This window comes from Candidatus Neomicrothrix sp. (assembly GCF_035329545.1).
Lineage (GTDB): Bacteria > Actinomycetota > Acidimicrobiia > Acidimicrobiales > Microtrichaceae > Microthrix > Microthrix subdominans.
The window spans coordinates 1-103,559 of the sequence record NZ_DAOLGP010000010.1 but is presented as its reverse complement, the minus strand read 5'-3'; the positions used below and the strand labels follow the sequence as shown (position 1 = coordinate 103,559).

The window sequence follows — 103,559 nt, the reverse complement described above, 5'->3', positions numbered from 1 at the left end:
AGGTTCAGCGTGGCCGCACCGATGATCCCGGACAGTACGAGCGCGCCGAGGGTGAAGGCCAGCGTGACCCTGGCACGGAGGCCCAACTGGGAGTCGCCCGGCTGCCGTCGCGAGGTCGACGCGACCCCGCTGGTGTCGTCGGCGACGTTGCCGCCGAGCGGGGGTCCACCCGCCTTGGCATCGGTGGTGCTCGATCGGGATGCGTTGGTGGTTGCCTCGGTGTGGTCCTTGGCGCCCTTGGCGCGATCGCCATCACCGCCCGAAGGGGTCGCACCCGAGCGATCGTCGGTGCGCCGCCCCGACCGTTTCACGCCGCCAGCTTGTAGCCCAGGCCGCGCACGGTCAACACGTGCCGAGGGTTGCCCGGATCGGCCTCCACCTTGGTGCGCAGCCGGCGCACGTGGACGTCGACCAGCCGGCTGTCGGCGAGGTAACCGTGGCCCCAGACCTTCTCGAGCAGGTCCTCGCGCGAAAAGATCCTGCCGGGCGAGCTGGCGAGTTCGACCAGCAACCGAAACTCGGTCTTGGTGAGGTGGATCGTCTCGTCCGCCAAGGTGACCACGCCCTCGTCGGGCACAATCTCCAGGTCGCCGAAGCGCATGCGGTGCTGGAGCGAGTCGCCGGAGCGCACCCGTCGCAACAGGGCGCGAATGCGAGCCGACAGTTCCTTGGGCACGAACGGCTTGGTCAGGTAGTCATCCGCACCGGCCTCGAGCCCGGCGACCACGTCGTGGGTGTCGGCGCGGGCGGTCACCATGATGATCGGCACGTCACTTTGTCGACGTACGGCGCGGCACACCTCGAAGCCGTCGACGCCGGGCAACATGATGTCGATCAACACGACATCGGTGGGGTTGGAACGGAAAGCGTCGATCGCCGCCTCGCCGGTGGCCGCTTCGACCACCTCCCACCCCTCGTCCTCGAGGGCCAGCTTCACGGCGGTGCGGATGCGTTCGTCGTCCTCGACGGTCAGGATTCGGGTGCTCAACGTAGGGCTTTCGTGCCTGAGGCCTCGGGGCGGTGCCCGACGCGATGCGGGCGTTTCGGAACCGAGGCCTGAATTCCGATGGAGCCAGATGAGGCCGCCGCGGCCAGGCTACCGGGCGCGCCGGGTAGCCCCGTGCCCACCCGTCGTTGAGCGCTCAGCCCCCAGCGGCACCCAGGCGGGTGAGCACGTCGCTCAACGAGCCGAACAGCGGCGGTGCTGCGGCGAGGAGGACCCATCCGGACGTGGGCTCGGCCGTGGTCGCCACCGGCCCGCCGGTCGGCCCGGCAACGAGTGGCTGGGCGGTCACCCTGGCGCCGGCCTCGGTGGCCACCAACGACCCGGCGGCAAAGTCCCACCAGTGCGGGCCGGTCTCGTAGTAGGCGTCGACGCTGCCGTCTGCGACGTAACAAAAGTCGAGCGCCGCCGCACCCCGACGCCGGAGGTCGCGCACCTGGGGCAGAAGAGCGGTGGCCACCGCCCCCTGTCGGCCGCGGCGGCCAGGGTCGTAGCCGAAGCCGGTTGCGACCAGGGCCTGGCTCAGCGGCGGGGATTGGGCGACGACGAGCCGCTCGCCATTGCGGGTGGCGCCGCCCCCGAGGGTGGCGACGTACTCGAGGTCGAGGCGGGGCGCGATGACGACGCCCACCAGGCTGCGCCCGCCGCGCGTGGCCGCCACCGAGATGCCCCAGTCCGGCTGGCCGTAGACGTAGTTGGTCGTTCCGTCGATCGGATCGACCACCCACACCACCCGATCGTCGGCGTCGCCCCGAGGGTCGTCGGTCCACTCCGAGACGCTCTCCTCGCCGAGAAACCCGTCCCCGGGTCGGGCGTCGAGCAGGGCATCGCGGATGACCCGCTCGGTCGCTCGGTCGGCTTCGGTCACCAGGTCGGTCTCGCTCGACTTGGTCGTTCTGGCCCCGCCTTGGCGGCGTATTTCCGCCTGGGCGTCCGACGCCGTGCGGGCTCCCAGGCGGGCGGCGGAAAGGGCCAGGGTGCACAACTCGTCGGAGTCGACGGCAGCGTCCGGTCGGTTCGCCTCACCGGCTCCGGGGTGGCTCACGAGCCGCCGACCCACTCCCCGGCCACCCGCAGCGTGATCACCGCCACCGCCGCCACCCCGAGGGCGGCGATCACCGACGCGGCCAGCATCGAGGCTCCGATCGCCACATCGCACGATCCTGTGCACGCCACATCGCCGAAGCGACCGCCGACCAGCGCCCCTGCCAGTCCGCCGGCGATGATGGCGGCGAAGGCCACCGCCCGTGCCCAGACGGGCGCGAGCGCGGTCTGCGGGCCCTCGGCGTCACCGCCTGGGCTGCCACTCGGGGCGCTGTTGGAGTTGTCGCTGCCTTCGCTCGAAGCGGCCATCGTCGCCGATGGTACCCGCCGGTGGCGGGGCTTCCCCCTCCGCCGCTCGCAGGCCGGCCCGACCGGTGGCCGGCAGGGTCGAGCGGGTCATCCCGGCGATGCGGTTCCGGCCCTGCGGCGGCCGGGTGGGCCCGCTCGGCCATCGCTAGGCTGCGCGACGTGAGCGTTTCGCCCGACACCCCTCAGCCCGTGCGGCACTGGACGGTGGGCGGAGCGGTGATCGAAGGCCCGGATGGGGTTCTGCTCGTCCGCAACCGCCGCCAGGGCGGCGTGGTCGACTGGTCGCCGCCCGGCGGGGTGATCGACGTTGGTGAGGAACTGGTCGAGGGGTTGAGTCGCGAGGTGACCGAGGAGACCGGCCTGGTCGTGCCCAGTTGGCGGGGACCGCTCTATGAGATCCGCTGTAGCGCTCCTCAGTTGGGCTGGGAACTGCGCGTCGTCGCCTACGGCGCCGAGCATCCCGGCGGTGAACTGTCCTTCGACGACCCGGACGGCATCGTGGAAACCGGTGAGTGGTTTCGTGCCGAGCGCTCCCACGAGCCGCTGGTCGACTCCCCGCCGTGGGTGCGCGAGCCGCTCGTCGAGTTTCTGACGCACCGCTGGGCGAATACCCGCCGGTTCTCCTACCTGATCGAGGGCGACCGTCGGGCCGACCTGCGGGTCACGCGTACCGATCCAGATGAGCGCTGAGCCGCACGGGGGCCCAGCCGGGCAGCGTGGGCGCACCACGCCTCGCTGGGTGCTGCACGCCGACATGGACTGCTTCTTTGCTGCGGTCGAGGTGTTGCGGCGGCCCGAGCTGGCGGGCCGGCCGGTGCTGGTCGGCGGCGATGGGCGTCGCGGCGTCGTCGCTGCGGCCTCCTACGAGGCCCGGGCCACCGGGGTCGGCTCGGCGATGGCGATGACCGAAGCCATGCGCCGCTGCCCGGTGGCGGTGGTCCTGCCCGGTGATCACGACCACTACCGCGAGGTGTCGGGTCGTCTGATGGCGATCCTCCGGGAGCTGAGCCCGCTCGTCGAGCCACTGTCCCTCGACGAGGCGTTTGTCGAACTCACCGGCAGCGAGCGGCGCCTCGGCGACCCCATCGTCACCGCCGCCCGGCTTCGTCAGCGCATCCACGACGAGATGGGCCTGTGGGCGTCGGTCGGACTCGGTCCCAACAAGACGATCGCCAAGCTGGCGTCGGAGGCGGCCAAGCCCTCAGCGGATCCGCGCGGGCCGATCCCCGGGCCGGGCGTTGTCGCGGTGCGCCCCGACGAGGTGATCGGCTTTCTCGAGCGGATGCCGGTGCGGGCGCTGCCCGGGGTTGGGCCGGTCGCCGGCGAGAAGCTGGGTCGGTTGGGGGTGCGCACGATCGCCGAGCTGACCGAGGTGGGGGAGGGTGCGGTGCGGCGGCTGTTCGGCGCCGCCGGTGCTCGCCAGCTCATCGCCCTGGCCAAGGGCGATGATCCTCGCCCGGTCATCGCCGACGCGCCGGCCAAATCGATCAGCTCCGAGCGGACCTTTCCCACCGATCGCTTCGCCGTGGGGGAACTGTCGGCCGATCTGGCGGCGATGTCGGATCACGTCGCGGAGCGACTGCGGGCTGCCGGGGTGACCGCAACGACGGTGCAGATCAAGGTGCGCTACGGCGATTTCCGCACCCTCACGCGGGCGCAACGCCTGGACGCGCCCACCGACGCCACCGTCACGGTGCGGGAGGTGGCCTCGGCGTTGCTCGACCAGCTCGACCTGAGCGTCGGCGTTCGCTTGCTCGGCGTGGGGACGACCGGCCTCGCCCGGGGTGCCCCTGCGCAGCTCCGCCTCGATAGGCTGTCCGACGATGACGATCGAACCCTCGACCGCACCGTCGATGATGTCCGCCGCCGTTTTGGCCGTGACGCCATCGGGCCGACCCGCCTGGTCGAGGACCCGGCCGCTCCGCGCGTTGTGAGCGGCCCCGGGGTGCGCGATCATGGTGCCTTGAACGAGAAGGGGGTCAACGGTGCCGCTCTCTGAAGACGAACAGCGCATCCTCCGGGAAATCGAGGACCGCCTCTACGAGTCCGACCCCGCGCTGGCCAACGAGGTGCGGACGCGCACCGTTCACACCGCGGTGCTGCGGCGCATCCGCTTGGCGGCGGTCGGCATGGTCGTCTCGCTCGCCCTGACCATCTTCTTGTTGTCGGTGCATTTCCTGTTGGCCTTTGTCGGATTTCTGGTCACCTTCGCCCTCGGCGCGGTGATCGAGTCCGGCATCCGGCAGCTGGGCCAGGATGGCATGGGCGAGTTGTTCAGCCAGGTGACCGGGTTTACCGGCGTTCGCCGCCCGGAAGCCTCGACCAGCGCCGACGCCGGCGACGACAGCTGAGGATCGCTCGGTCCCTGCGCACCGGGCAACGATCCCCCCACCGAAGCTCATCGAGCACGGTGCTGACAACAGTGCGCTGAGCACAGGGCGACGGGCACCTGACCGGGGAAGTGGATCAGCCCTGCGAGTGGCGGCGCCGCCCGGAGCGACGAGGCGCCATTCCGAGGCTCCAGCGGATGCGCTCGGCCCGGCTCCACTCCGACGAGACCGTCTCCGAGGCCTGGTCGGCCAGCCGGCGGGCCTCCTCGGCCTGGGTGTCCTCCGGGGCGCGATCGCCGAACGCCCCGGCCGCGGCCAGCTCGCTCAGCGGGCGAAGGGTGGCCAGACCGGTCTCGCCCTCCATCCGGCGTGCAAACTCGGCAGCGGTCTCGCTGGGACGGGGGTCTCGACGTCGCATTGCCAACCGGTCGGTCACCTCGGTCCAGGCGCCGGCCGGTACCCGGGCGGGGTCCTCGGGCCGGTAGCGGCGTTGGCGGGCGTTGCGCACCCAGGCGACCCGGCCGGCGACCGCACCTGCTCCCAGGGCAAACGCTGCGAACAGCCCGAGCAGCCACCACGGGGTGCTCGTCGGCGTCTCGGGCATCGGCAGCGGCTGCTGTTCGGGCTGAGCCGGCGTCGTGCCGTCGGCGGGGGTGTTGTCCGGCGTCGGCGGAGCGGTCGTCGGCGGGGCGGTCGTCGCCGGAGCGACCGGCTCGGGCGAACCGTCGCCGGAGTCTTGTTCGAACGGCACGCCGGTGACCGGTTCGGTCACCGGGTTGCCACGCCCGGGCGTCGGCTCGAAGGCGACCCACCCGTACTCCGACAGAAACACCTCGGGCCAGGCGTGGGCCTGGCGTCCGGTGATGGTCCAGGTCCGGTTGGCAGCGTCGTAGTTGCCCGGGGTGAAGCCCACCCCCATCCGGGACGGGAGCCCGATGGAGCGGGCCATCAGCACGAAGGCGCTGGCGTACTGGGTGCAGAACCCCCGCCGCTGACGGAGGAACGATGCGGTGGGGTCGACGGAACCCCGGTAGTCGGCCGACGTGTCGTACTCGCCCTGGCGGAGATCGTTCTGGAGCGCCTGCAACTTGGCGACGTCACCGGCGGCGCCGCCGGTGATCCGCTGCGCCTCCTCGCTCACCTCCGGGCTGAGGCCCTCGGGGAGGGCGCGCGCAGCCTCGATCTCGTCGCCGCCGGGGACCTCTTTACCCGGTGAGGCCACGTCGGGGATCGCCGAACGGACGGCGTAGGTCATGCCCTGAGGCAACTCATCGCCCTCGGCGATGATCAGCGTCGCCGACGGCTCGTCAAAGCTGACCGGAATCTCGGACGCAACCTCGATCGGATCGGAGGCGGCGGGCATCCAGATGCCGGCCAGGCCATCGATCGCCACGGTCTGGTCGATCTGGTTGCGGGTGGGAAGCGTCGTGACGTCGGGCAACTCCCCGGACACGTCCTCGAATGCGGTGGTCGAACTCCACACGTTGGACTCGAAGGTGTCCAGTGCGGTCAGCCGCCAATAGCTGGGCCGGTCCTCGGCGGTCTCGACGGTGAACATGACGTCGTCGCTCTGGGGGCCCAGCTGGTCGGTGATCGACACCAGGGGGGACAACACCTGACGATCGGCGCGGTCCGACGACAGGTCGGTGAGGTCGATCACCGGCGTGCGGTCCTGGGTGAAGGCAAGGTGGGCCAACGTGCCGGCGAGCACCGCAACCACCAGCACCCCCGCACCGAGCCGGGCGGCAGCCCAGGTGCCACTGGAACGCTCGCCGCTGCGCCAACGGCCCCGTCCGTTGTTGACCGTGCGAACGGCGAGCAGGTGGGCGCCCAGCGCAGCGGTGAACACCACCGCCGAGAACACTTGGGCAGGGCCCCGGGCCAGCGTCGCCCCAAAGATGAACACGCCGACGTGGGTGGTGACCGCCTGAACCGGGACGTTGCCCCGGTGGACGGCGGTGTCCGAGTAGAGGGCGACGACGACCAGCACCAGCGAGGCGGCGGCGATGAAGCCGGGTTGGGCGGGGGCCGGGGCGACGAGCTGGCGGAAGCTGTCGAAGGACTCCCCGGTGAGTTCGACGAACCGCGACACGGTTTCGCCGGTGGGAAGGCCGGCCACGACGGTTTCGGGCAGGGTGAGATTCGCCCATGCCACCAGTCCGGCGATGGCCGACAGCAGGGGAGCGATCCACACCGACAGCCGGAGACGACGGCCGATCGACTCGCTGGCGTGCACGATCAGCGCCGGCAACAGGACCGCCGGCAACCAGTCCCAACCGGAGAACAGGCGGGAGAAGCTCAGCGCCGTCGCTGCGGTCAGCATCATCAGCGTGACCTCGGGCAGCCACCATCCCGGCGGACGGCGCTCGCCGTTCTCGGCCCGGGCCGTGCCCACCGCCTCGGGGGCGGCGGCGCTGCGGCTTGGGCTCATCGCTGCGGCCCGCCCGGTTGGACCGACCCGGTTGAACGCAGCGGCGCCCCGCCGAAGCGCAGGCGTTGAGCCAGCTCCTCGGCCCATGCCTCCGACCAGGTGGTCGCCAGCTCGATGCCGGATCCAAAGGGCACGACGCCCGGCTGCGCCTCGGTCGCCGAGCAGTCGATCGATACCAGCATGCGGGAGCTGTCGCCGTTCGTCAGCAGCCGGCGATCATCGGCGCTCAGGGTGGTCCCGCACACGACGATCAACCCGGTGGCGTCGTCGGCCAGCGTGCGGGCCACCGACGACAGGTTGGCCTCGGGGCCGATCGCCACCGTCGCCAAGCGGTCCATCACCGGTCCCAAACTGGAGGCGTCGGACAGCGTCCGGGTGTCGAGGCCGGCGGTGCTGAGCAGCCGCACCGGACGGTCGGCGACCACCGCGGTGAGCACGCTGGCCGCCGCCTCGACCGCCCGCTCGAACGAGCTGACGCTCTGGCGGGACGCCCGGCCGTCGAGTACGACCGCCACGTGGCTCTCATCGGGCCGCTCAAACTGGCGGACCATCAGGTTGCCGCTGCGGGCGACGGCGGGCCAGTGGATGTGGCGGATGTCGTCGCCGGCTTGGTACGGCCGGAGCCCGACAAAATCCTCCGGCGCCTGCGTGGGCGTCATCAGCAGTGCGTGGTGGCGGTCGTGTTGACGCCCGCCACCGGGCAGGCCGGTCAGCCGGTGGATGCGCGGGCGCACCAACACGCTGGCCTCGGCCTGCGGGGCGAGCGCCCGCTCGAACAACCCGAACGGGTCCTGCTTGGCCAGCTGGGCGGGGCCGAGGCGAAGCACACCGCGCCCCGTGGTCGGCACGACGGTCCTCAGGCGGCGGCGTTCGCCCGCCCCCAAGGGCGAGAGGCGCACGGGGTCGGTGCGCTCGCCGGCGGGATGCATCGGCTCGGCGATCCGATCCCGCAGCGACACCAGGCCGCTGAACCGGCCGCCGTTGACGACCAGCACCATCTGTTCGACTGCGTCGCCGTTGGTGACCGCCGTTGGCGCCACCCGTTGCAGGGTGAGCGACCCGGAGCGCATGACCACCAGCACCGAGACGGCAAGGGCGACCATCAGGGTGAAGGTGGCCACCCACAGCTCGGGGTAGGAGAACACGATCGAGGCCGGGACCAACACGGCGACCAGGGCGATCAGCGCCCAGCCGGATCGAGTGGGCGTGAGCACGCCCGAACGGGAGTAGGTGGCCACGGTGACTCAGCCCCAGCGCGCCATGCGAGGCCGGGGGGTCAGCCGGGCCGCGGTGCGGGGACCGTGGCCAGGATCTCGTCGAGGGTGTTCTCCGGTCGGATGCCCGCCGACATCGCCTCGCCGGTGAGCACCATGCGGTGGGCCATCACCAGGCCGAACAGAGCCTTGACATCGTCGGGCATCACATAGCCCCGAGCTTCCTTGGCAGCCCTCACCTTGGCCGCCGATTGCAACCCGAGGACCGCCCGGGGGGAGGCGCCCAGCGCGATCGATCGATGGGAGCGCGTCGCTTGGGCCAGGTCGACCATGTACTCGCCGATCGGTCCGGCGACGTGGATCGTCTCGGCGAAGCGGGTCATGTTCGACAGCGCATCGATGTCCATCACCGGACGCAGGCCGGTGAGCAGGCGGGTGCGGTCGCCGCCGGCGAGCAGCGACAGCTCGTCGGTTCGTGACGGGTAGCCGACGCTGAGGCGCATGAGAAACCGGTCGAGCTGGCTCTCGGGCAACGGGAACGTGCCGTGGTGCTCCATCGGGTTCTGGGTGGCGATCACCATGAACACCTCGGGGAGGGGGTTGGTGGTGCCGTCGACGGTCACCTGCTCCTCGGCCATTGCCTCGAGCAGGGCCGACTGGGTCTTGGGCGACGCCCGGTTGACCTCGTCGGCGAGCACGAAGTTGGCGAACACCGGGCCGGGCCGAAACGAGAACGTGCCGTCGGCGGAGTTCCACACCGAGGTGCCCACCACGTCGGCGGGCAGCAGGTCGGGGGTGAACTGCAGGCGGCCGAACTCGCCGTGGACCGAGGCGGCCATCGCCTTGGCCAGCAGCGTCTTGCCGACGCCGGGCACGTCCTCCAACAGGATGTGCCCGCCGGAGAGCAGGCCGGTCACGAGCAGCTCCACCACCTCGGCCTTGCCCGACACCACCTGGTTGACGTTGTCGCACAACTGCGAAAAACGTTGGGCGAACGCGCTCACCCGGTCATGGTCGACCACCCATCCTCCTCCGGGCCTTGGGGGTCGCTCACACTATCCGCGCCGGGGGTGGGTCACGATGCACCGAAGCGCGTGCCGTCCCGGGTTGCGACTCGCCGCTGTAAGCACCAACGTGGGCGGTTGCGGGCGGCACGCCAGTCCGGTCGCAGAGGGGACGCTGGTGCAACCGGGGCAGCTATCGACGAGGCGATACCGATGAGGCCGCGCCGATGACCGGGGCTGGCGCCAGCGTGGGTGAGATGAGCGGCCGGCCGGTGCTGGCCATCGACGTCGGTGGCACCAAGTTCGAGGCGGCGATGGTCGGGCCGGATGGAACGGTGGGGGAGCGCCACCGCGTCGAGACAGCCGGGGCGACCGGCTCATCGGAGCTGGCCGACCGGCTGGTCAGCGTGGCGCTGGCGGCCAGCGCTGGTGCGGACCGCCCTGCCCGGGTCGGCGTCGGCACCGCCGGGCCCTTCCTCGCCGCCGGCGAGATGATCGCCCCGGTCAACCTGCCGGTGTGGGGTGGCTTCGCCATTCGGGCGCACCTCGCCGACGCGCTGGGTCTGGAGGTGAGCGTCGCCGGGGATGCACAGGCGCTGGCGCTGGGCGAGCGGTGGATCGGCGCCGCCCGGAACTGCGACAACTTCCTGGCGATGGTCGTGTCGACCGGGATCGGGGGCGGCCTGGTGGTCGATGGTCGGCTGCTGCGGGGTGAGCTGGGCAACGCCGGGCACCTCGGCCACGTCGTCGTCGTGCCCGATGGGCGCAGGTGCGGTTGCGGCGGACAGGGGTGCGTCGAGGCCGAGGCCTCCGGCACCGCGCTGCGGGCGATCACCGGCGCCGATCCGGCGCTGGCGTCGCCGGCTCTGCGGCGCCGCACCGGCACCCTGGTCGGACGCGCCGTCGCCTCGGTCGTCGCCACCCTCGACGTGCCGCTGGCGCTGGTCGCCGGCGGGGTGGCGCTCGGTTTCGGCGCCGACTTTTTCGAGGCAGCGCAGGATGAGCTGTCGGCCCGGGCGCGCCTGAGCTTTGCCCGCAACGCGCGCATCGAGCCGGCTGCGCTGGGTGCGGAGGGTCCGCTGATCGGCGCCGCGGCCCTGGCGTATGAGGCCATCAATGCCAAGCTGTTTGCGGCGACGAATCGGGAGGAACGATGAGCAAGCCGGCCATTCCGATACGAGCAACGCTCGCCGTGGTGACCCGTCCCGACCTGTGGGCAACCGGCGTGCGGGCGGCGCTGAGGTTCCGTCCTCGTCGGGGCGGGCGCCTCGGGCCCTACGTCGCGTTCCGCCTGGAGACCCAGTACGGCGGCGGTCGCCAGGAGCGTCGGCGTGCCGCAGATCCGGCCGACGTCGTCGCCTACCTCGAGTGGTTGCGGTCGGTCGGGCCGGCGGGCGGCGGCCGGCGCACTCGTTGAACGCCGGCCGGACGACCGTGAGCCGGCCATGAGCTGGCCGGCGGTGGCTTTGGCGATCGGGTGCCGGCCGGGTGCGATTCGGCCGGTTCCGATTCGGATGAATGCGATCGGTGCTGGGGGTTGGGTGCCAGACCGGGCCCAGCACCCACCGGGCTATCGCCGGTCCGCCCCGCCCGCTTCCGCACCGATGTCGAGGGGTGGATCGGGCAGGTGGCCGTCGACGATCGGCACCAGCAGCTCGGCCAGCCGCGGCGGCAGCGTGGCTACACCCTCGGAGCGGAGTTCCTCGGCGCTCCACCAGCGGCGGTCCTCGAAGGCCATCGCCTCGAAGGCCTCCAGGCGTTGTTCCCCCAGTCCCTCCGATCCGCTGGGGACGCGGGCCAGGTGGATCACCTCGTTCTGGTCGAAGTGCCACCCGGCAAAGTCGAAGGTGACGTGCTGGGTCCAGATCACCGGTCCGATGTCGGCGGTGGTGATGCCGCCCTCCTCGTGCAACTCTCGCAGGCAGGCGTGGGTCGAGGCCTCGCCGGGCTCGATGCCGCCGCCGGGGAGCTCCCACCACGAACCGGCCTCCGGTCGTGCCGGGTCGTGGGCCTTGATCAGCAGCACTCGGTCGTCGCCGTCGAGTGCCACCACGCGGGCGGCCTGGCGTCGGAGGGTGGGTCGCATTCCGTCCGACGCTACCGTCCGACGTACCGGTCCGGTCGCAGCGCCCGTCGAAGCGGACCGATGAGCGCGGGCGCGGCGGCGTTTCACGAGTGGATCGGATCCGCCGGCGAGTTTCACGGCCGTGACCTGCCCACACCTGCGCCCGGCTCGCTCGATGTCTGGGCGGTCAACCCGACCGAAGCGACGATCGTGGCGGGATCGACCCAACGCCACGCCCTCGACGAGGCCCGTGCTGAGGCCGCCGGGCTGGCGACGGCGAGGCGCCGCAGCGGCGGCGGCGTGGTCGTCGTCGAACCGGTTCACACCGTGTGGATCGACGTGGTCGTCGCCCGCGGCGACGAGCGCGTGTCCGACGACGTCGGTCGGTCCTTCGATTGGATCGGCGGGGTTCTCGCCGCTGCGATGCGATCGGGCGGGGTCGAGGTCGCCGCCCACCGGGGGACCGGCACTTGGGATCCGCTCGGTCGTCTGGTGTGTTTTGCCGGCGTCGGTCCTGGCGAGAGCCTCGACCCGCAGGGCCGCAAGGTGGTCGGCCTCAGCCAGCGGCGAACCCGGGAGCAGGTGCGGTTCCAAACCGTGGCCTACCGGCAGGTACCCGTCGAGGCGACGCTGGCCGCACTGCGCGACGATCAGTTTCCCGGCGATCAGTTTTCCGGCGGCCGGGCCGCGGCGGCCGCCGAGTTGGCCCGCCGCACCGCGCCGCTGGGCACCGACCGGGCCGTGCGCTGGTGGCAGCATCACGTCGCCGACGCCCTGGTGCAGGCTTCCGCGGTCATGACCTGACCGTCCCCGTACCGGTACCCCCTTCCCAGCCCGGCGCCCCCCCCAGCCCAGCGCCCCTCCCAACCCAGCGCCCCTCCCAACTCAGCGCCCCTCCCAACCCAGCTCGGTGCCTCACCAGGAGCCCCTTTCCGAAGTGGGGAGCCCGGAGCGCGGTCTGGCGGTTGTTTGGGCTCCCGAGTTGCGCGGGGCGGTGCGGGGATCGCTGCCCGGGGTGCGGGCCCCATGGTCAACCACTGGGCGACGTGGTGGCGTGAGCAGATGACCAACAGCAACGCAATGCCCGTCGAGCCCTCCGTTCTCGCCTTGGCCGAGCGGCAGCTCGGATTGATCAGCGATCGTCAGCTGGATGAACTGGGCATCGACCGGCGACGGTGGGTTCGGGCGGTCGCCAACCAGCAATGGCTCGATCTGTCGGGCCGGGTGTGGCTGCGCTCGGGTGCCCCGTGCTCGGGGCTGACGTGCGGCCGGGCGGTCGTGCTCCACTGCGGTGCGGGCTCGGCGGTCAGCCACCACAGCGCAGCGGCCTTGTGGGGCATCCCCGGGTTTCGGCTGTGGCCGCTCCAGGTGTCGGTGCCGCGCACATCGTGGGGCGGAACCGATCGGATCGAGCTCTCCCTTCCCCGGAACTTCGTTGACGACCAGCGCGCCATCGACCATCGCGTGCTCGTCCACCGACCGACCGCTTGGCCGGATCGGGCTACCGGCATGATCGACGGTGTGGACGTGGTGCGTCCGGCACTGCTGCTGTTGCAGCTGGCGCCCGTCGTGGCGCCCAAGCGGTTGCAGCGCATCCTCGATCATCTCTGGTCTCGCGGCCTGTTGTCCGGCCCGTCGGTGGCCGCCGAACTCGCACCGATGTTGGGTCGAGGCCGGGCCGGTGTGGTTGCGATCCGCACGATGCTCGACCGCTGTGGGCCCGGTTACGTCCCCCCGGAGAGCAACCTTGAGGCCCGGCTGATCGACTTGATCGACGCTGCCGGCATTCCTCGGCCGCGCCGGCAGAAGGACCTGGGTGACAACGTTCGTTGGCTGGGCCGGGTGGATTTGTACTGGCCTCAGTGGCTGTTGGTTGTCGAGGTCGACTCGGATAGGTACCACGGCGCGCTCAGCGATCGGGAGGATGACGCCAAGCGGCAACGAGCGCTCGAGGCTGCCGGCTACACCGTCGTGCGGGTCACCGAGTTTGAGCTGTGGCACCGCCGGGACCAGGTCATCGACCGGCTGCGCTCAGCGGTGGCAGCTGCCAGGGCCCACGTCGCTGCTTAGGACGAGGCCGGCGGTGCCCGATCTCTTGAAGTGGGGAGCCCGGAGCGCGGTCTGGTGGTTGTTTGGGCTCCCGAGTTGCGGGTGGGTTGGGTGCGGGCGGGAAGTGGGGAGCCCGGAGCGCGGTCTGGTGGTTGTTTGGGCTCCCGAGTTGCGGGTTGTGAGCCCCGGGACAGGAGGCGGGCGGGGACCCAACCAGAGAAATGTTGGAGCGATGCACCGAAGTGGGAGGAAGTGGGGCTATGGTGTCGCTTCGTGGGAGGGAGTGGGTCAACCGGATCACTGGCAGGTGATCCAACCGATTCATCCCCTCCGCTGGAGAACCCGACCGAGATGGACCCGTGCTTGCTGGCAGCTACGACCACCGAATCGACTCGAAGTCGAGACTGGTGCTTCCCGCCGCGGCGCGACCAGCGTTTGCCAACGGGGGCTTTGTCTCTGACCAGGGCAACTACGTCGGGCTCTTTCCCACCCAGGAGTGGCAGGAGTTCGTCGCCAAGTTGCGCCGGGAGGTCGAGGCGGGCACCACGCCCCGTCGCGTCTTCCAGGTGGTCTCCGGCCGTGCCTTCCCCATCGCTCCTGATGGGGCCGGGCGGGTGCTGTTGCCGCCCAAGCTGCGCGCACGCTTCGACGACGAGGTCACCCTCATCGGATCCGAGACCCACTTGGCGGTGTACCGCCCCGAAGAATGGGCCTCGGTCGAGGAAGGCGTCGGCGACCTCGCCGACTACCTGGAGCACCTGCTGTGAGCGCCCGAGCGAACGGCGCCAACCAAACGATCGACGACCTGCACCCTCATACCTCACGGGACCGTGCCGCCATTCCGGCGTTGCACAGCCCCTCGACTGGCGGGATGGACCAACCGAACTCCGCCCGCTGCCCATCCAGTCTGACCGGGGAGACATCCCGGCAGACGCCGTCCAGTCGAGGGGCTGTCCAGCGCCGGGAACACACACCGGCTGACCGAAAGAGGCCGCAATGGAAGGTGACCGCGCACGCCACGATGACGCGGACTTCGCCCATCGGAGCGTCCTGCGACACGAGGTGCTCGAGGCATTCGAAGAGGTGCCGGCCGGGCTGGTGCTCGACGCCACGCTCGGGGGAGCAGGCCACGCCACAGCGCTGCTGGGCGCCCGCAGCGACCTCACCCTGCTCGGCGTGGATCGCGACCCGGATGCGCTCGCAGTGGCGGCGGTCCGGATGGAGCGCTTCGGCGACCGGGTGCGCCTCGAACACGCCAACTTCGCCCAGTTGGGCGAGTTGTTGGACCGCACCGACGAGCCCCTGGTGGGCGCGCTGTTCGATCTCGGGGTCTCGTCCCCGCAGATCGACCGGCCCGAGCGCGGCTTCAGCTATCGATTCAACGGTCCGCTCGACATGCGAATGGACCCCACTCAGGAACTCACCGCGGAGGTGGTTGTGAATACCTACCCGATCGACCGACTGACCAAAATCCTCGCCGACGGTGGGGATGTGCCCGCCGCTCGTCGGGTGGCAGCGGAGATCGCGTCGCGGCGTCCGCTGACCACCACAGACGACCTGGTCGAGGCCACCCAGGCCGGCACCCCCGCGGCGGTGCGCCGGAGGGGCAACCCGGCCAAGCGGGTTTTTCAGGGCATCCGCATGGAGGTCAACGACGAGCTCGAGAGCCTCGTGGATGCACTCGATCAGACGATCGACCGCTTGGTGCTCGGCGGCCGGGTCGCCGTGCTCGCCTACCACTCTGGAGAGGATCGCGTCGTCAAGGACCGCTTCCGTCGGGCAGATCGCGGCGCGTGCAGCTGCCCGTCCGGCCTGCCCTGCGTGTGCGGCTCCACCCCTGAGGGCCGCCTGATCACCCGCAAGCCGCTCTTCGCCAGCGATGCCGAGGTGGCGGACAACCCCCGGGCCGCCAGCGTGCGCATGCGCGTGTTTGAGAAGGGTCGCCGCGCCTCGTGACCGCGCTGGCCCGCCCTGCGCGGACCCGGGCTCGTCCGGTCCCGTCGGTACAACGGCCGAAGCTGCGCGTCCTCGATGGCACTCTCGAGCGTCGCCGCCGGCGCACCGTCGTGATCATGGTCGGCACGGTCGGGGCCGTGATGGCGTTGCTGCTCAGCGTGCTGTACCTGCAGGTGGTGATGCTGCAACGTCAGCGCGAGCTGGACGACCTGGCCAACCAAAGCACCGAAGTGATGCGTGAGAACCAGGACCTGCGCCGCAACGTGGCCGAGCTCGAGAGCCCGGACGCCATCGTGCGACGCGCCACCGAGGAGCTGGGCATGGTGCCCGCCCCGGAGGTGGTGTACCTCGATCCCTCGCCCGCCGCCGCCCCCGATGAGCCGATCGTCCGGACGCTGGGCGATCAGCCCGGAGCGCCCTCGGCCGATGCGGCGGTCCCCGACGATCCGGCGGCGTCCGACGCTCCCACGGAGAGCGGACCGGCCGAAGGTGTTTCAGGATGACCGTCGACCCGCTCACCGGCGGCGATCGGCCACGCACGCGGCGGGCCTCGCCTACGCCGCGTCGGGCTGCGCCCGAGAGGCGCAGCGACGCTCGGGGTGGCCGCCCACCCGCTTCGGAGTCCGCCGCGGGGGCCGCGGCGCGTCCGCGATCCGAGCGTGAGCCCGGCGAGCGGTCCCGCCTCGCCGCCGACGCGGCGCGAACGTGGGGGCACGACAGCGCCGACAGCGCGGCCGAGATCTGGGATCGGGTCAGCGAACGGTTTCACACCCGGTTCGTGGCCAGGCGGGCTCACCACCGGGCCCGGGGCGCCCCTGGGTACTCTGAGCGCAATCGCTACCACGCCCTCGTCGGGGTGGTCGCCCTGCTGTCGGTGTTGGTCACGGTCAAGCTGGTCAACATTCAGGTGATTTCGCCCGACCGCTACCTCAACCTGGGCACCAATCAGCGCGTGAAGATGGACGACCTGCCCGGTCCGAGGGGCACGATCCGGGATCGCAACGGGGTGGACCTGGCGCTGTCGGTTCAGATGGTGACACTGATCGCCGACCCCAAGCGGGTGACCGACCCCGGGAAGGCAACCGACATCATCTCCGGTGAGGTCGACGTCGACGCCGACGAGCTTGCCGCGCGCCTGGGCGATTCGAACTCGCGCTTCACCTACGTTGCTCGCCAGATCGATCCGCGCACCGGCGAGGCCGTCCTCAAAAAGCTTCAAAAGGCCGGCATCGCCGGCTTTTTCATCGAAGATGACCAGCAGCGGGTCAACCCGGCCGAGTCGCTCGCCTCTGCGGTGGTCGGCCGAACCGACATCGACGGGGCGGGCACCTCGGGTATCGAAAAGACCCTCGACGACCAGCTGACCGGCACCCCGGGCGAACGAATCGTCGAACGGGCGCCCGACGGGTCGGGCATCGCCAACGCCCCTCACAAGGCCGTTCCCGCAATCCCGGGCGAGGACGTCACCTTGACGCTCGATCAGACGCTCCAATACGAGGCCGAGCGGCAGCTGGTCGCAGCGGTCGACAGCGAGAGCGCCAACGCCGGCGTGGCGATCATGGGGGACCCGCGGACAGGCGAGCTGCTCGCCGTGGCCAACGTCGCCCGCAACCAGGACACGGGCGAAGTGTCGCCGGTGATTTACAACATGGCCTTCGCAGCGGCGTTCGAGGCCGGATCGGTCATGAAGGTGGTGACGGTGGCCGGCGCCTACGAGGACAACAAGACCGACCCGAACGAGCGGATCATGGTGCCGGCGAGCCTGAAGGTTGGCGACCACGACTACACCGATAGCCACTGGCACCCGACCGAGCCCTGGCGCGTCCAGCAGATCGTCGCCCAGTCGTCCAACATCGGCACAATCACCCTGGGTCAACGGGTCGGGGCGAAACGGCTCGAGGAACTGCTGCGCTCGTTCGGATTCGGCGCTCGAACCGAGCTGGACCTCCCCGGCGAATCCCGGGGGCTGTTGTCGTCCTCCGACGATTGGTACCCGACCGATCTGGCGTCGATCTCGATCGGACAGGGCATCGCGGTCACCCCGGTGCAGCTGTGGTCGGCCTACAACGTGATCGCCAACGAGGGGCTGTACGTCCCGCCGAGGTTGATCGAGGAGGTCGGCGGTCCCGACGGCACCGCCAAGCCGGTCCCCGCAGGCGAGGAACGCCGGGTGATCCGCCCCGAGGTGGCCCGGTGGATGAACCTGGCGCTCCAGCAGGTGGTGCTCGACGGCACCGCATCGGAGTGGAGCCTGCCGGGCTACACGGTGGCGGCCAAGACCGGTACCGCCCGCAAACCCAACCCGGATACGGGACGCTACGACTGGGGCGGCGGGAGCTACCGCTACAACACGGTCTTCTCGGGTTTCCTGCCCGCCTCGGATCCCCAGCTGTCGATCACGGTGTTGCTCGACGAACCGAAGAACCACCTCAGCGGAGCATCGGCGGCCGGGCCGGTGTTCAACGAGCTGGCGAAGGCCGGGTTGACCCACCTGCAGATCCCCCCGGACCGCCCCAGCGTTCCACGCGCCGAGTCCGGTGACGACGAGGGTGACGGGCCGGTGCGAGCAACCCCGGCGCCGCCGGCGCCGCCGCGCACCACCCCGGAGGATGAACGGGCAGCGGCGGAAGGCTCCGGCGGTGCCGGCGGTGCCGGCGATCGAGCGGTCGACGGCGATGGCGAGGTGTCCGTCGACGATGACCAGCTGGCGGAGGGAACGCCCGATGGCTGAGCGACCGAGCGCCGGGCGGCGCCCCCTCTCGTTGCTCGGCCTCGCCGAGCTGGTCGGCGGCCGGGTGGTACCCGGCAGCACGTCGCCGAACGATCCTCCGCTGCATGACGTTGCCTTCGACAGTCGCGTCCCGATGGGGCCAGGGACCTTGTTTGTTGCCGTTCGGGGCGACCGTTCGGACGGACACGACTTCGTCGCCGCTGCGGTCGATGCCGGGGCGGTGGCGGTGATGGTCGAACACCTCATCGAGGGGATCGCAGTGCCGCAGATGGTCGTCACCGACGCGCGCGCTGCGATGGGGCCTGCCGCCCAGGCGATCTTCGGTCACCCCGGCACCGAGCTGGCGCTGGTCGGGGTGACGGGGACCAACGGCAAGACGACCTTCGTCAGCCTGTTGGCGCAACTGCTCGACAACCTCGGCGAGCGAGCGGAGTCGATGGGCACGTTGACCGGCGCTCGGACGACACCCGAGGGGCCCGAGATCGCGCGCCACCTACGAGCGGCGGTCGACGACGGCGTCACCGCGGTGGCGATGGAGGTGTCGTCCCACGCCCTGGCCCTGCACCGGGTCGATGGGCTGCGCTTCGACGTGGCCGTGTTCACCAACCTGGGCCGGGACCATCTCGACTTTCACACCACCCAGGAGGCGTACTTCGCCGCCAAGGCACGGCTCTTCGAACCGGACCGGGCGGCAGCCGCGCTGGTCAACATCGATGACGTCCACGGTCGGCTGCTGCGCGACGCTGCCGGCGCGTTGCCCGTGACCGGGTACGCGCTCGACGACCTCGACGACCTCGAACTCAGCCCTACCGGCTCGGGGTTTGGTTGGCGCGGTCACCGGGTGCGGGTTGCCCTGCCCGGGCGTCTCAACCTGTCCAACGTGCTCGCAGCGCTGGAAGCGGCCGTGCTGCTCGGCCACGAGGAGATCCTCGTCGCCGGCGCCGCAAACGGGCTCGTCGGTCCGCCCGGACGATTTCAGGTGGTGCCACTCGACCGGGACCCGACCGGCTCCGCCGCCCCGGCGGTCGTCGTCGACTATGCCCACAGCCCCGACGCCCTGTCCAGCGTCCTCGACAGTGCCCGGGAACTGTTGGGCCCCGATGGCCGACTGACCGTGGTCTACGGCTGCGGCGGCGATCGAGATCTTGAGAAGCGACCGGAGATGGGGCGGGTGGCTGCTGAGCGGGCCGACCGGGTGATCATCACCTCGGACAACCCGCGTTCCGAGGACCCGTTGGCGATCATGGAGCAGACCGCGCAAGGATCGATGGGCGTGGCCACCAGCGACACCCAACTGACCGCTCCCGAACTGATCGTCGACCGTCGGGAGGCGATCAAAGCCGCACTGGCCGAGGCCGGCCCTGGCGCGATGGTCGTCATCGCCGGAAAGGGCCATGAGACCACCCAGACCTTCGCCGACCGGGTGGAGGACTTCGACGACGTCGCGGTCGCCGCCGAGGTGTGGGCCGAGCGTGGGCGGACGGGTGGCCCCCGATGATCCGACTGCTCCTCGCCGCCGGGATCTCGCTGGCCGTGTCGCTGTTCGGCACCAGGTTTCTCATCGCCTGGTTGACGCACCACCGCATCGGTCAGCCGATCCACGAGGACGTGCCCGAGGGGCACACGACCAAGGCCGGCACCCCGACGATGGGCGGCATCGCCATCGTCTCCGGTGGCCTGATCGGCTACCTGGGCTCGAATCTGTATCGGGGTACCGAGAGCAACCTGGGGTACACCCGCACCGGGCTGTACGTCATGTTGGCGATCGCAGGGGCAGGCGTTGTCGGCCTCGCCGACGACTGGATCAAGGTGGCCAACGAGCGCAACCTGGGCCTCAACAGCCGGGCCAAGATGCTCGGGCTGTTGACCGTGGCCGTGGCGGTCGCCTGGGCGCTGGCGTCGCGCACCGACGTCGCCCTCACGATCAACTTCACCCGAGGCTCGCTGCCGGGCTGGGAGCTGCCCAAGCTGGCATGGGTGGCCTGGGCGGTCGTGTTGATCACCGGTTCGGCCAACGCCGTCAACCTGACCGACGGTCTCGATGGGTTGGCTGCCGGAGCCGCCTCGTTCGGTTTCTCCGCCTACGTCGTCGTCGGGTTCTGGACCTTCCGTTACCCGGAGATCTACCAGGTGACCGATGCGCTCGATGTGGCGGTGGTCGCCGCCGCCATGCTGGGCGCCTGCGTCGGGTTCCTGTGGTGGAACGCGGCCCCGGCGCAGATCTTCATGGGCGATACCGGCTCCCTGGCGATCGGCACCGGCCTGGCCTGCCTGGCGCTGGCCACCAACACCCAGTTGCTGTTGCCGATCGTCGGCGCCCTGTTCGTCATCGAGACGCTGTCGGTGATCCTTCAGGTGGCCAGCTTCAAGATCACCGGCCGACGGATCTTCCGGATGGCGCCGATCCACCACCACTTCGAGATGGCGGGGTGGCCCGAGACCACCGTCATCATCCGGATGTGGCTGCTGACCGGCATGTGCACCGCGCTGGGGATCGGCCTGTTCTACGGCGACTTCCTGCGCACCGGGGCCGCCGGCTGATGGGCATCACCTTCCCGGCCAGCGGTCGGCGCAACGACCGGCCTCCCGCAGCGCACGCCGACCGTTCGCGCCCCGATCGATCGAGGGCTCAGCGTCCGAACGCCGGTCGTTCGTTGGGTGGTCTCATCGGTGGTCGCCGTTCCCGCCGTCGCTCGCCGGTCCAGCCGATGACACCGACCGCCATGCTGTTGGTGGCGCTGGTGGCGGCGCTGTGTGCCATGGGCCTGTTGATGGTGTTGTCGGCATCCGCGGTGAAGTCGCTCGACACCGGCGGGTCCCCGTACCGCTTCTTCACCAAGCAGGCGCTGTTCGTCGGGATGGGTGCGGTGGCGATGTGGGTGATGTCGCGCTTCGACCACCGTCGGCTGCGCGAGCTGGCGCGGCCGCTGGTCGGCGTCTCGTTTGGGCTGTTGTTTCTGCTGGCCATTCCCGGCAACCCGTTGGCGGTCACGGTCAACGGGTCCCGGCGGTGGCTGGGCGTGGGTTTTGTGCAGTTCCAGCCCTCCGAGCTGGCCAAGATCGCCATCATCGTCTTCGCCGCCGACCTGCTCGCCAACCGGCGCGATCAGATGGGCGACCCGGTGCGCACCGTTCGGCCGGTGATGGCGGTGCTCGCCGTGTTCGCCGCCTTCGTGATGTTGCAGCCGGACCTGGGCACGACCGTCCTGCTCGCCGTCCTGGCCTTTGCGATCCTCGGGGTGGCCGGCGCGACACCGACAGGGCTGGCCACCTATGCAACACCCGCCCTGGCGGTGGGTGCCGCCGCCTCGATGTGGGGCTATCGCCGGGCACGCATGTTGGCTTTCCTTGATCCGTGGGAGCACCCGACGACCTCCGGGTACCAGACGCTTCAGGCCCAGGTCAGCCTGGCCTCGGGCGGATGGTTTGGGTCGGGGATTGGCACCAGCCGGGCCAAGTACGGCTTCCTGCCCGAGGCCCACACCGACTTTGTCTACGCGATCATCGGCGAAGAATTCGGGCTGGCCGGTGCGCTGGTCGTGCAGGCGTTGTACCTGCTGTTCTTCTTCGCCGGGCTGCGCGTCGCCCGAACCGCCCGCGACCGGTTCTCCAAGCTGGTCGCCACCGGCATCGCCACCTGGATTGGCATTCAGGCTTTCGTCAACCTGGGCGTGGCCACCGGGGCGCTGCCCAACAAGGGCATCACCTTGCCGTTCCTGTCCTACGGCGGCTCATCGATCATCATCACCATGGCCGCCGCCGGGATCTTGATCAACATCGCCCGCAGCCAGGGGATGGCCGTCCCGACCCGGACCTCGGCCGAGAGCGCCACCGGGGCGGCCGCCCGATGAGCGGCGCCGAGCCGACCAGCGCAACCGTGACCCTGGTGATCGCCGGCGGCGGTACTGCGGGCCACCTCATCCCCGGGCTGGTCGTCGCCGAGGAACTGGTCGAACGCGGCCACCCCCGCTCGTCGATCCTGTTCGTCGGCGCCGAGCGCGGACCCGAGGTGACGATGGTCCCCGAGCGCGGCTATCCGGTGCGCCTGTTGCCGGGCCGGGGTATCCAACGATCGCTGACCGTCGACAACGTGGCGGCGCTGTGGGGGCTGGTACGCGCTGCGTTTCAAGCGTTTGCGCTGCTGCGCAAAGAACGCCCCAAGGCGGTATTGGCGCTCGGTGGGTTTGCTTCGGTGGCCTGCGCGGTATCTGCGGCGCTGCTTCGAATCCCGCTGGTTGTCGCCGACCAAAATGCCCTGGCCGGGTCGGCCAACCGCCTCGTCGCACGCTTCGCCACCTCGTGCGCTGCCGCTTTCCCCGGCGTCGACCTGCCGCGCGCCGTGCTCACCGGCAACCCGGTGCGGCCCGAGATCATCGCTGCGGCGTCCACACCGCCGGGTGCAGCCCGTGAACGGCTGGGCCTCCCCGCCGATCGCACCGTGCTGGCGGTGTTCTCCGGCTCGCTCGGCTCACGGCGGATCAACACCGCCACGGTCGGAGCGCTCGAGTCGCTGGCCGACCGCAGCGACCTGGCTATCTATCACGTCCTCGGCCGCCGGGACTGGGACGAGCGAGACGAGCCGGAGTTCCGCACGCCGGCGCTGCCCGAGGGCGGGCTGGTGTACACCCGCGTGGCCTACTCCAACGAGATTGGCGACCTGTTGGCGGCCGCCGACCTGGGGCTGACCCGGGCCGGCGGCTCGACGGTGGCCGAGCTGGCGATCGTCGGCCTTCCCGCCATCCTGGTCCCGTTGCCGATCGCCACCCGCGATCACCAGCGGGCCAACGCCGCCGGCCTGGTTGAGGCGGGCGGAGCGATTTTGGTGATCGATGATCAACTCACCTCGGAACGGCTGATCGCCGAGCTGATGCCGTTGATCGAGAAACCGGCGGTGCTGGCGACGATGGCCGCAGCGGCCCGGGGCGAAGGTCACCCCGACGCCGCCGCCCGCGTGGCCGACCTGGTCGAATCGGCCGCCGAGGGCGTCCGATGACCCTGCCCTGCAACGACCCTGGCGACCAGAGCGGCCCCGGGCACCCGAGCGCGTCCGAGGTGGCCGGGTGGCTGGGCGGTGGGCCCCGTCACATCCACCTCATCGGCTTGGCCGGAACCGGCATCTCGGCCCTGGCCATGATCCTGGTCGAGCTCGGCCATCACGTCTCGGGCAGCGACCAGCGGTCCGCTCCGGTGCTCGACCGGCTGGTCGAGGCTGGCGCCACCGCTCACGTCGGTCACGATCCGGGCCATGTCGAGGGCGCCGATCTCGTGATCTGCTCCACCGCGATCCGCGCGGACCACCCCGAGCGGGTGGCGGCCGCATCGGCGGGGTTGCCGGTGCTGACCCGAGCGGACGCCCTGGCGGGCCTGACGCGCCTGCGGCCGTCGATCGCCGTGTCGGGGACCCATGGAAAGACCACCTCGACCGCAATGATGGCGCTGGCGCTCCGCAGCGCCGGCGCCCGGGTGAGCTGGCTGGTCGGTTCGACCGTGCCCGCCCTCGAGACCGCGGCCAGCTGGGGGGACGGTGAATGGTTCGTCGTCGAGGCCGACGAGTCCGACGACACCCACCTGGCCCTCGCACGAGCAGCCGTGCTGCTGACGAACGCCGAGGGTGAGCACCTGGACTTTCACGGCACGCTGGGCCGGGTCATCGATGGTTACGTCGAGTTTCTCGAGGGCGCCGGCGCGACCGACCCGGACGAGACGCCGTCGGGCGGCCCCGCCCGGCCGGTGCGGGTGGCCGGTGCGGACGACCCGGGTGCGGCCCTGGTGGGGAGGGCGGTCGAGGGGGTCGTCACCTTCGGCACCGCATCGGACGCCGACTGGCGCCTCGAGGTGCTCGGCCGCTCGGTGACCGGCACCACGTCGACCCTCACGTCGCCCTCCGGCGAGGTGATCCCCCTGTTGGTCTCCGTGCCGGGCGACCACAACGCCACCAACGCCGCCGGCGTCGTCGCGCTGGCCGGGGAACTCGGTTTCGATCCGTTTCGCGCCGCCGCCGGGGTGGCCGCCTTCACCGGTACCGGTCGTCGGTTCGAGCATCGGGGCGTCGCCAAGGGCGTGAGCTTCATCGACGACTATGCCCACCATCCGACCGAGGTGGCGGCCACTTTGGCCGCAGCCTCCGGGTGGGAGGGCGGGCGTGTGGTCGCCGTGTTCCAGCCTCACCTGTACAGCCGCACCCAGCGCCTGGCCGACCGCTTCGGCGCAGCGCTGGCCGTGGCCGACGTCGTCGTCGTCACCGACGTGTACGCCGCCCGGGAGGACCCGATCGAGGGGGTGGACGGCACGTTGATCTCGGCGGCGGCCAGGCGCCACGGCGCAGTTGACGTCGTCGACGCCCCCGACCGTTCAACCCTGGCCGAGGTCGTGGCCGCCTTGATCCGACCCGGCGACCTGGTGCTGACGATGGGGGCCGGCGACATCACGACGGTCGCCGAGGAACTCGGTGCGGTGCTCCCCGGCGCCGTGATCGAGACGCCGTGAGCGGTCCGACCGATCTCGACGAGGTGGCCGCCCGGCTGACCGAGCGCCTGGGGGACCGCGTCCGGTTGGACGCGTCCGCTGACCGGGCCAGCTGGTATCGGGTCGGCGGGCCGGTGGCGATCTGGGTTGACGTCGCGTCGGTCGATGATCTGAGCGCGCTCGCCGCCGCTCTCGCCGCCGCTCTCGACGGCAGCGACGTGCCCCTGACCGTGGTGGGGGAGGGTTCCAACCTGTTGGTCACCGACGCCGGCTACGACGGAGTGATCGTGCACCTCGACCGTGCCGGTGCCTTCGGCGACGTCATCTTCGACGATGCGGGCGCTGCGGTGACGGTGGGCGGTGCGGTGCGGATGCCCGACCTGGCGCGCCGCTGCGCGGAGGCCGGCCACGGCGGGCTGTCCTGGATGGCCGGCATCCCCGGTTCGATCGGCGGTGCGGTGCGGATGAACGCCGGGGTGAAGGCGGGGGAGGTCGAGGTGCGGCACTCCCTCGACTGGGCCGAGCTGGTCGACCTGGGCACCGGCGAGGTGGTCCGCCGGCCGAGCGAGTGGTTCGAGTTTGGCTATCGACGGTCACGGGTGGGCCCCAACGACGTGGTGACGTCGGCCCGGTTCCGCACCCAACCCGGCAAGCCCGAGGACATCGCCGCCGAGAACGCCGTCCACCTTCGACACCGCAGAGACTTCCAGGAGACGGTGCGAACCGCAGGCTCGGTGTGGACCAACCCGCCCGGTTCATCGGCGTGGCAGGCGGTGAGCGATGCCGGAGCTCAGGGGCTGCGGGTGGGCACCGCCCAGGTGTCGCCCAAGCACGCCAACTTCATCGTCGTCGACCCGGGCGGCGCCGCCGACGACGTGCACGCCCTGATGGCGCAGGTCCGGCAGATGGTCCACCAACACAGCGGCGTCGTGTTGGAAGCTGAGACGGTGATGATCGGCTTTCCCCCCTTCGAGGAGCTGACGTGAGCTCCGAGGGCTCCGGGCGTCGAGCTCGGCGACCGTCGGCCAGAACCTCACGGCCCGCCACTGCGAAGGGCTCCGGCAGTCCACGACGAGCCAAGGGCACGGCGCAGTCCAAAGGCACAGCGCAGTCGAAAGGCACAGGCCGGTCGAGCGGTGCGGCGCAGCCGAAGAGCGCAGCCCGGTCCAAGAGCAACGGACGATCCCGGAGCCCATCGCGTGCCAAGGCGACGGTCGACCCTCGCATGCGCGCCCGACGCATCGGCGTTTCGCGGGACCGGGCCCGGCGGCGGCTTCGGCTGCTGATCGGGGCGACGGGCGTCGCAGCGCTGCTCATCGGGGCGCTCGTCGTCTATGCCAGCCCGCTGTTCGGCATCAAGGAGATCGAGGTCAAGGGTGTCAACGATGCTTCCGCCGCCGAGATAGCGGCCGTGTTGGAGGACTTCATGGGGACGCCGGTGGCCCGGGTGGATGATGCCGAGCTGTCCGACGCCGTTGCTGCGCTCCCGGGGATGGGCGATGCTGCGGTCGATGTGTCGATGGGTGGCACGGTCACCGTGACGGTCAGCGACAACCGGGCGGTCGCCTACGCCCCGACCACCGACGGGACCGCCGCCCTGGTCGGGCCGACCGGGCGGGTGCTCTCGCTGGCCGAGACACCTCCTCAGGATCTCGTGCGTCTGGAAGCGACGTTGGAGCCGTCGGTCGGCGGCGCTGTACCCCGGCCGGTCGGGCCGGCCGTCGATGTGGCCGCCGCCCTGTCACCCGACCTGGTGGCTGTGACCGAGTCGGTGGGCGCCGACGACGACGGCGTCGAGTTGGCCCTCGTTCGCGGTGTGCGAGCGCAGGTGGGAAGCACCGACGACCTGCCGCGCAAGCTGGCATCGATCGCCACGCTGATGTCGACCGAGGTCGAAGCGGACTGCCTGGAACGGATCGACGTCAGCGAGACCGCACGGACCACCGTGCGGCGCGACAGCGCCTGTACCGGTGCGCCGGCATGAAGGCGCGGTGTCGGCATCAGCGCGCGCTGGGTGGTTTGATACCTACTTTTGGTGCGTACGAGGTGACGGTCGGCACGGGTCCACCAAAAGGGATTGCCGAGCATGAAACAATGGTCCCCAAGCAGGTCGCAGCACTAGCTGCCCTGGCCGCCGTTCGGGCATTCCCGACCGGTTCACCCTAGGAGGAATGAACTCCCATGGCACACAACCCGCAGAACTACCTTGCGGTCATCAAAGTGATCGGCGTCGGCGGTGCCGGCTGCAACGCGGTGAACCGGATGATCGACGCCGGCCTGAAGGGCGTCGAGTTCATCGGTGTCAACACCGATGCGCAGGCGCTGCTGATGTCCGACGCCGACCTCAAGTTGGATATCGGACGCGAGCTCACCCGAGGGTTGGGCGCGGGCTCGGACCCCGAGGTCGGTCGTCAGGCCGCCGAGGACCACCGCAGCGACATCGAAGAATCGCTGCGCGGCGCCGACATGGTCTTCATCACCGCCGGTGAGGGCGGTGGTACCGGCACCGGTGCCGCCCCGGTGATCGCCGACATGGCCAAGAGCATGGGTGCGCTGACGATCGGCGTGGTCACCCGGCCCTTCACCTTCGAAGGCCGCCGCCGTTCAGTGCAGGCCGATCAGGGCATCGCCAAGCTGAAGGAGAAGGTCGACACACTGATCGTCATCCCGAATGACCGCCTGTTGTCGGTGGCCAACGAGAAGACCTCGGTGATGAACGCCTTCAAGATGGCCGACGAGGTGCTGCTCCAGGGCGTGCAGGGAATCACCGAGCTGATCACCACCCCCGGCATGATCAACACCGACTTTGCCGACGTGAAGATGATCATGTCCGACGCCGGCTCGGCGCTGATGGGCATTGGCTACGGCACCGGAGAGAACCGGGCGGTCAACTCGGCCCGCCAGGCGATCAGCTCGCACCTGCTCGAGGCGGCGATCGAGGGCGCCCGCGGGATCCTGTTGAACATCTCCGGCGGCTCTGACCTGACGATCTTCGAGGTCAACGAGGCGGCCGAGATCATCCACGAGGTGGCCCACCCCGACGCCAACATCATCTTCGGCACCGTTATGGACGAAGAGATGGGTGACGAGGTGCGCATCACCGTGATCGCCGCCGGGTTCGAACGCTGGGACGACGGCGGACACCCGCCTGCGGGTCAGGCGTCGCAGGGTCAGCCGGCGTCTGGTCGGCCGGGCGCCCCGTCGGGCGGTGGTGGCCCCGAGCGCGAAGGCACCCGAGGGCGGCCCAAGCCGCCCGAGGAAGTGCCGATCGCCGACGTTTTTGGTGACGATGATTTCCTCGATGGCGACGACGACTTCGACGTCCCTTCCTTCCTCCGCTGAGGCCCCCTCCATCGACGGGGTCGACCTGTCGAGTGGTGGAGCGGTTCGCTGGTGCTTCACTGGGCGGGCTCAGGGTGATCTGTCGGAGTCGGCACCCGCTGCTGTCGCGCGCCTGGGATCGCAACTCGAGGTGCCGATCTTTGCGGTTCATCAGGTGCACGGCGACGGTGTCGACGTCGTCACCGAAGCCGACCTCTCCCCGGCGGGACGGCCGGTTTCAGCGATCGAGGCGGACGGCCTGGTGACAGCGCTCACCGGCGTGGGCCTGGGTATCCGCACCGCCGACTGCGCTCCGGTGCTGTTGTGGTCGCCCGAGGGCGTTCTCGGTGCTGCCCACGGTGGCTGGGGCGGGCTGGAGGTGGGCATCATCGGCGCGGTCGCGCGCTCGATGACCGATCTGGGTGCGACGACGATCGACGCGACCCTCGGCCCGTGCATCGGGCCGGAGTGCTACGAGTTCGGCGCCGAGCCGCTGGCGCGGCTGGCCGACCGCTTCGGCCCCGACGTTTGCTCGCGCACCGCCGCCGGCTCCGAGGCGCTCGACCTGCGCGCCGCCGTCACCGCTGCGGCCGACGACGCCGGCGTGAGGCTGGTCGCTTCGAACCCGCCGTGCACGGCGTGTGGCGACGATCACTTCTCTCACCGGGCGCACGGTGACCAGGCCCGACAGCTCAGCGTGATCTGGAGGCTCGATGCGGCAGCGTGACCTCGACGCTCGATGGGTTGTCCTCAACGCTGTCGCCGGCGACCGGAGCGCTCGATGAGCGACCCGAGCGTGGACCCGACCATCGTTCCGCCCGACGTGGCCCGCCTGGCCGAACAGGTGGCCGAGCGGACCGACGCGTTGCGCGAACGCCTCGACCGGGAGGCTGGGCGCGACGTGCGATTGGTGGCGGTCACCAAAGCCCACCCGCCGACGGTGGCGTGGGCTGCCGCGCTTGCCGGCCATCGCGACCTGGGGGAGAACTATGCCCAGGAACTCGCCGGCAAGGCCGAGTTTCTGGCCGACCGGGGCGTCGACGTGCGCTGGCACATGATCGGCCCCGTCCAGTCCAACAAGGTGAAGCTGCTGGCCCCGCTGCTCGGATGGTGGCACACGATCGACCGGGCCAAGCTGGTTCGCGCCGTTGCTGCGCGGTCGCCGGGCGCTCAGGTGCTGATCCAGCGCAACCTGTCGGGCGAGCCGAACAAGGCCGGATGCGCCACCGACGAGGTCGAGCCCCTGGTCGAGGCGGCGCGTCAGGCGGGGCTCGAAGTGCTCGGTCTGATGGGGGTGGCCACGGAGGGTTCCGCCGAGCTGGCCGCCGCCGAGTTCGCATCGCTGGTGGCCCAGGCCGATCAACTCGGCCTGCCAGAACGCTGCATCGGGATGAGTTCTGACCTCGATGTGGCGCTCGCCGCAGGTGCAACAACGGTGCGACTTGGCTCGATGTTGTTCGGAAGTCGACCGGGATCCGCCCATGGGTGACCGTCGCGTGCTTGACTTACCCCCCGGAAGGAGCTGCCATGGCCGGGATGTGGCGTAATGCGATGTCCTACCTCGGGTTAGGGCCCGATGAGGACTACGACGACTTTGAGCCTGAACGTGAACCGGCGGATGCTGCCCCGGTTCGGGCGCAGCGCGTCCGGCCGCAAGGCCCCCCGCCCGGGGGACAGCCGGTACGGCGACCCGTGGCCCCTCCGCAGCATGATTTCGGCTACGACCAGGAATCCGATCCTGCCCCGATGAGCGAAGGAAGTGTCGTCCGCATGTTGCCCAACGCAGGCGCCGCCGGCGGCCCTCCAGGTCCTCCACAGGCACCCCCATCACGGCCGACGCCCCCGCGCGACGACCGTCGTCCGCGCAGTGTCGTGCGGCCCTCGCCCCCCGCTCCGATGAACTTGAAGCCGCAGAAGGTCACGCCTGACTCGTTCAACGAAGCGCAGCAGATCGCCGATATCTTCAAGCGTCGCCAGCCGGTGATCATCAACCTCGAAGGCGCCGACCGCGACCTGTCCCGCCGGCTGATCGATTTCGCCAGCGGCGTCTGTTACGGCCTGGGCGGCTCGATGGAACGGGTCGGTGGTCAGGTGTACCTGCTCACTCCGACCGACGTCGAGGTGTCCGAGGACGATCGTCGCCGACTGACCCAACGGGGTGGCTCCTAGATGCGACCGTCGCTGCCGAAAGCGGCAACGTGATCGCGCTCATCGACAACCTGTTGACGGTCTTCCTGGTGTTGATCTTCGCCCGGATCATCCTCAGCTGGTTTCCGCCGAGCGGCGGGGTGATCGACCAGATTCGAGAGATCGTCGGACGCGCCACCGATTGGGCGCTGGAGCCCCTGCGACGCATCATCCCGCCGGTTCGGCTGGGCAACATGGCCCTCGACCTGTCCCCGCTGGTGCTGCTGTTCGGCATCCAGATCATTCAGGGCATCCTCCGCAGCAAAATGGGCTGACCCGCGCTGGGCGGCGCTCAGAGCCTTGCCCAGCACCGCGATGACGACACCGGCGCCTCTGGTGGGCGGACGGTGTCGTTTGAGTTGAGGCGACGACCGAGCTCGCGAAGCCCAGCATGAAACGCTGCGCCCCGATGCTCCGGTAGGCTCGACCGCTATGGACATTACGCCTGAGCTGATCGCCGAGATCGACTTCCCCGACTCGCTCAAGGGATTCGACAAGGACGCGGTCGACGACTTCCTCGGCCAGGTCGGGACCGAACTGGGCCGGGTTCAATACGAGCTGCGCAAGGCGCAGCGGCGCACCTCCGAGTTGGAACAGGAGCTGGCCACCGCAAGCGCTCAGGCTCCAGCGGCCCCCGCCGAATCGGACGCTGTCCGGGCGACGCGCACGATCATGGCCGCCGAGGAGACCGCCGACCGCATCGAGTCCGATGCCTCGGCTGAGGCGGAGAAGGCCCTGTCCAAGGCCAACGCCGAGGCGGCCTCGGCGATCGAGGTGGCCACTTCGGAGAGCAAACGCCTGCTGGCCGAGGCCCACGCTCAGGCCGATCGCCTGGAGGCGGACACCCGGCGTGAGGCCGACGAGCTGTTGGTGGCCGCCCGCCGCCGAGCCGAGGATGAATACGATGCCCGAGTGGCCGACTACGTGCGCCTCCTCGGCGAGCAGGAGGCACGCTCCGAGGCCCTGACCGATGACATCGACTCGCTCGAGGGCCGGGTGGGGGAGTATCGCTCGGTGCTCGAGCGGTTGGTCGAGGAGGTACGACGGGTACTCGACGACCCCGACGAGCTGCGCTTCCGTCCCACCCTGGAGCTGACCGCCCCCGCCGTGCCGACCGGCTCGCCGGCTCCGGTGCCGGGCTCGGTCATGCCCGAGGCGGCCGCCTCCGATGCCGACGCAACCTGGGAGCCGGGCAGTTGGTCCGATGGCCTCTCCCAAGACGGCGGCCCCGACGTCGAGGGCGACGCGGAGGTCGAGGGTGCCTCCGAGCCGGAGGGCGCCGTCGAGCCGGAGGGCCGGGACGACCGGACCCAGGCTCATGCTGCGATCGTGCAACCTCAGGTCGACGAGGACGAGGACGTGGCAGCGCCGGTCGAACCGGCGCCCGCCGACGAGGCCCCGGCCCCGGCCCCGGACAGTGCGTCCGCAGACATCGCCTCCGTCGACGACGCCACGCGCGACGACCTGAGCTTCTCCGAGCTCTTGGCCGCTGCGGACGCCGCACCGGTCGGGGAGGCCTTAGGCGGCTCCGACGCGCCGTCGGTCTTTGACGCAGCACAGGATCAGGGTGGCGATCTGACCGGTGAGTACCGTGACGTGAGTGGGTCGGATCTGCCCTTGGACGGCGAGGGTGGGCTTCCCGGTCAGCTCCAGGCGTTCGACGGTGAGGCCGAGTTGACGGGTGCCCAACCCCAGGTCCCCCAACGGGGCAACGACACCACCGGCGCGGTGCCTCTGGCATCGACGGGCCAGGTGTTCGAGGCGCCCGACGACGCGTTCACCGAATCGGGGTCGCCGCGAGCGGCCGAGCCGGCGGCGATGCCTGCCGGGGTCGAGTTTGTCGACCTGGGCGACGACCAGCCGGGCAACCCGGGGTTCGCCGCAGCACCGGGCGCCTTCGCCAGCGACGAACGCTCGCTGTCGGAGCTGCACGATGCCGTCAACCATCCAGACGAGGATCAGGCCTTTGCCGAGTTTGGCAACGCCGACGAGGATGACGACCAAAAGGGAATTCGCCGCTTCTTTGGCAAGTAGTCCGGGCCGCATCGGCCGGGGTGGTTAGTCTGTCGGCTCCTCGTACACTCCCGTCGCTCCGCTCGTGGTCGGAACTCCAACCTCGGCGCAGCACGAACTCGCCCCCTCGGAGGCACCATGGCAAGTTCATCAGCTTCGTCGAAATCGGCCAAGAAGGCACCTGCAAAGAAGGCGGCCGAGGAGAAGTCGACGACCGCTGCTGGATCGGACGCCGAGCCGCAGAAGGACGAGGTGGCTCCGGTGGTACCCCGGCCCGGCGCCGTGGTGACCCGTGCCGGGCGCGCCACCGAACCGGCACCCGCCGAGGAGCCGCCCTTCGACGACGACTTTATCGAGGCGCAACGCCAGGAACTCATCAAGGAACGGGCCACCTACACCCGTCAGTCGGAAGTGCTCCAGGCCGAAGCGGACTCCCTGTCGGAGAATCGCGAGCCGGGGGACGTTCAGTTCGACGAGGAGTCGGGCGAGGGCGACAGCCTGGCGGTCGAGCGGGAGCGCGACCTGGCGTTGTCCCAGCAGGCACTGGCGGCGGTCGAGCAGATCGACGCCGCGCTCAAGCGCATCGAGGCCGGCGAATACGGCATCTGCCGGGAGTCCGGGTTGCGGATCCCCCGCGCCCGGCTCGAGGCCATCCCGTGGGCCACCGAACGGGTGGAGTACAAGGTCGGCGGGTTTGGCCGTCGCTGAAGACGCTCCTCCCGAAGGGGATCTCGCGCCGGAGCCAACGCCGGAGCCCGAGGTCGACCACGGCGCCGACCAGCCGGCGGCGCGCGCCCGTCACGCCACCACCGCCCGCTTCGGCGTTGGCGCCCTCGTGGTCGCCATCGTGTTGGCGGTCGACCAGCTCACCAAGGCGTGGGCGCTCGAAGCGCTCGAGCCCGGAGTCACGAGAGACCTTCTCGGTCCGCTGAAGCTGTTGCTGGCGTTCAACACCGGGTCGGCGTTCAGCCTCGGTTCGGGCTCGGGTCCGGTGATCGCCGTGCTGGCGATCGTCATCGTCGGGGTGGTCGTCTGGGCCGGTCGGCACTACACCTCGTGGCCGGCGGTCGTCATCCAGGGTCTGGTCGTCGGCGGCGCCCTGGGCAACCTCGCCGACCGCGTGGTGCGGGCTGAGAACGGCTGGTTCTCGGGCTCGGTGGTCGATTTTTTGCGCCTGCCCAACTGGCCGATCTTCAACATGGCCGACGTGGCGATCACCGGCGGGGCGTTGGCGCTCGTGTTTCTGATCGGTCGCGATCGGGGTGAAGCGTGAGTTGGAGGTGGTGAGCGAGGAGCGGCCCGAGGGGGTCACCTCGCACTCGATCGGAGCGCCGCTCGACGGCGAACGGCTCGACCGCGTCGTGTCGATGCTGTGGGACTGCTCCCGCTCGGAGGCCTCCACGCTGATCGCCGACGGTGAGGTGCGCCTCGACGGCGAGGTGGTCACCACCAAGAGCCGCCGCGTGGTGGCGGGCGACGCAATCGAGTTGCGGGTCGCCGCCCCGACCGGTCCTGCGCTGCCACTGCCCCAGGGCGACCTCGAACTCGACGTCGTTGACGAGGACGAGTCGATCATCGTGATCGACAAGGCCGCCGGCATGGTCGTGCATCCGGCCCCCGGACACCCGGACGGAACGTTGGTCAACGCCTTGCTCGCCCGGTACCCGGAACTCGCCGAGGTCGGCGAGCCTCAACGGCCTGGCATCGTGCACCGCCTCGACCGAGACACGTCAGGCCTGATGGTGGTGGCCCGCACCCAAGCGGCCTATGAAGCGTTGGTGGACGCGATGGCTGAGCATCGGGTGGACCGGCGCTACCTGGCGTTGGTGCACGGGCGTCCCGAGACCCAGCAGGGCACGATCGAAGCCCCGGTGGGCCGGTCCCGCCGGGACCCGCTGCGCATGGCGGTCACGCAGGCGGGCCGGTCGGCGACGACGCATTATTCGTTGAACGCCACGTGGCACGAGCCGGCGGTCAGCCTGCTCGATCTGGCCCTGGAGACCGGCCGCACCCACCAGATCCGGGTCCATCTGGCATCGCTGGGCTGGTACGTGGTGGGCGACCCCACCTACGGACGCCCCCTGCCGGGCCACCCGCTGAGCCGTCCGTTTCTTCACGCCGTGGCGCTGGGCTTCGCCCATCCCGCCGACGGTCATGAGGTGGCCTACGCCTCGCCGCTGGCCGCCGAGCTTCAAGGCGTGCTCGACGCGCTTGGGCCGGCGGTCGACACGGTCTAGGCCACCGGCGACGCGACACCGATCGCCGCAGAGCCGGTCGCCGCTACCCGGCCGACCGATCGCCGCTACCCGGCCGACCGATCGCCGCTACCCGGCCGACCGATCGGCGACGTCGGGCCACGGCGCATCGCCCTGGGCCATCGCGGCCATGTCGGCCAGGCTGTAGCCGGTGAGGTACTCCCGCATGCGCTCGCCGGCATCCCACCACACGGCCAGGAGCACGCACTGGCCCTCGTGCTCGCAGGCCCCGTCGGTATGGGGAAGGCCGAAGTCGCCGGCCTGGATCGGCCCGTCGACCGCCGACACGATGTCGGCGAGGGTGATCTCCGCGGCGCCACGGGCCAGGACGTACCCGCCGCCGACGCCCCGCTTTGAACGAACCAGCCCGGCTCCCTTGAGCGCCAACAGGATCTGCTCGAGATAGGGCTGGGGTAGCCCGGTCCTCTCGACGATGTCGCGCACCGACGTTGGACCATCGGCCTGGTGGAGCACGAGCGACAGCAGAGCTCGGCTGGCGTAGTCACCTCGGGTGGACACCTTCATGCCGGGCAACACTACGGCCCGGCACACGTGCCCGCCCCAGCCGGCCGGCCGCAGGCGGCCATGGTGGAATCCACCCCGCCGGATGTGATCGACTGGCGGAGATGACCGACCCCCTGTTGCCCGACTACTCCGGTGCGTGCGTCACCGGGGTGGTCCCCACCCTGTTGGACCCGTCTGGGGAGGTGCCCGACTGGATGCCCCAGGAGCTGGTCGGGGCCAACCAGGTGGCGCTGCTGGTGCTCGACGGGCTGGGGTGGGACCAGCTCGAGGAGCGAGCGCACCTGGCTCCGACGTTGACGTCGCTTCCGCGCACGCCGATCACCACGGTGTGCCCGACGACGACGGCGACCGCGCTGACGTCGATCACCACCGGCCTGTCGCCGGGCGCCCACGGCGTGATCGGCTATCGCATCGCCATCCAACGCCAGATCCTCAACGTGTTGCGCTGGAGCACGCCCCGGGGCGACGCACGCGAGAGCATCGTTCCCAGCGGGGTGCAGCCCCACGAGGCATTCGGCTCCGAACGGCCGCCGGTGATCACCCGGGCCGAGTTCATCGCCACCGGCTTCACCGAGGCCCACCTCCAGCCCAGCCGGTTCGAGGGCTACCGCATGCCCTCGACCATGGTGGTCGAGGTCGCCCAGACCCTGCGTCGAGGCGAGCCGTTCCTGTACGCCTACTACGACGGCATCGACAAGGTGGCCCACGAGTACGGCCTGGGCGAGCACTACGACGCCGAACTGATGGCGGTCGATCAGATGGTGAGGGCGATCGTCGCCGGCCTGCCCCAGGGCGCAGCGCTGGTCGTCACCGCCGATCACGGCCAGGTGCAGGTAGGCAACAACGTCATCGAACCGGCCCGCGAGGTGCTGTCGATGGTCGACTTCCAGTCGGGGGAGGGCAGGTTCCGCTGGTTTCATGCCCGCCCGGGTGCCACAGCCGAGCTGGCGGCGGCCTGCGCGGAGCGCTACGGCGATCAGGCGTGGGTGGTCACCCGCACCCAGACGATCGATGAGGGCTGGTGGGGCCCCGGCCTCACCGACTCGGCGGCGGCCTGCCTTGGTGACGTGGCGCTCGTCGCCCGTGAGCCGGTGGCGTTCTCCGATCCGGCCGACACCGGGCCGTTTGTGCTGCAGAGCCGTCACGGCTCGTTGACCAGCGCCGAGGTGCTCGTGCCCTTGATCGTCGCCCGGGGCGGGTAAGGCGCGCACCCCGTCGAGCAGTCGCACGGAGCGCGCAGCGCCCCCGGTCGCAGAGCGCTCGGCTGCACCTCGTGCCGCCTCGGTAGCCTGGGTGGCTATGCCCTCAGCTGACACACCCCCGCAGCCCACCACGACCGCATCACAGCCCAACGCCGAGCCCGTCGCCCAGGATCGGCCCGAGGTGTTGGCGCCGGGATCGACGACCGACGCGGCCGACGGCAACGGGGAGCAGTCCGACGACGAGACGATCGACTCGCCGGCGAAGATCATCCGGGTGGGTTCGATGGTCAAGCAGCTGTTGGAGGAGGTACGCAACACCCCCCTCGACGAAGCGGCCCGCGACCACATGGTCGACATCTACGGACGCTCCATCGCCGAGCTTCAGGCCTCGCTGTCGCCCAACCTGGCCGAGGAGCTTGCTCGTCTGGCACCCGATTTCGACAGCGACGAGGTGCCCTCCGAGGCCACGCTTCGTATCGCCCAGGCCCAGCTGGTCGGCTGGCTGGAGGGGCTGTTCCATGGGATCCAGGCCACGCTGGTCGCCCAGCAGATGGCGGCGCGTCAACAGCTTGAGGGCGTGCGCGGCCAGCTGGGCGTCCCCGGCGGGCCCTCCGGGGGCCAGGACGGCCCGATGGGCACATCGATGCCGACCAACGCGCCCGGTCGTGGACCGACCGGCTACCTGTGAATCGGTGCCCGGCGAGCTGCGGTGGCCCAGCTCCGGCAGTGCCGACGGTCGATCACCGCCCGGCGGCGCTGATCACAAGCGTGTAGTTTCTCCAGGTCGATGGCTGATTCCTCGTTCGTTCACCTCCACCAGCACACCGAGTTCTCGATGCTCGACGGCGCGTCCCGCATCGGCGAGGTCGTCGCCGCCGCCGCTGCCGACGGCCAGCCGGGCCTGGGCATCACCGATCACGGCAACATGTACGGGGTACTTGACTTCTACAAGGAGGCCAAGGCCCAGGGCATCAACCCGATCATCGGCACCGAGGCCTACATGGCCTACGACAGCCGTTTCGAGCGGCCGTCGCGGCGGGGACGGGTCGACGACTCGGGAGGCGAGGTCGACGGCGGTCGCAAGCTCTACTACCACCTGACCCTGCTGGCCGAGAACCACACCGGCTACAAAAACCTCATCCAGCTGAGCTCGAAGGCGTTTCTCGAGGGCTACTACTACAAGCCCCGCCTCGATTGGGAGCTGTTGTCGCAACACTCCAAGGGCGTCATCGCCACCACCGGCTGCCTGGGCGGCCACGTCCTCCAGGCGCTGATGAACGAGAGCTTCGACTCGGCCCTCGAAAAGGCTGGGCGGCTCCAGGACATTTTCGGACGCGACAACCTGTTCGTCGAGATCCAGGATCACGGCATCCCCGAACAGCACCGCACCAACCCCCAGCTGATCGAGATCGCCAAACGGCTGCGGGCCCCGTTGTTGGCCACCAACGACGGCCACTACGTCACCCGCGCCGACGCCGAGGCCCATGACGCCCTGCTGTGCGTGCAGACCGGCTCGCTGGTCTCCGACGAGAAGCGCTTCAGGTTCAACGGGTCCGACCACTACCTGAAGTCCGCCCAAGAGATGCGCCACCTGTTCCGAGAGGTGGAGGTGGCCTGCGACAACACGCTGTGGGTGGCCGAGCGCTGCAACCTCGAGATCGAGTTTCCCGAGCCGGAACTGCCCCAGTTCCCCCTCCCCGAGGGCTACGACAGCGACGCCGAGTACCTGCGGGCGCTCACCTACGAGGGCGCCCACATGCGCTGGGGTGCCGTCCTCGAGCCCGAGGTGCGCGAGCGTATCGAGTACGAGCTGACCACGATCGAGACGATGGGGTACTCGGCGTACTTCATCATCACCTGGGACCTGATCAAGCACGCCCGCGACAAGGACATCCGGGTCGGTCCCGGGCGGGGCTCGGCCGCCGGCTGTGCGGTCGCCTACTGCCTGCGCATCACCGAGCTGGACCCGATTCGCTACGACCTGCTGTTCGAGCGGTTCCTCAACCCGGCCCGCGTGTCGATGCCCGACATCGACATGGACTTCGACTCCCGATACCGGGACGAGATGATCCGCTATGCGGCCGAGCGCTACGGCCGCGAACACGTGGCGCAGATCGTGACCTTCTCGACGATCAAGGCCCGGGCGGCGGTGCGCGACTCGGCGCGGGTGCTCGGCTACCCCTATTCGTTGGGCGACAAGGTGGCCAAGGCCATGCCACCCCTGGTGATGGGCCGCGACACCCCCCTGTACGCCTGCCTGGAGGAACACCCCAAGTACCTCGACGGCTACAAAGTGGCCACCGAGCTGCGCGACATGTACAGCACCGATCCCGACGCCAAGAAGGTGATGGACGTCGCCAAGGGGATCGAAGGCCTGCGGCGCCAGGACGGCATCCACGCCGCTGCGGTGGTGATTACCAAGGGGCCCCTCACCGACTACCTGCCCATCCAGCGCAAGCCCCAGTCGGGCGGCGACCCTGAGGACGCACCGGTCGTCACGCAGTTCGAGGGCAACACCTGCGAAGACCTGGGCCTGCTGAAGATGGACTTTCTGGGCCTGCGCAACCTGGACGTGATCTCCGACGCACTCGAGTTGATCACCCGGCATCGTGGCGTCGACGTCGACATCGACAACGTCGCCCTCGACGATCCGGTGACGTTCGCCATGTTGGCCAAGGGCGAGACGATCGGGGTGTTCCAGCTGGAGTCGCCACCGATGCGGGCGCTGATCCGCGCCGTCGCTCCGGACAGCTTCGAGGATGTCGCGGCCCTGATCGCGCTCTATCGGCCGGGGCCGATGGGCGCCAACATGCACTACGACTACGCCGACCGGAAGAACGGCCGCAAGCCGGTCGAGTTCTTCCATCCCGATGCCGAGGAGGTGCTCACCGACACCTACGGGCTGATGATCTACCAGGAGTCGGTGATGCGGGTCGCCCAGCGCTTCGCCGGCTACTCACTGGCCCAGGCGGACAACCTGCGCAAGGCGTGTGGCAAGAAGAAGCCCGAGATGATGATCAAGGAGCGGGCCAGCTTCGAGGAGGGGGTGGAGGCCACCGGGTTCGACCGCTCCCTGGGCAAGGAACTGTTCGACATCATCGAACGCTTCGCCGACTATGCGTTCAACAAGTCCCACAGCTACGGCTACGGGCTGGTCACCTACCAAACCGCCTATCTCAAGGCCAACTACCCCGAGGAGTACCTGTCGGCGCTGCTCACCTCGGTGAGCCACACGCTGGAGAAGGCGGCGGTCTACCTGGCCGAGTGCCGGTCGATGGGCATCACGGTCGAGGTGCCCGACATCAACCGGTCGGCGGCCAACTTCACCCCGGGCGACAAATCGATCATCTTCGGCCTGGCCGCCGTCCGCAACGTGGGCGAGGGGCTCGTCGACCTGATCGTCGCCGAGCGAAAGGCGCGCGGGCCGTTCGGTCCCCGGGAGATCGACGGCCGGCCGATCGACGCCTTCGACGACTTCTGTCTGCGGGTGCCCTACGAGGTGCTCAACAAGCGCACGATCGAATCGATCATCAAGGCGGGCGGGTTCGACACCTGCGGACTGCCCCGCAAGGGCCTGCTGCTGCGGATGGAGGAGCGCATCGACCACATCGTCGCCCGCCGCCGCGAGCACGACATGGGCGTCATGTCGCTGTTCGGCTCCGGCGGCGCCGAGCCGACGATCGACGAGCATCCGGTGACCGACGTCGAGTTCGACAAGGCCGAACGCCTCAGCCACGAGAAGGAGATGCTGGGCCTCTACGTCTCCGATCATCCGCTGATGGGCTACGAGCAGGTGCTGGCCCGCCGCACCGACGGGCCGCTCTCCGAGCTGGTCGAGCTGAGCGACGGCACCTCGCGCACCATCGGCGGCGTGGTTACCAACCTGCAGCGGAAGTGGACCAAAAAGGGTGACCTGATGGCGATCTTCCAGCTGGAGGATCTGCAGAGCCAGATCGAGGTGATGGTCTTTCCCCGCACGATGACCGAGCACGGGCACAAGCTGAACGACGACATGCTGGTCGTCGTCAACGGTCGGGTCGATCAACGCGACGACATGCCCAAGTTCATCGCCTTCGAGCTCGACGTGTTCGACGGCGCCGAGGAGTCCTCCGACACCCCGCTCAACCTCAAGATCCTGCCGTCGCGTCTCGACGACGCGCTGGTCGAGGAGCTGCGCCGGGTGATCCTCGAGTTCCCCGGGCGCTCGGAGGTTCACATCGATCTGGGCGGGTCCCAAGTGCGTCTGCGGCCGCCGTTCTGCGTCAACCATTCGGCATCGCTGATCTCCGAGCTGCGCGTGCTGCTCGGCACGTCGGCGGTCGTGCTGTAGCCGATCGTCCACCGAAGAATCGGGCCCCATGCGGCGTCGTTCGGCCACCCCGGACGCCCCCTGGGTTTGCATATTCGTGCGATTGGCGCTCAACTAGTTGTTGCCACCACTGCAGCCCAGACGGGGGAATACATGGCGTTTGAGACCTACACGAAGGACTGCACCGCGCTCAGCGATGCCGAGTTGACCGAGATGGCCGACCTGGCAGCGGAGTGCGAGCGCGGCTTCGATGTCGGCCTGCTTTCCAAGCAGCGCGAGGAGTGGGTGCTCGTCACCCTGATCCGCCAGGAGGAGACGCTGGTGGGGTACTCCTACTCGACGTTGGAGCGCATCGGCGGCACCCCTGCGGTGCTGCTGGGCCTGGCCTACGTGCGACGCTCGGAGGACCGGGACGACGTGCTGGAAGCGGTGATGTCGGCCAACTACCACCGGGCGCTGATGGCCTTTCCCGACGAAGACGTGCTGTTGGGCTGCCGCATGGTCAACCCCGGTGCCATGGCCGCCTTCGAACGTCTCGAGGACGTCCACCCCCGGCCCGAGGTTGAGGCGGGGGGCGAGGAGCGTCAGTGGGGCCGCCGCCTGGCCAAGCGCTTCGGCGTCGGCGCCAGCCGGTACGTCGCCAAGACCTTCTCGGTCGAGGGCGACGGCGCCTTCCCGCCGTGCCTGGACTTCGAGCCCTTGGCGTCGGCGACGATCGACCCCCAGGTGGCCGAGATGTTCGCCGACCTGGACGCCGCTGCCGGCGACTCGCTCATCACCTACGGGTGGGCGATGGAGGAAGAGCTCCGCAGCTACACCAAGCCGGACTGAGCAGGGTGTCCGGCATCGCCGCCGGCCGGATCGGGTCTCGGCCCGAGCCGGGCGCGGGTGACCCTGCCGCTGACACCGCTATCGACCCAGCCGCTGACATCGCCATCGACCGTGTCGGTGGCGTTGCCAGGGGTCTGCTTCTCGACCGTGCCGAAGACGACGCCCTCGGGCGCGTGATCGGGCGCCGGCGCATGTGCCGGGACTACCTGGCCGACCCGCTTGGGCCCGGCCAGCTCGAGGCGATCGTCGACCTGGCACGCCGGGCACCCTCGGCGGGCTTCAGCCAGGGCGTAGCCTTTGTCAGCCTGGAACGCCCCGAGCCACCGCAGCCATCGCCTGCGCAGCCACCACAATCGTCGCAGTCTCCGCTGGCGCAGTCGTCGGCGGAGCCCGACCCTGTGGCGGGCTACTGGGGTGTCACGCTTCCGCCGGCTCGTCGTTCGGAGTTTCCTTGGCCGGGGCTCCTCGACGCCCCGGTGCTGATCACGCTGTGGGTGCGTCCTCAGGCGTGGGTCGAACGCTACGGGCGACCGGACAAGGCACGTAGCGGCCTTGGCGCTGGTGAGGCCTCCTGGCCGGTCCCGTACTGGTGGGTCGATGCCGGCGCCGTCGTCCAGAACCTGCTGTTGGTCGCCGAGGCCGAGGGGCTGGGTGCGCTGTTTTTCGGGATGTTCGAGCACGAGCCGGCGGTCGCCGAGCTGCTCGGCGTGCCCGACGGCTGGCGGGCCGTGGGCACGGTGGCCCTCGGTCATCCCGCCCCCGATGGGCGGCGGCCGTCGGCGTCGGCGTCGGCCAGCGGTGGCCGTCCGGCGCTCGCCGAGCAATGGCACCGCAACGCTTGGAGCCCTGCCGTCAGCGCTCCGGTCCAGCCCCCTGAGGAAGCACGATGAGCCCAGAGATCCGTTCGTTGACCGAGGCCGACGACAGCGCTGTGCTGGCGCTGAACAACGTCGAGGTGCCCCGGGTGACCATGCTCGACGAGGCGGCGATGGCGCGCTATCGAGACGTGTTGAACGACGCGTTGGCGATCGGGCCGGAAGGTGCACCCGAGGCCTTCTGCTGGACGGTCGGCCCGGGCACCGACTACTGGTCGGCCAACTACGCCTGGGTGGAGGCGCACTACGAACGGTTCGTCTACCTCGACCGTGTCGTCGTCGCGCCACGGGCCCGCGGCCTGGGTCTGGCCCGTGCGCTCTATGACGAGGTGTCGGTGCGGGCAGCTGGAACCGCCGATCACTTCGTGCTCGAGGTCAATACCGTGCCTCGCAACGACGAGTCGCTGGCCTTTCACGCCGCGCTCGGCTTCACCGAGGTCGGCCGGGCCCGACCCTATGGCGACGACACCGAAGTCGGGTATCTGTCCCGGCCGGTTCCCGGCCCGTGACCAACCCGGCAGCCGAAGCGTCCTACGGGGCCAGGCTGGCCCGCATCTACGACCTGGCCTATGCGGGCATGGGCAAGGACTACGCCGCCGAGGCCCATCAGGTGCGCGCGCTCGTGGCCCGTGCGGGCAGCGCAGTCCCATCGGCCAGCGCCCCCCGCACGATGCTCGATGTCGCCTGCGGCACCGGCACCCACCTGGTCGAGTTCGCACGGCTGGGCTACCGGATTGCCGGCACCGACCTCAGCCAACCGATGCTCGACGTGGCCCGGGACCGCCTCGGCGACGACGTGCCGCTGGTGGCGGCCTCGTTCGAGGCGCTGCCCGCAGCCGTCACCCAGCTGGGGCCGTTCGATCTGGTCACCTGCCTGTTCTCGTCGATCGCCTACGCGGGCAGCAGTGGGTCGCTGCGCCGGGTGCTGGGTGATCTGGCCGCATTGGTGGCGCCGGGCGGGGCGCTGGTCATCGAGCCGTGGATCGCTCCGGAGGACTGGCTGGTCGGCCACATCGGTCACGACACGGTCACCCGGAGCGACACGACCGTGATGCGCATGGCCCACTCCGGCGTCGACGGCGACACGGCGCTCATCCGCATGGAGTACCTGGTGGGGGAGCCGGACGGGATCTGGTCCTTCGGCGAGGACCATCGCTTGCTGATGGCACCGTCCTCGTTCTACGTCGAGGCGCTGGAACTGGCCGGGTTGCGCGTCACCTTCGATCCGCACGGCTTCGACTTTGGTGCCGCCCGAAAGGGCCTGGTCGTCGGCGTCCGTCCACACTCCTGACCACCTGGCCCGCAGCTGACCACCCCGCACCTCCACCCGCATCTCGGGAGTGCAGGGCGCGCTCTGGCTGTTGTTTGGGCTCCCGAGTTGCGAGTTGTTCGTGTGATTCCCGCAACTCGGGAGTGCAGGGCGCGCTCTGGCGGTTGTTTGGGCTCCCGAGTTGCGAGCCGGTCATGTGTGATGACCCCCGTTCGGGGTCCGGCACCTGCTTAGGGCAGGGTGGTGATCGTGCCGCTGGCCACCAGGTCGTCGTAGACCGTCCCGCCGGGGTAGTAGTCGGGGGTGAGGGTCCCGGCGAACTGGTCACCAAACCAGCCCAACGTCAGCGTCTGGGCAGCGGCGGTGTTCTCAGCGGTGGGAAAGCCGCAAACGAGCGCTCCCACCAGGCTCTGGGAGGGCCCGAAGATGTCGCCGTGGACGCCGGTGGTCACCTCGGCGGCGACGAAGCTGCGGCCGGCCAGCCCTGCGAGCACGGCCTGGGTGCCGCTCTGGTCGGCGTTGCAGGCGGACTTGGGCGATGCCAGCGCATAGATCGGTAGCGAGGTGGGACCAAGGTTGGCCACGGCGTCGTCGGTGTTGGTCCCGACGAACGACTTCACCGGGTCCTGCAGCACCAGCCCCTTCAGCCGGTCGAAGGCTTCCGGGTCGGAACCGTACAGCCGGTCGGCCACCGACAGCACGGTCTCGCCACCGGCGGAGTGGCCGCTGAACGCCATGTTCCGGGGCAGGCTCTCCCCGGCGCGTCCGGCCAGATCGGCGGCATCGGCGTGGCCGACGGCCAGCGCGCTGTACGGGCTATCGATGTCGGCGAACAGCGCCGCCAGGCCGTCGAGGAATGGGCCGTTGTCGCCGGTGTTCTGCACGTTGCACCCTTGCGGGCTGGTCGAGGGCAGGCTGGTGGCCATCGCCAGGTAGCCGGCAGAGGCCACCTGTGGGGCGAAGGTCGCCCAGTCGTCCTTGCTTTCGACGAACCCGTGTTGGAGCCACACCAGACCCTTGGGTGGGGTGTCGGGGAAGTACCAGTCGACCGGCACCACCTCGCTCGTCGCTCCGCAGGCCACCTCGATCGAGTTGGTCACCTTGGTGACCTCCGGGGGCAGCATCTGTTGGCAGCCGGTGATCGCCAACAGGCTGATGGCGGCAATCGTTCCCAACAACAGTCGTCTCATTCGCACGGGTCGCTCCAAGCTTGTGATCGTGGTGCCCGACGGCACGGGTGACACCGTAGCGAACGTCGTGGAGGCTACGCCCCCGCCCCGCCCCGCCCCGCCCCGCCCCGCCCAACCGGACGGGGCAGTCCTCGGTCAGTGTCCGAGCAGCCGGTGGCGGAGGTCCTCGGTGGTCGTCACCGGCTGTTCGCACACCGATCCCCGGCACACATACGCCCGACCCTGCTCGCCGACCTCGTCTCGTCCCTCCCACAGGGGGGAGTCGCCCGGCTCACCCCAGGCCAGCACTGCGCCGGGCAGCCAGTGCCGACGCACCTCGGCGACCAGGTCGGCCCGTTCGCCGCTGATGACGATCTCGCTCAGGCCGAGTGCGTCGTCTTCGGCGGCGGCCAACAGGTGGGCGAACGATCCGGCCTGGCCGTCGGCCAGCGGCGAGAGCGCTGCGATGATCCGGCGGGCGGCGTCGGCGTAGTGGGTGGCCCCGGTGATTGCAGCCAGGCGCAGGAATGCCCCCGCCGCCACCGAGTTGGCCGACGGGGTGGCCCCATCGACCACGTCCCGGGGTCGTGCGACCAGTGCCTCGCCGTCGTCAGGTGTGGTCCACAGCGTGCCGGTCTCGGCGTCGAGATAGCGGTTCAGCAGCTCGTCCGCGACGGCGAGGGCCTCGGTCTCCCAGCGGCGTTCACCGGTCCATTCGGCCAGGCGGATCAGGGCCTCGACCAGAGCGGCCAGGTCGTTGGCCACCGCACGGTGGGAGGCCTGGGCCGAGTCGGCCGACCACGAGCGGTGCCAGCGTCCGTCCCGATGCAGGTGGCCCAGCAGAAACTCGGCCGCTTCGACGGCAGCGTCACCCCACTCGGGCCGGTCGAGTGCGGCGGCGGCCTCGGCCAAGGAAGCGACGATCAGCGCGTTCCATTCCACCAGCACCTTGTCGTCGAGGCTTGGTTGGGGTCGCGCCCGACGAATCTTCAGCAGGCCGGCGCGCACCTCGTCGAGCGCAGGATCGCGCTGGGGCTCATCGATGTGGCCGATGCGGTGGGGGATCGACCGGCCCTCAAAGTTGCCCTCCTCGGTGATGCCCCAATAGGCGGCCACCTTGGCGCCGCCGTCCTCGCCGAGCACCGCCACCAGTTCGGCCGGGGTCCAGGTGGCGAAGCGGCCCTCGACGCCCAGGCCGTCCGATTCGCTCGGGTCGGCGCCGTCGGGATCTGGGCTGTCGGCGTCCTGGGCGGAGGCGAACGCTCCCGCCGGCAGCCGCAGCTCGTCGAGCAGGTAGGCGATCGTCTCCTCGACGATCTGGCGGTAGCGATCCTCGCCGGTCAGCTGCCAGGCGTGCAGGTAAGGACGGATCAGGAGGGCGTTGTCGTAGGCCATCTTCTCGAAGTGGGGCACCAGCCACTGTCGGTCGGTCGAGTAGCGGGCGAAGCCGCCGCCGATGTGGTCCCACATGCCGCCGGTTGCCATGTGATCGAGGGCGCTGCGGGCGATCGACAGGGAGGTGTCCGAGCCGGTGCGCCGTGCGTGGCGCAACAACAGGTCGACCGACGCCGGTTGGGGAAACTTGGGCGTTACCCCGAAACCGCCCCACTGGGCATCGGCGGCGTGGGCCAGCGACAGCACGGCCTCGTCGATCGTGACCAGCTCGGGCGCCGGTGCGTCCGGCTCGAGCGGTGCCGAGCGGGTGATCGCTTCGGAAAGGGTGTCGGCCTGGCCCTCCAGCTCGTCTCGTTTCGTGGCCCAGGCGTCTGCGAGGGCCTCGATCAGCTGCGTGAAGCTCGGCATGCCCTGGCGGGGTTCCGGCGGGAAGTAGGTGCCGCAATAGAACGGCCGTCCGTCGGGCGTGGCCAGGACGGTCATCGGCCAGCCACCCCGGCCGGTCATCGTCTGGGTGGCCTCCATGTACACCGCGTCGATGTCGGGCCGCTCCTCCCGGTCGACCTTGATGTTGACGAAGTGCCGGTTCATCGCTGCGGCAACCTCGGGGTCTTCGAAGCTCTCATGGGCCATCACGTGGCACCAGTGACACGATGAATAGCCGATCGAGATCAGCAGCGGCACGTCGCGGTCCGCAGCGGCGGCAAACGCTTGGTCGCCCCACTGGTACCAGTCGACCGGGTTGTCGGCGTGCTGGCGCAGGTACGGGCTGGTCGAGTCGGCAAGACGATTGGCCATCAACCCAAGGTAACGACCGTGGAGGCAATGGCGCCCCGACGCCGCGTCCGGACAACGATCTCGAGTTGGCAGACGGCACAGATCATCCGTCCTTGACGTGCCGTGAACCATAGGTACAGTACCTGTATGGCCTCCACGATGCTTCAGACTCAACCGCCTGCCGCAAACCCCGAGCTGAACGCCCGCAGCCTGCTGTTGGGTTACGTCATCGGGCTCACATTCCTGTGCATGCTGGTGCAGGTGTTCATCGTGATCGATGGCAACCGCATCAGCGGCGTGTCCCAGGGGATGACCGCTGGGGTTGCGCTGTACTACGCGGCCTTCATGTTCTCGCGGCGACACCAACTGGGCCAGGTGCGGTTCGGTCGGCTGGTGGCCCACGCCACTACCTATGCCGTCGTCAACGCCAGCTTTCAGATCCACGCCTTCATCCTGGGGGTCACCGGCAGCGAGGTGCTGCGAGGCCAGGAGTACCTGCCGGTGGATCCGGGTTGGTTCGGGGCAACGTTTGCGATGGCCGGCTTTTGGGGCATCGGGCTCACCGTTCACGCGATCGCGAGCATCGCCCAGCGCGGGTTCGAGGCCTGAGGGTGAAGCACCCGACCGAATCCGACGAGTGGCTCGAGGAGTTGGTCGACACGTGGACCGAGATGTACAAGAAATCGATGGTGACGCTGGCGATCCTGCGAGAGGTCGCCGCTTCCGGGTGGGTCTCGGTCGATGAAATTGCAGCTGCGTTCGGAGAGTCAACCGGCTGGACGATCACTGAGCGCGGGCTCTATCGAACCATGAGGCGGTTGGCCTCCAGCGGAGTGCTGGCCACCGTCGAGGTGGAGGTGCCCAGAACAGGTGCCAAACGCAAGAATTTCGAGCTGACCGACTTGGGCAAGCGGTACCTGAAGCGTATCGAGGCCGAACTGCTCGTCTGAGCGATGTCGCAGTCGACCCGTCGGTGGTCCGGGCGGTCATACTCCGTGACGCCTACCCTTGACCGGCTATGGCCGTTCGTCCCGCCGGGAGAAGCTCCGACCCGCTGATCGTCGGGGTGGCGTCGTTGGTCGGCCGCCCCAACGATCCCACCTCACCCGACGCTGTCGGCTGGATGACCGAGGCCGCCGCCGCCGCACTCGCCGAGGTGTCCGGCTCCGCCGGCGGGGTCCGCCGAGGTCGGTTGGGTGGGCGTCGCCGAGGGCACGTGGCGCTGCAGCGATGCCGGTGCGGTGATCGCCGAACGGCTGCGACTGGGCGGCGGGAAGCCGGTCCACACGGTGCGGGCCGACGTCGGCATCCTCCAGCAACGCCTGATCGCCGAGGCGAGCGCGGCGATCGCCCGGGGCCAGGTGGGTGCGGCGCTGATCATCGGAGGTGAGTCCCGGGCCCGGGACCGCGCCATCGTCAAGGCCGGTGGCGAGGCCACCCAGACCCCTGGGCCCGACGGTGCGGAGCCGGACGAGGTGATCCATCCGGCCGGCGAGCTGATGAGCGAGGTGGAACTGGAACGCGACCTGGCCACCCCGGCCACGCAGTACGCCATCGTCGAGGATGCCCTGGCCCAAGCCGATGGCATTGACCGCGCAGCGCTCCGGCGCCGCCTGGGAGAACTGTGGTTCGGCTTCGCCGCCGTGGCGGCCGATAACCCAACGGCGTGGGACCGGTCCGCTCCCTCCGGGAGGACCATCGTCGCTACCGAGGGCGGCAACCGGATGGTCGCCGACCCCTACACCCGCTCCTTGTGCTCGCAGTGGAACGTCGATGCGGCCTCGGCGCTGGTGCTGACGTCGGTCGAGGTGGCCGACCGGCTCGGTGTCCCGCCGGGGCAACGCATCGCGGTCGAGGCGACGGTCGAGTCCAACCTGATCCTGCCGCTGCCCCAACGCGCCGAGCTGCAGCGCTGGCCGGCCTTCGAGGTGGTGGCCGGGGCGCTGGCGACGCACTGCGGCGTGCCGGTCGACGGCGGCCTCGGCGCCGAGGTCGTCGACCTGTACGCCTGCTTTCCCTCGGCGGTTCAGGTTCAGGCCCGGGCGCTCGGCCTGCCCCTCGACGCCGCCCGGCTCACCGTCACCGGCGGCATGACCTTTGCGGGCGGGCCGCTCAACAATGCGGCGCTGGCGTCGACGGTGGCGGTCGTCGAGCGTCTGCGCCACCTCGCCACCGCAGGAGGCTCGGCCCGGGGTCTGGTGACCGCTATCAGTGGCATGCTGACCAAGCCTGGGGCGATGATGCTGAGCTCTTCAACCTCGCCAACACGGTTTGCCGCCCTCGACGTGACCGACGAAGCGACCGATCGGAGCCCGGCGCTGCCGGTCGACCCCGACCTGGCGGGTGAAGCGGTCATCGTCGGCGCAACGGTGATCCCCACGTTTGAGGGCATCCGGCGGGCGGTGGCGGTCGTCGGTTCGACCGCCAGCGGCGGCGTCCGACGACGGAGCGTCGTGACGTCGGACCGGGATGTGGTTGCGTCGTCGATCGCCGAGCTGGGCGGAGCGGGTCGAGTGGTCACCCTCGATGGGATGGGCGGCTTCAACCTCAGCTGAGCGCCGACTGCAGTCCGGCTGCAGCGCGGGTCAGCCGAGCGTTGTCGGCGTGAGGGCGGGTGGTGGGCCGGTTTCGGCCAACGGGAGCCGCCGGGCGAGGGCGTCGGCCAGGTCGTCCATCAAGGGCTGTGCGGCATCGTCGCTGCGGGACAGTTCAACCCGGGCGGTGACCTCGTCGGTGCGCACCCACATGGCGTGGCCCACGGCGTTGGGATCGCCGGCGACCGACACCGGCCGGACGCCCAGATCGACCACTGTGGCCCCATCCACCTCGCGCCGATCACCCTCGGGGAGTGCCTCGGGATCCCGCGGGTGCAGCTGGATCTCGAGCACCGTCCCGTCGGTGCCCTTCCAGATGCAGCCTCCCCCGAGCGCAGGAAACTCCTTGGGTGCGGTGGGGGGCGAGCCGAGCAGGTCGGTCACCTCGTCGCCGGGGATCAGCGCGCAGCCGTCGCGGAACTCGTTCTGGTCCCTGAAGTCCACCTTGGGGTCGGGCACGTCGTCGCGACCGAGGATGGCGAAGGACATCACGCCGAGCACGACCGTGAACCCGGCGATCACGCTGCCGATCAACAAGATGACGGCCAGGCCTCGCCCCAACCGTCGCCGTTCGGGGATGCGCCTCTCAGATGCCAGCTCCGAGGGGTCCGGATCGGCGGGGCTGCCAGGAGCGTTGTCCACAGCCGAACACTAACGGCGTTGCCGCTGGGTGAGGCGGAGCCGCAGTGATCGCACCCATGGTGTCTCCGGGTGCGATCGCTGTGACCCGGTCCGCAGTGATCGCACCCAGTTGGACCGCGGGTGCGATCACTGTGGTCGTCGGTGCGACGTCCGGGCACCAGCCGCGGTTTCTGGCATCACTAGTCTCGGGAGGGTGACCGCCACCCCGACCGACCGTTTGAGCGCCGAGGCGAAGCGGTGAACCCGTTCGTATTGGGCGTCGACCTCGACGGGGTCTGCGGTGATTTCACCGGGGCGTTCAAGCAGGTTGTGGCTGAGGAACTGGGTGTGCTGCCCGAATCGTTGCCTACCAACCGCTCCTGGGGTTTCGACGAGTGGGGCCTCAACCCCGCTCTGCTCGACGATCTGATGCGGACCGCTGCGGTCAAGCACCGCATGCTCGCCCGCATGGAGCCGATCGCCGGGGCGGTCGAGGCCCTCTGGCGGTTGTCGGACGCCGGTGTGTGGATCCGCATCGTCACCCATCGTCTGTACGTCAACTGGAGTCATGCGGTGGTCGTCGCCGACACGGTGGCCTGGCTGGACGAGGTGCAGATCCCGTACCGCGACATCTGCTTCCTCGGGGCCAAGCCGGACGTCGCCTGCGACTGCTACATCGACGACGCGCCCCACAACGTGAAGGCGCTGCGGGCGGCGGGCAACGAGGTGATCTGTTTCGGCCAGCCGTACAACACCGACATCGCGCAGCCCCGAATGGACAACTGGGTCGAGGTGGAGGACTACGTGCTGAACCTGGCCGCCGACGGTGGCCATCAGGTGCAGATCCAACTGCCCGGCTTCCCGGTGCATGTCGACCGGTTGGCCTCGGTGCAGCGGCCGGACCCGGGCTGACGCTTGGTGTGAACAGTCCGGTTGGCCTCGGTGCAGCGGCCGGACCCGGGCTGACGCTTGGTGTCAACAGTCCGGTTGGCCTCGGTGCGGCCTGACCCGGGCTGACGCAGCGTCAGCGCAGCTGGGACCGGCGCAGCTTGCCCAAGTCGCTCCGGGGCAGCGCATCGACCAGCGTCAGGTGTCGAGGGGCGCAGTAGGCGGGCAGCTGCTCTTTGACGAGCCCCCGAAGCTCGTCGAGCGACGGGGGCTCGGCCGCGTCCAGAGTCACGACCAGCGCCTCGACCGCATGGCCCCACTCCGGGTCCGGCCGGGCGCGGACGGCGACGTCGGCCACGGCGGGGGGCGCCCGCAGCGCATCCTCGACCGGGGCGGGCCACACCTTGTGCCCGCCGGTGACGATCATCTCGTCGGCCCGGCCGGTGACCGACAGCCGGCCGGTGACCGGATCCAGCCGGCCGAGGTCGCCGGTGGGCAGGTACCCCTCGGCGTCGAAGGGCTCGCTCCCGTCGCGGTAGCAGCGAAGCAACGTGGGTGAGGACAAATGAATCTCGCCCAGGCCGTCCTCGTCGGGAGCATCGATACGCACCGACACACCGTTGAGGGCCAGCCCGTCATAGACGATGCCTCCGGCGGTTTCGGTCATGCCGTAGGTGGCGACGCAGTTGGCCGGCCGCTCGGCGGGGATGGCCGAACCGCCCAGCAGGATTCGACGAAAGAGCGAGGCGTCGATGCGCCCGAGCGCCGTCGTCACCAGGGAGGTGTGGGTGGCCCCGGCCCGCGCCGCGGCCTCGACCGCCGTGGCGTCGAACCGGGGGAGGATCTCCAGCCCGGCCCCGGTATGGAGCGCCCGGGGCAGGATCGAGAAGCCGCCGATGTGGTTGAGCGGCAGCGCTACCAGCCAGCGAGCCTCGTCGTCGACGCCCAGAGCGGTTGAGGTGGCGAACGCCATGTACTCGAGCGCCCGGTGGGTATGGACGATCCCCTTGGGTGACCCCGAGGTGCCCGAGGTGGCGATCACCAGGGCGTCGCTGTCGCCGACGCCCTGCCCCCCGGGCAGGCTGGTCGCTTCGCCGTGAGCGTCGATCAGCACCTGCGGTGCCAGCGTGGCGAGCAGCCGATCGAGGTGCGGTCGGGGAGCGTTGACCGGTAGGGGAGCGATGGCGTCACCGTCGTCCCAGACGCGTTGCACCATGGCCAGGTACTGAGCGCCCCCCTCCATCTGCAGCGCCACCAGCCGTCGGGTCACCCCGGCATGGTAGAGCCCGCGCAACGCTCGGTCCCGTCGACAAGCGCACGCTTCTCCTCGGTTTGGGGTCGGGTGCCGGCGTCGAGACCACACAAGGTTCGGCGGAAGTGCGTCTCGGGGGGCGGCCGACCAAACCGGCGGTAGGGTTCCCGGCGATGTCAGCGGAACTTCAAGCCCAGCCGATCACGACCAACCGTTGGGTGCTCGGCGCACGGCCGCGCACCCTGCCGGCGGCGGTCGCTCCGGTGTTGGTCGGCACGGCGGTGGGTGTCTGGACGTCGGTCGGGGCCGAGGACCGGTTCAGCTTCATCGCCTGGCGTTTCATCTGCGCCCGGATCGTGGCCGTGGCGGTGCAGGTGGCCACCAACTATGCCAACGACTATTCCGACGGCAAGAGGGGAATCGACGATCCTGGTAAGCGGGTGGGCCCTCCCCGCCTGGTGGGCGATGGGCTGGCCACGCCGGATGAGGTCAAGCGGGCGATGCTCGTCGCCTTCGGGGTGACGCTGCTCGCCGGCGCCCCGCTGGTGATCCTTGTCGACTGGCGTCTTGGATTGGTCGGGGTGGCCTCGGTGGCCGCCGGGTGGTTCTACACCGGCGGTGCCAACCCGTACGGCTACGCCGGGTTGGGCGAGGTGTTCGTGTTCGTGTTCTTCGGCCTGGTCGCCACCGTGTTCTCCGCCTACGTGCAATCGGGGCAGATCACGCTGCTTGCGTTCGGCGCCGGTGCGGCGATGGGGTTGCTGGCCACGGCGCTGCTGGTGATCAACAACCTGCGGGACATCCCCGGCGATACCGCCTCGGGCAAGCGCACCCTGGCCGTTCGGCTGGGCCCCCCGAAGACCCGCATCCTCTATGCGGTGTGCCTGCTGGGCCCGTTCGTGTTGTTGACGTTCATCGCCGGGAGCTCGGGTCGCCTGGTGGGGGCGGCGGCCTTTGCCGCGCTGCCGCTGGCCAACGTTGCGCTGACCCACGTGTTCCGCGGCGCCGAAGGTCCGGCGTTGATCAAGGTGCTGGGACGCACCGGCCAGGTGCAGCTGGTCTATGGGGTGTTGTTGGCGGTGGGCCTGGCCATCGGGCCGGTGTAGGGCTCGGCGCCCCAACGATCAGCCGTCGAGTACGGCGGCGGCGATCAGGCGCTCGAGGTGGCGCTCGTCCCACCAGCTGATCTGCAAGGACTTGGCCCGCCGGAAATACAGCTGAATGTCGGCTTCGAGCGTGAAGCCGATCCCGCCGAAGATCTGCTGGCCGATGGCGGTGGTGTCGCGGTAGGTCTTGCAGGCGAACATCTTGGCCATCGGCGCCAACTTGGTGATGTCGCGCCCGGTGTCGAGCGACCATGCGGCCTCGTAGGTGAGCATCTCGGCGCCGTCGACGGCGGTGCGGCAGTTGGCCATGTCGTGGCTCAACGCCTGGAACTCGGCGAGCGCCTTGCCGAACTGCTTGCGCTCCTTGGAGTAGTCGGCGGTGATCTTCAGAGCCTGGTCGGCCCCGCCGACCGCCTGGGCCGCCAGCAGGATCATCGCCTCGGTCAGGGTCTGGTTCCAGTTGCCCCAGCCGGTAGCGACTTCGCCGAGGCGCACCGCCGGCGTGTTGGCGAGGTCCACCTGGTACTGGGTGTCGGACGCGATGCTCATCTGCTGGGTGAGGGTCATGCCCTCGGCGCCGGCATCGACGACGAACAGGTCGACCCGGTCGTCGGTGTCCTTGGCGGCGACGATGAGGTGCTGGGCGGCGGAGGCGAACAGCACGTGTCGCTTGGTGCCCGAGAGCGTGAACCCGTCGTCGGTGGCCACCGCCTCGGTGGTGATGCCGGCGTCGGTGAACCCGCCGCCCGGCTCCTGCACGGCGACGGTCCACACGTCCGCTCCGGACGCCAACGTCGGCAGCCAGGCCGCCTGCTGGTCCTCGCTGCCGGCCCGGGCGATCAGCCCGCCGGCGAGCACCGAGCTGACCAGGTGGGGCGACGGAATCAGGGTGCGGCCGAGCTCCTTGTAGACGACGACTGCGTCCACCATCGACATGCCGGAGCCGCCGTGCCCCTCGGGAAGCAGCAGGCCGATCAGCCCCAGCTCGCCCAGCTGGGCCCACAGCTCGGGGGAGTAGCCGGTGGGGTCGTCCTCGAGCTCGCGGACGGTGGTGAGGGGGCTGAAGCGCTCGGCGACGCCGGCGACCATGTCGGCCAGCATGTCCTGTTCTGCGCTGAGGTCAAGATCCAATGGCATGGTTCGGTGCTCCTGGGTAATCGAACGAAAAGAGGGGATTGGGGGGCGTGCGGGTGAAGGGTGGCCGCTGTGGTCAGCGGCCGAGTGCCGGCTGCCAGGCGTCGCCCTTGCGGGCCCACGGGTTGTCGTCGGCGTCGGTGGGGAGGGCGATGCGGGCCGAGCACGTCGACCCAACCCGCTTTCCGACCATCAGCGCCACGTCGACGCTCGCCCAGCCGCAGCCGGCGTCGTCGGTGGTCGTCTCGGTGACCGTGCCGGAAAACGTCATCGTGTCGTCGGGAAACACCGACGTGCGCATGCGGAACGTCATCGAGCCGAGGCGGGCGTGGGGGCCGGCCCAGTCGGTGAGGTAGCGCTCGAACCAGGCGGCCTGGTTGGGGGTATTGAGAAAGATGTTGGCAACGCCGTTGCGCTCGGTGGCGAACTTGAAGTCGTGGTGCATCGGCCGCCAGTCGCGGCTGGCGATGGCCCCGAGCACCACGGTGGTGGCGGTGACCTCGACTGCCAGCTCGGGCAGGGCGTCCCCGATGGCCACGTCGCCGTGAAGCAGTCGCGGTGTGGGCAGCACGGTTGAGGACCGGCTGGTGGAGGCCTCGGTGGTGTTGCCGCTCATGAGTCGCCCCCGTCGGTCTTGGCCTCATCGCGCTGGTACCCGAAGCCGGTGTAGCTCTCGATGCCCACCAGTTCGCCGTTCTGGTTGTGGTATTCCAGGTCGATCACCCAGAAGCGGCCGGCGCCCAGCTTGGTCGTCTTCGGTCCGCTGACCGACTTGAGCACCTGGGCGTGGCTGATCACGTCGCCGGGGCGCACCGGGTCGTAGAAGGTGAGCGTGTTGTCGGTCATGACGGCCTCGGGCAGGCCGAAGACCGCCTTGAGGTCGAAGTGCACCTGCAGCGCCAGCTGTTCGCCTTCGGCACCCGGCTCCCAGTAGTGGGGGCGGATCCACAGCGACAGCGTGGTCGGAGGGGCGATCGGACCGCCGGTGAGGGCTGCGGCCACGTCGTCGTCCCAGTACAGCGGGTTGCCGTTGGCCGTGGCCGCAGCGGTGTTGTAGCCGTAGGCGCGTTCCACAGGGAAGTTGGCGGTCACCGGGTACTGACGCTCGCCGATCAGCGCCTCGATCTCGGGCGGAACAGCGGTGGACTGGGCGGTGTCGCTCATGCGGCGGCTCCTTCGGCGATGGCGGCCTCGATGTCGGCGGTGCTCCAGCCGGCGGCGGCGAGCAGCTCGGTCGTGTCGGTCACCGAGGCGTCGGGCAGCGACTCGGGTGCGCTGCGGCGCACGGTCCCCGCCCAGATCCGATCGAGCTGCCTCAGCTCGCCGTCCTCACTTTGGGTGGCTGCGGGGTGAACCGCTCGGCCGACCAGGCCGCGGGCCTCGACGTGGGGATCGTCGGTCATCTCGGGGATGGTCATCACCGCTGCGACGCAGCAGTCGGCGTCGCCGAGCTGTCCGGCCCAGTCGCCGCGGCTGCGGGTGGCGAACGCATCGGTCAGGGCGGCCCGCAGGTCGGCCTGCACCTCGTCGTCGTACTGGCCGGACCCGAAGCGCTCGGCGTCGAGCCCGAGCTCGCGCAGCAGGTTGGCGTAGAACTTGGGCTCGATGGCGCCGACGCTGATCCAGCCGCCGTCCGCGCACCGGTAGATGCCGTACCAGGCGTAGCGACCGGTGAGCACGTTGTGCCCGGGACCGGGCTCGGCGCCGGTGACCAGGTATTCGTCGACGTACAGCGACATCATGGCGACGACGCCGTCCGCGATCGACACGTCGAGGTAGCGGCCCTCGCCGCTCGTGCCCCGGCCGATCAGCGACGCCATGATGGCCATCGCCGCCTGCATGCCGCCGGCGGCGATGTCGGCCACGGTAGCGCCGGGCAGCGCTGGGCCGCCGTCCTCACGACGGCCGGAGCAGTCGAGAAACCCGCCGACGGCCAGGTAGTTCAGATCGTGACCGGCGCGCTGGGAGGCGGGTCCGTCCTGGCCGTACCCCGACGTCGAGCAGTACACGAGGCCCGGATTTCGTCCCGAGAGCTCGTCCCAACCGATGCCGAGGCGGTCGGCCACGCCGGGCCGAAAGCTTTCGATCACCACGTCGGACGCGGCAGCCAGCGCCTGCGCAGCCGCTCGGCCACGGTCGGACTTCAGGTCCAGCTGCACCCGCCGCGTGCCTCGCCCGCCGGAGTAGGCAAACGCCGGGGGTGTGATCGCGACCGTGCCCGAGCGGGGCACGGCGCCAACCTTGGTCACCTGCGCCCCGTAGTCGGCCAGGATCGCCGACGCCCGCGCTGCGGGGCCGACGGTGCCAAAGTCGAGCACGGTGATGCCTGCAAGCAGGTCGGTGGTCATCGTGATCGCGCCGGTTGTAGGGGGCTGGTGCCGTGGCTCATGAGGCGGCGCTGCCTAGAAGTTGCGGGGCAGGCCGAGGCCGCGACGGGAGATGATGTTGCGCTGCACCTCGGAGGAACCGCCGCCGATCGTGTCGATCACCGTGTAGCGGTAGGTGGACTCTGCCCGGCCCGCCATCGGGGCCTCCTCGGTCTTCACCCGCAGCTGGGTGCCGGGTGCGCCAAGGTCCATCGACGCATCGGCGAGCGCCTTGGAGTACTCGGTGGTGAACAGCTTGTACTCCGAGGCCTGCACGGTGGGGGGCTGGTACTCGGTGGCACCGGACCGGTGGGCCGTCTCCACCTTGACCGCCGCAGCGACGAACTTGAGCCCGAGGGCCCGGGCGACGGCGGCCTCGGTGTGCAGGTGGGCCATCTTGGCCCGAACCACCTCGTCCTCGACCAGCGGCTCCCCGTCGCGGCTGGCCTCCTGGACGTACTCGGTGAGCACGTCGAGGCGCTGCTTGATCGGCGCATAGGTGAACATGGTGAAGCGCTCAAGGTCGAGCGCCTGGGAGATGTACTGGAATCCCTTGTTGAGCTCGCCGACCACGTAATCGCCGGGCACGAACACATCGTCGAAGAACACCTCATTGGTGCGCTCGTCGCCCATCGTCCAGATGCCGGTGATCGTGATGTTCTCGTGGTTCATCGGCACGAGGAACAGGGTGATGCCGTTCCACTTGGGAGCTTCCGTGTCGGTGCGGGCGCCCACCCAGTACCAGTCGGCGAAGTGGGCCGAGGTGGTCCAGGTCTTCTGCCCGTTCAGCATCCAGCCGTCGACGTCGTCCACCGTGGTGGGCTCGGCCTTCAGCTTCATGGCGGCGGCATCGGAGCCGGCCTCGGGCTCGGAGTAGCCGACGGCGAATTCCACCTCGGCGTTGAGGATCTGGGGCAGAAACTCGGCCTTCAACTTGTCGGAGCCGTGGGCGATCAGCGTCTTGCCGATGATGCCGATGCCCTTGCCGATCTGAGGGCCACCGCGACCGGCGAGCTGCTCGTTGAGCAGGTACTCGTAGACGCCGTCACCCTCGGTGCCGCCGTACTCGGTCGGCCAGGTGATGCCGAGCCAGTTCTGCTCGGCCAGCTTGCCCATGAACGCCCGCCGATCGGGCGTGTCGACGATCTGCGCCATGTTCTCGCGGGTGACGTCGAACACCTCTGGATCGTCATTGGCGTCGAGAAACGCCTCGACGTCCTTTGCGAAGGTCTGTTGCTCGGCGGAGAACTCGAAATCCATAACGCTCCCAAATCTGACGGACCGTCAGATTCTACGGAGGCGCCGTGCGGGACGCACGTTGCCACGCTGGATTGGTGAGCGATACCTCAGGTGACGACCCCGTCGGAGCGCAGGTCGGCCAGGGCCTCGGCGGCCAGTCCCAGCAGGTCGACCAGCACCGACCCGGTCTGTTCGCCCACCCAGGGCACCCGCCGCTCGCTCGATTCGGGTACGCGCGACAGCTTCACCGGGTTGCCGGGGATCAACACCGGCTGCTCCACCCCGTCGGGGCGTTCCATGGCGACGAGCATGTTGCGGGCGGCCACGTGGGGGTCGGCCAGCACCTCGGTTGGGGTGAGGGCCGATCCGGCCACCACCCCGGCATCGGCGAGCGCCACGGCGGCCTGCTCGCGGGTCAGGTCGGCCGCCCACGCCTCCAGTGCCGGGCGGATGACCCGGTCGAGGTGTTCGCCCCAGCCGGTGCGCTCGGCGAAGCGGGGATCGTCGAGCCATTCGGGGTGACCGATCAGCTGGGCCAGCTTCACAAACTGGTGCTCGCGCACCAGCTGAATCACCAGCGAGCCGTCGCAGGTGCGGAAGGAGCTGAGCACGTAGGGGGCCGGGTCGGGTTCGCTCGGCTGGCCCATCGATGCGAAGTTGGTGACCACGTCGGTCATCGCCAACACCGAGTCCAACATGGCGACGTCCACGTGTTGGCCCTCCCCGGTCACCTCCCGCTGGCGCAGGGCGGCCAGCACGCCGATCACGGCGAACAGGCCGGCAGAGATGTCGCCGAGCGCCCCGACCGGGTTGACGTGCAGCGGCTCGTCGCCGTGGCGTTTGAACTCGTAGACGCCCGACATGCCCTCGACGATCGAGGCGTAGGCCGGGCGCGTTCGATACGGGCTGGCCGGATCGCTGCCGAACCCGGAGACCGATACCAGCACCGCCCGAGGGTTGACCTCGGCCAGAACCTTCGGCCCCAGCCCCAGCCGGTCGAGGGTGCCGGGCTTGAAGTTCTCGGCGATCACATCGGCATGGGCGGCCAACTCGATCACCAGTTGACGCCCGGCCTCGGACTTGAGATCGATGCCGACCGAGTCCTTGCCCAGGTTGGAGCGCAGAAACGTCGCCCCCACCGTTCGGCCCTCGGGGTCGGTCATCGCCGGGGATGATTGGCGGCCCGATTCGCCGTCGGTCGGGTGCTCCACCTTGATGATGCGGGCGCCGAGGCGTCCCATCAACTGGGTGGCGAACGGCAGTGCCGCCATCTGTTCCAGAGCCAGCACCACCAGCCCCTCCAGCGGTCGGCCGGCGAAGGGCGAACGGCCGTCGGCGGCGTGGCGAGGTGGGATCGACTGGACGGTGCGGTCGCTGGTCATGTCACCGAGTCTGCCCGCTGGAGAGGACGCCGATCAGGCGTCGAGCCAGCCGGTCATCGCCTGGGCGGTGCGCTCCGGCGCCTCCAGGTGGACCGCATGGCCCGCGTTGGGGATCGCGCGGAACTCGCCATGGGGGAGGGCGGCGGCCAGGCGACGGCCGATGGCGGTGAACTTCTGGTCGCGACCACCGGCCAGCACCAGCACCGGCACGTCGATCTCCCCGAGCCGAGGCCACAGATCATCCTGGGCTCCGGTTCCGGCCAGGCGCAACGATCCGGCAAGCCCGTCCGCAGTGTTCGTGCGCCGCTCGTCGACGAACTGCGCTGCCTCGGGGAGTCCGTCCCACATCGGCATGGCCAGCCACCGCTCGATGAACACGTCGACTCCGTCCTGCTCGATGCGCTCGGCCAGCGCCTCGTCGGCGCCCCGCCGCTCGGCCCGCTCGGCCGAGGTGGCAAGCCCGGCGGTGGCACCGATGAGCACCGCCCGGCGCACCATGTTCGGGTGAGCGAGCACGAGGTGCAACAGCATCCGGCCGCCGAGGGAGTAGCCGAGCCAGTCGCTCGCCCGTGCCGCTTCGGCGGTCGTCGTCGCCCCGGGGGCCGCCGTTGCCGCCGTTCGCGCGGCGGCCTGGGCGGCCAGCCGGTCGGCGGTCGCCCAACCGTCCGCCGCCGGCCCGCCACCGCCGTGTCCGGGCAGATCCCAGCGCTCTACCGGCCGGCCGTCATCCAGCTGACCGGCGAACGGTCCCCAGCACTGCCGGTTCTGGGTGAAACCGTGGAGCAGGACCAGCGGCGTCGGGGACGGATCGGTCATCGCCCCCGATCCTCCCATAGTGATGCCGGGCTGAAAGGCACAGCGCCGGGTAGTTGCAAGGGTGGTTCAGCACGGAGCTTTGGCGACGCGGGGGATCACCAGCTGCCGAGGATCGGGGCGTACTCTCGACGTGTGGATCGAACGCCGGACGTGGCCCCAGCCGAGGACCCTGCCGTGGCGGTGACCTTTGCCGCCACGTTGATCGACCAGTGGTGCCGCCGGGGCGTTCGCCACGTGATCGTCAGCCCGGGCTCCCGCAGCACACCGCTGGTGATCGGGCTGCAATGGGTGCTCGACCACCAGGGTGCTGCTGCCGGCGATCGGCTACGGGCCCACGTGGTGCTCGACGAGCGCAGCGCGGCTTTTCAGGCGGTCGGCGTGGCCCGGGCCACCGGTGCTCCCGCTGTGCTGGTGTGCACCTCAGGTACCGCTGCGGTCGAATACCACCCGGCGGTGGTCGAGGCGCACCTGGCCGCCCTGCCGGTGTTGATCTGTACGGCCGATCGTCCGCCCGAGTTGCTGAACACCGGCGCCCCGCAGACCATCGACCAGCGGGAGCTGTACGGTCCTTCCGTGCGGGCCTATCTGGAGCCCGGCCCACCGGAGACCTCCGGCCGAGGACGTTGGCGGGCGCTGGCCGACGAGGCCTTCGACGCGGCGACCGGCGCCCGGCCCGGGCCGGTGCAGCTCAACCTTGGGTTCCGCGAGCCCCTGGTGGGGGCGGTGGGTGCGTTGCCCGCCGCCGACTCTGCCGCCAGCCCAGTCGCCGCCCACTCCACCGCTGCCGTCGCCGACTCCGCCGCCGCCTCCCCCCGCTCCGTCGTGGCCGATGATCAGCCTCAGCCTCAGCCTCAGCCTCAGCCTCAGCCTCAGCCTCAACCTCAGCGCCCGAGAACCGATGACGTCGACGCTCTGATCGCCCGGTGCAGCGGACGCCGCGTCGTGGTGATCGCCGGCGAGCGGGCGACGCGCCCCTCGGCCCCGACCGGCAGCGATCACGCCGGGTGCACCGTTGGATACGGGCAGGCGCCGGCCGGGCTGGGCGCATCGTCCACGGCACCTGATGGCCAGCCCGATCGTGTGGCACGCATCATCCTGGATGCGGCGGAGTCGTTGGGGTGGCCGGTGCTGGCCGACCCGCTGTCCGGTCTGCGGCTCGATCAGCCCACGGTTGTGCCCAACTTCGATCCGATGCTGCGCTCGGCGGCGGTGGCCGCAGCGCTGCTCCCCGAAGTGGTGGTCCGCCTCGGTGGGCTGGTCTCGTCCAAGGTGACCGGCCAGTGGCTCTCGGCGGTGCCCGACCAGATCGCCATCGACCCGGCGGGCTGGTTTCCCGACCCGGACCGGGTGGTCACCCACCAGGTGCAGGCCGGCCCTGCCGCGGTGTTCGAGGCCCTGATGGCCGCCCATGGTGCCGACCGGCTGACCGGCGCCCCGGCCGGGTGGGCGGAGCGCTGGCGCCGGGTGAGCAAACGGGTTGAGGTCGCTGTTGAGGACGGCAGACCCAGGGTCGTCGAGGCGGCTGCAGTCGCGGCGGCGCTCGACGGCATGCCCGACGGCGGTCACCTGGTCGTGTCCTCGTCGATGCCGGTGCGCGACCTGGAGTGGTTCGGACCGAGGGTGCCGGCCGGGGTGACGGTGCACTCCAACCGGGGGGCCAACGGCATCGACGGTGTGGTCGCCACCGCCGTCGGGGTCGCCCGAACCGGGGTGCCCACCGCCGCCGTTGTCGGTGACCTGGCCATCCTCCACGACATCGGATCGCTCGTCTCGGCTTCGGCGATCGACAACCTGGCCGTCATCGTCGTCGACAACGACGGTGGGGGGATCTTCTCGTTCCTACCCCAACAGCGCATGTTGCCGGAGGGCGACTTCGAGCGCTGGTGGGGAACGCCCAGTGGGCTCGATCTCGGCGCGATCGGCACGGGCTTCGGCCTTGATGTGGTCGAGGTACAGCCGTCGGTGCTGGCCAACGTCCTGCGGCGACGGTTGACCGCCCACCGCGTGACCGGTGGCGCCGCTGGGGTTCCGGCGAGCCCAACGTCGGGAGAGTCGACGGCACCGTCGACATCCAGCGGTGGTGGCGAGGAAGCGACTCGGATCAGCCGCACCGCCATGTTTCGGGTGGAGTCCGACCGTTCGAACAACCTGGCCGAACACCAGCGCCTGCTCGACCATCTGGTCGAAGCAGCCGAAACGGCACTCGAAGGCTGACGATCGGGGCGAACTCTGCCGCTATCGCGCGCTGGAGGACGCGATAGCGGCAGAGTTCGCCGCTTGGACCGTTGTGACGAAGGGCTCGCACGCTTCTACGATGGCCCCAGCTCACACAGGCCGCTCTTGACGTCAGAGCGGACGGAGGAATCACGTGGCCCCATCTCAGCTCGATCCCCATCCGGACCCGCACCACGACGAGGGGACGGTCACGGTCTCCGACGGTCGCAGGCTGGGCTGGGCGGCCTATGGGGATCCCGATGGTGACCCGGTTCTGTGGTTCCACGGCACCCCGGGTGGGCGCTATCAGGTACCGGTCGGCGTCAACCCCACCGGTCGCTCGACCGGGCTGCGGGTGATCACCCTGGAGCGCCCGGGCACGGGCAACTCGACCAACTACGCCTACCGGTCGCTCAAGCAGTTCGCTCGTGACGTCAACGCGGCCGCCGATCAGCTCGGCCTCGACAAGTTCGCCGTCGCCGGCCTGTCGGGCGGAGGGCCCTACACGCTGGCGGTCGCCCACGAGCTGCCCGATCGGGTGGTGACCTCGGCCGTGTTGGGCGGGCTGGCCCCCAGCATCGGGCGCGGGGCGGTGTTCAGCTACACCCAGATCACCACCGCGGGCCAAGCGCTGCTCAGCCCGATGCGTCGGGCATTTGGGTCGATGATGCGCTTCGGGCTGGACGGGGTGGCCGCCCAAGCCCCGGCGGTGTATTCGGCGTACGCCAAGATCAACGGCCGGGCCGACCTCGAGGTGATGATGCGCCCCGATGTGATGGCGATGTTCATCCACGACATCACCCAGGCGGGGCCGCTGCGGGCCCCGTTTCACGATCTGACCCTGTTCGGCAGGCCGTGGGGCTTTGACCCGGGCAACATCGCCGGCCAGGTTCTGATCTGGCACGGCGATGCCGACCACATCGTGCCGCTGATCCACGGCCGGCGGCTGGCCAAATCGGTCCCCAATTCCCGGCTCATGTTGATGCCCGGCAAGGGCCACTTCGGCGGCTTCTCCGAGGTCGGCGACGTGCTGACGACCATCCGGGGCGTGTGGGACGGGAGTGACCGGGTGACCGGCCACCAGCGCCGCGACAGCGAGGGCAACATCACCAACCGGCGCCCGGTCGGCGAGGAGGCCGTCCAATGAGCGAAGCGTTCACCTGCCCGCGCTGCGCCAACGAGGTGAGCGAGGAGTTCTACGGACCGTGTGGCGAGTGTCGGGCCAGCCTGCGCGCCGCCCATCTGGGAGAGAAGCGCGACGTCGAGGTGGTCGACTACGAGCCGAAGATGAACGTCACGCCCAACGCGGTGGCCTCCAAGGAATAGCACCGTCGTTTTCGGGGAAACCGTTCTCGTGGCGCCCGATAGGGTCCCACTTCGACGACGATCCCGGGGGTTCTCATGAGCGACGACACAGGTGGGCAGGGCGACACGGCGGCCTCAAACGGCAGTGAGTCGGCGAACGGTCGGGCACCTTCGGGCGGCAGCGATCACACCGACCATATGGAGCCTTTGGGCGACATGGAGACGGCGGAGGCTGCGGAGCCGGCCGTTGCGTTCGGCGAGACTCGTGGGGGCGTGCCGATCGGAGGCTGGTTGCTCAAGGCCGATCCGGGCGAGCTCGGCGACCTGGATGAGGCCGGGCTGGTGTGGGCCTGGCCGCTGAACCCGACCTACCGGGTGGAGCTGATGGAGCCGGGCCAGCCGGTGTTTCTGTGGCTGAACGAGGTGGACGGCGACCGCACCCCGGGCCTGATCGGCGCCGGCGTGGTGGCGACGTGGACCGCCGAGGACGATCTGATCGCCCTGGGTGCCGACGGTCTGGCCAGCGACGAAGCGCCTCAGGTGGCCTGCGGCCTGTGGGTCGAGCGGCTGAGCGTGCCGATCGCAGCGGAGTACTTCGCCGCCGAGGAGGCTTTGGCCGGCGCCGAGATACTGGCGTCGCCGCAGATGGGTAACCCGCTGGTGCTCACCCCCGACGAGGTCAACGCCATCTGGGACCGGTTTGATCTGGCCACCGATGCCCCGACCGAGCAGGGTGTGCAGGCCGCCGAGCTCTACATCAACGAACAGACCCAGGAGATGCTGGTGGCGGTGTTGCTCCCCGACCGCCAGCTGGCGATGAAGTACGACCAGCTCGACGACTTGTACTACGTCATCTCGCTGGGCGAGGGTCACGAGGAGGTGGCCGGGCACGGAGAGTTTGATGACCCCATCGCGGCGGTGGCGGCGCTGGTGGCCGAGTGCGAGCCCGGCGCCCGGGAGGCTGCGGTGCCCGAGCGGCGCCCGGACCTGCGCTTGAACATCGACGATCACGAGGTCGTGGCGCTGTTTCCGTGGAGCGAGGACGGTGTGCGGGTGATCAAGGTGGGCGACGAGGCCTTCGAGGTCGGCGGCGAGGGCTGGGACGACGAGGCGGTCACGACGTTTCCCACCTTTGGCGAGGCGGTGCTCGCTTTTGCCGAGGCGGCCTTCGTCGAGACCGACGACGACCTGGAGCAGGAGTAGGCCTCCGGCTGACCTTCGATCAGGGTCGGATCAGGTAGGGCAGCACGGCGGCAAACTTGGCCCGGGTCTCCTCCAGCTCCGCCTGCGGATCGCTGTCGGCGACGATGCCGACCCCGGCCAGGAGGCGGGCGCTGCGGCCGTCGAGCAGGGCGGAGCGAATGGCGACGGCAAACTCGCCGTTGCCGTCGGCATCCACCCAGCCCACCGCCCCGCCGACCCGGTCGCGGTCCAGGCCTTCCAGCTCGTCGATCAGCGCCAAGGCCGGTTCGAGGGGCCAACCGCCCACCGCAGGGGTCGGGTGAAGTGCTGCGACCAGGTCGAGCACCGACGGCACCGGGTGGCTGAGCCGACCCTCGACCAGGGTGGCCAGGTGCAGCACGGCCCCGGCCTCCACCACCTGGGGTTCGGGTTGGGCGTCGAGGTAGGAGCACCAGCCGAGGAGGGCGTCGTGGGCCCGCAGGATCGTCACCTCGTGCTCGTGGCGCAACTTGTCGGAGCGCAGCAACTCGCCGGCGTGGCCCATGTCGACCTTCGGGTCGCCCGAGCGGGGCAGGGTGCCGGCCATCGGTTGGGCGCGCACGGTGTCGTCGATGCGGCTGACCAGCAGCTCGGGGCTGGCTCCGACGAAGCCGTCGATGCAGAACACGTACCCGGCGGGGGCGGTGGGCAGCAGCCGCCGGTAGAGGGCCCCCGGGTCGAGCGTTGCGGTCGAACTCAGCGCCAGCTCGCGGAACAACACCGCCTTCTCCAGGTGGCCCTCGGCCATGCGGGTGGTCATCTCGACCACCTTGGCCATCCAGTCGGCGTCCGACGTGGTGGCCTGGAGCCGAAGCTCGACGGGCTCGTCGCCACCGGTCGCTCCCGATGACGGAACCGTTTCCCCCGGTTCGGATGCGAGCGGTGACGGTGCGGCCTGGCTGCGGTCGGCGTCGATCGTGGTCATCCACGAGGAACGGGCGGCGTCACGCCCCCGGAGCACCCGAGGGATCAGCGCGGTGGCCGGGCGGCGCCGGTCGAAGGGGAACGCACAGAAGGCCACCGGGCCGGAGGCGGGATCGCGGTCGGGACCCCTCCGTTCGATCGCGGCCAGCGCCTGGCTGACCGAGGCCACGTCGTCGGCCCAACCGCTGCGCTCGCCCAACTCGATGCGCGCTGCGGTCCCCTGGGCCACGAGGGTGCGGTTGGGGGAACGAAACGCCAGCGGGTCCTCGCCGAGGTGCCCCAGCGGATCGTCGCCGGTGCCCGAACGGACCGTCGTGGCGGTCAGCCCCGGCCGCAGCGCCGACGGGCCCACCTCAGCTCCGTCGCAGCGTGGCCGTGAACAGCTGGGCGAGGCCACCGGTCAGCTGGCGATGATGGGACCGGTCGAAGCCGGCACCGCCGATCAGGCGAAGGGTCTCGGTCGGTGGCGGCAGATAGTCGACCGAGCGGGGCAGGTAGGCGTAGGCGCGCGCATCGGAGAACCGGGCGCCGATCTTGGGCACCACCTTGCCGAAGTACAGGTCGAACCCGGCTGTGAGCACCGGGTTGGAGGGCTGGCCGACCTCGAGCAGCCCGATGCGTCCGCCGGGGCGCAGCACCCGCGCCAGCTCGGCGAAAAACCGCGGCAGCGACTCGAAGTTGCGCAGCGCAAAGCCGCACGTCACCCCGTCGAGCGAGCCGTCGGGAAAGGGCAACGACAGCGCATCGCCCTGCAGGCGGGGGAAGGGTCGCGGCGCGGCGGCGAGCATGCCCATCGACAGGTCGACGCCGATCGCCGACATGCCGTGATCCTGAAGCTCGTAGACCAGGTCACCGGTGCCGGCTGCCAGGTCGGCGATGATCGACGTGGGGGCCAGGCCCAGGGCGTCGACGGTCGTGCGGCGCCAGCGGACGTCGAGTCGCCCGGTCATGATGCGGTTCACCTTGTCGTAGTTGGGGGCGATCGTGTCGAACATCGCCCGGACCGCTTCCACCTTGGCGTCGCCGGTGGGCAACGGTTGGTCGGGCCGGGGGATCAGCTCCGCACGGTTGGACGGTGAGCCGGGGGTGGGTGAGGGGGACACCGTGGCGAGGCTACGACGCGTCGCGGTGATGGGCGAACCCCCGCTGTCGGGTGCCTGGTTCAGCCCTCGGTGGCTTGCGCTCAGTCGTCGGTGGCTTGCGCTCAGTCGTCGGTGGCTTGCGCTTTGGCCCAGCGGTAGTCGGCCTTGCCGGCGGGGGAGCGGACGATCTCGTCGCGCCGCACGATCGCCTTGGGCAGTTTGTAGCGGGCGACGTGGTTGGCCGCCTCGGCGAGCAGCTCATCCTCGGTCACTGCGTCGGTCTCATCGATGCGGACGACGGCGACCACCTCGGATCCCCAACGTTCCGAGGGGCGGCCGCACACGACGACGTCGATGACCGCCGGGTGGGCGGCGATCGCCTGCTCGACCTCCTCCGCGAAGATCTTCTCGCCGCCGGAGTTGATCGTCACCGAGTCCCGCCCGTACAGCTCGAGGGTGCCGTCGGCCAGGATGCGGCAGCGGTCGCCCGGCACGGCGAAGCGCTCGCCGTCGATCTCGGGGAACGTGTCGGCGGTCTTGGCCTCATCGCCGAGGTAGCCGAGGGGCACGCGGTTGCGCTGGCCCAGCCAGCCCATCTCGTCATCGCCGGGTTGCAGCACCCGCGTCATCGACTCATCGAGCACGACCATGCCGACGTGGGGGGTGAAGCGCCCGGCGGAGACATCACCGCCGGCGCTCGACACCTGACCGGCCTGGGTGCCGGTCTCCGACGAGCCCAGCCCGTCGATCAACATGATGTTGGGCAGCCGCTCCAGCAGCCGTTGCTTGACCGGCGTGGACAGGATGGCGCCGCCGGAGGTCAACACGAACAGGGAGGTCAGCTCGGCGTCGGTCGCGTCGATGGCGTCGAGCAGCGGGCGGGCGAAGGAGTCGCCGACCAACAGCAACACGTTGGCCTCCTCCCGGGCGATCAGGTCGACGACCGATGGGGCATCGAAGCGGTCGACGACGTCGGGAACGATCACCGTGCCGCCGTTGGAGAAGCTGGTGAAGGCTGCCCAGTGCGCGGCCCCGTGCATGAAGGGCGGGGCGGGGACGGTCTTGACCGGGTTGGCGGTGGTGGCGGCGGCGACGAGGGCCTCGATCGACTCCCACTCGTCCGGGCTGCCGAAGGGCCGGCCGCCGAGCGACGCAGCGTGGATGTCGGCCTGGCGCCACATGACGCCCTTGGGCATGCCGGTGGTGCCCCCGGTGTAGAGCAGGTACAGGTCGTCGGGCGACCATGATGCCCGTAGGTCCGGGTCGAGGTCTGGCGAGGCGGAGGCGAGCGCCTCCTCGTACCAACGGGCGCCATCCAACAGCTCGTTGCCCGAGTCATCGGCAACCTGAAGGAGCATCTTTAGCTTCGGCAGTTGGGGCAGCACCTCGGCGAGGGTGGGGGCAAACGCCGAGTGGTAGATGATCGCGGAGGCGCCGCTGTCGGTGAGCAGGTACACCAGTTCTTCGGCCACGTACCGGTAGTTGACGTTGAACGGTGCGGTGCGGGCCATGTACCCGCCGAGCATGCCCTCCAGGTATTCGTTGCCGTTGTGCAGGTACAAGCCGACGGTGTCCTGGCCGATCTGGTGGTTGGCCAGCTCGGAGCGGGGGGTGTGTGCGCCGAGCCCGGCGCCAGCGAGGACGTTGGCCAGCCGATGGCTGCGCTCGCGCACCTGGTCGTAGGTAAGGCGGCGATCGCGAAACACGATGGCCTCGCGGTCTCCAATGGCGTCCGCCAGTGACTCGAAAACCTCGGCGACGTTGCTCTGGAGGCGGCCAGTCGACATGCATGCTCCCCTGGTATGGCGGATGAACGGGGCAGCCTAGATGAGCGCTCGGCGGCCGGTCAGTCCCGGCAGACCGTGCCGTCGTCGGGCAGCTCGAGGTCGTTCAGGTAGGCGGCGCTGATCTCGTCGACGCACGGGTTGCCGTAGCTGGTGTGCCCGGTTCCCTCGTGGGTGAGGAGCACGGCGTTGTCCAGTCCTTCTGCCATCGCCTCCGCCTGGCTGAACGGGGTGGCGGCGTCGCCGGTGTTGCCGATGACCAGGATCGGGTTCGATCCGGAGGCCGAGGGAAACGGGCGCGGTTCGACCGGGGCGACGGACCAGTTGGCGCACGGCAGCAGTTCGTTGCCGATGCTGCCGCCCAGGCGCGGGGAGATGTCTTCGAGGCGTTCGACGAAGGCGGCCCACTCGGCATCGCCCATCGGGTGCGCCTGATCGATGCACTCGATCGCCAGGTACGGGGTGTAGTCGGTGCTGTAGTACTGGGCGGCCAACGACAGAAGCGCCGTCGGATCGCCATCGTCGGCCTGCTGGAGGGCGGCGGCGAACGCGGGGCCGCCGTCTGGTGAGTAGGTGGCCGAGATGGCGGCGGTCGCCAACTCGGCCGGTCCCAGCGTGTCGCTGCCCAACCCGATCGGCGACCGCTCCACCCGATCGGCGAGGCGGTCGTACAGTTCGGCGACCCCACCGTGGGGACAGGCGTCGCCGCAGGCGTCGAACATGGCGTCGAGTGCCCGGTCGAAGCCGCGGGCCTGGGCGGTCAGGTAGGTCTCGAGGTCGGCGCCGGGGTCGACCACCCCATCGAGGACGATCGCCCGCACCCGGTCGGGAAACTGCTCGGCGTAGAACGCGCCCAGTGCGGTCCCGTAGCTGAACCCGTAGAAGCTCAGTTGCTCGTCGCCGAGCGCCCGGCGGATGGCCTCCATGTCCTTGACCGTGTCGTCGGTGGAGATGTGGGCCAGCCGGTCGCTTGCGGCGCGCTCGCAGTCCTGGGCGATCTCCGTCGCAGCGTCGGCGAGTTCGTCGGCCTCCTTGGCGTCGTCCGGGGAGGGGTCGAGCGTCCGGAAGTCGTCGACCGGCGCGTCGCAGTCGACCGCCCCGCTGCCGTTGGTGCCCCGCGGGTCCCAGCCAACGATGTCGAAACGGTCCCGTAACCCGTCGAAGGGATCGGCGAGGAAGACATAGTCGAGCAACTCGATCCCGGACCCGCCCGGTCCGCCCGGGTTGACGAGTACCGACCCACGAGGGTCGCCTTCCGCCGGGCGTCGGGCGATCGCCAGTTCGAGTTCGGCGCCGTCGAGGTCGTCCCAGTCGAGGGGAACCCCCACGGCTGCGCACTCGAGGACGTCGCAGTCCTCCCAGTTGATCGGCTCGGGGGTGAACCCGCCCAGCGGGTCGTCCTCCGGGGTCGGATAGGCGGTCGGGGGCGGAGCGGTCGGCCGAGTCGGCGCGCCGGTGTCGAGGCCGGGCGAGCACGCCCCGGCCAGAGTGGCCATCGCCATCGCCAGGGCAATCGCCGCCACCCGCACGCTCCGACGGGCCGTCGTCGCTCGCCGGGGGGTCGTCACCGCCTGCGCCCCGGGCACCACTGTGCCAACCGGCTGGAGGGCATTACTCGTAGTAGCGGAAGATGATCTCGGCGACGCAGCTGGGCTTGGGCGCGTCCTCGACCTCGAAGGTGAAGGTCATCGTCACCTGGGCGCCGTTGTTGGGGAGGTCCTCGACCGAGTCGAGCTTCGCTCCGAGTCGCAGGTTGGAGCCGACGGGCACGGGCGAGGGGAAGCGCACCTTGCCGGCGCCGTAGTTGACGCCCATCTTGATGCCCGAGACGGACATGATGCTCGGCATCAACACCGGGCCGAGTGACAGCGTCAGGTAGCCGTGGGCGATCGCTCCGCCGAAGGGGCTCTCCTTGGCCGCCCGCTCCGGGTCGACGTGGATCCACTGGTGGTCGCCGGTGGCGTCGGCAAACGTGTTGACGCGCTCCTGGGTGATCTCCAGATAGTCGGAGTAGCCGAGGTGCTGCCCGACGAGTTCCTTGAGTCCTGCGATGCCGTGTACTTCGGTAGCCATGGCCGAGAGTCTGCCACGCGGTGGCAAGCGGGCTGGAAGCCGGCGGGGGAGCCCTCAGTGAAACCAGGTCTTGACGTAGCTCTTCGATTGGGTGTGCAACAGCAGCCCGATCAGGGCGACCTCGAAGAGTAGGGACAGCGGCTGGTTGAAGCCGAGGATGAAGCCGAGCTCGAGGACACCCACTTGGAACGACAGATAGGCGCGCAGGATGAACGGCGAGAACGCCGCGACGACGGCGACGGGATAGCCCCGCTTCTCCTCGTTGGCCAGGCCCAAGCCGCCGAGCACGTAGGCCGCCACCGAGGCTGCGAGCAGGATCAGGGTGATCCCCCCGAGGCCTCTTCTGCCGCCCAGAATGTTGATGAGCAGAAAGAAGGCGTCGAGGTAGAGCAGAATGTTGGCGATCTGAAGCGTCTGGGGGAGTGACGAATTGAACCAGCGGCGTCCTGACATGGGCGACAGTGTTGCAGTTGCTGCCCGGTCCGACCTGGTCGGGGTGGCGCTGGCCGCCGGGGCGGGCCGGCGGCTGTGGCCGTTGACGCTGGAGCGCCCGAAGGTGCTGTGCCCGGTCGGTGGCCGCCCCCTGCTCGGGTGGGCGCTCGACTCGCTGGTCGGCGTGGTCGATGAGGTCGTCGTCAACGTGCATCACCATCCGGCCGTGATGCTGGCGTGGCTGGAGTGGGCGTGCGGCGGTCGGGCGGGTGGAGGCGGGCCGCCGGCCGACTTCTGGCGCTCCTTTGCTTCGCGTCCGCCCGAGTTGCCCACCGGTGCGGAGGTGACGCGGATCGGCACGCTGCCGGTCCGGGGGCCCGCTGCGCCCGGCCCGGAAGCCGACCTGTGGGCCTCGATCGAAGGCCCGGAGGCGCTGGGCACCGCCGGTGCTCTTGGTTCTCTGGCGGGTTTTCTCGATGGGCGTGGTGTGCTGGCGGTCAACGCCGACACCCTCACCAACGCCAACCTGGCCCAGGTCGTCGCCGCGTGGGACGGCGAGCGCCCCCTGGTGGCCCATGGCGGTCCCGGCGGGTTTCGCCCTGGGGTCGATGTGGTGGCCTCGATCACCCCGTGGGAGTCGATCGTCGGGCTGCCCGCCACGTCCTCCGGGCTGTTCGGCCACTTCTGGCGCAACGCTGAGACGTCCGGGGCCCTTCAAAGCCTGTCGGTCGATACCCGGGTGTTCGATTGCGGCACCCCGCAGCGCTACCTGGCGGCCAACCTGGCCGTGGCGGGCGGGCTCACCTCCATGGAGGGCCAACCGATCGCCACGCCGTCGCCGGTAGGGCTCACCCGTAGCGTGTTGTGGAGCGGGGCCGAGGTGATCGAGGGCGAGGTGCTCGATGGGGCGATCCGCACGACCGCCGGCCGAACCGTGCTGGTGCGCCCGGTCCCGACAGTGGCCGGGCACGCTGCATAGACCTGCCTAGACCAGCGTCGGACGGTCGCTCAGCGGCGGGGGGAGCTCAGCGTCGGTGGGGGGCGGCGAGGGCCACAGCCGATTCGCCACGGGTGCGCGATGCCAGCTGGCCGCAGGCGGCGTCGATGTCGTCGCCCCGGGTGTCGCGCACGGTGACGGTGATGCCCGCCCGGGCCAGGCGCTCGCGCGCGAAACGAACCCCGGCCGGGGGCGTGCCCTTGGTCGGCCAGCCCGGGGTTGGGTTGAGCGGGATGAAATTGACGTGGGCTCGGGCCTGGTCGGCCAATTCGATCAGCGCATCGAGCTGCTCGGGCGTGTCGTTGACGCCGTCGATCAGCGCCCATTCGAAGCTCACGCGGCGCCCGGTCTGCTCACGCCAGTCGATGGCGGCATCGACGAGCGATTCGAGGTTGTGGCGGCGGTTGATCGGCACCAGCTCGTCGCGCAGCGCATCGGTGGCGGCGTGGACCGAGATCGCCAGGCCGACCGGCAGCTCTTCGGATGCCAGCCTGCGGATGGCGGGCACCATGCCGACCGTCGACACGGTCAGGTGGCGCGCCGAGAGCCCGACGTCGTCGCGCAGCCGCCGGAGCGTCGCGACGGTGGGGCCGTAGTTGGCCAGCGGTTCCCCCATCCCCATGAAGACGACGTTGGAGACGCGCCGAGGTGAAACGTGCCGTGCCACCATCACCTGCTCGACGATCTCGCCGACGCTGAGGTGGCGGGTGAAGCCATCCTGGCCGGTGGCGCAGAACCCACAGGCCATGGCGCAGCCCGCCTGGCTGGAGACGCACACCGTCGCCCGGTCGTCGTAGACCATCAGGACGGTTTCGATCGTGGCTCCGTCATGCAGCGCCCACAACCACTTCACTGTGTCGCCCCCGTCTCCGGTGCTGCGGCGCACCTCGGTGAGGGCGGGCGGCAGTTCCTCGGCGAAGCGTTGGCGCAGCGCCTTGGGCAGGTTGCTCCAGTTCTCGGGCGGGCCACCCTGCACGTAGAGGCCGTCCCAGAGCTGATCGACCCGGTACGACGGCGCGTTCCCGCGCCGCTCCGATCCCGCAGCGAGCCAGTCGGCGAGGCCGTCTCGGTCGAGGTCGTAGGGGCCGACGACGGTGCTTCGGGGGCTCATCGGTCGGGGACCGGTGCGTAGGCGACGTTGGTGTGGTGGATGGCGTAGCCCATCGCCTCGTACAGGCCGAGCGCCGCCTCGTTGTCGGCCTCGGTCCACAGCATGGCCACCTCGGCGCCGCGCACCCGATGCTGGTGATCCATGCCCACCTCGACGAGGGCCCGCCCCAGGCCCCGCCCCCTGGCATGGGCAGCGGTGGCGATCACATACACCTCCCCCAACGACGGGTCGTCGCCGTCGGCAGGATGAAACTTGGTCCAGCAGAAGCCATCGAGACCGCCGCCCTGGTCGGTGCCGTCGTTGGCGCTCTCGTCGGGGAGGGCATCGACGACAAAAAACCCCTCGAAGTCGACCCAGGGCGCCGCCAGCTCGATCGCCAGGCCGGCGCGTTTCTGATGGCCCTGGTCGGGGTGCCAGGCGAACGCCTCGTTGTTGAGTGCCAGCCAGGCATCGATGTCGCGATCGGCGTCGAAGGTCCGGAGGCCCGGGACCTGGGGCGGTGGGTCGAGGGGGAGTGGGCGGCGCAGTTGCACCAGCGTGCGCACCCGTTCCCAACCGGCGGCTGCCGCGATGTTGTCGGCGGCGTCGTCGGGGGCCTCGATCCACCATTGGGGTCGTTCGGTGCCGGGGTCGTCGGCTGCGCGGCGCAGGTCGGCCACAAGCCAGTCCCGTTGCGCCGCATCATCGAAATCGATCGCCTCGTAGGTCAGCCGGGCACCGGCGTCGTCGTTCTCGCAGTGGCGGATCGGGGAACTCACCACTCCAGGTTAGGCGGGGAATGTGGAACGCGCCGCCCGCCGGCTTCCGATGCCGTACGTGACAGTCCTGTAAATGTGACGCAAGGCACAATCATGGTCAACCTCACGTTTGGTGGTCAAAATGGTGGCAAACCTAGGGGGACTGGGATAGATCGACCAAGGAAGGCGCTGGTAGTTCGCCATCTGCTCTCTTTTGGTCACTCTCCGTGTGGGCTCGACACCGGAGTGAAGTGGACATCAAATCGTAACCTCAGTAGCTTCCGGGCTTGGCCAGGCTCCGCCGCCTGGCCACATGGCGTCATCGGGATCCCGCCACCCGTTGCGCTCACTGGAGCCCCCTCGGGGGCTCCAGTCTCTTTTTGGCACATGTTTTGGCAGACACCGCGCAGGTACCTGCTCGTTCGGGCGGCAAGCGGCCGCCCCCGACGTCCTAGCATCGCCCCCGACGTCCTAGCATCGCCGCCATGCGTGCAGTCGTGCTGAGAACCCATGGTGGCCCCGAAGTGCTGGCGATCGAGGAGGTGCCGGACCCATCGCCCGGGCCGACCGAGGTGATCGTCGATGTGGCCGCCACCGCCCTCAATCGGGCCGACCTGTTGCAGCGTCGTGGGCTGTACCCCGGCCCGCCGATGAGCCATGAGATCCCGGGCATGGAGTACGCCGGCACGATTGTGTCGCTCGGTGAGCGGGTGACGCAGTGGTCGGTCGGCGACCCCGTCATGGGGATCGTCGGCGGTGGCGCCTACGCCGAACAGATTGTGGTCGACGAACGCCAGGTGATGGCAGTGCCCGAGAAGATCGGCCTGCCCGATGCGGCTGCGATTCCCGAGGCGTTCCTGACCGCCTTCGACGCCTTGGTTGTCCAGGGCGGGCTCACCTCCGGTCGCTGGGCGTTCATCCACGCCGGCGCCTCGGGCGTGGGCACCGCCGCCATCCAGATCGCCAAAGCGATCGGCGCCCGGGTGATCGCCACCGCCTCCGAGCACAAGCTGGAGGCGTGCCGGCGCCTTGGGGCCGACGTGGTCGTCGACTACCGCAACGACGATCCGGTCGCCCGGGCCAAGGCTGCCACCGGCCCCGGCGGCGTGCACACCGTGCTCGACGTCGTCGGAGCCGACACCCTTGCCGCCAACCTCAAGGTGGCCGGCACCGGCGCCCGAATCGTTCAGGTGGGCACGATGGCGGGCGGCAGCGGTGAGATCAACCTCGGGGCGCTGATGATGAAGCGGGTCGCCCTGATCGGCACCGTGCTGCGCTCCCGTCCCGCCGAGGAGAAGGCTGCGCTCGCCCAGCGGGTGGCCCTCGAGCTGTTGCCCCTGTTCGACAGCGGGGAGCTCCGCCCGGTGATCGACACGACGTTTGCGATGGACGACATCGCAGTTGCGCACGAGCACATGGAGGCCAACGCCAACGTGGGCAAGGTGCTGATCACGGTCGGGGCCGGCCGGTGAGCACCCCGCACATTGCCGCCCCAGACGGGGCGTTCGCCCCGTCGGTTCTGCTCCCGGGGGATCCGCTGCGGGCCCGCTGGGTTGCCAACGAGCTGTTGAGCGGCGCCGTCGAGGTCACCTCGATCCGAGGGATCCTCGGTTACACCGGCACCTGGGAGGGCTCCGAGGTGTCGGTGATGGGCACCGGCATGGGCGTGCCGTCGATATCGATCTATGCCACCGAGCTCGTCCGCCACTACGAGGTCGAGAACCTCGTGCGGATCGGCTCGTGTGGCGCCCTGAGCGATGACGTCGCCCTGCGGGATGTGATCGTCGTCTCGGGCGCCTCGACCGACTCCGGCGTCAACCGCCGCCTGGTGGCGGGTTACGACTTTGCCGCAACGCCCGACTTCCGCCTCACCTGCGCCGTGGTCGAGGCCGCCGAGGCGGCGGTTGCCGCTGCCGACCCGGCGGGCGGACGGGGGGGTGACGGCCCGGGCCCAAGCGTGCGGGTGGGACGGGTATTCACCTCCGACACCTTCTACGGGCAGCCACCCGAGGAGATGGAGCGCTTAGGGGCGACCGGCCATCTGGCGGTTGAGATGGAAGCGGCCGGGCTCTTCGGCGTCGCCGCCGCCAAGGGGGTGGCGGCGGCAGCGATCATGACGGTGTCGGACCACCTGGGCGACGACACCCACCTCAGCCCGGAGGAACGTCAGGTGGGGTTCTCCACCATGGCGGTGGCCGCCCTCGACGCGATCGCCGGGGCGGCCCTCCGGTAGGGAGCCGTTCGGTCAGCGGATCGAGAAGGGGACGTAGTCGCGTGCGTCGGCGCCGATGTACACCTGGCGGGGCCGGATGATGCGCTGATCCTGATCGAGCAGCTCGCTGTAGTGCGCCAGCCAGCCGGCGGTGCGGGGGATGGCGAAGAGCACGGTGAACATGTCCATCGGAAAGTCCATCGCCTGATAGATCAGGCCCGAGTAGAAGTCGACGTTGGGGTAGAGCTTGCGGTCGACGAAGTAGTTGTCGGCCAGCGCCACCTCCTCGAGCTTCAGGGCGATGTCGAGCAGCGGGCTCTTGCCGGTGACGTCGAACACCTCGTACGCGGTGCGCTTGATGATCGTGGCCCGTGGGTCGAAGTTCTTATAGACCCGGTGGCCGAAGCCCATCAGGCGCTCTTCGCCTTCCTTGACCCGCTTGATGAACTCGGGGACGTTGTCGATCGAGCCGATGCGCTCGAGCATGCGCAGCACGGCTTCGTTGGCGCCGCCGTGACGGGGCCCGTACAGCGCGGCCGCCGCTGCGGCGGTGGCCACGTAGGGGTCGGCGTGGGCCGAGCCGACGGTGCGCATGGCCGTGGTCGAACAGTTTTGCTCGTGGTCGGCGTGCAGGATGAACAACACGTCAAGCGCCTTGGCCAGCACCGGGTTGGCGTCGTAGCGGGGCTCGGCGGTCTTGAACAGCATCGACAGGAAGTTGGCCGAAAAGTCGAGCGAGTTGTCCGGGTAGACGAAGGGCATGCCGCGGCTGAAGCGAAAGGCACCGGCGGCGATGGTTGGCATCTTGGCGATCAGGCGCACGATCTGCTTGCGGCGCACCTCAGGATCGAAGATGTCCTTGGCCTCCGGGTAGAAGGTGGACAGTGCTGCGACCGTCGCCACCAGAATGCCCATCGGGTGGGCGTCGTGGTGGAACCCTTCCAGGAACTTCTTGCGGACGTTCTCGTGGATGAAGGTGTGGTGGGTGATCTCGTAGCGCCAGGTCTCGAACTCCTCGGCGGTTGGCAGTTCGCCGTTGACCAGCAGGTATGCCACCTCCAGATACGACGAGCGCTCGGCGAGCTGCTCGATCGGATAGCCGCGGTAGCGCAGGATGCCGTTGATGCCGTCGAGCTCGGTCACTTCCGAGTCGGCCGACGCGGTCGTTCCGAAGGACGGGTCGTTGAACCACACCCCGGGCATGAGGTCGTTCCAGGGTTTGGAGGCGACCCCACCCTTGTCGATGGGAATGTCAACGGATTCGCCGCTGCGGTTGTCGGTGATGGTGATGGAGTCGGTCACGTCGGCCATCGTATCGAGCGTGCGCCGTCCGTCACGAGGCACCTGCGCCAGATGTTCGGGCGCGGATGCCGCCCTGGTGGGCTGCGGAGGCGGTCACCACCTCAACGATCGCCTCGGCGACGGTACGCGCCGCAGCCGAGGGCATCCCCGGGCGGCGCTGGGCCAGGCCCACCGTCCGTCCGGCGATGTCGTCGAACGGGATGGCGACCCAGTCCTGGCTGCCGCCATAAGGGGCGGCCGATGCGGGCAGGACGGCGGCGCCAAAGCCCGAGAAGGCCAGCGAGGCGATCAACCGCAATCCCTCGATCTCGGCCTTGGGCAACAACTCGACGCCGGCGGCGGCGCAGCGGGCGTCGAGTAACGCCCGGAAACGGCTACCGGGCACGTCGAGGATCACCTCCCAGCCGTCGAGATCGACCACCGAAACGCGCGAACGCCCGGCCAGCGGATGGGCGACGCCGACGACCAGCACCAGGTCTTCGGCGAAGAGCGACACCATCGACACGGCGGGGTCGTGGGATGACTCGGAAACGACCGCCAGATCGAGGTCGCCCTCGACCACCCGGGGCAGGAGCACCGACGTGGTGCCGTCCAGCAGGGTGACGTGAATGCCGGGGTGGGCCACAGAGAGGTGGTCGAGGAGCAGCGGCACCAACCACCGGGCCGTCGTGCCGATCATGCCCACGCGAACCTGTCCCACAACCTCGTCGCGCAGGGCGGCCAGGTCGGAGGCAAGGGCCTCCAGCTCGGTCTCGATGCGCTGGGTACGCGCCGCCACCACCTGCCCCTCGGGTGTCAGCTCGTTGGTCTCCCGCTCGATCAGCGTGACGCCCAGCTCCCGTTCCAGCCGGGCGACGTGCGCCGAGATGTTCGACTGCACGGTCGAGAGCGCCCGTGCTGCGCCCGAGAAGCTGCGATGGGCGCCAACGGCACTGACCGCCCGGAGTTGTTTGATGTCCACCGGGGCACCCTACTCCGGCTATCACTAATTACGATGTAAGATATCTGCCTAAACTGCTTGCCGGATTGCTTGCTCCGGTTTATCGTGTCCATATCAAGACGCCGAGGGGAACAAATTCCCCCCTCTTCTCCTCGGCTCTGTCAACCGACGGTTACGTCCCCCCGTACCGCGGTTCCCACTGAAGGGCCGGCCCCCCCGCTGGCCCTTCAGTTCTTTTTGGGGTCGGATCGGGTGGACAAAGCCCGATCCTTCATGGTTCGCACGAATGGTGTCGTCGCTTGCTTAGGCCTCGGGGACGCAGGGCCCTCGCCCCAGTTGGTTGAGGCCCCGGAGGTCGCCGGGACCGAAGTCCGTGACCAGCGCGGATCCGCGTGGGTTCATGATCTCGCTGGGATCGTCGACGTGGTCGAGGCCGACCAGGTGAGCGGCCTCGTGCTTCACCACGGCGACGGCCTCGGCGCGTCCGTTAGGGGAGTAGTCGAGGATGCCGGCGATCTGGGGCCCGTCCAGCGCAATGACACCGGAGACGTAGACGTCCGTTTGCTGCACGGTCCCGTCGGTGGCGGACGGGGTTTGCACCTTGAGTCGGGTGCCACCGGCGAACCCCACCACGTCGTCGGCCAGGCGTGGTTCGGCGGTCGGGTTGGTCCAAGCGATGACAACGGGTGACCAGCGGCCGTCTGCGCCTTTGACGGTCTCGCTGACGGTCGACAGTGCGGTGTCGGTCCGCCCCAGCGGTTCGAAGACCAGCCCGGTGGCGGCGCTGACGTCCGTCAGCGCGTCGACGATCACTTTGTCGCCTCCCGGCGGCGCATCGGCGTCGTTCACCAGGTAGCGGATCGTTCGGCATGGATCGAAGGCGACCGGTTGATCGGAGGTGGGTTGCCGGGCAAGAAACCGATAGTTCCCTGCTTCGGTGGGTATCGGCGGCGGTGTGCCGAGCGGTTTCGGGTCGCCGGCCGGGTTCGGAGCAGGTGTCGGCAGGTCGATCGGGTCGGCCTGCTGAACGACCGCGTCGCCTCCCGCCCATCCAACGGAGGCGGGCGTCGATCCGGCTCCGTCCGCTGCGGCCTTCCCATCGGTTCCCCGTCGCTCGAGCGGGTTGGTGCCGGCGGAGACCGTCATGATGAGGAGGGCCGCCCCCGACGCGAGGAGCGCTGCGGCGGTGGCGAAGGCCACCCGGCGCAGCCATGGCCGGCGTCGGGCTGGCGGCTCGTCCGAGAGCCTCTCGTCGGGCCCGTCGTCAGATCCTTCGGCTGTGCCCCAGGCACCCCGGACCCTCGGCGCCGACTCGTCACCGCTTGTGTTCAGCCGTTCCTGAAGTGCGTGCTTGCGTTGCAGGCGGTCGGCCTGCCGCTGGCGCTCCTCTGCGGAGAGCTCGACGGGCGCTTGCGTCTCGGGGGCGGGGGAGCCGGAGGGACCCGTCGGGTCCGCCCGCCACCGGGGATCGTCTGGATCGGGGAGTACCACGCCCTGGACCCTACTGGGGTGCTGGGTTCGTCAGTCGACTACCCCTCCCTGGCAAAGCCCGGGTGGGGTAGTCGGTCTCGCCGGTCCTGAACCATGGCGAAGAATCGGGGGGCGTGCTGACTTGGAGCGTCATAGGGTTGTCCACGTGGACCGTCTGAGCCGTCTCGTTTCCCGCATCAGGTGTTGTGATCAGCCGGATGCGGTCACAGGCGTGACTGTGTCCCCAGGAGGCGGCAGCGGCGAGGTCGCTGTGACCTGGGTCCCCTCGCCTGCCAGCCAAGGCGTCACCCACTACCGCGTGTACCTGCAGCGGGGCACTGGAACACGCTGGCACTTGGCTGACGTGACGAACGAGGCTCTCGGCAAGATTCAACCTGGTCGGCTCGGGCTCATCGACGCTCCTGATTACTGGCCGTGGCCGACAGGCGGCGTGCCGAGTCCTCGCTGTTATGTGGTAGCGGCGGTTGCACGAGGCATAGAGGGCCCCACCTCTGTGGCCACCTGCGGTTCACCACCCTGACGGAGCGCGAGCGGGTGGGTTGTATGTGCTGAGGCCGAGCCGGGGCGCGGAGTCTCAGATCTCGGGGGTGCAGGGCCCCCGACCCAGCTCGTTGAGGCCCAGGAGATCCCCTGCGGCGAAGTCGGTCACCCCGGCGCTGTTCTCGGGGTTCATCAGCTCGGTGGGGTCGTTGACGTGCTGGAGCCCGACCACGTGGCCCAACTCGTGGAGCACCACAGCCCGGGCGGCCGCGACGCCCTGCGGGCTCTCGCGGGCGATCATCTCGATCTGCGGGCCATCGAGGGCGATCACGCCGGTGACGAAAATTGCGGTGGTCACGCGTCGCCCGTCGACGTCGACGTCGTCGACCTCCAGCCAGGCGCTACCACCCTGCCCAGCGACTGCGCCAGCGAGGTCCGGCTGCTGTTCGGGCGTTGTCCAGCCGATCACCACCGGGGCCCATTGGTCGCCGTAGCGATCGGGCTGGTAGGCCTCCCGCTTCACGTCCGGCGCCTCGTCAGTTGTACCTGAGTATTCGAACACCAAGCCGGTAGCGGCGCTCGTCGCATCGATCGCCTGGGCGAGCATGACGTCGGCTCCGGGCGGGGCCGCCGCGTCGTTGACGACGTAGCGGATGGTGCGGCACGGGTCATACGTCACCGGCTTATCGGGGGCGTCGGGTCGCATCTGCACAAACGCGTAGCTGCCGCCGGGTTGTGGCCGTGGCGGCGGGTTGCCCAGCGGAGTGTCGCTGGCGTCGGATGGAGGAGAGGGGCGCCCCTCCGCCGTCGTTCGCTGGCCGAACACCGTGCCGGATCCGGTCCAACCGATGCCGCCCGCACCCGAGTCGCTCCAGCGCTCGGCCGTGAGCACCCCGGCGACGAGCGCCACGACGGCGAGCATGGCAACGAACCGGTTTCCCGATCGCCGTTGGCGCCGTCCTGCCCTGCGCCGTCGTTGTCCCCTGTGGCCCGAGCCGGCATGGTCATCCGCATGCGCCCCGAACTCGGCGTGGACTTGGCGTCGGTACGCGTCGAGGCGTTGTTGCTCGGCGAGCCGTTCGGCCAGTGCGCGCTGGCGCCGCATACGCTCCGCCGACTGCTCATCGGGGGGCCAGCCGCCTCCTGGTGGGGTCATGGTCACCGGGGCAAGGCTACCGAAGGCGGTTGCACACCGGTCCTCGCCCGACCGTCCGTCGAGCACTTCGGGCAATGAACGCCGGACCGTTCGGGTAGCTTGCCACCGATGGCTGCTACACCTGATCGGTCCGACCCCGCCCCCGACGCCCCTCGTGGGGCGGCGTTCTTTGACCTCGACCGAACGCTGCTGCGCGGTGCCTCGGGCCGTGTCTACGGCGAAGCGCTTCGCCGGGTGGGTCTGGGCCCTCGCCGCACGGCGATCGAAGATGTCGTCTTCGGCATCTTCGACACGATCGGAGAGACCCTGCCCGCGATGTTCATCACCCGTCAGGGCGTGCGGGCCACCAAGGGCTGGCCCCGGGCCAAGGTGCGCGAGGCCGCCGAGTGGGCCGCCCCGCACCTGGTCGAGATCCTCCAGCCGTGGGCTCACCAACTCTTCGACGAGCATCGGGCGGCCGGCCGTCCGATGGTGATGGCGACGACCACCCCGTTTGACCTGGTGGAGCCCTTGGCCGAAGCGCTCGGCCTCGACGGCGTGATCGCCACCCGCTACGAGGCCGTCGACGGCAAGTTCACCGGCCGGGTGGACGGCCATTACGTATGGGGGCGGGGCAAGCTCGAGGCGGTGGCCGACTGGGCCGAGGACCACGGCGTCGATCTCGACGCCAGCTACGCCTATTCGGACAGCTACTACGACCAGCACCTGCTCGGCGCTGTCGGCCATGGGGTGGCGGTCAACCCCGACCCGCGCTTGGCGCTGCTGGCGATCGCCAAGGGGTGGCCCCAGATTCACCTGGACGCACCGCCCGGGGTGCCCAAGTTTCTCGGCGTCGAGCCCCAGCAGGTGTTGTTCCAGCTGGTGCGTAGCGAGTTCTTCCCCTACGTGCGCTTCGACATCGATGGGGTCGACCTGTTGCCCAAGGAGGGTCCGGCGCTGATCGTCGGCAATCACCGCTCCTACTTCGACCCGATCGCCGTCGGGGTCCTTTTGGCCAAAGCGGGTCGTCCGGTGCGCTTCCTGGGAAAGAAGGAGGTGTTCGACGCCCCGGTGGTCGGCGAGTTCGCCAAGGCGATGGGCGGCATCCGGGTGGAGCGGGGCAGCGGCTCCGACGAACCGTTGGCCGCCGCCGAGGAGGCGTTGGCGGCGGGGGAGGTGGTGGCGCTGATGCCTCAGGGCACCATCCCGCGCGGTCAGGCGTTCTTCGATCCCGAGCTCAAGGGCCGTTGGGGGGCCGCCCAGTTGGCCAAGGCGTCCAAGGCGCCGGTGATACCCATCGGCGTGTGGGGCACCGAGCACGTCTGGCCCCGCAGTTCCAAGCTGCCCCACGTATGGAACGTCTTGTCGCCGCCGACGGTGCGCCTGCGGGTGGGCCGCCCGGTCGACCTCAAATACCGCTCCCCTGCGCGCGACACCGAGCGCATCATGGACGCGCTGGTCGACCTGTTGCCCGCCGAGGCCCGCCACGCGTACGAGCCCAGCGAGGAGGAGCTGGCCTCCACCTATCCCTCGGGACGGATCGAGACCGACGGCGACCATGAGGCCGACCGCCGGCCCGGCACCGACTGACGAACCACCGATCAGTCATTGAGGCGTGACCTAAGAGGAGTGTGATGGCCAAGACCGCGTTTCTGCATCCGTTCGCTCGGCCAGCCGCCGATGAGTTCGTCAACATCGTGCGCGGTGAGGGCGCCGCGGTGTGGGACGACGACGGCAACCGCTACGTCGATGCCATGGCCTCGCTGTGGTATTGCCAGGTGGGCCACGGTCGACTCGAGATCGCAGAGGCGGTCGCCGCGCAGATGGGTGCGCTGGAGGCGTTTCACACCTTCGAGATGTTCACGAACGACCCTGCCGAGCGGCTCTGCGCGGCACTGGCGGAACGCTCGCCGATGCCGGACACCCGGGTTTTTCTCACCGACTCGGGCTCCGGGGCGGTGGAGACAGCGCTCAAGCTCAGCCGGCTCTACTGGGCGTGGCAGGACCAACCCGAACGACGGGTGGTCATCGCTCGTCAACGGGCCTACCACGGGGTTGGCTACGGCGGCACCACCGCGCAGGGGCTGCCCGCCAACCGCGAGGGGTGGGGCGAGTTGTTGGCCGACGTCGTGCACGTCGAGGCCGACGATCTGGCCCAGGTGAAGGAGCTGTTTGCCGCCTACGAGGGCCGCGTCGCCGCGGTGATCACCGAGCCGCTCCAGGGCGCCGCAGGCGTGTACCCTCCCCAGCCCGGTTACCTGGAGGGTCTGCGGGCGTTGTGCGATGAGCACGGCGCTTTGCTCATCTTCGACGAGGTGGTCAGCGGTTTCGGCCGGCTCGGTCACTGGTGGGGAGCCCAGCGCTACCAGGTGACCCCCGACCTCATGTGCTTCGCCAAGGGCGCCACGTCGGGCTATCTGCCGCTGGGCGGCGTGCTCACCAGCGAAAAGGTCAACGCCGTGCTCGAGGCCGACGACACCCGCATGCTGCGCCACGGCTTCACCTACTCGGGGCACCCCACGGTGTGCGCCGCAGCGCTGGCCAACCTGGCGATCATCGAGGATGAGGGCTTGCTCGAGCGGGCGGTTCGCATCGGCGACCGCCTCGGCCCTGCGCTCGGTGCGCTCGTGGACGAGGGCCTGGCCTGCGAACTGCGCGGGACCGACGGCGTGTGGGCGCTGGGCCTGGGCGACGGGGTGACCCCGGCGGCGGTGCGCGACCACATGCTGGCCGCTGGGGTGATCCCCCGGCCGATCCCGGCGTCGACCGTGGCGTTCTGCCCACCGTTGGTGATCGGCGACGACGACCTCGACCTCATCGTCGACACCACCCGCAAGGCGCTGGCCGACCTGGCCGAAGCGCAAGCCTGACCGTGGGCGCTTCGACGGGTCCCAACCCCGGAGATGCGACGGTCAGGGCCATGCTGGCCGATGCCGAGCTGGCACCGTTCTGGCTGAGCCGTCCGGAGGTCCCGCTGCCGCCCCAGCCCCCGCTTCGGGGCCACCACCGGGCCGATCTGGTGATCATCGGCGCTGGTTTCACCGGCCTGTGGGCGGCCCATCAGGCGCTGGACGGCGACCCGGGCCGTGACGTGTTGGTGATCGATGCCTCCGGCCCCGGCGATGGGGCCTCGGGGCGCAACGGCGGGTTTTGCGACTCCTCGATCACCCACGGCACTGCCAACGGCATGTCGCACTGGCCGGACGACTACCCCACGCTGCACCGGCTGGGAAACGAGAATCTCCAGGGACTGCTCGCCGATCTGGAACGCCACGAGATCGACGCCCGCTGGGAGCCGGTCGGTGAGCTGGACGTGGCCAACGCCCCGTGGCAGCTGGAGGACCTGCTCGGCGGGGTGGCGTTGTTGGAACAGGCGGGGGAGCGGGTGACCGTGCTCGACCGCGACGCCGTGCAGGCCGAGGTGGCCTCGCCGACGTTCGTCGGTGGCATCTGGCGCCACGACAACGTGGGGTTGCTCGACCCTGGACGCCTGGTGGCCGGGTTACGGGCGGCGCTGGTGCGGCGCGGTGGACGTCTGGCGGATCACACCTCAGCCGAGGGGCTGGAACGCACCGACGCCGGCGTGGCGGTGCGGGGGCACGGGCTGCGGGTGGAGGCGGGCAAGGCGCTGGTGGCGACCAACGCGTTTCCCGGCCTGGTGCCCGCCATCCGCCACCAGGTGGTGCCGGTGTACGACCACGTGCTGGTGACCGAACCGCTCACCGCCGCACAGCGCCAGTCGCTGGGCTGGGCCAACCGCCAGGGCATCGGCGACGCCGCCAACCAGTTTCACTACTTCCGGCTCACCCCCGACGACCGGGTGCTGTGGGGCGGCTACGACGCCATCTACCACTACGGCGGCAAGCTCGGCCCGGCGGTGGAGGCCAACCAACCCACCGAGTCGATGCTGGCCGCCCAGCTGCTGGGGTGCTTCCCGCAGCTGGAGGGCGTGCGCATCAGCCACCGCTGGGGCGGGCCGATCGGCACGACCACCCGGTTTGCGTTCACGACGGGCTCGCGCTGGGACGACCGCGTGGCCTGGGCGGTGGGCTACACCGGGCTGGGGGTGGGGGCGACCCGGTTCGCCTCCAGGGTGGCGCTGGACCTGCTGGCCGGCGCCGACACCGAGCGCACCCGGCTGGCCATGGTGCGCCGGCCGCCGGTGCCGTGGCCGCCGGAACCGGTGCGTTGGGCGGGCATCACGCTCACCCGACGGGCGATCGCCAAGGCCGACCGCAACGATGGGCGCCGCGGGCCCTGGCTTCGGCTGCTCGATGCCGCCGGGGTCGGCTTCGACAGCTGAGGTGGTGCGAGGGGTTGGCTACCGGGCGCCCCAGGCGTAGGACTGCTTCTCGAGGTGGAGGTAGGTGAACACCTCGGTGCTGACCACGCCACCCAGCATGCGCACCCGGGTGTCGAGCAGCTCCAAGAGATCGGCGGGTCCAGTGCACACCACCTCCAGCAGCAGGTCGAAGCGGCCGGAGGTGACCACGACGTAGTTGAACTCGACAACCTCGGCCAGCTGCGACGCCAGGGTCTTGAGGTCGCCGGTGGCCCGGACCCCCACCATGGCCTGCAGTGTGAACCCCAGGCGCAGCGGGTCGGTGATCGCCACCACCTCGATCACCTTGGAATCGGTCAATCGCTGCACCCGCTGGCGCACGGCGGCCTGCGACAGGCCCACCTCAGGGCCGAGCTGGGCGTAGCTCATGCGACCGTCCAACTGGAGCTCGCGGATGATCGCCTTGTCGATCTCGTCGAGCTGCACCTGACCGGACGTGCCGTTGTCGTTCACCGGATCGTCCACGTTGCAATGTCGGTCATGCAGAAAGCGCCCCCATCGACTCGGTCAGCGCGGTTCGGATCACGTCCGCGATCAGATCGAACTCGTCGGTGCCGGCCACCAGCGCCGGCGACAGCTGGAGGACGGGGTCGCCGCGATCATCCGCCCGACAGATCAGTCCCAACTCGAAGAGTCGAGGGGAGAGCAGCTTGCGCAGCAGACGCTCGCCCTCAGCCGCACTGAACGTCTCCCGCGTGTCGCGGTCCTTCACCAGCTCGATCGCATAGAAGTAGCCCATGCCCCGGACGTCACCCACCACCGGCAGGTCGGTCAGGGTGTCGAGTGCGGCCCGAAACTCGTCCTCGTGCGACCTGACCCGACCGTTCAGGTCCTCGGCCTCGAACAGGTCCAGGTTGGCCATCGCCGCGGCGCAGCTCACCGGATGCCCACCGAAGGTGATGCCGTGCATGAACATGGAGCCCTCCTCCAGGAACGGCTCGGCCACCCGATCCGACACCATCACGCCGCCGAGCGGCGCGTACCCGGAGGTGAGACCCTTGGCCATGGTGATCATGTCGGGTTCCGAACCCACCCGCTCGGCACCGAAGTAGGCGCCGAGGCGGCCGAAGGCGCAGATCACCTCGTCGGACACCAGCAGCACGCCATAGCGATCGCAGATCTCCCGCACCCGCTGGAAGTACCCCGGCGGTGGCGTGAAACAGCCACCCGAGTTCTGCACGGGTTCGAGAAACACGGCGGCCACGGTGTCGGCACCCTCGCGCAGGATCGCCCGTTCGATGTCGTCGGCGCACTGCAGGGTGCACGCCGGCCCCGAGGCGCAGAACGCGCATCGGTAGCGGTTGGTGTTCTCCACGTGGATGCCGCCGGGCACGAGCGGTTCGAACAGGCCGCGGATTTCGGCAACACCCGTGAGGGACAGCGCCCCCATCGTGGTGCCGTGGTAGGCGGTCTGGCGGGCGATCGCCTTGTAGCGGTTGGGCTCGCCCCGGGCAGCGTGGTACTGGCGGGCCAGCTTCCAAGCCGACTCCACCGCCTCGCCGCCGCCGGTGGTGAAGAACGCCCGGTTGAGGTCACCCGGGGCCAGGGAAGCCAGCCGGGCGGCCAACTCGATCGCCACCGGGTGGGTGTAGCTCCACAGCGGAAAGTAGGCCAAGGCCTCGGCCTGCTCGGCCATGGCGGCTGCGATCGAGGAGCGCCCGTGGCCTGCGTTCACCGTGTACAGCCCGGCCAGGCCGTCCAGGTAGCGCTTGCCGTTGGCGTCCCACACGTAGCAACCCTCGCCCCGGTCGATCACGGCGATCTCCGACGGGTCGGAGGGGGCAAGCTGGGAGAAGTGACCCCAGGTGTGACGGGCGGACAATTCCTGAAGTTCGCTGGCTGAACGTGACACGACGCTCCTTTGCGGGCAACGTTGGATGGGTTGCGCCCCGCACGATTGGGCTGGGCGCTGACATGGGTTGAGGCTGCAGCCGGTGGTGCCCCGGCAGCAGCTAACCGGTTGTTCGCCGGGCGCGTAGCCCGGCGATGCCCAGGAAGATCAGGCTGATGATCAGGATGGCGGTGGCCAACACGTTCACCTGGGGCGGTAGCCCGTTCTTGACCGCGGCGTTGACGTACAGCGGGTAGGTGGTGGTCGAGCCGGCGTTGAAGAACGTGATGATGAAGTCGTCGAGGGACAGCGCAAACGACAACATCGCCGCTGCGATGATGCCGGGCATGATCATCGGCAGCGTGACCTTCCAGAACGTGCGCCGGGGGTTGGCGCCGAGGTCCATCGAGGCATCTTCGAGCGTCCAGTCGTGGCCTCGCACCCGGGCCCGCACGGTCAGGGCGACGAAGCTCACTTCGAAGCCGATGTGGGCGATGACGATCGTGCCGAACCCTCGGTTCCAGCCCAGGTCCAAAAACAGGGTGAGCAGCGAGGCGCCCATGACCACCTCGGCTGCGGTCAGCGGCAACACCAGAAACGTGTCGAGCGTTTTGCGGCCCACAAACCGCTGCCGCACCAGTGCGATCGCCACGAAGCTGCCGAGGATCACCGCAACGAACGTCGACACCGCTGCGATCTCGAGGCTGTTGCGCATCGCCTTGGTCAGCTCTGGGTAACGGAACGGGTCGGTCCAGGCATCCAGGCTGAACCGTTGCCACGTGAGGTTGAACTTGCCCTGCGGCTTGTTGAACGAGAACAGCACGATCACGAAGATCGGTGCGAAGAGGAACAACAGCACCAGCCCGGCGGACAGCCTCAGCAGCACCTCGCCGATCAGGCCGAAGCGCCGCGGGCGTGCGGGGGTCACGTCGGGCGCGATCGGCGCCGATCCTGCCAGCTCGCCGGTGCCCTGCTGCACAATGCCTTGGAGCGACATCAGACCAGGTCCTCGGTGCCCAGGGCCCGGGTGTACACCAGCACCAGGGCGAGCACGATCGCCATCAGCACGAACGACATCGCTGCCGCGGTCGGGTAGTCCTTCACCACGAGGAACTGCTTTTGGATGACGGTGCCCATCATCGTGGTCTTGGTGCTTCCGAGATAGTCGGCGTTGATGAAGTCGCCGCTGGCGGGGATGAAGCACAACAGGCTGCCGGCGAGCACGCCGGGCATCGACAGCGGCAGGATCACCTTGGTGAAGCCGCGACCCGCCGAGGAGTACAGGTCCCTGGACGCCTCGACGAGGCGGGGATCGATCTTCTCCAGGCTGACGTAGATCGGCAGCACCATGAACGGCAGGAAGTTGTAGACCAGCCCGCCGACCACCGCCCACGACGTCGAGAGGATGCGGCCCTCCGGCGGCAGCAGGCCGACCGTGCCCAGCGCCTCGACGATGAAGCCGTCGTCGGCCAGGATCGTCTTCCAGGCGATGGTACGAACCAGAAAGGTGATGAAGAACGGCAGGATCACCAGGCCGAGCATCAGGTTCTTCCAGCGCCCAGCCTTGAACGCCAGCACGTAGGCCAGCGGGTAGGCCAGCACGATCATGATCACCGTGGCAACGGTGGCGTACCCGAATGATCGCCCGATCTCTGCTCGGTACTGGGTGAAGGCCGACGAGTAGTTGCCCCACTCCCAGCCGAACTTCTGCACGGGCAGGTACACCGAGCCCGTGTTGGTCGACAGCGAGGTCTTGAACAACGTGAAGATCGGGATGACGAAGAAGATCATCAAAAAGATCAACGTCGGCGCGATCATGGCGTAGGGAACCCACCTGGCGGTGCGGCGCCCGCTGGACGCGGTGCCGGCCATCAGGGCCTCGTCGCCGTGATCGAGCGTTGGTGGGTCATGTGCTCAGCCCCCGGTGACCTTGGCGTAGGTCTTGACCATGGCCGCCTCGTCCTCCTCCTTGAGGGGAGGCCAGGCCTGCACCCGGTCCAGCACCTCCTGTGAGGGATTGACCAGCGGGTTGTCGACCAGTTCGGGGTTCACCTTCGCCAGTGCATCGTCCATGTCGCTGAGCACGGGGATGTACTGGACGTAGTCGGTGAGCATGGCGTAGTTGTCCTTGTCGTAGACAAAGTTCATCCAGGCCTCGGCGCCGTCGAGGTTCTCTGTTGTGATCGGCGCCACCATCGTGTCGATAAACATGGTGCCGCCGCCCTCGGGCACCACGAACTCGATGTCGGGGTTGTCCGCCTGCAGCTGAGCGACGTCGCCCGAGTACACCTGGGCGATGACCACGTTGCCGTTCGTGAGGTCGTCCTGGTAGTCGTTGCCCGTGAACCGCCGGATCTGCCCATCCTGGTTCTTCTCGGCCACCAGGTCGGACGCCTGCTGCACATCCTCGACGGTGACGTCGGCCAAATCGACGCCCTGGGCCAGCATGATCATGCCCAGGCCGTCCTGCATGTCGGACAGCATCGACACCCGGCCCTTGAACTTGGGGTCCCACAGGTCGTCGACCGAAGTGATTTCCCGGCCGGTCTCGGCCTTGTTGTAGGCCAGGCCGGCGAACCCGGTGAAGTAGGGCATCGAGTAGACGGCTCCCGGGTCCCAGACCCCCTCGATCAACTCGGGTCGGACGTTCTTCATGTTCGGGATCTTGGCGTGGTCCAGCTTGGTGAGCCACCCGAGGCTGATCAGGCGGGCGGTCATCGAGTTGGTGGGGATCACCAGGTCGGCGCCGATGTCCTGGCCGGCGGCGAGCGCGTCCCTGTTGGCGGCAAACCAGGTTTCGTTGTCCTGGAAGTTCTCCTTGTAGTCAACGGTGTATCCGGTCTCCTTTTCGAACTTCGCGTTGAAGCCCTCGGCCATGTACAGCGGCCAGTTGGAGATCCGCAGCAGCTTGCCGCCCGAGTTCTGGTCGCCGCCTCCATCTGAGGAGGACGTCTCCGAGTCGCCGCCGCAACCGGCCAACAGGCTCGGTCCCAACAACAGGCCGCCACCAAGCGCGGCGCCACCACCCAGGAACCGTCGTCGTGACCACTGGGCTTGGGCGAGTCGGCTGGTGGCATCGGTTGGGGTGGGGCTCATGAGCGTTCCTCTGCGGTCGGTGGGGCGTTGGGTTGGTTGATCGGCGGTGTCTGTGGCGGGCTACTCATCGACCGCGTCGGGGTCGTCCACTGCGGGTAGCGGGGCGTCGGGCAGCACGCAGGCGGCGTCGTCGGGCCAGTGGGCCCACAACCGGTCGCCGGGCCGCAAGCCGGGCAGGTGGTCCTCCGGGCCGAGGTGGGCGATCACTGGGTGCCCGTCGGCCGCTCGCATCGACAGGCGCACCACCGGGCCCTGGAAGGTGAGGTCGGTGACGGTCCCCTCGACGGCGGAGACGGCCTCGGGCCGTTCGGTCGCCACCGAGAGGCGCTCGGGTCGCACCATCACCACCACCTTGCCGGGTTGCACCTGGGGCGAGAAGCACCTGGCTCCCACCGTCGAGCCCAGCGTGGTGGCGGTGGCATGGCCGCCGCCGACCGACTCGGCGGTGCCCGGCCACAGGTTGGCCTGGCCGATGAACCCGGCCACGAACACCGAGGCGGGCCGCTCGTAGACCTCCGAGGGCGTGCCGATCTGCTCGACGCGACCGGCGTTCATCACGGCCATGCGGTCGGCCATCGTGAGCGCCTCCTCCTGGTCGTGGGTGACGTGCACGAAGCTGATGTCGATCTCTCGCTGGATGCGCTTCAGCTCGAACTGCATCACCTGACGCAGCTTCAGGTCGAGCGCGCCGAGGGGCTCGTCCAAAAGCAGGGCCGCCGGCTCGTTCACCAGGGCTCGCGCCAGCGCCACCCGCTGCTGCTGGCCGCCCGACAGTTGCGAGGGCTTGCGGTCGGCAAACTCGCCCAGGCGGACCACCTCGATGACGGCATCGACCTTCTCGCGCACCTTGGCCGCATCCCACTTCTTTGCGCGGGGGCCGTAGGCGACGTTGTTCCACACGTTCATGTGGGGAAACAGGGCGTAGTGCTGAAACACCGTGTTGACGTTGCGCTTGTGCGGCGGGGTGCGAGAGACGTCCTCGCCATCGAGCCGGATGGCGCCGCTCGTCGGGGTTTCGAAGCCGGCGATCATGCGCAGGGTGGTCGTCTTGCCGCAGCCGGACGGGCCCAGCAACGCAAAGAACTCGCCCTGCCCGATCGAGAAGTTGGCGTCGTCGACGGCCACGAAGTCGGTAAACGCCTTGGTCACATGCTCGATCTCGATGATCGGTGGGCGTTCGCCGCCCGCAGCACCGGACGTTGGAACGCCGTCGGTCGACACCTGCCCGGGGGCGATCTCACCGTCGGCGGTCGCAGCAGTACTCACACCAGTCGTCCCCTCGTCGGTGCCGAGCGATGCGGCGCCGGCGGCGCCACCCCCTCGCTGCGGACCGTCCGGCCCGCCCACCCTGTCCCCTGATCCGCAACTGTGCCACCGGACACGACCCCTCGCAAGCGTTTCTAACGTGAAAGGGAGGATTTACGACGGAATCCCTTGCATTCGCCCGCTCCAGCGCCCAGCATCTGCACCAAGGGGCAACCACGAGCGGTACGCGTCGTCGGCTTTCGGGTCGGCGACGCTTCCGTATTCAGGGTTGCGGTCGCGCAATCGAATCGTCCGCACCCTTCAACTCACATCACACGGGGAGCGACCGACCTATGGCCATGCAGAACTACATCGGGGGCGACTGGCGAGACGCCGCGTCGGGCAATACCGACGCCGTCGTCAACCCGGCGACGGGCGAGCAGATCGCCGAGGTGGCGGCGAGCGGCGCCGAGGATGTCGATGCGGCGGTCCAGGCGGCCACCGAAGCGTTTGGTTCCTGGAGGCGCACCACGCCGCGCGACCGTTCCGAGAAGCTGCTGGCCTTGGCCGATGCCGTGGAGGACAACCTGGACGAGCTCCAACGCCTCGAGATGGAGAACGTGGGCAAACCGGCCTCCATCATCGAGTTTGAGTTCGACCTGACGGTGGACAACCTGCGGTTCTTCGCCGGGGCGGCCCGCACGCTGAGCACCCAGGCGGCCGGCGAGTACCTCGAGAACCACACCTCGATGCTGCGCCGCGACCCGCTGGGCGTGTGCGCCGGCATCGCCCCGTGGAACTACCCGCTCAACATGGCGACGTGGAAGCTGGGTCCGGCCCTGGCCGCGGGCAACACCTTCATCCTCAAGCCCAGCGAGCTCACCCCGATGACCGCGCTGAAATTGGCGGAGATCTCGGCCGACATCTTCCCGCCGGGCGTGTTCAACGTGGTGACCGGTCAGGGCGAGACCGCCGGCGACGCCATCGTCACCCACCCGGATGTGGCCATGGTGAGCATCACCGGCGACGTCGACACCGGCAAGCTGATCGCCCGCAACTCGGCGGACAGCCTGAAGCGGGTGCACCTCGAGCTGGGCGGCAAGGCACCGGTGGTGGTCTTCGACGATGCCGACCTGGAGACGCTGGTCGCCACCCTGGCCGAGACCGGCTACTACAACTCGGGTCAGGACTGCACTGCGCCGTGCCGGGTCATAGCCGGGCCCGGCATCTACGAAGACCTGGTCGCCGCCCTGTCGTCGGCCGTGGGCGGGCTGGTCACGGGCGATCCGACCGACGAGGCCACCGAGATCGGTCCCGTCGTGTCGTCCGGACAACAGGAACGCGTGGCCGGCATGGTCAGCCGGGCCGCAGAGGCCGGGGCCGAGATCACCGTCGGTGGCTCCACGCTGGCCCGCTCCGGGTACTTCTATGCGCCGACGGTGGTGGCCAACCCGGCCCAGGACGCCGAGATCGTGCAACGCGAGGTGTTTGGCCCCGTCGTGTCGGTGCAGCGCTTCGCCGACGAGGACCAGGCGCTCGCCTGGGCCAACGACGTGAGGTACGGGCTCGCATCCTCAATCTGGACCAGCGATGTCTCCCGGGCGATGCGCATGAGCTCGCAGTTGCACTTCGGCACAGTGTGGGTGAACGACCACATTCCGATCGTCTCCGAGATGCCCCACGGAGGCTTCAAGCAGTCGGGCTACGGCAAGGACATGTCGATCTATTCGATCGAGCACTACACCGAGCTGAAACACGTCATGGTGAAGTTCTAGCGGCGCCGGACGTGGCCGCCACCGATCATCCCCCGCACCCCGGGCGGAACGATCCGCCCGGGGTGATGCCCGCCGAGACCGACCGGCACGAGCGCACCCTGATCGCCTGGCCGACCGAGGTGCGACGGGCGTTCTTCGGCGGTCACCTCGAGGCCGCCCGCACGGCCTGGGCCGACGTTGCCCGGGCCGTGGCCAGGTACGAGCCGGTCACGATGGTGGTCAACCCGGGGGAGCGAGCGAGCGCCGAGGCGCAGTTGGGCGAGGCCGCTGCGGCCCCGGCGCCCGGCGTGACGTTGGTGGAGCTGGCGATAGACGATGCCTGGATGCGCGACTCCGGGCCCATCGTGGTGCGTCGTCCAGGTGGCGAACGCGTCGACGACCGCGTCGCGGTGCAGTTCGGTTTCAACGCCTGGGGTCGGCTGGTCGAACCGTTCGACAGCGACGCCGTCGTTGCGACTGCGGTCGCCGAGCATCTGGGCCTGCCGGTGCTTTCAGCGCCGTTCGTGTTGGAGGGCGGCTCGATCGCGGTGGACGGTGCAGGCACGCTCGTCACCACCGAGCGGTGCCTGCTCAACCCCAACCGGGGGCCGCTGCCCGGCGGCTCACCACGCACCAAGGCCGGCATGGAATCGTTGTTGGCTCGGTGGTTGGGGGTCGAGCGCGTGGTGTGGCTGACCGACGGCCTCACCGACGACACCGACACCGACGGCCACGTCGACAACGTGGTGGCCATCCCCCGGCCGGGCGTGGCGCTGCTGCAGGGGTGCGACGATCCCGGCGATCCGGACGCCGCCACGGCAGCGGAGAGCGAGCGCCGCCTGAGGGCGGCGGGCTTCGAGGTGGTCATCATGGAGGCGCTGCCCCGCACCGAGTGCCACGGGCGCATGGTCGAGGTGCCGTACCTCAACTTCTACGTCGCCAACGGGTTGGTCGTCGTGCCGGTGACCGGCCACGTCTACGACGACGAGGCGCTGGGAATCATCGGCGAGCACTATCCGGGCCGGGAGGTCGTGGCGGTCGACGGCGCCATGATCGCCTACGGCGGCGGTGGGCCGCACTGCATCACCCAGCAGGTTCCCATCGCGGGGCGCGCGCAGTGAAGCTCATCACCAACCTCGGGGGAGCGGACTCACCGGCCCGCACCCGTGCGCCCGAGCGGGGCACCTTCCGGGTGGGGGCGGTTCAGACGGCGTGGCATCCCGACGCCGGCGAACACCGGGCCACCCTGACCGCCGGCGTCGAGCTCGCCGCCCGGGCCGGTGCGCGGCTGGTGTGCCTGCAGGAGCTGACGCTGTCGCCCTACTTCGCCATCGTGCCCGACGGAGCCGAGGCGCTCGGCGTGGTGGCCGAGCCGCTGCCAGGCGGCCCGACCCACGCTTTTGCCGCCGAGCTGGCGGCGCGCTTCGGCCTGGTGGTGCACGCCTCCCTGTTCGAGGCGGCGGGGGAGGGGGAGCACCCGCCCGGCGGCACCGTGCCCGCCGGTGGAGGGGGGTTCAACACCGCCATCGCCGTCGGCCCCGATGGCGAGCTGTTGGCCCGAACCCGCAAGCTGCACATCCCGGTGACCGCCGGCTACTACGAGGATCGCTACTTTGCGCCGGGCGACACCGGCTACCCCGTCGTCGACGTGGGGCCGGCCCGCATCGGGTTGCCGACCTGCTGGGACCAGTGGTTCCCCGAGCCGCCCCGGGCCTACTCGTTAGCGGGGGCCGACCTGCTGGTGTACCCGACCGCCATCGGCTCGGAGCCCGACCATCCCGGCTTCGACACCCGGCCGCTGTGGCAGCAGGTGATCGTCGGCAACGGCATCGCCAACGGCCTGGCGATGGTGGCGGTCAACCGCATCGGCACCGAACGGGCGACCGACCTGGTGGCTGCGGGGACGGCGCTTGATCCGCCGGACACGGCGATCACGTTCTACGGCAGCTCCTTCATCTCGGACCCGTACGGTCGGATCCTGGCCCAGGCGCCGCGCGACGCCGAGGCGGTGCTGGTGGCGGACGTCGACCTGGATGCCAAGCGCGATTGGCTGGAGCTGTTCCCGCTGCTTAACACCCGGCGCCCCGATACCTACGGTTCGATGACCGCCCAATGACCGACCCCTCAGCGATGGTCCTGGAAGTCGAACCAGCGGCTGACGAGCGGCAGGTAGGCGTGGCGCCAAGACGACAGGGGCACGTTGCGATGCTTCAGCTCGGCCAGCGCCGGGGGTGGCGCCTCACCGGTCAGAACCTGACTCAGCCGATGCCCCAACCAGGTGTTCATCGCCACGCCGCTGCCGTTGCAGCCGGTGGCGTACCAGGCTCCATCCAGGCGCCCGACGTGGGGCAGGCGGTCCAGCGTGAGCGCCACGTTGCCGCCCCAGGCGTGCTCCACGGCGGTGCCGGCCAGCTGGGGGTGGACCCGCAGCATCGAGTCGTAGAGGAAGTCGCGGGCCTCGGACACGTCCACCGGGTCGAGGCTGCGGCGCCCGCCGAAGGCCAGGCGCCGATCGGGCGTGAGGCGCCAGTAAAACAAAAAGTTCTTGGTGTCCACCATCATCCGCCCGGTGGGGCTGACGCTTCGGGCCAGATCCTCGGGCAGCACCTCGGTGGCGATGATGTAGCTGCCCACCGGCACCACCTTGCGTCGCAGGACCGGCGTGGCGGCATCGGCGTAGGCGTTGGTGGCCAGGATCACGTCGGCGGCCTCGACGCTGCCCCGCGTGGTCGTCACCCGGTGGCGCCCGGCGCGCCGGCTCAGGCCGGTCACCCCGGTGCGGTCGATCACCCGGGCGCCCGCGTTCATGGCCCGGGTGGCCAGGCCGGCGTGAAGCCTGGCCGGGTGCAGCCCGCCCGTGCGGTCGAAGACGACCCCGCCGTGAAACGCCTCGCTGCCGATCTCGGCGCCCAGGTCGCCGGCCTCGACAAACCTGACGGCCTCGCCCAGGGCGGCGTGCTCTGCCGCCTGGTGGCGCAACTCGTCGGTGTGCGATGGCGAATGGGCCAGGTACAGCTGACCGCTCCGGACGTAGTCGCAGTCGATGCCGGCTCGGCCGTCGTCGCCGGCGATGGTGGCCTCGACGAAATCGAATGCCTCGTTCGCCTCGGCGTACAGGCGGGTGCCCAGCTCGCCGTAGTGCCGCTCGAGGCCGGCCGGCCCGGACTTGAGCTCGGGGATCACCATGCCGCCGTTGCGGCTGGAGGCGCCCCAGCCCAGCGGCTCGCGGTCGAACACCACCACCGAGCGTCCGGCGGTCGCCAGCGTGTCGGCGGCGGCCAGGCCGCACAGCCCGGCGCCGACGACCACGACGTCGACCGAGGCCGGCGGTTCGCCCCCGGTGGGGGGAGGCGGCGGCACCTGTGCCTGCCACAACCCGCTCTCGGCATAGCTGGGGGCAAGCAGGGCAGGCACGTTGCGCAACCTACCGCCGCCCTCGCCGCTTGTGACCGAAAACCCTTGCCCAACGGTGCGGCACCGACCAACTCACTGACACGATCCGCCTCGTGGTGGATCCGACGATCAAGGACATCATCGTGAACGACACCGAGCGCAACGAAACCGGCACAGCGCTGCCCACCATCGACCACTGGTTGGAGGACGCACGCTGGGCGGGCAACGGCGAGCGCGTCGGCGACGTGTTCGATCCCGCCCGGGGCGAGGTGGCGGCGCGGGTGCGGCTGGCCTCGAGCGACGACGTCGACACGGTGGTGCGGGCGGCCCGTCGGGCGCACGCCGGCTGGCGTGAGACATCGTTGTCCAAGCGCAGCGCCGTGCTTTTCGCGTTCCGGGAGGCGCTCATGCGCCGGGCCGACGAACTGGCGGCGGTGATCAGCGCCCAGCACGGCAAGGTGCGCTCCGACGCCGCCGGCGAGTTGCAGCGGGGCATAGAGGTGGTCGAGTTCGCCTGCGGCATTCCCACCATGCTGACCGGCGCCCACAGCGAGGGCGCCTCGACCCACGTCGACGTCACCACGATCCGCCACAGCGTCGGCGTCACCGTTGGCATCACCCCGTTCAACTTCCCCGCCATGGTGCCGCTGTGGATGTGCCCGGTGGCGATCGCGTGCGGCAACTCGTTCATCCTCAAGCCGTCCGAACGCGATCCGGGGGCGGCGATGATCCTGGCGGAGTGTTGGGCCGAGGCCGGGCTGCCCACAGGGGTGTTCAGCGTGCTGCACGGCGACGCCGTCGTGGTCAACGCCCTGCTGACGCACTCCGCCGTGGACGCCGTCTCGTTCGTGGGCTCCACCCCGATCGCCCGTCACGTCTACGAGACCGCCTCGGTCACCGGGATGCGGGTGCAGGCGCTGGGCGGGGCGAAGAACCACATGATCGTGCTGCCCGATGCCGACATGGAGGCCGCCGCCGACGCTGCGGTCAGCGCCGGCTACGGCTCGGCCGGTGAGCGCTGCATGGCCATCTCGGTGGTGGTCGCCGTCGACCCGGTAGGCGACGAGCTGGTCGAGGCGATCGCCGAACGCTCCAGCAGCATCGTGGTCGGCCCCGGCTCGGATGATGCCTCCGAGATGGGCCCGCTGGTGACGGCGGCCCATCGCGACCGGGTGCGGGGCTACGTCGACGCCGCCGAGGCCGACGGGGCCACGCTGGTCATCGACGGCCGGACGCTCGAGGTGGCGGGCAGCCCCGACGGTTACTGGATGGGCCCGACGCTGATCGACGACGTCACCACGAACATGTCGGTGTACACCGACGAGGTGTTCGGCCCGGTGCTATGCGTGGTGCGGGTGCCCGACTACGAGGCGGCCGTCGAGCTGGTCAACACCAACCCCTACGGCAACGGGGTGGCCATCTTCACCCGCGATGGCGGGGCGGCCCGGCGCTTCAGCGTCGAGGTGGAGGCCGGCATGGTGGGGGTCAACGTGGCCATCCCGGTGCCCGTCGCCTACCACTCCTTCGGAGGCTGGGGGGAGTCATTGTTCGGCGACACCCACATCTACGGTCCCGAGGGTGTTGCCTTCTATACCCGCAACAAGGTGGTCACCACCCGCTGGGCCGATCCGTCCACGCGGGGTCCCGACCTGGGCTTCCCCACCCACACCTGAGGAGTTTGACCATGACTACCGACGTGACATCGATGCGGATCGACGGGGCGGCCGTCGGCGCCGACGAGCACACCACCGTGTGCTCGCCCTACGACGGGCGTGAGCTGGGGCGGGTACCCAGGGGGACCGAGGCCGACGTCGACCGTGCGGTGGCCGTGGCGCTCGAGCGTCATCTCGGGGGAGCGCTGCCGGCGCACGAACGGGCCGAGATCCTCGATCGGGCGGCGGTGGCGCTCACGATCCGTCACGAGGAGTTCGCCCAATCGATCAGCGCCGAGGCGGCCAAGCCGATCGCCACCGCCCGCGTCGAGGCAGAACGGGCGGTCGACACGTTCCGCTTCTCCGCCGCCGTGGCCCGCACGATGACCGGTGAGATGGTGCCGATGGAGGCCTCGTCGGCGGGCCTCGGCAAGCTGGGCTTCGTCCTGCGGGTGCCCATCGGCGTGGTCGGGGCGATCTCACCGTTCAACTTTCCGCTCAACCTGGTCACCCACAAGGTGGCGCCGGCGATCGCCGCCGGGTGCCCGGTGGTGCTCAAGCCGGCGTCGTCCACCCCGCTCACGGCGCTGCTGCTCGCCTCGATGCTCGAGGACGATGCCGGCCTGCCGCCCGGGTGGCTCAACGTGGTGACCGTCCCCGGTTCGGTGGCCGACGCCCTGGTCACCCACGACGATGTGGCCGCCATCTCCTTCACCGGCTCGCCCGACGTGGGCTGGGAAATTCGGGCCAAGGCGCCCCGCAAGCGGGTCGGGCTCGAGCTGGGCAACAACGCCCCGGTCATCGTGCACCGCGACGCCGATGTGGCTGTCGCCGCGCAACGGGTGGCCGCGGGCGGCTACTCCTACTCCGGGCAGACGTGCATCTCGGTGCAGCGGGTGTACGTCCACGACGACGTGGCCGACGAGTTCCTCGGCGCGTTCGAGGCCGAGGTGTCCGCTCTGGTGGTGGGCGACCCGGCCGACGGCGCCACCAACGTCAGTGCGTTGATCGATCGGGGCGAGACCGACCGGGTGGTCGGCACCGTCACCGAGGCGATCGCTGCGGGGGCCACGGCGGTCGTCGGCGGCGGGGTCGCCGACGGGCTGCTGGCGCCCACCGTGCTCAGCGGGGTCACCCCCGACATGGCGGTCAGCCGCACCGAGGTGTTCGGCCCGGTGGTCGGCGTGGCCAGCTACAGCGACGTAAACGACGCGTTCGCGTGGGCCAACGACAGCCGCTACGGGTTGCAGGCCGGGATCTTCACCAACGACCTGTCGCTGGGCCTCGATGCCGCCCACCGCCTGGACTACGGCGGGGTGTGCATCAACGAGGTGCCCACCTTTCGAACCGACCAGATGCCCTACGGCGGCATCCGGGACTCGGGCAACACCAAGGAGGGTCCGGCCTGGGCGGTGCGGGAGATGACCGAGGAGCGCATGGTGGTCATCACCCGCTGATCAGCGGCGTCGCTCACAGCCGGTCGAGCACCTCGGCCACCATGCCGGTCGTCGTCCCGGGGTGCAGAAACGCGCAGCGCAGGATCGGCTTGCCGTCGTGGTTCGATGGCACGACGAAGCCCACCTGATCGGCCAGCAGTTGGTCGGAGAATCGCTGGTAGTCGCCGGCGTTCCAGCCGGAGCGCGTGAACGCCACAACCGACAGCTGAGGCTCGATCACCAGGTCGAGGTGCGGCGCCTCCCTCACCCGGTCCGCAGTCCAGCGGGCCAGGCTCAGCGCAGCCTCGATCGCGTCCCGGTAGGCGCCCAGGCCGTGCACGGCCAGCGAGAACCACAGGGCCAGCCCCCGGGCCCGACGGGTGAGGTGATGGGCGTAGTCGGCCGGGTTCCAGCCGACGTCGCTTGGGTCGCCCGTGTCGTGCAGCACGTCGAGGTAGCCGGCGTGCTGGGCGTGGGTGACGGCGGCGACCGCCGGCTCCCGGTACAGCAGCGCGGCACAGTCGAACGGCGCAAACAGCCACTTGTGCGGGTCGACCACCATCGAGTCGCAGCCCTCGATGCCGTCGAACCGGCTGCGGGCCGACGGGGCCAGGCGTGCCGCCGCCCCGTAGGCGCCGTCAACGTGAAACCACCACCCGTGCGCCGTAGCGACGTCGGCGATCGCATCGAGTTCGTCGACGATCCCCAGGTTGGTGGTGCCGGCGGTGGCGACCACCGCCATCACCCGCTCGGGTTGCTCCAGCCGGCCCGCCACCGCCGCCAACCCCCGGCCGGTGAGGCGACCGTCGACCGTCGGCACCGTGATCACGTCGACGTCCAGCAGGTGTGCGGTGTTGCTCACCGAGCTGTGCGCCTGGTCGGAACACACGATCGAGGTGGCCGCCCGAGCGTCGCCAAGACGCCGCCGGGCCGCGTCGCGAGCGACGGCCAGCGCCGACAGGTTGCCAGCACTTCCGCCCGACACAAAGCAGCCTCCGGCCGAGACGGGCATGCCCATCTCAGCCGCCAACACGGCCAGCGCCTGGTTCTCGGCATGCACGGCGCCGGAGGCGTCCAACCACGACGTGGCGTTCAGCGACGACGCCGACACCACCATGTCGAACATCAGCGACGCCTTGGTGGGCGCAGCGGGAATGAACGAGAGATAGCGCGGGCTGTCCACCGAGATCACCGACGTGGCGAGCACGTTGGTGAATTGGGCAAACACCTCCTCCGGCGGTCGCGGGCGCTCGCCGATCAGGTTGGGCGCCCGCTGCGCGAGCGACGTCATCGATTCGGGGTGGTCGAGCGGCACGGGATCCAGCCGCAGCCGGTCGACCACATAGTCGGCGACCAGCGACATGATCCGGTCGGTCACCTCATCGCTCTGGTGCATCCGCCCAGCATGGCGGCTGCGTCAACCGCACCAGCTGGGCTGCGGGCTACTCGCCGCCCAATTCCTGGCGGATCATGTTGAGCGCCGAGCCGGCCTTGAACCAGGCGATGTGCTCCGGCGACATCGTCTGGTTGGTGAGGAACTCCTCACTGGTGCCATCGGGGTGGTTGAGCACGCACGTCACCTGGCCACCGGGGGTCAGGTCGGCCAGCCCGGTGATGGAGATGGTGTCGTCCTCACCGATGGCGTCGTAGGTGGCCGGGTCGTCGAAGGTCAGGGCCAGCACGCCCTGCTTCTTCAGGTTGGTCTCGTGGATGCGGGCGAAGCTGCGCACGATGATGGCGGCGGCGCCGCGGAAGCGAGGTTCCATGGCGGCGTGCTCGCGGGACGAGCCTTCTCCCCAGTTCTCGTCGCCGACCGCCACCCAGCGCACGCCTGACTCGCCCAAGTGCTTGGCGATGTCCGGGTAGGTCTTGGTCTCGCCGTCGAGCGGATCCTTGCCGGTGCCGGCCTCACCGGTGAAGGCGTTGACGATGCCGTTGAACAGGTTGCCCGAGATGTTCTCGAGGTGGCCCCGGTACTTCAGCCACTTGCCGGCCATCGAGATGTGGTCGGTCGTCGCCTTGCCCTGGGCCTTCAACAGCAGCGGCAGCTCGACGTAGTCCTCGCCGTCCCACGGCTCGAATGGGATCAGCAGTTGCAGCCGGTCCGAGTCGGGGCTGACGACGATCTCGATGTCGGAGGAGTCCGCCGGCGGGGCGATGAAGCCGTCCTCGCCGGGGTCGAAGCCCCTGGCCGGCAGTTCCTCACCCACCGGGATCGCCAGCTTGATCTCCTCGCCGTTTGCGTTGGTGATGGTGTCGGTCAGCGGGTTGAAGTCCAACGTTCCGGCCAGCGCCAGGGCGACGGTGGTCTCGGGGCTGGTGACGAACGCGTGCGTGCTGGCGATGCCGTCGTTGCGCTTGGGGAAGTTGCGGTTGTAGCTGTTGACGATCGTGTTCTTCTCGCCCTCCTTGACGTCGGAGCGGCTCCACTGGCCAATGCACGGCCCGCAGGCGTTGGCCAGCACGGTGGCGCCGGCGGCCTCGAAGGTCTCGAGCAGCCCGTCGCGCTCGATCGTGGCCCGCACCTGCTCGGAGCCGGGCGTAATCATCAGCTCGGTCTTCACCTTCAGGCCGTTGTCGGCGGCGTGGCGCAGGATCGAGGCCGCCCGGGTGATGTCCTCGTAGGAGGAGTTGGTGCAGGAGCCGACCAGCGCGGAGGACACCTCGAGTGGCCAGCCGTTCTCGCGGGCCTCGGCGCCAAGCTCGCCCACCTCGCGGGCCAGGTCCGGGGTGAACGGGCCGTTGATGTGGGGCTGCAGCGTGCTCAGGCCGATCTCGACGACCTCGTCGTAGAAGTCGGCCGGGTTGGCGAGCACCTCGTCGTCGGGGCGCAGGTGGTGGGCGACGGTATTGGCCGCATCGGCGATCGCCTCCCGGCCGGTCGCCTTCAGGTAGCGGGCCATGGCGTCGTCGTAGCCGAACAGCGAGGTGGTGGCACCGATCTCGGCCCCCATATTGCAGATCGTGCCCTTGCCGGTCGCCGAGATGCTGGTGGCGCCGGGGCCGAAGTACTCGACGATGCTGCCGGTGCCACCCTTGACGGTGAGGATGTCGGCCACCTTCAAGATGATGTCCTTGGGGGAGGACCAGCCGTTCAGCTCGCCCGTCAGGTGCACGCCGATCAAGCGGGGCCAGCGGACGTTGAAGGGGAACCCGGTCATCACGTCGACCGCATCGGCGCCGCCGACGCCGATGGCGATCATGCCCAGGCCGCCGGCGTTGGGGGTGTGGCTGTCGGTGCC

General features: G+C 69.8%; 95 protein-coding genes. 54 read left to right on the top strand and 41 right to left on the bottom strand.

Features of this window, described 5'->3' with window-relative positions; genetic code table 11:
• From PKD89_RS08105 to PKD89_RS08090, 4 genes are all read right to left on the bottom strand, one after another.
• Positions 1-311, bottom strand: a 311-nt coding sequence (locus PKD89_RS08105; protein ID WP_289012427.1) for a hypothetical protein, incomplete at its 3' end; no start/stop codon positions are given.
• On the bottom strand, positions 308-988 hold the full coding sequence (locus PKD89_RS08100; RefSeq protein ID WP_287379312.1) for a response regulator transcription factor: 681 nt from the start codon (positions 986-988) through the stop codon (positions 308-310). The genes PKD89_RS08105 and PKD89_RS08100, both read right to left, overlap by 4 nt.
• 154 nt (positions 989-1,142) lie before the next feature.
• On the bottom strand, positions 1,143-2,048 hold the full coding sequence (locus PKD89_RS08095) for an inositol monophosphatase family protein (RefSeq protein WP_324332363.1): 906 nt from the start codon (positions 2,046-2,048) through the stop codon (positions 1,143-1,145).
• The gene (locus PKD89_RS08090) at positions 2,045-2,356 is read right to left on the bottom strand and encodes a hypothetical protein (protein WP_287379314.1); all 312 of its coding nucleotides are present in this window, start codon (positions 2,354-2,356) and stop codon (positions 2,045-2,047) included. The genes PKD89_RS08095 and PKD89_RS08090 overlap by 4 nt, the downstream gene beginning before the upstream one ends.
• A 159-nt stretch (positions 2,357-2,515) precedes the next feature.
• Here PKD89_RS08090 and PKD89_RS08085 point away from each other — a divergent pair, with 159 nt between their 5' ends.
• Genes PKD89_RS08085 through PKD89_RS08075 form a run of 3 tightly spaced genes read left to right on the top strand, consistent with a single transcriptional unit; the run spans position 2,516 to position 4,707 of the window.
• Positions 2,516-3,046: an NUDIX hydrolase gene (locus PKD89_RS08085; RefSeq protein WP_289012429.1), complete on the top strand. Its 531-nt coding sequence runs from the start codon at positions 2,516-2,518 to the stop codon at positions 3,044-3,046.
• The gene (dinB, locus tag PKD89_RS08080) at positions 3,036-4,355 is read left to right on the top strand and encodes a DNA polymerase IV (protein WP_289012430.1); all 1,320 of its coding nucleotides are present in this window, start codon (positions 3,036-3,038) and stop codon (positions 4,353-4,355) included. The genes PKD89_RS08085 and dinB overlap by 11 nt, the downstream gene beginning before the upstream one ends.
• A complete protein-coding gene (locus tag PKD89_RS08075; protein ID WP_287379317.1) occupies positions 4,342-4,707 on the top strand; it encodes a DUF3040 domain-containing protein in 366 nt (121 codons plus the stop codon). The genes dinB and PKD89_RS08075 overlap by 14 nt, the downstream gene beginning before the upstream one ends.
• A gap of 115 nt (positions 4,708-4,822) precedes the next feature.
• Here the strand turns inward: PKD89_RS08075 and PKD89_RS08070 are convergent, their stop codons facing one another.
• From PKD89_RS08070 to PKD89_RS08060, 3 genes are read right to left on the bottom strand one after another with little or no spacing between them, the layout of a single operon-like run.
• Complete coding sequence (locus tag PKD89_RS08070; protein WP_289012431.1) at positions 4,823-7,117, bottom strand: transglutaminase TgpA family protein; 2,295 nt, start codon at positions 7,115-7,117, stop codon at positions 4,823-4,825.
• The gene (locus PKD89_RS08065) at positions 7,114-8,355 is read right to left on the bottom strand and encodes a DUF58 domain-containing protein (RefSeq protein WP_289012432.1); all 1,242 of its coding nucleotides are present in this window, start codon (positions 8,353-8,355) and stop codon (positions 7,114-7,116) included. Before PKD89_RS08065 ends, PKD89_RS08070 begins: the two co-directional genes overlap by 4 nt.
• A 38-nt stretch (positions 8,356-8,393) precedes the next feature.
• Positions 8,394-9,353: an AAA family ATPase gene (locus PKD89_RS08060; protein WP_287379320.1), complete on the bottom strand. Its 960-nt coding sequence runs from the start codon at positions 9,351-9,353 to the stop codon at positions 8,394-8,396.
• Positions 9,354-9,592: 239 nt separating this feature from the next.
• Between PKD89_RS08060 and PKD89_RS08055 the strand changes: the two genes are divergently transcribed.
• A complete protein-coding gene (locus tag PKD89_RS08055; RefSeq protein ID WP_289012434.1) occupies positions 9,593-10,492 on the top strand; it encodes an ROK family protein in 900 nt (299 codons plus the stop codon).
• Positions 10,489-10,752, top strand: a complete 264-nt coding sequence (locus PKD89_RS08050; protein WP_287392125.1) for a hypothetical protein — start codon at positions 10,489-10,491, stop codon at positions 10,750-10,752. Before PKD89_RS08055 ends, PKD89_RS08050 begins: the two co-directional genes overlap by 4 nt.
• A gap of 153 nt (positions 10,753-10,905) precedes the next feature.
• On the opposite strand, the gene PKD89_RS08045 is transcribed toward PKD89_RS08050, so the two are convergent.
• Positions 10,906-11,421: an NUDIX domain-containing protein gene (locus tag PKD89_RS08045; RefSeq protein WP_289012435.1), complete on the bottom strand. Its 516-nt coding sequence runs from the start codon at positions 11,419-11,421 to the stop codon at positions 10,906-10,908.
• A 60-nt stretch (positions 11,422-11,481) separates the two neighbouring features.
• Between PKD89_RS08045 and PKD89_RS08040 the strand changes: the two genes are divergently transcribed.
• From PKD89_RS08040 to PKD89_RS07935, 22 genes are all read left to right on the top strand, one after another.
• Complete coding sequence (locus PKD89_RS08040; protein WP_289012436.1) at positions 11,482-12,204, top strand: lipoyl protein ligase domain-containing protein; 723 nt, start codon at positions 11,482-11,484, stop codon at positions 12,202-12,204.
• A gap of 258 nt (positions 12,205-12,462) precedes the next feature.
• Positions 12,463-13,470, top strand: coding sequence for an endonuclease domain-containing protein (locus PKD89_RS08035; RefSeq protein WP_289012437.1), 1,008 nt, complete (start codon positions 12,463-12,465; stop codon positions 13,468-13,470).
• A gap of 338 nt (positions 13,471-13,808) precedes the next feature.
• Positions 13,809-14,216 carry a division/cell wall cluster transcriptional repressor MraZ gene (locus PKD89_RS08030; RefSeq protein ID WP_289012438.1) on the top strand — a complete coding sequence of 136 codons (408 nt, stop codon included), beginning with the start codon at positions 13,809-13,811 and terminating at the stop codon, positions 14,214-14,216.
• 229 nt (positions 14,217-14,445) lie between these two features.
• Positions 14,446-15,405 carry a 16S rRNA (cytosine(1402)-N(4))-methyltransferase RsmH gene (gene rsmH, locus PKD89_RS08025; RefSeq protein ID WP_289012439.1) on the top strand — a complete coding sequence of 320 codons (960 nt, stop codon included), beginning with the start codon at positions 14,446-14,448 and terminating at the stop codon, positions 15,403-15,405.
• Between the two features lie 116 nt (positions 15,406-15,521).
• Positions 15,522-15,908: a septum formation initiator family protein gene (locus PKD89_RS08020; protein WP_287379328.1), complete on the top strand. Its 387-nt coding sequence runs from the start codon at positions 15,522-15,524 to the stop codon at positions 15,906-15,908.
• The gene (locus PKD89_RS08015) at positions 15,905-18,136 is read left to right on the top strand and encodes a peptidoglycan D,D-transpeptidase FtsI family protein (RefSeq protein WP_289012440.1); all 2,232 of its coding nucleotides are present in this window, start codon (positions 15,905-15,907) and stop codon (positions 18,134-18,136) included. Before PKD89_RS08020 ends, PKD89_RS08015 begins: the two co-directional genes overlap by 4 nt.
• Positions 18,129-19,634, top strand: coding sequence for a UDP-N-acetylmuramoyl-L-alanyl-D-glutamate--2,6-diaminopimelate ligase (locus tag PKD89_RS08010; protein WP_289012441.1), 1,506 nt, complete (start codon positions 18,129-18,131; stop codon positions 19,632-19,634). The genes PKD89_RS08015 and PKD89_RS08010 overlap by 8 nt, the downstream gene beginning before the upstream one ends.
• On the top strand, positions 19,631-20,677 hold the full coding sequence (gene mraY / locus PKD89_RS08005; RefSeq protein WP_287379331.1) for a phospho-N-acetylmuramoyl-pentapeptide-transferase: 1,047 nt from the start codon (positions 19,631-19,633) through the stop codon (positions 20,675-20,677). The genes PKD89_RS08010 and mraY overlap by 4 nt, the downstream gene beginning before the upstream one ends.
• Positions 20,678-20,844: 167 nt before the next feature.
• The gene (ftsW, locus tag PKD89_RS08000; protein WP_289012442.1) at positions 20,845-21,987 is read left to right on the top strand and encodes a putative lipid II flippase FtsW; all 1,143 of its coding nucleotides are present in this window, start codon (positions 20,845-20,847) and stop codon (positions 21,985-21,987) included.
• Positions 21,984-23,129: a UDP-N-acetylglucosamine--N-acetylmuramyl-(pentapeptide) pyrophosphoryl-undecaprenol N-acetylglucosamine transferase gene (locus PKD89_RS07995; protein ID WP_289012443.1), complete on the top strand. Its 1,146-nt coding sequence runs from the start codon at positions 21,984-21,986 to the stop codon at positions 23,127-23,129. Before ftsW ends, PKD89_RS07995 begins: the two co-directional genes overlap by 4 nt.
• Positions 23,126-24,622 (top strand): UDP-N-acetylmuramate--L-alanine ligase, encoded by a 1,497-nt coding sequence (murC, locus tag PKD89_RS07990; protein WP_289012444.1) that lies wholly within the window; start codon positions 23,126-23,128, stop codon positions 24,620-24,622. The genes PKD89_RS07995 and murC overlap by 4 nt, the downstream gene beginning before the upstream one ends.
• The gene (locus tag PKD89_RS07985) at positions 24,619-25,587 is read left to right on the top strand and encodes a UDP-N-acetylmuramate dehydrogenase (protein ID WP_289012445.1); all 969 of its coding nucleotides are present in this window, start codon (positions 24,619-24,621) and stop codon (positions 25,585-25,587) included. The genes murC and PKD89_RS07985 overlap by 4 nt, the downstream gene beginning before the upstream one ends.
• A 239-nt stretch (positions 25,588-25,826) precedes the next feature.
• Entirely contained in the window at positions 25,827-26,585 is a 759-nt protein-coding gene (locus PKD89_RS07980) for a cell division protein FtsQ/DivIB (protein WP_289012446.1), read from the top strand.
• Between the two features lie 197 nt (positions 26,586-26,782).
• The gene (ftsZ, locus tag PKD89_RS07975) at positions 26,783-27,943 is read left to right on the top strand and encodes a cell division protein FtsZ (RefSeq protein WP_287379337.1); all 1,161 of its coding nucleotides are present in this window, start codon (positions 26,783-26,785) and stop codon (positions 27,941-27,943) included.
• Positions 27,903-28,649: a polyphenol oxidase family protein gene (locus PKD89_RS07970; RefSeq protein ID WP_287379338.1), complete on the top strand. Its 747-nt coding sequence runs from the start codon at positions 27,903-27,905 to the stop codon at positions 28,647-28,649. Before ftsZ ends, PKD89_RS07970 begins: the two co-directional genes overlap by 41 nt.
• Before the next feature lie 54 nt (positions 28,650-28,703).
• Positions 28,704-29,411 (top strand): YggS family pyridoxal phosphate-dependent enzyme, encoded by a 708-nt coding sequence (locus PKD89_RS07965; RefSeq protein ID WP_287379339.1) that lies wholly within the window; start codon positions 28,704-28,706, stop codon positions 29,409-29,411.
• Between the two features lie 407 nt (positions 29,412-29,818).
• Positions 29,819-30,091 carry a cell division protein SepF gene (locus PKD89_RS07960; protein ID WP_289012447.1) on the top strand — a complete coding sequence of 91 codons (273 nt, stop codon included), beginning with the start codon at positions 29,819-29,821 and terminating at the stop codon, positions 30,089-30,091.
• A 29-nt stretch (positions 30,092-30,120) separates the two neighbouring features.
• Positions 30,121-30,384, top strand: coding sequence for a YggT family protein (locus PKD89_RS07955; RefSeq protein WP_287379342.1), 264 nt, complete (start codon positions 30,121-30,123; stop codon positions 30,382-30,384).
• A gap of 157 nt (positions 30,385-30,541) precedes the next feature.
• Positions 30,542-32,143 carry a DivIVA domain-containing protein gene (locus PKD89_RS07950; RefSeq protein WP_324332362.1) on the top strand — a complete coding sequence of 534 codons (1,602 nt, stop codon included), beginning with the start codon at positions 30,542-30,544 and terminating at the stop codon, positions 32,141-32,143.
• A 117-nt stretch (positions 32,144-32,260) separates the two neighbouring features.
• Complete coding sequence (locus PKD89_RS07945) at positions 32,261-32,830, top strand: TraR/DksA family transcriptional regulator (RefSeq protein ID WP_289012449.1); 570 nt, start codon at positions 32,261-32,263, stop codon at positions 32,828-32,830.
• Entirely contained in the window at positions 32,817-33,395 is a 579-nt protein-coding gene (lspA, locus tag PKD89_RS07940; RefSeq protein WP_289012450.1) for a signal peptidase II, read from the top strand. Before PKD89_RS07945 ends, lspA begins: the two co-directional genes overlap by 14 nt.
• Positions 33,385-34,359, top strand: a complete 975-nt coding sequence (locus tag PKD89_RS07935; protein ID WP_289012451.1) for an RluA family pseudouridine synthase — start codon at positions 33,385-33,387, stop codon at positions 34,357-34,359. The genes lspA and PKD89_RS07935 overlap by 11 nt, the downstream gene beginning before the upstream one ends.
• Before the next feature lie 87 nt (positions 34,360-34,446).
• Here the strand turns inward: PKD89_RS07935 and PKD89_RS07930 are convergent, their stop codons facing one another.
• On the bottom strand, positions 34,447-34,902 hold the full coding sequence (locus tag PKD89_RS07930; protein WP_287379347.1) for an Rrf2 family transcriptional regulator: 456 nt from the start codon (positions 34,900-34,902) through the stop codon (positions 34,447-34,449).
• A gap of 101 nt (positions 34,903-35,003) precedes the next feature.
• On the opposite strand from PKD89_RS07930, the gene PKD89_RS07925 reads away from it, so the two are divergent.
• From PKD89_RS07925 to PKD89_RS07895, 7 genes are all read left to right on the top strand, one after another.
• Entirely contained in the window at positions 35,004-36,104 is a 1,101-nt protein-coding gene (locus PKD89_RS07925; protein WP_287379348.1) for an alkaline phosphatase family protein, read from the top strand.
• A 97-nt stretch (positions 36,105-36,201) separates the two neighbouring features.
• A complete protein-coding gene (locus PKD89_RS07920; protein ID WP_289012452.1) occupies positions 36,202-36,792 on the top strand; it encodes a proteasome activator in 591 nt (196 codons plus the stop codon).
• A 99-nt stretch (positions 36,793-36,891) separates the two neighbouring features.
• Entirely contained in the window at positions 36,892-40,434 is a 3,543-nt protein-coding gene (gene dnaE, locus PKD89_RS07915; protein ID WP_289012453.1) for a DNA polymerase III subunit alpha, read from the top strand.
• Positions 40,435-40,566: 132 nt separating this feature from the next.
• Positions 40,567-41,244: a hypothetical protein gene (locus PKD89_RS07910; RefSeq protein ID WP_287392084.1), complete on the top strand. Its 678-nt coding sequence runs from the start codon at positions 40,567-40,569 to the stop codon at positions 41,242-41,244.
• 5 nt (positions 41,245-41,249) lie between these two features.
• Positions 41,250-42,134 (top strand): nitroreductase family protein, encoded by an 885-nt coding sequence (locus PKD89_RS07905; RefSeq protein ID WP_287392082.1) that lies wholly within the window; start codon positions 41,250-41,252, stop codon positions 42,132-42,134.
• Positions 42,131-42,628 carry a GNAT family N-acetyltransferase gene (locus tag PKD89_RS07900; protein WP_287392079.1) on the top strand — a complete coding sequence of 166 codons (498 nt, stop codon included), beginning with the start codon at positions 42,131-42,133 and terminating at the stop codon, positions 42,626-42,628. Before PKD89_RS07905 ends, PKD89_RS07900 begins: the two co-directional genes overlap by 4 nt.
• The gene (locus PKD89_RS07895; RefSeq protein WP_287379355.1) at positions 42,625-43,410 is read left to right on the top strand and encodes a class I SAM-dependent DNA methyltransferase; all 786 of its coding nucleotides are present in this window, start codon (positions 42,625-42,627) and stop codon (positions 43,408-43,410) included. Before PKD89_RS07900 ends, PKD89_RS07895 begins: the two co-directional genes overlap by 4 nt.
• A 209-nt stretch (positions 43,411-43,619) precedes the next feature.
• Here the strand turns inward: PKD89_RS07895 and PKD89_RS07890 are convergent, their stop codons facing one another.
• Positions 43,620-44,585: a hypothetical protein gene (locus tag PKD89_RS07890; protein ID WP_324332361.1), complete on the bottom strand. Its 966-nt coding sequence runs from the start codon at positions 44,583-44,585 to the stop codon at positions 43,620-43,622.
• Positions 44,586-44,714: 129 nt separating this feature from the next.
• Positions 44,715-46,751, bottom strand: a complete 2,037-nt coding sequence (locus PKD89_RS07885; protein ID WP_287392073.1) for a thioredoxin domain-containing protein — start codon at positions 46,749-46,751, stop codon at positions 44,715-44,717.
• Between the two features lie 126 nt (positions 46,752-46,877).
• Between PKD89_RS07885 and PKD89_RS07880 the strand changes: the two genes are divergently transcribed.
• The 3 genes from PKD89_RS07880 (at position 46,878) to PKD89_RS07870 (ending at position 49,285) form a co-directional block, all read left to right on the top strand.
• Positions 46,878-47,339, top strand: a complete 462-nt coding sequence (locus tag PKD89_RS07880; RefSeq protein WP_287392071.1) for a hypothetical protein — start codon at positions 46,878-46,880, stop codon at positions 47,337-47,339.
• Positions 47,340-47,341: 2 nt separating this feature from the next.
• On the top strand, positions 47,342-47,680 hold the full coding sequence (locus PKD89_RS07875) for a PadR family transcriptional regulator (RefSeq protein ID WP_287379359.1): 339 nt from the start codon (positions 47,342-47,344) through the stop codon (positions 47,678-47,680).
• Between the two features lie 246 nt (positions 47,681-47,926).
• On the top strand, positions 47,927-49,285 hold the full coding sequence (locus tag PKD89_RS07870) for a hypothetical protein (RefSeq protein ID WP_289012455.1): 1,359 nt from the start codon (positions 47,927-47,929) through the stop codon (positions 49,283-49,285).
• Positions 49,286-49,315: 30 nt separating this feature from the next.
• Here the strand turns inward: PKD89_RS07870 and PKD89_RS07865 are convergent, their stop codons facing one another.
• The gene (locus PKD89_RS07865) at positions 49,316-49,966 is read right to left on the bottom strand and encodes a hypothetical protein (RefSeq protein WP_287392067.1); all 651 of its coding nucleotides are present in this window, start codon (positions 49,964-49,966) and stop codon (positions 49,316-49,318) included.
• Positions 49,967-50,203: 237 nt separating this feature from the next.
• On the opposite strand from PKD89_RS07865, the gene PKD89_RS07860 reads away from it, so the two are divergent.
• Positions 50,204-50,857 (top strand): 5' nucleotidase, NT5C type, encoded by a 654-nt coding sequence (locus PKD89_RS07860; protein ID WP_287392064.1) that lies wholly within the window; start codon positions 50,204-50,206, stop codon positions 50,855-50,857.
• A 112-nt stretch (positions 50,858-50,969) separates the two neighbouring features.
• Here the strand turns inward: PKD89_RS07860 and PKD89_RS07855 are convergent, their stop codons facing one another.
• Positions 50,970-52,103, bottom strand: a complete 1,134-nt coding sequence (locus PKD89_RS07855; RefSeq protein WP_324332360.1) for a class I adenylate-forming enzyme family protein — start codon at positions 52,101-52,103, stop codon at positions 50,970-50,972.
• A gap of 155 nt (positions 52,104-52,258) precedes the next feature.
• Between PKD89_RS07855 and PKD89_RS07850 the strand changes: the two genes are divergently transcribed.
• Positions 52,259-53,191 carry a 1,4-dihydroxy-2-naphthoate polyprenyltransferase gene (locus tag PKD89_RS07850; protein WP_324332359.1) on the top strand — a complete coding sequence of 311 codons (933 nt, stop codon included), beginning with the start codon at positions 52,259-52,261 and terminating at the stop codon, positions 53,189-53,191.
• Positions 53,192-53,209: 18 nt separating this feature from the next.
• Here the strand turns inward: PKD89_RS07850 and PKD89_RS07845 are convergent, their stop codons facing one another.
• From PKD89_RS07845 to PKD89_RS07815, 7 genes are all read right to left on the bottom strand, one after another.
• Positions 53,210-54,328: an acyl-CoA dehydrogenase family protein gene (locus tag PKD89_RS07845; RefSeq protein WP_287379363.1), complete on the bottom strand. Its 1,119-nt coding sequence runs from the start codon at positions 54,326-54,328 to the stop codon at positions 53,210-53,212.
• Positions 54,329-54,401: 73 nt separating this feature from the next.
• The gene (locus tag PKD89_RS07840) at positions 54,402-54,941 is read right to left on the bottom strand and encodes a MaoC/PaaZ C-terminal domain-containing protein (protein ID WP_287392057.1); all 540 of its coding nucleotides are present in this window, start codon (positions 54,939-54,941) and stop codon (positions 54,402-54,404) included.
• Positions 54,938-55,489: an FAS1-like dehydratase domain-containing protein gene (locus PKD89_RS07835; protein ID WP_289012457.1), complete on the bottom strand. Its 552-nt coding sequence runs from the start codon at positions 55,487-55,489 to the stop codon at positions 54,938-54,940. The genes PKD89_RS07840 and PKD89_RS07835 overlap by 4 nt, the downstream gene beginning before the upstream one ends.
• Positions 55,486-56,673 carry a CaiB/BaiF CoA transferase family protein gene (locus PKD89_RS07830; RefSeq protein WP_289012458.1) on the bottom strand — a complete coding sequence of 396 codons (1,188 nt, stop codon included), beginning with the start codon at positions 56,671-56,673 and terminating at the stop codon, positions 55,486-55,488. Before PKD89_RS07830 ends, PKD89_RS07835 begins: the two co-directional genes overlap by 4 nt.
• Positions 56,674-56,727: 54 nt before the next feature.
• Positions 56,728-57,951, bottom strand: a complete 1,224-nt coding sequence (locus PKD89_RS07825) for an acyl-CoA dehydrogenase family protein (protein WP_289012459.1) — start codon at positions 57,949-57,951, stop codon at positions 56,728-56,730.
• An 86-nt stretch (positions 57,952-58,037) separates the two neighbouring features.
• Positions 58,038-59,312: a CoA transferase gene (locus PKD89_RS07820; RefSeq protein ID WP_324332358.1), complete on the bottom strand. Its 1,275-nt coding sequence runs from the start codon at positions 59,310-59,312 to the stop codon at positions 58,038-58,040.
• Positions 59,313-59,345: 33 nt separating this feature from the next.
• Positions 59,346-60,128 carry an alpha/beta fold hydrolase gene (locus tag PKD89_RS07815; protein WP_289012460.1) on the bottom strand — a complete coding sequence of 261 codons (783 nt, stop codon included), beginning with the start codon at positions 60,126-60,128 and terminating at the stop codon, positions 59,346-59,348.
• A 132-nt stretch (positions 60,129-60,260) separates the two neighbouring features.
• On the opposite strand from PKD89_RS07815, the gene menD reads away from it, so the two are divergent.
• From menD to PKD89_RS07795, 4 genes are all read left to right on the top strand, one after another.
• Positions 60,261-62,342: a 2-succinyl-5-enolpyruvyl-6-hydroxy-3-cyclohexene-1-carboxylate synthase gene (gene menD, locus PKD89_RS07810; protein WP_289012461.1), complete on the top strand. Its 2,082-nt coding sequence runs from the start codon at positions 60,261-60,263 to the stop codon at positions 62,340-62,342.
• Between the two features lie 154 nt (positions 62,343-62,496).
• Complete coding sequence (locus tag PKD89_RS07805) at positions 62,497-63,489, top strand: alpha/beta hydrolase (protein ID WP_287379371.1); 993 nt, start codon at positions 62,497-62,499, stop codon at positions 63,487-63,489.
• On the top strand, positions 63,486-63,668 hold the full coding sequence (locus PKD89_RS07800) for a hypothetical protein (RefSeq protein WP_287379372.1): 183 nt from the start codon (positions 63,486-63,488) through the stop codon (positions 63,666-63,668). The genes PKD89_RS07805 and PKD89_RS07800 overlap by 4 nt, the downstream gene beginning before the upstream one ends.
• 75 nt (positions 63,669-63,743) lie before the next feature.
• Positions 63,744-64,850, top strand: a complete 1,107-nt coding sequence (locus tag PKD89_RS07795) for a hypothetical protein (RefSeq protein WP_289012462.1) — start codon at positions 63,744-63,746, stop codon at positions 64,848-64,850.
• A 19-nt stretch (positions 64,851-64,869) separates the two neighbouring features.
• Here the strand turns inward: PKD89_RS07795 and PKD89_RS07790 are convergent, their stop codons facing one another.
• From PKD89_RS07790 to PKD89_RS07765, 6 genes are all read right to left on the bottom strand, one after another.
• A complete protein-coding gene (locus PKD89_RS07790) occupies positions 64,870-66,144 on the bottom strand; it encodes an isochorismate synthase (RefSeq protein ID WP_287379374.1) in 1,275 nt (424 codons plus the stop codon).
• Position 66,145: 1 nt separating this feature from the next.
• Positions 66,146-66,895, bottom strand: coding sequence for a ubiquinone/menaquinone biosynthesis methyltransferase (locus PKD89_RS07785; protein WP_289012463.1), 750 nt, complete (start codon positions 66,893-66,895; stop codon positions 66,146-66,148).
• 101 nt (positions 66,896-66,996) lie between these two features.
• Positions 66,997-68,661 carry an acyl-CoA synthetase gene (locus PKD89_RS07780; RefSeq protein ID WP_289012464.1) on the bottom strand — a complete coding sequence of 555 codons (1,665 nt, stop codon included), beginning with the start codon at positions 68,659-68,661 and terminating at the stop codon, positions 66,997-66,999.
• Positions 68,662-68,720: 59 nt separating this feature from the next.
• Positions 68,721-70,181 (bottom strand): alpha/beta hydrolase, encoded by a 1,461-nt coding sequence (locus PKD89_RS07775; protein ID WP_289012465.1) that lies wholly within the window; start codon positions 70,179-70,181, stop codon positions 68,721-68,723.
• 88 nt (positions 70,182-70,269) lie between these two features.
• A complete protein-coding gene (locus PKD89_RS07770; protein WP_287379378.1) occupies positions 70,270-70,731 on the bottom strand; it encodes a MaoC family dehydratase in 462 nt (153 codons plus the stop codon).
• 54 nt (positions 70,732-70,785) lie between these two features.
• Positions 70,786-71,184, bottom strand: a complete 399-nt coding sequence (locus PKD89_RS07765; RefSeq protein WP_289012466.1) for a hypothetical protein — start codon at positions 71,182-71,184, stop codon at positions 70,786-70,788.
• Between PKD89_RS07765 and PKD89_RS07760 the strand changes: the two genes are divergently transcribed.
• Positions 71,183-72,142 carry a nucleotidyltransferase family protein gene (locus PKD89_RS07760; protein ID WP_289012467.1) on the top strand — a complete coding sequence of 320 codons (960 nt, stop codon included), beginning with the start codon at positions 71,183-71,185 and terminating at the stop codon, positions 72,140-72,142. The two genes, PKD89_RS07765 and PKD89_RS07760, sit on opposite strands and share 2 nt — an antisense overlap.
• Positions 72,143-72,188: 46 nt before the next feature.
• Here the strand turns inward: PKD89_RS07760 and rlmN are convergent, their stop codons facing one another.
• Positions 72,189-73,271 (bottom strand): 23S rRNA (adenine(2503)-C(2))-methyltransferase RlmN, encoded by a 1,083-nt coding sequence (rlmN, locus tag PKD89_RS07755; RefSeq protein ID WP_289012468.1) that lies wholly within the window; start codon positions 73,269-73,271, stop codon positions 72,189-72,191.
• Entirely contained in the window at positions 73,268-74,029 is a 762-nt protein-coding gene (locus PKD89_RS07750; protein ID WP_289012469.1) for a GNAT family N-acetyltransferase, read from the bottom strand. Before PKD89_RS07750 ends, rlmN begins: the two co-directional genes overlap by 4 nt.
• Before the next feature lie 464 nt (positions 74,030-74,493).
• On the opposite strand from PKD89_RS07750, the gene PKD89_RS07745 reads away from it, so the two are divergent.
• Together PKD89_RS07745 and deoD are read left to right on the top strand one after the other, a co-directional pair.
• Complete coding sequence (locus tag PKD89_RS07745; RefSeq protein WP_289012470.1) at positions 74,494-75,480, top strand: NAD(P)H-quinone oxidoreductase; 987 nt, start codon at positions 74,494-74,496, stop codon at positions 75,478-75,480.
• Positions 75,477-76,241, top strand: a complete 765-nt coding sequence (gene deoD / locus PKD89_RS07740) for a purine-nucleoside phosphorylase (protein WP_289012471.1) — start codon at positions 75,477-75,479, stop codon at positions 76,239-76,241. The genes PKD89_RS07745 and deoD overlap by 4 nt, the downstream gene beginning before the upstream one ends.
• A gap of 12 nt (positions 76,242-76,253) precedes the next feature.
• On the opposite strand, the gene PKD89_RS07735 is transcribed toward deoD, so the two are convergent.
• The 4 genes from PKD89_RS07735 to PKD89_RS07720 all read right to left on the bottom strand — a co-directional run bounded on the left by PKD89_RS07735 (position 76,254) and on the right by PKD89_RS07720 (position 81,589).
• Complete coding sequence (locus tag PKD89_RS07735) at positions 76,254-77,531, bottom strand: citrate synthase (protein WP_324332357.1); 1,278 nt, start codon at positions 77,529-77,531, stop codon at positions 76,254-76,256.
• 22 nt (positions 77,532-77,553) lie between these two features.
• Positions 77,554-78,483, bottom strand: coding sequence for a LysR family transcriptional regulator (locus PKD89_RS07730; protein ID WP_289012473.1), 930 nt, complete (start codon positions 78,481-78,483; stop codon positions 77,554-77,556).
• Between the two features lie 282 nt (positions 78,484-78,765).
• Complete coding sequence (locus tag PKD89_RS07725; RefSeq protein WP_289012474.1) at positions 78,766-79,953, bottom strand: hypothetical protein; 1,188 nt, start codon at positions 79,951-79,953, stop codon at positions 78,766-78,768.
• A gap of 574 nt (positions 79,954-80,527) precedes the next feature.
• Positions 80,528-81,589: a matrixin family metalloprotease gene (locus PKD89_RS07720; RefSeq protein WP_289012500.1), complete on the bottom strand. Its 1,062-nt coding sequence runs from the start codon at positions 81,587-81,589 to the stop codon at positions 80,528-80,530.
• A gap of 108 nt (positions 81,590-81,697) precedes the next feature.
• Between PKD89_RS07720 and PKD89_RS07715 the strand changes: the two genes are divergently transcribed.
• The 3 genes from PKD89_RS07715 to PKD89_RS07705 are packed head-to-tail and all read left to right on the top strand — an operon-like array spanning position 81,698 to position 85,871.
• Complete coding sequence (locus PKD89_RS07715) at positions 81,698-83,158, top strand: HAD-IB family hydrolase (protein ID WP_289012475.1); 1,461 nt, start codon at positions 81,698-81,700, stop codon at positions 83,156-83,158.
• A 44-nt stretch (positions 83,159-83,202) separates the two neighbouring features.
• The gene (locus PKD89_RS07710; protein WP_289012476.1) at positions 83,203-84,438 is read left to right on the top strand and encodes an aspartate aminotransferase family protein; all 1,236 of its coding nucleotides are present in this window, start codon (positions 83,203-83,205) and stop codon (positions 84,436-84,438) included.
• A gap of 50 nt (positions 84,439-84,488) precedes the next feature.
• Positions 84,489-85,871 (top strand): NAD(P)/FAD-dependent oxidoreductase, encoded by a 1,383-nt coding sequence (locus PKD89_RS07705; protein ID WP_289012477.1) that lies wholly within the window; start codon positions 84,489-84,491, stop codon positions 85,869-85,871.
• Between the two features lie 18 nt (positions 85,872-85,889).
• On the opposite strand, the gene PKD89_RS07700 is transcribed toward PKD89_RS07705, so the two are convergent.
• From PKD89_RS07700 to PKD89_RS07675, 6 genes are all read right to left on the bottom strand, one after another.
• Complete coding sequence (locus tag PKD89_RS07700; protein WP_287379391.1) at positions 85,890-86,375, bottom strand: Lrp/AsnC family transcriptional regulator; 486 nt, start codon at positions 86,373-86,375, stop codon at positions 85,890-85,892.
• 13 nt (positions 86,376-86,388) lie between these two features.
• On the bottom strand, positions 86,389-87,762 hold the full coding sequence (locus PKD89_RS07695) for an aspartate aminotransferase family protein (RefSeq protein ID WP_289012478.1): 1,374 nt from the start codon (positions 87,760-87,762) through the stop codon (positions 86,389-86,391).
• 100 nt (positions 87,763-87,862) lie between these two features.
• Positions 87,863-88,738, bottom strand: a complete 876-nt coding sequence (locus PKD89_RS07690; RefSeq protein ID WP_287379393.1) for an ABC transporter permease — start codon at positions 88,736-88,738, stop codon at positions 87,863-87,865.
• Positions 88,738-89,613 (bottom strand): ABC transporter permease, encoded by an 876-nt coding sequence (locus tag PKD89_RS07685; protein ID WP_287379394.1) that lies wholly within the window; start codon positions 89,611-89,613, stop codon positions 88,738-88,740. Before PKD89_RS07685 ends, PKD89_RS07690 begins: the two co-directional genes overlap by 1 nt.
• Before the next feature lie 42 nt (positions 89,614-89,655).
• A complete protein-coding gene (locus PKD89_RS07680) occupies positions 89,656-90,837 on the bottom strand; it encodes an ABC transporter substrate-binding protein (protein WP_289012479.1) in 1,182 nt (393 codons plus the stop codon).
• A 60-nt stretch (positions 90,838-90,897) separates the two neighbouring features.
• Positions 90,898-92,004, bottom strand: a complete 1,107-nt coding sequence (locus PKD89_RS07675) for an ABC transporter ATP-binding protein (protein WP_349257332.1) — start codon at positions 92,002-92,004, stop codon at positions 90,898-90,900.
• Between the two features lie 431 nt (positions 92,005-92,435).
• Here PKD89_RS07675 and PKD89_RS07670 point away from each other — a divergent pair, with 431 nt between their 5' ends.
• The 3 genes from PKD89_RS07670 to PKD89_RS07660 are packed head-to-tail and all read left to right on the top strand — an operon-like array spanning position 92,436 to position 95,952.
• Positions 92,436-93,857: a gamma-aminobutyraldehyde dehydrogenase gene (locus tag PKD89_RS07670; protein ID WP_289012481.1), complete on the top strand. Its 1,422-nt coding sequence runs from the start codon at positions 92,436-92,438 to the stop codon at positions 93,855-93,857.
• Positions 93,858-93,868: 11 nt separating this feature from the next.
• The gene (locus PKD89_RS07665; protein ID WP_289012482.1) at positions 93,869-94,957 is read left to right on the top strand and encodes an agmatine deiminase family protein; all 1,089 of its coding nucleotides are present in this window, start codon (positions 93,869-93,871) and stop codon (positions 94,955-94,957) included.
• Positions 94,954-95,952, top strand: coding sequence for a nitrilase-related carbon-nitrogen hydrolase (locus PKD89_RS07660; protein ID WP_289012483.1), 999 nt, complete (start codon positions 94,954-94,956; stop codon positions 95,950-95,952). Before PKD89_RS07665 ends, PKD89_RS07660 begins: the two co-directional genes overlap by 4 nt.
• 8 nt (positions 95,953-95,960) lie before the next feature.
• Here PKD89_RS07660 and PKD89_RS07655 read toward each other — a convergent pair whose 3' ends face one another.
• Positions 95,961-97,250 carry an NAD(P)/FAD-dependent oxidoreductase gene (locus PKD89_RS07655; RefSeq protein WP_289012484.1) on the bottom strand — a complete coding sequence of 430 codons (1,290 nt, stop codon included), beginning with the start codon at positions 97,248-97,250 and terminating at the stop codon, positions 95,961-95,963.
• Positions 97,251-97,357: 107 nt separating this feature from the next.
• Between PKD89_RS07655 and PKD89_RS07650 the strand changes: the two genes are divergently transcribed.
• Both PKD89_RS07650 and PKD89_RS07645 read left to right on the top strand, forming a co-directional pair.
• Positions 97,358-98,902 (top strand): CoA-acylating methylmalonate-semialdehyde dehydrogenase, encoded by a 1,545-nt coding sequence (locus PKD89_RS07650; RefSeq protein WP_425591238.1) that lies wholly within the window; start codon positions 97,358-97,360, stop codon positions 98,900-98,902.
• Positions 98,903-98,913: 11 nt separating this feature from the next.
• The gene (locus tag PKD89_RS07645; RefSeq protein WP_289012486.1) at positions 98,914-100,338 is read left to right on the top strand and encodes an aldehyde dehydrogenase family protein; all 1,425 of its coding nucleotides are present in this window, start codon (positions 98,914-98,916) and stop codon (positions 100,336-100,338) included.
• A gap of 13 nt (positions 100,339-100,351) precedes the next feature.
• On the opposite strand, the gene PKD89_RS07640 is transcribed toward PKD89_RS07645, so the two are convergent.
• On the bottom strand, positions 100,352-101,713 hold the full coding sequence (locus PKD89_RS07640; RefSeq protein ID WP_289012487.1) for a pyridoxal phosphate-dependent decarboxylase family protein: 1,362 nt from the start codon (positions 101,711-101,713) through the stop codon (positions 100,352-100,354).
• Between the two features lie 46 nt (positions 101,714-101,759).
• A partial coding sequence (locus tag PKD89_RS07635) for an aconitate hydratase (RefSeq protein ID WP_324332354.1) occupies positions 101,760-103,559 on the bottom strand: 1,800 nt, incomplete at its 5' end.

Bases quoted from the DNA above. Each gene is read 5' to 3' on its own strand.
- PKD89_RS08090 (WP_287379314.1), bottom strand. From the start codon at position 2,356: ATGGCCGCTTCGAGCGAAGGCAGCGACAACTCCAACAGCGCCCCGAGT.
- dinB (WP_289012430.1), top strand. From the start codon at position 3,036: ATGAGCGCTGAGCCGCACGGGGGCCCAGCCGGGCAGCGTGGGCGCACC.
- PKD89_RS08070 (WP_289012431.1), bottom strand. From the start codon at position 7,117: ATGAGCCCAAGCCGCAGCGCCGCCGCCCCCGAGGCGGTGGGCACGGCC.
- PKD89_RS08055 (WP_289012434.1), top strand. From the start codon at position 9,593: ATGAGCGGCCGGCCGGTGCTGGCCATCGACGTCGGTGGCACCAAGTTC.
- PKD89_RS08050 (WP_287392125.1), top strand. From the start codon at position 10,489: ATGAGCAAGCCGGCCATTCCGATACGAGCAACGCTCGCCGTGGTGACC.
- PKD89_RS08045 (WP_289012435.1), bottom strand. From the start codon at position 11,421: ATGCGACCCACCCTCCGACGCCAGGCCGCCCGCGTGGTGGCACTCGAC.
- PKD89_RS08040 (WP_289012436.1), top strand. From the start codon at position 11,482: ATGAGCGCGGGCGCGGCGGCGTTTCACGAGTGGATCGGATCCGCCGGC.
- PKD89_RS08035 (WP_289012437.1), top strand. From the start codon at position 12,463: ATGACCAACAGCAACGCAATGCCCGTCGAGCCCTCCGTTCTCGCCTTG.
- rsmH (WP_289012439.1), top strand. From the start codon at position 14,446: ATGGAAGGTGACCGCGCACGCCACGATGACGCGGACTTCGCCCATCGG.
- PKD89_RS08020 (WP_287379328.1), top strand. From the start codon at position 15,522: ATGGTCGGCACGGTCGGGGCCGTGATGGCGTTGCTGCTCAGCGTGCTG.
- PKD89_RS08015 (WP_289012440.1), top strand. From the start codon at position 15,905: ATGACCGTCGACCCGCTCACCGGCGGCGATCGGCCACGCACGCGGCGG.
- PKD89_RS08010 (WP_289012441.1), top strand. From the start codon at position 18,129: ATGGCTGAGCGACCGAGCGCCGGGCGGCGCCCCCTCTCGTTGCTCGGC.
- mraY (WP_287379331.1), top strand. From the start codon at position 19,631: ATGATCCGACTGCTCCTCGCCGCCGGGATCTCGCTGGCCGTGTCGCTG.
- ftsW (WP_289012442.1), top strand. From the start codon at position 20,845: ATGACACCGACCGCCATGCTGTTGGTGGCGCTGGTGGCGGCGCTGTGT.
- PKD89_RS07995 (WP_289012443.1), top strand. From the start codon at position 21,984: ATGAGCGGCGCCGAGCCGACCAGCGCAACCGTGACCCTGGTGATCGCC.
- murC (WP_289012444.1), top strand. From the start codon at position 23,126: ATGACCCTGCCCTGCAACGACCCTGGCGACCAGAGCGGCCCCGGGCAC.
- PKD89_RS07980 (WP_289012446.1), top strand. From the start codon at position 25,827: ATGCGCGCCCGACGCATCGGCGTTTCGCGGGACCGGGCCCGGCGGCGG.
- ftsZ (WP_287379337.1), top strand. From the start codon at position 26,783: ATGGCACACAACCCGCAGAACTACCTTGCGGTCATCAAAGTGATCGGC.
- PKD89_RS07970 (WP_287379338.1), top strand. From the start codon at position 27,903: ATGGCGACGACGACTTCGACGTCCCTTCCTTCCTCCGCTGAGGCCCCC.
- PKD89_RS07965 (WP_287379339.1), top strand. From the start codon at position 28,704: ATGAGCGACCCGAGCGTGGACCCGACCATCGTTCCGCCCGACGTGGCC.
- PKD89_RS07960 (WP_289012447.1), top strand. From the start codon at position 29,819: ATGAACTTGAAGCCGCAGAAGGTCACGCCTGACTCGTTCAACGAAGCG.
- PKD89_RS07950 (WP_324332362.1), top strand. From the start codon at position 30,542: ATGGACATTACGCCTGAGCTGATCGCCGAGATCGACTTCCCCGACTCG.
- PKD89_RS07945 (WP_289012449.1), top strand. From the start codon at position 32,261: ATGGCAAGTTCATCAGCTTCGTCGAAATCGGCCAAGAAGGCACCTGCA.
- PKD89_RS07930 (WP_287379347.1), bottom strand. From the start codon at position 34,902: ATGAAGGTGTCCACCCGAGGTGACTACGCCAGCCGAGCTCTGCTGTCG.
- PKD89_RS07925 (WP_287379348.1), top strand. From the start codon at position 35,004: ATGACCGACCCCCTGTTGCCCGACTACTCCGGTGCGTGCGTCACCGGG.
- PKD89_RS07920 (WP_289012452.1), top strand. From the start codon at position 36,202: ATGCCCTCAGCTGACACACCCCCGCAGCCCACCACGACCGCATCACAG.
- dnaE (WP_289012453.1), top strand. From the start codon at position 36,892: ATGGCTGATTCCTCGTTCGTTCACCTCCACCAGCACACCGAGTTCTCG.
- PKD89_RS07910 (WP_287392084.1), top strand. From the start codon at position 40,567: ATGGCGTTTGAGACCTACACGAAGGACTGCACCGCGCTCAGCGATGCC.
- PKD89_RS07900 (WP_287392079.1), top strand. From the start codon at position 42,131: ATGAGCCCAGAGATCCGTTCGTTGACCGAGGCCGACGACAGCGCTGTG.
- PKD89_RS07885 (WP_287392073.1), bottom strand. From the start codon at position 46,751: ATGGCCAATCGTCTTGCCGACTCGACCAGCCCGTACCTGCGCCAGCAC.
- PKD89_RS07880 (WP_287392071.1), top strand. From the start codon at position 46,878: ATGGCCTCCACGATGCTTCAGACTCAACCGCCTGCCGCAAACCCCGAG.
- PKD89_RS07850 (WP_324332359.1), top strand. From the start codon at position 52,259: ATGTCAGCGGAACTTCAAGCCCAGCCGATCACGACCAACCGTTGGGTG.
- PKD89_RS07845 (WP_287379363.1), bottom strand. From the start codon at position 54,328: ATGCCATTGGATCTTGACCTCAGCGCAGAACAGGACATGCTGGCCGAC.
- PKD89_RS07840 (WP_287392057.1), bottom strand. From the start codon at position 54,941: ATGAGCGGCAACACCACCGAGGCCTCCACCAGCCGGTCCTCAACCGTG.
- PKD89_RS07835 (WP_289012457.1), bottom strand. From the start codon at position 55,489: ATGAGCGACACCGCCCAGTCCACCGCTGTTCCGCCCGAGATCGAGGCG.
- PKD89_RS07830 (WP_289012458.1), bottom strand. From the start codon at position 56,673: ATGACCACCGACCTGCTTGCAGGCATCACCGTGCTCGACTTTGGCACC.
- PKD89_RS07825 (WP_289012459.1), bottom strand. From the start codon at position 57,951: ATGGATTTCGAGTTCTCCGCCGAGCAACAGACCTTCGCAAAGGACGTC.
- PKD89_RS07820 (WP_324332358.1), bottom strand. From the start codon at position 59,312: ATGACCAGCGACCGCACCGTCCAGTCGATCCCACCTCGCCACGCCGCC.
- PKD89_RS07815 (WP_289012460.1), bottom strand. From the start codon at position 60,128: ATGACCGATCCGTCCCCGACGCCGCTGGTCCTGCTCCACGGTTTCACC.
- PKD89_RS07800 (WP_287379372.1), top strand. From the start codon at position 63,486: ATGAGCGAAGCGTTCACCTGCCCGCGCTGCGCCAACGAGGTGAGCGAG.
- PKD89_RS07795 (WP_289012462.1), top strand. From the start codon at position 63,744: ATGAGCGACGACACAGGTGGGCAGGGCGACACGGCGGCCTCAAACGGC.
- PKD89_RS07780 (WP_289012464.1), bottom strand. From the start codon at position 68,661: ATGTCGACTGGCCGCCTCCAGAGCAACGTCGCCGAGGTTTTCGAGTCA.
- PKD89_RS07770 (WP_287379378.1), bottom strand. From the start codon at position 70,731: ATGGCTACCGAAGTACACGGCATCGCAGGACTCAAGGAACTCGTCGGG.
- PKD89_RS07760 (WP_289012467.1), top strand. From the start codon at position 71,183: ATGGGCGACAGTGTTGCAGTTGCTGCCCGGTCCGACCTGGTCGGGGTG.
- PKD89_RS07765 (WP_289012466.1), bottom strand. From the start codon at position 71,184: ATGTCAGGACGCCGCTGGTTCAATTCGTCACTCCCCCAGACGCTTCAG.
- rlmN (WP_289012468.1), bottom strand. From the start codon at position 73,271: ATGAGCCCCCGAAGCACCGTCGTCGGCCCCTACGACCTCGACCGAGAC.
- PKD89_RS07745 (WP_289012470.1), top strand. From the start codon at position 74,494: ATGCGTGCAGTCGTGCTGAGAACCCATGGTGGCCCCGAAGTGCTGGCG.
- PKD89_RS07735 (WP_324332357.1), bottom strand. From the start codon at position 77,531: ATGGCCGACGTGACCGACTCCATCACCATCACCGACAACCGCAGCGGC.
- PKD89_RS07720 (WP_289012500.1), bottom strand. From the start codon at position 81,589: ATGACCCCACCAGGAGGCGGCTGGCCCCCCGATGAGCAGTCGGCGGAG.
- PKD89_RS07715 (WP_289012475.1), top strand. From the start codon at position 81,698: ATGGCTGCTACACCTGATCGGTCCGACCCCGCCCCCGACGCCCCTCGT.
- PKD89_RS07710 (WP_289012476.1), top strand. From the start codon at position 83,203: ATGGCCAAGACCGCGTTTCTGCATCCGTTCGCTCGGCCAGCCGCCGAT.
- PKD89_RS07705 (WP_289012477.1), top strand. From the start codon at position 84,489: ATGCTGGCCGATGCCGAGCTGGCACCGTTCTGGCTGAGCCGTCCGGAG.
- PKD89_RS07690 (WP_287379393.1), bottom strand. From the start codon at position 88,738: ATGTCGCTCCAAGGCATTGTGCAGCAGGGCACCGGCGAGCTGGCAGGA.
- PKD89_RS07685 (WP_287379394.1), bottom strand. From the start codon at position 89,613: ATGGCCGGCACCGCGTCCAGCGGGCGCCGCACCGCCAGGTGGGTTCCC.
- PKD89_RS07680 (WP_289012479.1), bottom strand. From the start codon at position 90,837: ATGAGCCCCACCCCAACCGATGCCACCAGCCGACTCGCCCAAGCCCAG.
- PKD89_RS07670 (WP_289012481.1), top strand. From the start codon at position 92,436: ATGGCCATGCAGAACTACATCGGGGGCGACTGGCGAGACGCCGCGTCG.
- PKD89_RS07645 (WP_289012486.1), top strand. From the start codon at position 98,914: ATGACTACCGACGTGACATCGATGCGGATCGACGGGGCGGCCGTCGGC.
- PKD89_RS07640 (WP_289012487.1), bottom strand. From the start codon at position 101,713: ATGCACCAGAGCGATGAGGTGACCGACCGGATCATGTCGCTGGTCGCC.